A 114471-nucleotide genomic window follows, 5' to 3' on the forward strand; every position below is an offset into this window, starting at 1 on the left:
CGCTATTTCGCAGAACGGGTTCATCGACATCTTGACGTTGGCGAGGTCGACGCCGGAATTGTCCGCCTTGACGCGGACCTTGACGTTGTAATCGACCACGCGTTTCACGGCTACCAGGATCTTCATTGGTCAGTGTTCTCTCGAAAATCTTTGATGGTTTCAGTCGGGCTGCGGATGATCAGGTCGCGACTAAATCGCCCCGGCGGCGCGCATTTGTTCAATGTGCTCCGTTCCCAGCCCCAGTTCCCTGAGCACCTGTTCGGTGTGTTGGCCCAGGCCCGGTACGGCGTCCATGCGGGATTCGAACGCGCTGTTGCTGCCGGGCGGGATCAGACTTGGAATGGGGCCCGCAGAGGTTTCAACCGTTCGCCAGCGTCCTCGGGCCTCAAGTTGTGGATGGCTCCAGACACCTTGCATGTTGTTCACTCGTGCATTGGCGATTTGAGCGCGGTCCAGGCGATCGATCACGGCGTCGAAGTTGAGCGTGGAGAACGACTCAATGATCAGTTCCCGTAGTGCGTTACGGTTTTCGACACGCTTGAAGTTGGCAGAGAAGCGCTCGTCTTTGGCCAGTTCGGGTTGAAGTAATACCTTCTCGCAAAACAGCTGCCATTCACGCTCGTTTTGCAGCCCCAGCATCACGGTGGTGCCGTCACCGACTGGGAAGGGGCCATAGGGGTAGATGGTGGCGTGCGCAGCACCAGCGCGCGGTGGTGGCGGTGCGCCGTTGTAGGCGTAGTACATCGGGTAGTTCATCCACTCGACCAGGCTTTCCAGCATGGACACGTCGAGGTGGCTGCCTTCGCCGGTGCGTTCACGCAACAGCAGCGCGGACAGGATGCCGGTGTAGGCGTACATGCCGGCCGCGATGTCGGCGATCGAGCATCCGGCCTTGGCCATTGCTTCATCGCCTGGGCCACCGGTGACCGAAAGAAATCCACCTTCGCTCTGGATCAACAGGTCATAGGCTTTTTTCTTTTCATAGGGACCACCGACGCCATAGCCTGAAATATCACACACAATCAGACGTGGAAAACGCTGATGCAAGGCCTCAAAGGACAACCCCATTCTTGCAGCCGCACCGGGTGCCAGGTTTTGCACCAGGACGTCGGCGCCGACCAGTAAGCGGTCCAACACTTCGCTGGCGGAATCCTGCTTCAGGTCCAGGGTCAGGCTCTCTTTCGAGCGATTGGTCCAGACGAAGTGCGAGGCCAGGCCGTTGACGCGTTGGTCGTAGCCTCTGGCGAAATCGCCGCTGCCTGGACGTTCGACCTTGATCACGCGCGCGCCGAGATCGGCCAGTTGTCGGGTGCAGAAGGGGGCGGCAATAGCATGCTCAAGGCTGACGACGGTGATGCCATCGAGCGGACGCGGACCTTTGGGTTGGCTCATGAGTGTTATCTCTCTGGTCATGGCTCCCCAGCGGCGCCTGCCTGGGCTGACGCGCCGGGTTGTTGCGCCGATCACTTAGAAGGAGCGCGGCAGTTCGAGCAGGTGCTCGGCCACGTAGGACAGGATCAGGTTGGTGGAGATCGGCGCCACCTGGTACAGGCGAGTCTCGCGGAACTTGCGCTCGACGTCGTATTCGCAGGCGAAACCAAAACCGCCGTGGGTCTGCAGGCAGGCATTGGCCGCCTCCCAGGACGCCTTGGCCGCCAGGTACTTGGCCATGTTGGCGCTGGCCCCGGCGTTCTGGCCGCTGTCGTATTCCTCGCAGGCGCGCCAGCGCATCAGGTCGGCGGCCTCGATCTCGATATGGGCTTCGGCAATCGGGAACTGCACGCCCTGGTTCTGCCCGATGGGCCGGCCGAACACCACCCGGTCGCGGGCATAGGCGCTGGCTTTTTCGATAAACCAGCGACCGTCGCCGATGCACTCGGCGGCGATCAGCGTGCGTTCGGCATTCAGGCCGTCGAGGATGTAGCGAAAGCCCTTGCCCTCTTCGCCGATCAGGCTGTCGGCGGGGATTTCCAAGTTGTCGAAGAACAGCTCGTTGGTCTCGTGGTTGACCATATTGGCGATGGGCTGCACCGTCAGGCCGTTGCCGATGGCCTCGCGCAGGTCGACCAGGAAAATCGACATGCCTTCGGATTTCTTCTGCACCTCGGCCAGGGGCGTGGTCCGGGCCAGCAGGATCATCAAATCGGAATGCTGGACCCGCGAGATCCAGACCTTCTGCCCATTGATCACGTACTTGTCGCCGCGCTTGACCGCGGTGGTCTTGATCTTGGTGGTGTCGGTGCCGGTGGTGGGCTCGGTGACGCCCATCGATTGCAGGCGCAACTCGCCACTGGCCAGCTTGGGCAGGTAGAAGCTTTTCTGCGCCTCGCTGCCGTGGCGCAACAAGGTGAACATGTTGTACATCTGGCCGTGCACCGTGCCGGAGTTGCCGCCGCAGCGGTTCACTTCTTCAAGGATCACCGAGGCTTCGGCCAAGCCCAGGCCGGAGCCGCCGTACTCTTCGGGAATCATTGCCGACAGCCAGCCGGCGTCGGTCAGGGCTTTGACGAAAGCTTCGGGGAAACCCTTCTCTTCATCGATCTTGCGCCAGTAGGCGGCATCGAATTCAGCGCACAGGGCACGAACACCCTCGCGAATGGCATTGAGTTCTTCAGAGTTGCGGTCAGTCATTATTATTCTCCTCAACGCGTCACGCACGGCATTGGCCCTGCGTGAGCGGGTTCGGGCATAGAGCAATCAGATCGGGTTGAAACCCAGTGCAGCGCGAAAACGATTCTTGACGTAGTGACCATCACGCGGCGGCAGCACCCGTGGCGGGTTTTCCGCCTTGATCTTGATCGTCGCGAGCTTGACGCCATCACGCGTTGCGAAGCGCTCACGCAGGTTGTGTACGCCCTCCATATCGTGGATTTCATCGGTCCAACTGAAGCCGCAGGTCTTTGCGACTTGATCGATCTTGATACCGAAGCCGGCATGGCTGACCTGCATGCCGGTTTCACCGAAATGGCCGTTGTCGAGCACGGCGATGGTCAGGTTGGCGGGCTTTTGCAGCGCAACGGTGGCCAGGGCGCCAAAGCCCATCAGCAGTTCACCATCACCGGTGACCACGATCACCGACTTGTCCGGCTGGGCGTTGGCCAAGCCCAGGCCGACGGTGATTGCGCTGCCCATGGCGGCCCAGAGGTAGTAATTCAGGTCATGGTCACCGGCCGCCATGACGTCGTAGGACGCCGACCCCAGGCCGGTCACGACCAGCACGTCTTTGCGGTCGGCCAGCAGAGCCTTGACCACTTCGCGACGGCACAGGGTGTGGTTTGCGCTTACTTGACCCATTTCTTTTCTCCAATCAGACGCTGACCGAGCAGCAGGGCACAGGAAGAATCACCGTTGAATGCCATGGTCGCCGCGCCGTGCAGCAGCGGGGCGACGTCTTTCGGATCATCGGCACGCCAGGTCATGACCTTCATCAGGTTCAGGGAGGCCTCGGTGGCCTGACCCATGGGGTTTTGCCAAGCGTTGAATTCGGCCCAGTCGCCGCGCATGGTGACCACCATCAGCAGCGGGAAGCCGGCGCAGACCTGAAGCGCCAGGGTGTTGATACAGTTGCCGACACCGCTGGATTGCATCAGCAGCGCACCCCGTTCGCCGCCGAGCCAGGCACCGGCGAGGTAGCCGATCCCTTCTTCTTCGGTGGTCAGGACCACGGCTTTGATGTCCGGGTCGGCATACGACATACGGATAGCGGCCGAGTGACCGGCATCCGGTACGAAGACCACATGTTTGACGTCGTGGGCCTTGAGTACGCGGAATACGTCCTCCTGCCAATCCGGCCCTACGGTTTGTTCAGCTTCTGTTGACATGCCAGTCTCCCAAGCGGTGCTGCTTTTGTGTTTTCACACATTCTGGGAGGGATGGAAGGCAGCGACGACTACCGTTTTTGTCTTTGAGATATGCCCATTTTCTATAGCTCGGCTGTGGAGTCGCTGGGTATTGGGAAATTGCGATAGCCATGCGTTATTGGAAGGATAAAACCTGATTGCCGTGGTGAGGACCAGGTTCAAGGCTTTAGTGTACGGCGATACAATTTAGGCATATCAGCTAGAGCGTGATCCGCTCTTATTAGGAAGGCAGGACTAGGGTAGTTTTCGGCTACGTCGTAACAGCACTTGGCCGACGCCACTACAACAATAAGATCCGAGGGTTACACCTATGTATAACAGCCTCTTGCAGTTGGCTTGCCCCGTCCTGTCCTCTGTCCATGATCTGTTTCACCCGCATCCACCCTCGGTCTGCCGGTACCGGCATTTCGCACTTGCCTTGTTCATTCCTTAGTTCGTCGGTTGCACACCGTCCTTTGATGGCTGTTGCCTGATCAAGGGATGTTGTTCCCGGCTATTTCCAGAAATACAACAACAGGTGCTCTATGAAAAACAGGCTACCGGCTGCGGCAGGCATTTTGATCGCCATGCTGCTGGGGATCTTTATCGGCTATATGATTTTCCTCAACTTCCCGGACAAGGCGATGGCCACCAAGGTGGCCGGTTACATCTCGATCGTCTCGGATATCTTCCTGCGTCTTATCAAAATGCTCATCGGCCCGCTGGTCTTCTCGACTCTGGTGGTGGGCATCGCGCATATGGGCGATGCCAGTGCTGTCGGCCGGGTATTCGGCAAAGCGCTGGGCTGGTTCGTCACGGCTTCATTGCTTTCATTGTCGGTGGGGCTGGTCATGGCCAACCTGCTGCAGCCCGGCCACAACCTGGGGTTGCCGTTGCCAGATGTGAGCAGCGTGACCAACCTGCAAACCTCGGTGTTCACCCTCAAGGATTTCGCCACGCACCTGGTGCCCAGATCTTTCGCGGAGGCTATGGCCACCAACGAAATTCTGCAGATCGTGGTGTTCTCGATTTTTTTTGGTGTCGCCTTGGCCTCCCTGGGAAAAAAGGCCGAGCGACTGGTGAATGTCATTGAGGATCTGTCCCATGCGATGTTGAAGGTCACTGGTTATGTGATGAAGCTTGCACCGCTGGCGGTGATGGCGGCCATGGCCGCGACCGTTGCGGTCAACGGGCTCTACATCCTGGTCAAGTTCGCGGTCTTCATGCGCGACTTCTATTTCGGGCTGATCGTGCTCTGGGCGATGCTGGTGTTTGCTGGCTGGATGTTTCTGGGGCGGCGTGTATTCAAATTGGTGGTGCTGATCAGAGAGGCTTTCCTTCTGTCTTTCGCCACGGCCAGTTCCGAGTCGGCTTACCCGAAGCTTCTCCACGCGCTGGATCGTTTTGGGGTCAAACGCAGGATCTCGAGTTTCGTCATGCCCATGGGCTATTCCTTCAACTTGGATGGCTCGATGATGTACTGCACATTCGCGGTATTGTTCATCGCCCAGGCGTATGGCATCGAGATGTCCATCGGTACCCAGATCAGCATGCTGTTGACGCTGATGCTCACCTCCAAAGGCATGGCTGGCGTGCCGCGTGCTTCGCTGGTGGTTATCGCCGCTACCCTGACCCAGTTCGATATTCCCGAAGCGGGTCTGCTACTGATTCTGGGGGTCGACACCTTCCTCGATATGGGCCGGTCGGCGACCAATGCCGTGGGCAACTCCATTGCAACGGCGGTAGTGGCCAAGTGGGAAGGGCAGTTGGTGAGCGAGGATGAGGCCGAACGCGCCGGTGCTGTGCTGGGGGCGTCGGATCGGGTCGGGGAGAAACCGCTGACGGTCTGATCCGTTCGGGGCACGGGTGCAGGATAAGAGGGTGAGCATTCACAAACGTGGTGGCTCACCCTTTTCGTTTATCCGAGGGAAGGTAGGTGACCACGCCAGCGGGTTATTGGTAAAGACGCAGGAGATGCACCTGCAGATATAAAAAAACCCTCACATTGCGCTGTCGTGGGCAGGCACAGTGAGGGCAAAAGGGAACGCGGTGCAGGTGACGCTCAGGACTTGCGTTGCAGGGTGTGGTAGCCCAGTGCCGATCTGGCTTCCCTGAGGGATTTTCCTTCAGTGAGCAAGGCCCGGATGTTGGCTTCCACGGCTTCGATCGCGCGGGCAGACGCAGCCACTTCACGGGCGCGATCCCGGGGCACGATGACCACGCCGTTGGCATCCGCGACCACGATGTCCCTGGCGCAGACGCGGGCTTGGCCGATGGAAACCGGCTGATTGACCGACTCGACTTCGACCCGATCCTTGCCGGTGCGCATGAACCGGCCTTTGCTGAACAACGGGTAGCCATCACCCAGAGCCTTGCTGACATCCCGGCAGACACCATCGATCACGGTCGCGGCAATCCGTTTACTCCCGGCATATTGGGTCATGATGTCACCCCAGACGGTGCAGTCGGTGCGTCCGTCGTTGTCGATGACCACCACATCGCCTTCCGCCACGTCGTCGATGAAGTCGCCGACCGTGCCGGGTGGGCAGCTGGCGGTGACGTAGCGCACGGTGAAAGCCGGGCCAACGACCACTTGGCGGTAGTTATCCAGGGGCATCACGCCCAGGCACTGGCCAGGCAGACCCAGTTTGTCCAGGGCATCGGACACTCCAGGCGTATCCAGACCTTCAAACAGTGCAACCAATTCTCTGTCTTGGGGGGACATGTGTAACTCCTCGCAGTGATGACAGCATCGTTCATGAACAAGCCGCTCAAACGAGCGGCTCGGTTTTATTCAAGGGGGCTTCAGCCAGGGGAACTTGATCTCGCCCGTGGCTCGGAAATGGTCAGCAAGAGGACGAAACTGATAAATGATCCGATCGCCAGCCAGGCAAAGACATAGTTCCAGCCATAGTTGTCCAGCAGCAGTCCGGTAATGAAGGGCGTGGCCGCGGCGCCCAATTGACCGATCATGTTCACGATGGCGTTGGAGATGGGGAACGTTTTTTTGGTGGTCAGTCCCATCGGGTAGACCATGTAGGAAGAGAAGCCCAGGCTGAGGACGACACCGGTCAGCATCAACAATAACCCGTAGGGCAAAGGTTCGGCGGGTGAGTTGATCAGCAGGTACATCATCAGCGATGTACCCAGTGCCGACAACAACATGCCGGGTTTTCGCCGCCCACCGAGCAGCCGATCCGAGCAGAAGCCGCCGATCAGGTTCCCGAGTACCGCACCCACCCATGGCGCCGCCGATACCAACCCCATGTTCATGATCGAGAATTGTTTGACGGTCATCAGGTAAGTTGGAATCCAGGCCAGCAATACACTGGAGACGCCCAGTTGAAAGCAGTAGCTGGTGGCGCAGCCCCAGATGTTCCAGGAGGCGAACACCTGCTTGTTGGTTTCCAGGGGGGCTTCATGACGAGCCCGTATGAGACGATCCAGTCTATCCAACCATGCCGGGGTCTTCTGGGGGCTGGTTTGCTGGGCCGTCTGGGTACTGTCGGTTTCTTCGGTAATGTAGTTGAGCTCGGCTTCGTTGACGAACCGGCTGCGGGAAGGGTGATTGGTGACCATGAAATACCAGACCACCGCGAGGACGATGCCGGGTACGGCGAAAAAGTAGAAGATTTCTCGCCAGCCCCAGACCGAAATAATCACGGCACAGAGTGGCGGTACGATCACGGGACCGAACTTGACGGCGGACAGGAATATCCCCGAAGCCGTACCTTTTTCTCGCGGGGGAAACCAATTGTTGATAGTCGTGGTCATGCTGATCGGCAGCGGACCTTCAGCGACGCCAAGGCCCAGGCGATACAGTTTAAGGGCAAACAGCGAGCTGGCCGTACCCACCAGGCCGGTCAGCAATGAGGTCAGTACCATGGCGCCTGGCAGGATCCTGCTGACCCCGAAACGGCCGAAGGCAAAGCCAGAAGGGATCTGTGCCAAGGCATAAGCCAATAGAAACATGCTAACCAAGCCACCGGCCTCAGCATTGCTCATATCGAACTCTTTACGAATAAATGGCAGGGCGACACCGAGGTTGGCCCTGTCGGCGGCAGCGATGGTGTAAATCAGGAAGATCAGGGCCGCAACCACCCAGCGGTAATGGCTACGCACAGCAGGTTTCATGACTTCAGGCAGGGACATGATGGTGGACCTTATTTTTCTATCGGTGTTGTCCAGCCAAAGTAGTGATTGTGACTCTGCAAAAAAAGCGACAAATACTCCTGCCAACAAATCGCTTTTATTGATGGGAGTGCACTGTGGAAGGCATGCTTTATAGCGTGCGCAGGCATAAAAAAACCGGGCTGAAGGCCCGGTTGCATGACGTGGGGAAGACCATCCTGTAGCGGGCTCCGCTTGCGCAAAAGCATCGCTCCTTGCGCTGGGCTACAACACCATGTGGCTGAAGTCACAGCACTGTGCCGCCAGACGCGCCACTTCGACGCTCAGGCCCTGAAGGCGATCGGCACGGTGTGCGGCGATGTAGTGGATGGGAGGCAATGGGGGCTCGGTTTCGATGATCTGCAACCGGCCCTGTTCCACCAGCGGTGAGAGGCACTGGCGAGGTAGGTAGCTGATGCCGATACCGGAGAGCGTCAGCCCCAGTTGGGCGATCAGGTAGTTGCTTTTGATCGTGCGGTTGACCCGGACATCGTTTTGGGCGAGCCAGCGCTCATAGATCAACCCGGTGCCGGAGCCACCGCCCTGGGTCAGTACGGTGTACGAGGAGATGGCCTGCATATTCATTACTCCGTTGCCCTGATGCAGTGAAGGCGCACACATCCAGGCGTTCTCCACCGAACTCAGCGGGGTGCTGACGAAACGGGCGTCGGCAAAAATGTCGGGCACGATGATCAGGTCGAGCTGATCGTTCTCCAATTTCGCCACCAACTCGGTGCTGAGTTCGATCGAAGGTTCCAGTACCACTTTGGGATAAGCGCTGCGGATGCCCTCGATCAGCACCGGTAGCCAAGTCATCGCGGTCAGTTCGGTGACGCCGATACGAAAGCGCCGGACCAGCACCTCCTTGGAACTGATGCGCTCAAGCAGGTAATCGCGTTGGCGCAGAATCTCCGAAGCCTGCTCGAACAGCTCCGTGCCTTTTTCCGTCAGGCGCGCACTGCGTTTGGATCGATCGAAAATGGGCATGTCAAAGGCGTCTTCCAGTTCCTGGATACGCTTGGAGACGGCTGACTGGGACATGTTCAGTTTCATGGCGGCGGATTCAAAGCTACCCAGTTCCACAATCCAGTAGATGGCTTCCAGTTGCTTGAACGTGATCATTGCTCAGGCTCGATTGAGAAAAAGTGATCCATTATTAATGAAATACATCGAGTCTGCCGAACCATAAAGCGAAACCCGGCGATGACCGGGTTCGTTCACATCCATTTGGATCGTCTCGGCCCCTTCAAAAACCCTTTGTAAGGGGCAGGGCGTCAAACCCGGGCAACATGCGGTTTTGTGTGCCCTTGCAGTCCGGTACGTTGTTCAATCTCACCGCTGCCGCTGATATACCCATAGCGTGACAGATTCGGCATCAACATCGAGGCGATGAACGTAATGGTTACGATCGCCGCGACGTAGAAGAAGAAATACTCCTCTATCCCCTGTGATCGAAGCGACAAGGCGACGTATTCGGCGGTGCCACCGAACACTGCATTGCCGACGGCATAGGGAAAGCCCACACCCAATGCACGTACCGCCGGGGGGAAGAGCTCGGCTTTGACGATCCCGGCAATCGGGGTGTAGAGCGACGCAATGGCCAGGCCTCCAAATACCAGCAGGAACGCCGTAAACGGGCTTTTGACCGACTGCAGGGAATAGAGCAGGGGAACCACCAGCAGCATGGCCAATCCTGAAAACATCAGCATGTGCGCCTTGATCCCAATACGGTCTGCGAGCAAGCCAAACAGTGGCTGGCAGAACATGAAACCGACCAGGGCTGCTGTCATGATGAAGCTGACTGTTTCCGGGCTGAAGCCTGCGGAGATCACCAGGAACTTCTGCATGTAGGTGGTGAAGGTGTAGAAGTACAGCGAGCCGCCGATGGTGAATGCCACCACCAGCGCGACGGCCCGTTTGTGTTTGAACATGCCGCGCAAGGAACCGGCATCTTTGCGGGCCATGTCTTTTTTGCTGGCGGTTTCATGCATCGAGCGCCGCAGATACACCACGACGATTGAACTCAGGGCACCGATGAAGAACGGAATCCGCCAGCCCCATGTGTGCAATTGCTCGGCACTGAGGGTCTGCTGGAGAATGACCACGGTCATCAAGGCCAACAGTTGACCTGCGATGATGGTGAGGTACTGGAAGGAGCCATAGAAGCAGCGCCGGCCGGGTGTCGCGATTTCGCTGATGTAGGTGGCGCCGGTGCCGTACTCCGCGCCGACCGACAACCCCTGGATCAACCTGGCGGCCACGAGCAGAATCGGTGCTGCAACCCCTAGGGTGTCGTAGGTTGGCATGATGGCAATCAACAGCGAACCGGCGCACATCATGAACACCGAGATGATCATCGAGGCCTTGCGGCCGCGAGTGTCGGCGAGCCAGCCGAAAATCCAGCCGCCGAGTGGGCGCATAAAAAAACCAACAGCAAAAACACCGGCGGTTGCCAGTAGTTGGCTGGTGGTGTCCCCTTTGGGGAAAAACGAAGCGGCGAAGTAGATGGCGGTATAGGCGTAAATGAAAAAGTCGTACCACTCCACCAGGTTGCCTGAGCAGGCACCGATGATTGCCTTTATGCGGCTTGGGGTATCCACGGGGCCGGTCTGGGCCACGTGGTTTTTCGAGCCTGTGATAGATGTCGACATGATGTTCACCCTTTCTTCAAGGCGAGGCGATACGAGGCGCACGCTAATGCGTGTCCGACGTGACTGACTCGATGGATTGATCGGCTTAACGAAGAGGCGTGAGTCCGCTCTCTGTCCGGTTTTCTGAAGAGAAGGGGGAGGGAGGATGCACGAGGGAGGCAAACGGCCCGTGGCCCAGAAAACTCGAATAAGCCAGGTCAGAACAAACGGTGGAAATCATGGCGCGAGCCCTCGAATCTTATTCTTGTAGTGAGTCGAGCGCTCTTCGGCGCTGACGTTGATTGCACGCTACCGCAGAGTGAGAAGGGCAATAAGCCGTCAAGCAGGCCTAACTGATATACCCAAATTCTATAGCTGGGCGTGCAGCCCTGGCAGGTAGGGGGATACAGCCCGCTCGAAGGCCGCCAAGCCCCGCAGCGCGTGGTGTGCAGGGCACTCCAAGGCTTGTAAATACGGATACACTGATTAACACTTTCGGCGCATATCGCGCCGAACTCGATGCTGACTGGCCCGGTAATGGATGTTGTTCAACTCAAAACCTTGATTCATGTGGCCGAGCTGGGCAGTCTCAGCAAAGCCTCGGACCGTCTTCATATCGCGCAACCGGCACTCAGCCGGCAAATCAGAATGTTGGAGAAAGAGCTCGGCGCCTACCTGTTCGAACGACACGGACGCGGGATGGAAATTACCGATGTCGGCCGCGAAGTGCTGGCTCACGCGACTCGTATCATGGAGGAAATGGAGTCGATTCGGAGTTCGGTCGTCGGTGGCAGGTCGTCTTTCCGCGGAACGGTTGTCATCGGTACAACGCCGACAGTTGCCCAGATTGTCACTGTACCGCTGGTGCGCAAGATCCGTGAGGCGCATCCCAATCTTGCCGTCAGGTTTTCTTCGGCCTTCAGCGGTTACTTGCTCGATTGGGTTCAGCGCGGTGAGTTGGAGCTGGCCATTTCCTACGACCCTCAACCGCTGCATACGCTTCGAATCGTGCCGGTGATGATGGAGAACCTGCTGCTGGTTGGCCCCACCAGTGCCAACTTGCGCATCGATACGCCGGTGTCCTTCGAGTCTTTGGCCGAGCAGCAGTTGATATTGCCCAGTGCTCGACATGGCCTTCGCGTGATCATGGACAACTGTGCGCGGGAAGTCGGGATCAAGCTCAAGACCAGTGTTGAGGCTGACTCGTTCGGCGCGATGATCGATCTTGTTCGCCATGGCTTCGGTTTGACGGCCTTGCCACTGGCGTCTATCTATTCGCAGGTCGAAGCTGGCGAGCTGTGCGCGGCGCCGCTGGTGGATCCCGTGCCCATGCGCAAACTGGTTCAGGTTTTTCCGGCGGACAGACGCGTCAGTCCCGCAGCTAAATTTGTTGGCGATGCCTTTATCAAAATTGCCGCTGATCTGGTCGATCGAAAAATTTGGGCGGGATACATGCTTTGAGTCATTGGCTGATGTGTCTGCCCTGTGCGTCGGCCCCCTGCAATGACTGACCATCTTTGACCAACACCTTTTGAGGGAGCCCCCCGTTGGCCTTCAACAATACGCCACTCGTACTCATCCCCGGATTGCTATGCGATGAGCGCCTATGGGCGCATCAAAAGGCTGCACTGGAACACATCAGGCCCATCTGCATTCCCAATGTCTCACTCGACGCCAGCATTGCGCAGATGGCGGAGCGAGTACTGGATGAGGCCCCTGCGTGTTTTGCACTGGCGGCCTTGTCCATGGGCGGTTATGTGGCCATGGAAATCATGCGCCGGGCGCCTGGGCGGGTGATGAAACTGGCCCTGATAGATACCATGGTGCGACCGGATGATGAGGCCCGAGCCAAAGCGCGACGCGGCCTGCTGAGTCTTGCCGAACTTGGCCGGTTCAAGGGGGTGACGCCACAACTTTTGCCCAAGCTCATGCATCCCCGTTGCATCGGTACCGCTGTTGCGGACACCGTCCAGGCAATGGCGCACGCGATAGGCAAGGACGGTTTCGTTCGGCAGCAACAGGCAATTATCGACCGCGCGGACTACCGACCCGTACTGGAAACGATTGCAGTACCTACCTTGATCGTGGTGGGTGAAAACGACGAGATCACGCCGCCGGTGGAGTCAGAAGAAATCCATCGGGGCATACCGCATTCACGTCTGGTTGTGCTGGCTGAATGTGGACATCTGCCACCGCTCGAGTATCCGCAGTTGACGACGCAACTGCTGAGTCGATGGCTTGATGTGTAGTTGTCCTGATGGACGTCATGGTCGGTCCGATCAACTGAAGGCGTCCAGGGAAAACTCGATAAAGCTGCGCAGCTTCGGGGTGACACGACGGTCGGGGGCATATAGCAGGTGCATCGGACGCGTCGGCACTTTGTACTCCGGCAGCAGTTCGATCAGCGTACCTTCGATCAAGGCTTCGCGTACCAACTCCACGGGCTGCAGCAGGATACCCAGGCCTGCCAGTGCCGCGCAGAGCAATGGCTCGCCGTGGTCCACCATGAGTCGGCTTGACACGGGGACCACAACGCGTCCTTCCGGCCCATCGAAGGTCCAGTGTGTGCGCAACTCGGTATGGGTAAATCCCAGGCAAGCATGGACTTGCAGGTCCCGAGGGCTGTTCAGTGGTGGATGCTCGGCAAGATAGGACGGAGCAGCACATAGCGTCAGGCGGTATGGCGCCAGAGGGCGAGCGATCAATCCGCTATCGGAAAGCGTGCCGATGCGAAACACAACGTCATACCCCTCGTCCACCAGATCAACCGCGCGATTGCTCAGCGTGAGCTCAACGTCGACCTTGGGGTGCTTCTTCATGAACTCCGGCAGTCGCGGTGCCAACGTGTGCATGCCGAAGCTGACCGGCGCATTGACGCGCAGCTTGCCCGTCGGCAGTGCGCGGGTCTCGGCGGCCAGGTTTTCGGCCGCATCCACTTCAGCCAGAATGATTCGCGCCCGTTCGTAGAACGCTCGACCGAAGTCGGTCAGGCTCTGTCGGCGGGTCGTACGTGTGAGCAGGCGGACCCCCAGGCGGGCTTCCAATGCTTGCACATGCTTGCCAACCCGTTGAGAGGACATCTGTAACGCCTCGCCTGCCGCACTGAACGAGCCCAAGTCCACAGACTTCACAAAGACTGACAAGCTTGTGAGTCGATCCATTACAAACCCTGCGTTTCAAATGATGATTCATTCTAGGTATTTATCGCAGGCAGGCACAGGTTCAGGATGCCTTTTCTCGTTTCGCATCTGTCAACAGTCTTTCCCAAGAGGTTTTTAAATGAGCATCAATCAAAACAAGGACGCGATGTCGCGATTCCTGGGGTTTATCAATAACGGTGGCGAATCTCTCGCGCGCGAAATCGTCTCTCCAGACGCCATTTTCCACGTGCCGGGGCGAGCAGAAGCGCTCAAGGGGCCCGCAGGGTATCTGGATATCCTTGCCATGATGCGCGCCGGTTTCCCAGACATCCAATGGACGCTTGAGGAGCTTATTGCGGAGGATGACAAGGTCGCCGCACGCTTTATCATGCGGGGGACTCACCTCGGTCACTTTTTCGGCGTAGCGCCCACCGGTAGGAAAATTGAGGTGCAGGCCATGAATTTCTATCGGTTCCTGGATGGCAAGGTCATCGAGGAGCGCGGACAGCCCGACCTCCTTGGCCTGTTGCAACAAATTGGTGCCGTCCCGGGCCAAGCATCTAACTGAAGCCTGGAAGCTCCATGGTCAAGGCCAATCCCCCGGCACCGGGAGTTCCTCTGGCCTGCGGCTACAACTGACCTCGGTTGCTTAAGACTCGGATAACATCACTTTTTTTCCAGAAATCGAGCTGGAAAGCGCTGTGCTCCGCATGATTGCCGAACAATCGATAGCGTGGAGAAATCACAGCGCTCAAACCACAATACTCAATGTGCTAGCAGGTTCTCGACACCCAGATCCTCGGGCCTGGCGACACCGAGCAGACCCAGATCGCGCTTGAGTTCAGCGCCGATGAGTTTGAGTGCATGCCGCACGCCTGCTTCGCCGGCCACGGTCGCGGCGTAGTTGAACGGCCGCCCGATAAAGACCGCCTTGGCCCCCAGCGCCATGGCTTTCATGGCATCGGTGCCCCGGCGCACGCCGCTGTCGAGCATCACCGTCATATCCGGTACCGCCTCGACGATACGCGGCAGGATTTTCAGGGGGGCGACGCTCCCATCCAGTTGCCGCCCGCCGTGATTCGACACAATCACCGCATCGGCACCGATGTGTTGGGCCCTCACCGCATCCCGTGGGTTCAGGATGCCCTTGATGATCAACTTGCCCTTCCAGCGGCGACGAATGTCGATGACATGCTCCCAGGTGAGATGGCCTCGGTCCGAAAAGTCCCGCAGTACATTTCTTGAGAGGATAGGTGCGCCGCGAGTCGCGTAATTGTTCTCGAAGTGCGGCATCCCGTGAACGATCAAGGTCCGCAAAAATGTTCCGAGCAACCACCGGGGATGCAGAAGCCCTTGGACGGCCAATCCCAGGCTCGGACGCAGTGGTGTCGAAAAGCCCGCTCTGATGTTGTTTTCCCGGTTGGCGGCTACCGGCGTATCGACCGTCAGCACCAGGGTTTCAACAGGGGCTGCGGCAACGCGATCAATCAGGGCATTGATCTGTTTCCCCTCTCCCGGGAGATAGGCCTGGAACCAGGTACCCGGCGCTTGCTCCATCACCTCTTCCAGGCGGATCAATGAAGAGCCACTCATGATGCACGGTACCTTCGCCTGGGCCGCCGCGCGGGCCAGCACGATATCGCCGCGGTAGCTGGTCAGCGCGGAGATACCCATGGGCGCAATGCCGATCGGAGATGAATAGGTTTCGCCAAGCAACCTCACCGACGTATCGACGTGCGCCACGTCCACCAGCACGTTTGTCAGGAAGCTGTAGTCCAGGAATGATGCCCGGTTTGCGATGGCCGAGAGTTCGTCTTCAACAGCGCCTGATACATAGGCGAAGAGGGGAGCGGGCAACAGGCGTCGCGCCAGGGGCTCGAAATCCTGGAGTGAAAGACAGCGGTGCAAGGGGGAGGGCATAGGGCTCATCCTGGAGGCGTGGGCTGCGGTGCGGTGCAAATATGATTACTAAAAGAGATGCTAAAACATAGATAAATATCGCTAAAAGTATTTTTTGATTCTCCCTAAGATCAAGTCTTCGTGAAAGCACACCTAATAACACCGGGAGATATCATGTTACTTCCAGGCACCCGTATCGAACCATCGCCTGTGCTTGCTTCTGATGCCTTGATCAAAGCATTTGCCTCTGTCGTGACACCTCATATCAGCGACAACATGGGGCGCCATATCGGTGCCCGTGGCCTGACGCGCTACAACCGCACAGGCAAGCTTGTCGGTACTGCACTGACGGTGAAGACCCGTCCAGGCGACAACCTCTACATCTACAAAGCGATGATGATGCTCAAGCCTGGTCACGTGCTGGTGGTGGATGGGCAAGGCGATACCAACAACGCCGTGATCGGCGAGCTGATCAAGTTGTATGCCCTGCAACGGGGTTGCATCGGCTTTGTCATCGACGGCGCCATTCGTGATGTGGCGTGTTTTGAGAGTACCCCGTGCTACGCCAGGACCGTCGTGCACTGCGGCCCTTACAAGACGGGGCCGGGCGAGATCAATGTGCCGGTGTCCATTGGCGGGATGGTGATCAACCCGGGGGACATCGTTGTCGGTGATGAAGACGGCTTGGTGGCGTTCTCCCAAGAGGCCGCCGAGGGCGTGTTGGCGAAAGCCCGTGAACACGAAGCACACGAAGAGCGGGTGAAGGCAGAGATCGCGACCCAAGCGATCGAACAGTCGTGGATCACCAATGCCCTCGTCAAAGCCGGCCTGATGTGAGGCAACCATGAGCACAGCACTGCTTTCCCAGCGGGTCTTGAGCATTGCCCCTTCGCCCAGCATAGCGGCCAATGCCTTGGTCGCCACGCTACGGGCGCAAGGTCGCGACATCGTGAACTTCACCGTTGGTGAGCCCGACCTCGATACGCCAGCGCATATCATGGAGGCTGCCAAAGCGGCGATATCGGCGGGTGAAACCCACTACACCAACACACTCGGCACGCCAGCGCTACGCAAGGCGATCGTGACCAAGCTGCAGCGTGACAACGGCCTTGAATACACCCTCGATCAGGTGGTGGCGGCTGCCGGTGGCAAACAGATCATCTTCGAAGCGCTGGCGGCCACCCTCGACCCTGAAGACGAAGTGATTGTTCATACCCCTTACTGGGTGTCGTATCCGGACATCGCCAAGCTGAACGGCGGGACTCCCGTTGTCATCGTCGGCAATGAAACCAACGGGTTCAAGCTGACAGCGGCGCAGCTGGACGCTGCCATTACCCCACGCACGAAATGGCTGATCCTCAACTCGCCGAACAATCCGAGTGGGGCCGTCTACACCTTGGAAGAGTTACAAGCCCTCGCCCAAGTGCTTCGCCGTCATCCCCATGTGCTGGTCATGGCCGATGAGATCTACGAACACTTCGTCTACACCGAGGGCGGACATGTCTCCTTTCCCAAGGCAGCACCCGATCTGAAGGAGCGGACGCTGGTTGTGAACGGGGCTTCGAAGGGCTATGCCATGACCGGCTGGCGATTGGGCTTTGGCGCAGGCCCGGCCTGGCTGATCGCGGCCATCGGCAAGCTGCTCTCGCAAACCACCACGTGCCCCAGCTCGATCAGCCAGGCCGCTGCCGTGGCGGCCTTTGTCGGCGACCAGGCGCCTGTTCGCGCCATGGCAAGCCTCTACCGCAAACGCCGCGATCTGATGCTGGATTTGTTGTCCGGTATCCCCGGCCTGACGTGCGTGACGCCGGACGGTGCGTTCTACGTATTTGCCAATGTGCAAGGGCTGCTTGGTCGCCAAGTCCCGCAGGGCTATGTGCTGCAGACGGATGCCGACGTGGTTCGCTACTGGCTTGAAGATGCCGGTGTTGCGACGGTGGTCGGCGATGCATATGGCCTCAGCCCGTACGTGCGTCTCTCTTTCGCAAGCGGCGAGACATTGATCCGGGAAGGTTGCGCACGTATCAGGAAAGCCAGCGAAGCGTTGCGCTGATCGGCCGACTAGAGCCGACAGCTGTCGGGGGAGGGCGCTGCCTCCCCTTTGAAAACAAGATCCTGCCACTGACATCACCTGTGAGACGGACATGCATAAACCTCGTATTCCTCTGGTCGTTCAGATCCTGATCGGCTTGCTCGTCGGCATTGCGGTCGGCGTAGTCCTCAACCATGCACCCGAAGCGCGCCCCTGGCTCACGGAAAACCTGCTGCAACCCGCTGGAGACCTGTTCATCAAGCTGATGAAAATGATCGTCATACCGATTGTGTTCTGTTGCATGGTGGTGGGCGTCGCCGGTCATGGTGATCGCAAGGCGCTCGGCCGGATGGGGGGCAAAACCCTCCTCTACTTCTTTGCCGTGACCACCACCGCGATCATTGTCGGGCTGGTGATCGGCAATCTGCTGCAGCCGGGAGCGGGCACGGATCTGCACAGCCTCAAGGCGGCAAACATCACCCTGCCTGCCGGCAATGGACATCAGGGCGCCGTGGCCCTGTTGTTGGGCATTGTCCCGGATAACATCGTGGACGCGATGGCCAAGGGCAACCTGCTGCCAGTGCTGTTCTTCGCGGTCATGTTCGGCCTGGGGCTTTCCGGCCTGTCCGATGAGCGTAAAGAGCCGGTGCTGGCGATTTTCAAAGGTCTGAGCGATGCCATGTTCCGGGTGACGTCGATGGTGATGGCTTATTCCCCCATCGGGGTATTCGGCATGATTGCGGTCACAGTCGCCAACTTCGGCTTCGCCTCCCTTCTGCCGTTGGCGAAGCTGATAGTGGTCACCTATATCGCCCTGGTGCTGTTTGCGGTGCTGGTGCTGGGCAGTATTGCGCGGATGGCGGGTATCTCGATTTTCGGCTTGATCCGGCACATCAAGGACGAACTGGTCCTGGCGTTTTCCAGTGCCAGCTCCGCGGCGGTGATGCCACAGCTCATGGTCAAACTGGAGAAGTTTGGCGTGCCACGCGAGGTGGTTTCCTTTGTCGTCCCGGTCGGCTACTCGTTCAACCTCGATGGGGCGTCTTTATTTCTCGGCATAGGGACGCTGTTTGTTGCCCAGCTCTATGGGATAGAACTGAGCCTGTCACAGCAAGCGGTGTTGGTGGTCACCATGGTCCTGACCTCCAAAGGCGCGGCGGGAGTGCCCGGATTCATGTTCGTGATTCTCTCCGCAACCCTGGCCAGTGCGGGGCTGCCGCTGGAGGGCATTGCATTTATCGCCGGTGTCTACCGAATCATGGACATGGGCACTACCGCCCTGAATGTACTGGGGAACGCGTTGGCCCCGATGGTGATCGCGCGATGGGAGTCGGCTCTGCACTCAGCGTCGCCCGTTCCGGGTGCTCACATCCACCCATACGGCCAGCACCAGGATGCTGCCTTTGACAATCATCTGCCAGTAGCTGTCGACATCGAGCATGGACATGCCGTTGTCCAGGCTGGTGATGACCAGCGCGCCGAGGAGGGCGCCGTAAACGGTGCCCGAGCCACCGCGCATGGAGGTGCCGCCGATGAAGCAGGCGGCAATGGCGTCGAGTTCGCCCATGGTCCCGGCCGAGGGTGAGCCCGCGGCCAGGCGCGCGGTATTGACCACGCCGGCGAGGGCGCACATCAGGCCCATGATGCCGAAGATCCACAGCTTGACGGCCTGCACGTTGATGCCGGACAGGCGCGTGGCTTCCATGTTGCTGCCCACCGAATAGATGCGTCGTCCGAACACGGTCTGGCTGGTGATGTAGCTGAACACCCCCAGCAGCATCAGCAGAAGCAGCACCGGCACCGGGATCCCGTCGTAGCTGTTCAGGGTATGGACGAACCCCGCCAGCACCGCGCCGATCAACACCACGCGCAAGACGTCACGTACCAGTGAGTGTGCCGCCAGGCCATGGAGGGCCCGATTGCGGCGCTGTTTCCAGGTCAGGAAAAGTGTCAGGGCGAGCAGCAGTATGCCCAGGCCTGTCCCGACCGTGTGTGGCAAATAACCCTGGCCGACATAGACCAGCGACGGTGATACCGGGGCGATGGTGGTGCCGCCGGTAATCCCCAGCAGAATGCCGCGAAACGCCAGCATGCCGCCCAGGCCCACAATGAATGACGGGATGCGCAGGTAGGCGGTCATAAAGCCGTTTGCCAGGCCAATCATCCATCCGCACAGGGCGACAATGCCCAGGTTCGCCAACAGCGGTACGTGATAGACCACGTCGAGAATCGCCGCCAGGCCACCCAGCAGGCCAAGCAATGAGCCCACCGACAAGTCGATCTCGCCGCTGATGATCACCAGCACCATGCCGCAGGCGAGAATCCCGGTGATGGACATCTGCCGCAGCAGGTTGGAGAGGTTGCGCGGGGTCAGAAACCCACCGTCGGTCTGCCAACTGAAAAATAGCCAGATAATCGCCACGGCGATCACCAGCGCGAGCATTTTGTAGCGGGTGAAGAGTTGTTTGAGCTGATTCATCTACGCGGTTTTCCGATCATTATTGTTATGGTCATCGGGAGAGCTGAGGGCGGCGGTGAGCAACTGTTCCTGGGTGAGTTCGTGGTTGATGAAGTCGCCGCGCAGCTGGCCTTCGCCGATCACCAGGACGCGATCGGAAACGCCCAGCACTTCGGCCAGCTCCGAGGACACCATGATGATCGACACGCCTTCGGCCGCCAGCGCCCCCATCAGCTTGTAGATCTCATACTTGGCGCCGACATCCACCCCGCGGGTGGGTTCATCGAGAATCAGCACGCGGGGGTTGGTCAGGAGCATCTTCGCCAGCACGGCTTTCTGTTGATTGCCGCCGGAGAGGCTGGTGATCGGCAGGAACGGGCTCGCGGTCTTGAGGTGCAGGCGTGAGATTTCCTTGTTGATGCTGCCCAGTTCGGCTTCGGCGTCGATACGGGTCATTCTCGAGTAGTTGCCCAGCACGGCCAGGGTGATGTTCTGGCCGACCCCCAGGTCCGGAATGATGCCCTGGCGCTTGCGGTCTTCAGGGACCATGCACAGGCCGGCGCGGATGGATTTGAGCGGCGTGCGGGTGTCGATCGGCCGGCCGTCCAGCCAGACTTCACCTTCATGGCGGCCGGGGTAGGCGCCGAACAGCGCCGACACCAGTTCCGTGCGACCGGCGCCGACCAGCCCGGCGATGCCGAGGATTTCCCCGCGTTTGAGGACAAACGAAATATCGTCGACCCGTTTGCGCCTGGGGTTGTCGACGTCGTAGCAGGTGATGTGGCGCGCCTCGAAAATCACCTCGCCGATAGCATGGGGTTCGGTGGGGTAGAGCGTACTCATTTCCCGTCCGACCATCTGGGTGATGATCGTCGGGATGTCCAGGTCCGCCATGGCGGTCGTGGCGATGTGCTTGCCATCGCGAATTACCGAAATGGTGTCGCACACGGCGGCCACTTCATCCAGCTTGTGGGAGATATAGACGCAGGCAACGCCCTTGGCCTTGAGGTCGCGAATGATATCCAGCAGCACCTCGATTTCCGAGCGGGTCAGGGCCGATGAAGGCTCATCGAGGATCAGCAGGCGCGCCTGCTTGTTCAGAGCCTTGGCGATTTCCACCAGTTGCTGGTAGCCACCGCCATACTGTGAAACCGGTAGCGAGACGTTCATGTCCGGCACCTTGAGCTCACGCATCAGGGCTTCGGCACGGTGGATCATCGCCGGGTAGTTCATGCGCCCGCCGGGCAGCGTCAGCTCGTGCCCCATAAAGATGTTTTCGGCCACCGACAGGTCGGGGACCAGGGTCAGCTCCTGGTGAATGATGACGATTCCGGCGGCTTCGGTGTCGCTGATGGACTGCGCCTTGAGCGGCTGCCCGTCCCAGAGAATTTCGCCTTCCCAGGTGCCATGGGGGTAGACCGCCGACAGGACTTTCATCAGCGTGGATTTGCCGGCGCCGTTCTCGCCGCACAGACCCACGCATTCCCCCGGCTTGACCTTGAGATCGATGCCATTCAGGGCTTTGACACCGCCAAAGGATTTGACGATGCCATTCATTTGCAGCAGGTAGTCGGACATAGCAAGGTACTCACAGGGTACAGCTCGGTGGGTCACTGTCCGGCAATCTGCGCCTTGGTATAAAACCCGTCTTTTTCCAGCAGGTCGATATTGTCTTTGGTCAAGGGGATCGGAGTGAGCAGGATGGTGTCGACCTTCTTGCTGCCGTTGTCGGATTGCGAGCTGTAGCTGGGTTTCTCGTTACGTGCCAGTTGCACCGAGAGCTTGGCTGCTTGCGAGGCGATCAGTTTCAGCGGCTTGTAGACGGTCATGGTCTGGGTGCCATCGATCACCCGTTTCACCGCTGCCAGGTCTGCGTCCTGACCCGAGATCGGCACTTTCCCGGCCATCTGCTGCGCGGCCAGTGCCTGGATGGCACCCCCGGCGGTGGCGTCGTTGGAGGCGACGATGCCATCGATCTTGTTGTTGTTCCGGGTCAGGGCATTTTCAACAATGCTCAGGGCTTCGGTGGGGTTCCATTCCTTCACCCACTGTTGGCCGACAATCTTGATATCTCCCTTGTCGATGGCCGGTTGCAGCACTTTCATCTGGCCTTCGCGCAGGACCTTGGCGTTGTTGTCCGTGGGCGCGCCACCGAGCAGAAAGTAGTTGCCCTTGGGCGCCGCTTTCAGCACGCCGCTGGCCTGCATCTCGCCGACCTTTTCGTTATCGAAGGAGATATAGGCGTCTATATCGGCGTTGAGGATCAGTCGGTCATAGGACACCACCTTGATCCCGGCCTTCTTGGCTTCGGCGACGGCATTGGTCAGCACGGTGGCGTTGAACGGCACGATGACGATCACATCGACACCACGGGAAATGAGGTTTTCAATCTGCGAAATCTGCTTCTGCTCGTTGGCATCGGCCGACTGTACGAAGACCTTGGCGTCCATTTTTTCCGCCGCCGCCACGAAGTAATCACGGTCTCGCGACCAGCGTTCCAGACGCAGGTCATCGATGGAGAAACCGATCTTCGGGTGGGCGGCATCGGCCATGACCGGTAGCGAGAGCAGGGCCAGAGCGCTGGCGAGCAGAGTGCGTTTTAGTGCGTTCATGATGGTGCGTCCTTTTATTGTTGTTGGAAAGACACTGCCTGGCGATGAATAAGCTGCCGGTGGAACTGTAGAGCGTCGCAGGGCGCCGCGAGCATGGATTTGTCGTGAGAATGTCACCGCGACGCCGGGGTTCGCCCGTCCTCAGGGGTAGATGAAACGGTTCACCACGCCTTCGAGCATCTCCTGTCGACCGCTGACGGCCTGCGGATTCAACCCGTGGCTGAAGGCATGTTCGGCCAGTGATTCGAGGCTGAACTCACCCGCCAGCACCGCCTGGCCGAGTGGCTGCTGCCAGCCGGCGTAGCGTTGATCCTTGAATTGCTGGAGTCGGTCGTTCTGCACCATGGCCGCCGCGCGCTCCAGGGCCAGGGCGAGGACGTCCATTGCCGCGACGTGGCCGTGGAACAGATCGACCTCGTCCACGCTCTGGCGACGGACCTTGGAGTCGAAGTTGAACCCGCCATTAGTGAACCCGCCGGCCTTGAGGATTTCATAGGTGGCCAGGGTCATCTCCTCGACGCTGTTGGGGAACTGGTCGGTGTCCCAGCCGTTCTGCGGATCGCCGCGGTTGGCGTCGATGCTGCCGAAGATCCCCAATGAGACGGCCGTGGCGATCTCGTGATGGAAGCTGTGCCCGGCCAGGGTCGCGTGGTTGGCCTCGATATTGACCTTGATCTCGTTTTCCAGCCCGTACTGGTGCAGGAAGCCGAAGACCGTGGCGCTGTCGTAATCGTATTGGTGCTTGGTCGGCTCCTGGGGCTTGGGTTCGATCAGCAGGTCGCCTTTGAAGCCGATCTTGTGCTTGTGCTCGACCACCATGCGCATAAAGCGCCCCAATTGTTCACGTTCGCGTTTCAGGTCGGTATTGAGCAGGGTTTCGTAACCCTCGCGACCGCCCCACAGTACGTAGTTGGCCCCTTTGAGCCTTTGGGTGGCGTTCATGGCGCTGAAGACCTGGGCGGCGGCGCAGGCGAACACTTCCGGGTCGGGGTTGCTGGCCGCGCCCGCGGCAAAGCGCGGGTTGCTGAAGCAGTTGGCGGTGCCCCACAGCAGCTTGATCCCGGTTTGTTCCTGATGTCGCTCCAGATGATCGATCATCTGCGCGAAGTGATTGCGGTACTCCTTCAGCGAGTGGCCTTCCGGGGCGACATCGGTGTCGTGGAAGCTGTAGTAGTCGATGCCCAGTTTGGAGAAGAACTCGAAGGCCGCTTCGGCCTTGCCGATGGCCAGCTCCATCGGATCCCCTGCGTGCTGCCACGGGCGCTTGAAGGCGCCAGCACCGAACATGTCCGCCCCTGGCCAGACGAAGGTGTGCCAGTAGCAGGCCGCCATGCGCAGGTGCTCGCGCATGGGTTTGCCGAGGACCAGCTTGTCGGCGTCGTAGTGGCGGAAGGCTAAGGGTGAGTCGCTGCTGGGGCCTTCGTAGCGAATCTTGTCGACAACGGGGAAGAACGGCATTGGAATGTCCTTGTTGTTCTTGGCTGTACCCCGATACTAGCAACGGCCCGGTGGCTGCAAATTATGAAAATCACCAAGGCGCAGTGCGATTTTGAGTATTGAGATTCGTCGTTTGCGCGCCTAGTCTGTGTTGACCGGTCCAGGATCAAAACAATGAAAACCGTCCCGCCCGTCCACCGTATTGCGCTGTTGTTCAACGGCAGCAAGATCTACGATCGCGGCATTATCAGTGGCATCGGCAACTACCTGAGCAGCACCCGCGCATCCTGGGACCTGTTCCTTGAGGAGGATTTTCTCTGTCGGTTGAAAGGGATCGAGCGCTGGCAGGGCGATGGGATCATTGCCGACTTCGACGACCCGCTGATCGGCGAGGCGCTGGCCGGGATCAAGTTGCCAGTGGTGGCGGTGGGCGGGTCCTATCAGGATGCGCGCGCCTATCCGAAGGGCATTCCCTATGTCGCCACCGACAATGACGCACTGATGAAATTGGCCTACGAGCACCTGATCGAGGCCGGGTTGACCCGCTTTGCCTGCTTCAGCCTGCCTGAAGCGCAAGCCAATCGCTGGGCGCAGGAGCGGGAAAAAGCCTTTCGCCGGCTGCTGAAACGCGATGGTTTGCCTGTCGAGGTCTATCGCGGCATGGGCACCAGCGCGCCGCTCTGGGACAGCGCCGTCGAACAGCAGATCGCCTGGTTGCAAAGCCTGCCCAAACCCATCGGCATCATCGCCGTCAGTGACGCCCGTGCCCGGCAGTTGCTGCAAGCCTGCCTGACCGCCGGGATCGCCGTGCCGGAGCAGGTGGCCTTGATCGGCATTGATAACGACCCGCTGACCCGCAGCCTGACCAGGGTGCCGCTGAGTTCAGTGGTCCAAGGCACCGAGACCATGGGCCGGACCGCCGCGCACCTGCTCCACCAGATGCTGCACGGCATGCCGTCCACGGGCACGCAGATACTGATCCCCCCGGATGCGATCAATGTGCAGGCCTCGAGTCTGCATCAACCGTTGGGCGATCCCTACGTCATGCAGGCGCTGCTCTTTATCCGCCAATACGCCTGCCAGGGCATCAAGACCGCGCAGGTGGCCGCGTACGTGGGCGTGTCGCGCTCATCGCTGGAGTCGCACTTTCGTACGGTGCGCGGCTGCAGCGTGCACGACGAGATCCTGCGCTTCAAACTGGCGGCGGCGGCCAATGGACTGGAACACACGGATTCGGCGATTGCCGATATCGCGCAGAATTGCGGCTTCAAATCGGCGCAATACCTGCACACGGTGTTCCGTCGAGAGTTCGGCTGTACGCCGCGGGAGTATCAGCAGGGTGTCAATGCAGCGATTCATTGAGTCAATAGATCAGTAACGATAGGTCAACTGCACTGACAATTCATTGGCACTGTTATCGTATTGGGCACTATAACTCGGTTGAAGGCCTGAGTTATTCGACTCTCTTACCGAGGCAGTGGAGTCCCAGATATAAGCATAAGCAACGTCTATCGTTATATCGGCATTCGGCGAAAAACCCGCGCCCAGGGTCAAGGTGCTGCGGTTGCCAACCGGGATTCGCACGCTGCGGTCCGCGTTTTGAACCGGGGAGGGGTCATAGGAGTAACCGGCGCGCAGCAACCACTGCGGGTCAAGTTGATAGGATGTACCGACCGCGCCAGCCCAGGTGTCGTGCCAGTTCAATGTCTCGCCGACACTGCCTAGACCGAAACTCTGCCCGGCCGCGGAAACACCGCTATTGATCGCCTCGAATTTCTCGAGACGGCTCCAGCGTGTCCAGACGGTGCTCAGGTATCCGCTCCAGCGATCATTGAAATGATGGGTAATGGAGGTGTCCAGTGATTCAGGCGTATCCAGAGCGATCGTGGCGTTATATTTTCCATTCAGGGGTAGAACGGCTGGGGCGTCGGAAACCTCGGTTTGTCCTTTGAGGTTGTAGCTGACCTTCGAATGATAAGTCACTCCCCAGCGGGTTGTGTCGTTCAAGTCGAACAGGACACCGACGTTATAACCCATGGCCGTGTCATCGCCCTTGAGGGTGACCCGTGTCTCTTTGCCGTTGTTCAAGGCACCGGTGGCCAGGTTGTTCTGGAGCTTCGCCTCGAAGCGGTTCAGCGTCGGGCCGCCCCCCACAGATAGGTAATCATTGACCCGGTAGGCGAGAGTCGGTTGCAGGGTGATCGCCTGGGTCTTGCTATAGGCGCCAAAATAGCGACCTTGGAAGCTGCTCTCATAATTGTTGACCAGACCGAATGGAACATAGAGCCCCAGGCCGGCTGAAAAACCCTCGTCAAGAGGTGTTGAAAAATAGGCGAAGGGGACGGCGGACAAGGGGACGGAGTTACCCTTGCTCGTTCCTGTGGCATTGCTCTGGGAGTCGCTGATGCTGTCCTGGATCGCAAGGACCGAGACTCCACCGCTCAGTTCGCTGCGAGGCAACTGGGTCAGCCCCGCGGGATTCCCGTATATCGTGCTGGCGTCCAAGGCGGATGACGAGCGTCCCGCATAGGCGGTCCCTGCACTGCTGGTGCTTTGTTCATTGAGCGTAATGCCATTGGCCAGTGCCGTTGTTGATGCGCCGAGCAGGGCAACCGTGTAGCCCAGTTTTATCCAGTCAATAGCTGTTTGACGGGGGCTTAGACAAGGGGTTGCGCGACGTTTCTGATTCATGGTGTTCACCTCTTTATTGTTTTTGTTGATTGCAGTGGGCAAATGACGCAGGCAAGGCTTTGCCTTCCAGTGCACTTGCGGGAGGCAATGGGTTTAATGGCTGTTACTTGATAGTCCCCGGCAGGTTGATGTCAGGGGGTATTATTCAGGGGGGCTGAGATACACTCGTTATCAGTCAACCCAGTCAACTTGAAAGTTGTAACACCCCAGCAGAGGGGCAAGGGTTTTCTGGTGAACTCCGGATTGAATACGAACTAAAAGTCCTCGGTTACTTTCTTGTACGACGTCGACCGCAATGCCAGAGAGTCCAAGATGTTCAATCTCCAGTTGTACCGTGCTGGCGATTTCCCGTTGCTGCAGGGCCGGTTTGAATATCTTGCCGACCGCAGTCAGGGGTAACGCCTCGAGTATTTCAATGCGTTTGGGGATGGCTGCGCGTTCGCTGATGCTGAGATTGGCGAACGCCAGCAGCTCTTCGGCGCCGCAGAATTGGCCGGGCTTCAATTGGACATAGGCGACAGGTACTTCCCCTGAATAGGCATCAGGGCTGCCGATCGCGGCCACCAAGGCAACAGCAGGGTGGGCCTGCAACACCTCCTCGATTTGCTTGGGGTCGATATTGTGCCCGCCACGAATGATCAATTCCTTTTTGCGTCCGGTCAGCCAGAAATAGCCCTGTGCATCCTGGCGACCCAGATCGCCGGTATTGAGCCAGCGTCGGCCGTCGATATCGATCCACAGTCCCTGGTTGTGACCCTCTTCCAGATAACCGTCGAACAGATTGGGACCGCTGATCGTGATCAGCCCGGTTTCGTCGACATTGGCATCGCGCAGGTATTCCCCGGCCTCATTCAATAGCACCGCGCGCATGTCCTGATAAGCAAGGCGTATCCCGATGGAGCCGGTGCGTCGCTCGCCATGGGGCGGATTGACGGAAGAAACGCAGGCGCCCTCCGTGAGCCCATAGCCTTCAAGGATATGTACCCCGGTCTGCTCTTCGAACTCGCGCAACAAATCCACCGGCATGGGGGCGGCGCCACACAAGGCATAACGAAGGCTGGACAGATCATAGGCACGTGGATTGTTTCTTAGCAGGGCCGCGTAGACGGTGGGCACGCCGGAAAAGAAGTTGATGCCGAAGTGCTCGACCATTTCCCAGAAGTTCGGGATAACGCCAGGGTCTCGGTAGCCTTGGGCCGTGCCCAGGATGACATGGTCACCCTGGCTCCAGGGCATCAGTCCCGTGACCAGTTGTCCATTGACATGAAAAAGTGGCAGGCCGCAAAAGATCACCTGGCCACTCTGGCGAGGTTGTAAGTGCGCGGCCATGGCCCAGGCGTTGAATACTTCCGAGCCATGGGTGCGGGCGGCAATCTTGGGCAGCCCGGTGGTGCCGCCGGTACAGAAGTAAGAAGAACGCTCTTCAGGGCGGATGTGTCTGCCGCTCTTGAGGTGAGTTTCTGGCTGGGCTTCCATCAGCTCGCGCAGATCGTGGATCACGGTATTACCGTGAAAGGCCCGCTCCCTCTGCGCCAAGCTTCTGAGCATGTCGCGCTCAGGCTCGCTGACATAGGGTTCCAGGCTGACCCAGATGATATGCCTGATTCCGGGCAGATCGTTCAATTGATCAGCCAACTTGGCCCACAGATTGTTATCTGGGGTGGGTGCCAGTGTCACCACTACCGAGGCTTTGGCCGAGTTCAGCAAGCTGGCAATCTGCTTCGCCTCCTGCAATGGGTTGATTGCCATGACGATGCCCGCTGCCTCGGCGCCCCAGATAGTGAAATGGGTCTCCGGTAGATTGGGCAGGACGAAGGCGAGTACTTCTCCCTGCACGATGCCCAGGTCGTGGAAGGCATTCGCCGCGCGGGTTATTTGCGCGAAGAGTTGGGAATAATTCCATTCGAAGGTACGCGTGAAGTGAGTGGCGTCAGGGAAGAAGCTCAACGCCGGCGCTTGAGGATTGCAGACGGCGGCACGGCGCAAGGCTTCATAGGTGCTGGCGGCCAGATTGCGCTCTGAAAGCGGGGTTTGTTCCAGGTGCTTGATGTCTACCAGGCTCTGCACGCTCATCAGACTTCTCCTACTACCTGATTGCGTTGTATGCCCAGATCGATCAAGCCGTCGGCGCTACGAATATGCGCCTCGACCTTGTCGCCTGGCTTGAGATACTGGGAGCGTTTCTCCTGGGCCTTGAGGAACAGTTTCCACTTGCTGGCTTCGGGTAGCAGGGCGGCGATGCGCTGCTTGCCGGGGGAGGGGATGCTCAAGGCGCAGCCGGCCGGCGTGCCGGTGGCAATCAGGTCTCCCGGGGCAAGATCTTGTACGGACGAAAGCTCGGTCAGGGTTTGCGCGGGGCCGTAGACCAGGTTGGCGGTGCTGTCGTTTTGACGCATCTGGCCGTTGACCGTCAGGCGCAATTGCAGGGCCTTCAGATAATGCATGTCCTCGGCCCCCAGCAGGCAGAGGTGGGGGCCGACCGGGCCAAAGGTACGGAAACTCTTGCCTTTGTAGAACTGCATCTGTGGAATCTGGATGTCACGAGCCGAGTAGTCGTTGACAATAACGACGCCGGCGATGAATTCATGCAGATTGTCGTCAGTGACAGAGACAGGGCCGGTGATCTCGCGTTTCATCACCAGGCCCAGCTCGATTTCGTAGTCCAGGAACTGGACATTGCGCGGCTTGATCAGGTCGCTGTCGGCCGCCACCAGGCAACTGGTCGCCTTGGTGAACATCATGTTGAAGTGCTTTGCGTCGGGGTTCATGCCCGATTCGATCATGTGCTGACGGTAGTTGGCACCCTGGCAAAGGAACTGCTGATTACGGGTCACCGGGGACAGCAACTTGACGTCGCTCTTGGCCAGTTCGATGCCTTTCAGTTGAAGCAAATCGTCGATGGTGTTCTGGCGGATGAACTCGCCGGTCGTGGCAAAGACTCCGGGAACCGGTGTAATAAGGTTCTGGCGTATGACGCCCCATTGGACGGTGTTTTGGTATTCGAAGCGGACAATATGGACAACGGACATTGAAGGCACTCCAGAAGCATTGTTTGCCCGACTTTTGCCAGGCTTAGTTGTTGTATTGGGCCCATGCAGGGCATGTTGTCGGCGTGCGAGCGGCCTGCACCAGGGCGTCGGCGCCACACGCAGCGCACTTGTCGGGTGGTACTGAACAGGCGGACTTATCCGAACAGGCGGGCCAGCGCCATAAGCTTGCGTAGCGTCAAGTCCGGGCTGCGTCGCAGATTGCGCATCAGCATTCGCAGATTGCCCAGTGTCAGCTTGGGCTGGGTAAAGCTCTTGGGCATGCGTTGCCCCCATTGCGCCATGGCCTCGCGGCTGACCGGATGAATGCCGGTGGGCTGTGTGGCAGTGAAGAGGTCGCCGTCACAGTAGTGCTCGTGTTTGTCTGCCCATGGGTCCTGCCAGTAATCGAAGATCTGGCTCCCCAGAATGTGCCGGCCGATCCCCCACGAATGTTTCCAGCCTCGCTCCCGCAGGACCCGCTGTCCCATGCCCAGTGCATCGGCATCGACCACTTCATAGGCGCTGTGGCTGTAGGTCGCCGTGAATCCCTGGGCAATGGCGAGGGTATGGTGATCTGTTGGAATCTCACCGCGATCCAGGCGCATGAAGGTGACGATGGGGGAGCCATCCGGGAGAACCTGTATATCGCTGGGGATCAGCCCGAAATGCTGTGTATACCAGGCGCAGGTGGCTTGATAATCGGCGACTTCGATGACGACATGACCCAGGCGCAATATTTCCGGGGGCGTTATTGGTGGGCGTTGAGCTCTGTTGATGCGTGGCTGCTTATCCGCCAGATTGAGCGAAAGAGCGGCCCTGTGCGGCAGTGGAACACTTGAGGACTGTCCGCAGATGGCTTCCACGATGAAGCCGGAGGGGTCGAGCAGCCGGACCTGTTTTCCGCCCCCCGGATGTTCGATCCGCTCGATAGCTGAAGCACCCTGGAGCTGGGTCAGGTGATCCAGATCGCCGAGACGGCCGACTTCCAGCCCGTAGCCCAGAAAGCGTGCTTGGGCCGCTCGATGAATACGGTAGCAGTAGGGGCTGGGGTCGGCAGCCCGGAGATAGAGCGTATCCGTGTCCCGGTGACTGACGCTCAGACCGAAGTCGCTCAGAAAGTGCGCCGCTTCATCAAGGTCCGGTCGTTCGAAGATAAGATGGGTGAGGCGTTGAGCTTTGACGCTCGGGGTGGGATGCCGGGCGGGTTGCAACGTGCTCAGTCGAGGTGCTGCGCTATCGTTCATTATTGTTCTCCGAACTTTTTTCGGGCAAAGCAGCGCCGAGCCCCATAAACAACAGGGGCGAAAACCACAGCGGTGGTGAAGGGGTTAGTCGAGCGCCGGGAGTGTGGGCAGTTCCTCGCTCGCCAGTCTCGCAGCCTCCTGTGCCGGCACGCCGAGTGCCCGGAGTACGAATTCCGCCGCGTCGGAACCCGCATCGCGCCAGGTTCTATGACCTTCCAGCACCAGGAACATCGCACCCAGCGCAGTGCTGGAGATCAGCGTAATGACCGAGAGCAGTTGGTCTTGTCGGAAGCTGTAGCAGCCACTGGCGTGCCCCTCCAACAGGTCCTTCGTGGCCTGACTGGCGAACATCTCGCGCAGCGCGGCGTTACTCATCGCGAATCGATGAATGAAAGTGCCCCACTGGGGCTCCTCATGGGTGCGTCGGATAAAGAAGCGGATGCCATTGGCCAGACGGTGGGCAGGCTGGGCGAGGGTCTCGAAACTCTTATTGACCCGTTCGTGCATTTCAGCGCTGAGATGGGCCGCAACCGCTTCGAACAGCTGCTCCATGCTTTTCACGTTGCTATAGATCGTCCCGCGAGCAACACCGGCCTCAGTTGCAAGATCGCTGATACTCACGTCAATGGCGCCGCGCTCGGCAAAAAGGCGAAGGGCGGCTTGATGGATGCGTCGCTGTACCGGATTCAGGGATTCCACGCTTTATCTCCAGGGTCGTCTTACAATCAATTGAACACCTGTGTTCAATGTTGGTCAATTGTTTTTTTGAGCTGGAGAGCGCGTTTTATCGGTTTATGTCCGTTATCCAAGGGTTTTTGCGGTGTTGGAGGCGTTTTTTCATCGACGGGCTTTGTGTATTTTGAACATTGGTGTTCAGTTTTCTGGCTAGGTGTCCATGTTCACAACAGGCAGTGGCAAGCTGGCGATTTTCCTGGCTTTGGCTGGCGTGACGCCCAGCGCCTTGAGGACCATTTCGGCGACCCGCACATCGTGTTCCGCCACTGTACGACCCTCGACAACAGCGCGCATGGCCCCGGTGGTGCATGACAACACCAGGTCCAGGGCGATGCCTTCGTCTTCGAATGCAAAAGCACCCTCACGGCGACCTTGGCGCAGGTCGTCAAGTACATGGGCGGCCAGTCGCGAGCGCGTCGCCTCGCCGAAGTGGATGATGCGCAGCAGCGCGCTGGCCCACGGGTGGTCATCGCCGGCTCGGTTGATGAACATCCGCACGCCGACGCAAAGGCGCTCGGCACCGCTGTGCAATCCGCTGCTCAAGACGGAAATGGCATCGGAGAACTCGGTGGCCATGGCGATGCCCACGGCTTCGAGCACTTCGTCGCGAGTGCGGAAGTAGTTGTAGATGGTGCCATTGGAGACCTCCGCTTCCGCGGCGATCTCGAGCAGGGCGATCTCCCCCACCTCCTTGCGTGCGACCAGGCGTCGCGCTGCGTCGACCAGGCCGCGACGGGTGCGCTCACGTTTCTTGTGGCCTCGCGTGAGAGGCTGGGGCGCTGCGGGTGCTGGGGAGGAGGAGGGCATACTCAGGCTCGTAGTCGAGGGGGCTCGCTGATGGTAATGGAAACCCGTTCAACAATGCAGTCGTCGCCCGTTATCAGATCAATGCAGGCTTGAACCATATGGCCCGCCTGCGCGCCGTCGGCATGGTGCATGACGAGGCGGTCGGGGCGTACCACCACCAGCGTGCCTTTGGCCGCCAGCGGCAGGATGCCATGGTTCAGATCCTCGATAAAGGCGCAATCACCCACCGGACGTTGACCGCACGGCCCGATATGCAAGAAGTTGCCGCCGGTTCGTTTCCAGGCCCCGACCTGCTCGGCGCAGAGCAGCGACAGCGGGTCGATGCCGAATCCGATCAGGGTCAGGTGGTCTCCAAGCGCATCGTCACTCAGGTGGATCTGCTGTTGGGCGTTGCGAACCCAGGCCTGGGGAAAGAGCCCTCCGCGAACCAGCTTGTCACCACGGCGATGAGGGGCGAACAGGCCTTTCCTGAAGATGTTTTTCGGTTTGATGTCCAGCTCTTCGAAGTACTTGCGGGTGGTCGGCATCAAGGCGAGCAGGCGCATCAGGCCATGGGTGAAGAAGGCCCCCAGCTTGCTTCTGGGCATGATCAGGCGTCCCATGAGCTTGGCCATGTCGATCATTGCCTTGGCATGGGGGCGGCGCTCCTCGTCATAGGAGTCCAATATCGAGGGCGAGGCTTGTCCGCGCAGGACCCAGGCGAGTTTCCAGGCCAGATTGGCGGTATCGCGAAGGCCGGCGACCAGGCCCTGTCCGACGAAGGGCGGCGTGATATGAGCGGCATCTCCTGCAAGAAAAACGCGCCCCTGGCTGAAGCGGTTGCAGCAGCGCGCGTGGAACCGATACACCGCCGTGCGCTCGATCTGCAGCTTTTGCGGATCGATCCAGGGGGCGATCAGTCGAGCGATGTTTTGCGGATTTTCCATTTCTTCGCGGGTTTCACCCGGTTGCAGCATGAACTCCCAACGCTCCCTTCCGCCGGGCGCCGGCATGTGTGGCGTGGGCCGCTTTGGATCGCAAAGGAACTCGATGTGATCGATCGCTGACCGGTGCCGATTGCCGGCATCGACAATCAGCCAGTCCTCGGCATAGGTCTGCCCTTCGAAATCCTGGCCGATCAGGGTTCTGACCCTGGAGCTCGCGCCATCGGCGCCTACCACGTACTGGGCGCGAACAGAGTGGACTTGGCCCTCCTGGTCCCGGACGGACGCAATGACGCAGCCTGGTGCATCGGTCAGGTGTTCGAGCTCGAAGCCACCCAGGCTGACCACCGACTCGAACCGCGAGACCTGTTCTCGCATCGCCCGCTCGAGGTCGGGCTGATAGAACGTCACCAGTTTGGGATGGCCATCAATGCTCCCGGTGGTATTGGCGCGACTGAAATCCCCGAGGGTCGTGGAGCGCATCCGCACTTCGGGGATCACGATCTTCTCGAAAGCGTCCTGGGCCAACCCGGCGAGTTGCAGGATGCGTAGCGCCTCGTTGTCCAGGGCGATGGCGCGAGGCATCAGCAGGATCTCATGGGCCTTGTCCAGGATCAGTGTCCTTACGCCGTAGCGTCCCAGCAGTGCCGCGAGTGTCGCGCCTACCGGGCCGTTGCCCACGATCAATACATCGACTGCGCTTGGCGGCAGCGTGCCGGCTTTCTTGTTATTCATACCGAGCCCTTGTTGTGGTTGTTTTTTTGGCAGTGAAACCGAGGGTTTCATCGTCAGGCAGCATGAGGTTATGCAAAAATGAGGTTTGTTTCAATATTGATTATTGTGTCAATATATCGAGGTCGCTCTTTTTGCCAGCATGGAACGCATAACTGTCTTCATCTGAGCCTGTAGGAGTCGCCTGTGGTGCGTGCGCTGTGTCATCCGAATCCACTGCGGATCCGCTTTGTCGATTTTGAACTCGATGAGGCCAATGCTCGCCTGTCGTGCAATGGAGAGGCGGTGGCGCTGGCGCCGACGCCGTTCAACCTGTTGTGCGCGCTGGCGCGCGAGCCGGGGTCGCTTCTGAGCAAGGATGCGTTGCTTGACGCGGTCTGGGGACACCGCTTCGTCAGCGAGTCGGTGCTGAAAACCGCCATCAGCGATCTGCGCACGACACTGGGCGACTCTCCCCGAGCACCACGTTTTATCGAGACCGTGTCCCGGCGTGGCTATCGCTTTATTGCCACGCCGTCCCTGACGCCTTTGACGCCGACCAGCCTGGCGATAACACCGCAAGCCGTCACGCAAGCGCCGCTGTTTATCGGCCGTGGCGCTTCGCTTTCGCGCTTGCAACGGGCCTGGGTGCAGGCGCAAGGCGGCCAGCGCTCGATGTTCTGGCTCGCTGGCGCGCCGGGAATCGGCAAGACCCTGCTGATCGAGCATTTCATGGCGGGTCTCGACGGCGCCACCTGCGCGCGCGGCCATTGTGTGGAGCCCCTCGGTACTGGCGAGCCGTACCTGCCGGTGCTGGAAGCAATTGCCGGTTTGTGCCGCGTCGACCCGGCGCTGCCGGCACTGTTGCGGAGCGTGGCACCCACCTGGCTGTTTCAACTGCCGTGGCTGAGTAGTGCCCAGGAGCGTGAGGCGTTGCGGCACGAGCTTGCCGGTGTCGGCCCGGAGCGCATGCTGCGGGAAATGGGCGAGTTGCTGGAGCGTTACACGGAGCAACGCCCCTTGTTGCTGGTCACCGAAGACCTGCATTGGGGCGACAGGGCCACCCTCCAACTGATCGACTACGTCGCCCGGCGACGCGGGCGCATGCGGTTGATGTGGGTGGCGAGCTTTCGCGTCGCCGAAGTGGTGGCGCTCGATCATCCGCTCAGTTCGTTGCGACACGAACTTCGTTTGCAGCGTTTATGCGAAGAAGTGGTGCTCGATCCGTTTTCGGAGACCGAGATCGCCGATTATGTCGCTACGCGTTCGGTCTCACTGGCGAGCGATGAAGGGTTCGTGCGGGCGCTGCACGATCACACCGACGGCGTGCCACTGTTCGTCTCGTCGTTGCTCAATGAAGTGATGGACCGTGCGGACGATGACGCCACCGTCGAGGCCCGGCTGGCGAACCTCACGGTTCCCGAGAATCTGGCATCTATCATCGATCATGTGATCGCCAGGCTCGGTCGGGAGGAGCGTGATCTGCTCTCGGCGGCGGCGATATGTTCGGGGGCTTTCCGGGTGGAAACGCTTTCGCTGGCCCTTGAGCGTGACCTCGCTTCGCTGGCTTACGCCTGCGAGGAGCTGGTTCGCGGGCAGGTGTGGCTGACACGGTCACGAACGGTCGATGGGTCAGAGGTGTCCGCGCAAGCCTACTCGTTCCGCCACGCGCTCCTGCGTCAGGTGCTGTACGAGCGCACGCCGCTTTCGCTGCGTATTCACCTGCATCGTCAGATCGGCGACGCCCTTGAGCGTGAGCGGTCGTTCGGCGTGCCGGTCGCCGCGTCAGACCTGGCGATGCACTTCGAACGGGCCAGTCGGCCAGTGATTGCGCTGTCGGATTTCGGCCCGGTCGCGACCATCAGTGCCCATGGCGACCGGATGCCGACCCTTTGCTGACAACTTGATCGGGGCATGGCTTTAGGCTGTTGCCGAACTTCTCCGATCCCGTGGTCTGCAATGGTCCTGAATCCTGAATCCAAGTATCCAAACCGCCGCACGTATGTGCTGAAGCTGCGTAGCGACGCCGCGCCGGGGGGCCTTGCCGGGCGCCTGGAAAATCTGGTGACCGGCCGCCAGTGCGAGTTCTCATCCGTCGAAGAGCTGTCGGCGTCGATTGCCGACGACCTTGCATCGATAGCCGGTGAGCGTGCCGCGGATGCCGCCGCCGAATGACCCCACCTACTCGATGGAACGCTCCATAGGGCGACCGAATCACGACGCTTGGCTGACAACTTGGCGTGCGGCCGACCCTATGCTGGCGTCACCTCGAATTCCTACGAGTCCAATCCGATGTCGCGACTTCAGCTCCTTCTTTCGTTGATCCACCCTGGCGGGCAGACGTCCCGCCCATCTGCCGATTGCCTGGGCGGCCTTGCCGCTGCGGTGACGCTTGCCATGTCTATCGCGCTGGCCCTGGCGGGCTGTTCCACGCCCATCGTCAAGCCTGCGGTGGACCTGCCGGGCAAGTTCGCCGCGACCGCGGCCTCGGGGATGGAGCCCGAAGTCGCATGGTGGGAGGCTTTCAAGGATCCGGTGCTGAGCGATCTGGTACGCCGCGCGATGCGCGATAACCGCGATATCAAGATCGCCTCCGAGCGCCTGTGCGCCGCGCGCGCTGGCGAGAGCATCAGCCGTTCCTGGTTGTTTCCGAGCGTCAGCGGGTCCGCCTCCGGTATCGACCGCAGTAGCGGGTACGACACGGCCACGAAGGCGGGCTATCCCGATACCAAAACCGCAAGCGTGGGGCTGGACGTTTCGTGGGAGCTGGACCTGAGCGGCCGTTTGCGGGCCGGCGCGAGTGCGGCCCAGGCCCAGGCGCTGGCCGCGGAACACAGCGTACGCGGTGTGCGCCTGCTGGTGATGAGCGACGTTGCCAGCAATTACTTCACGCTGGTCGGTGCGCAGCGTCAGGTCGACACCCTGCGGGCCATGTCGGCGATGCAGGACGAGACCTTGCGTCTGGTCACCGCACGCCAGCGCGTGGGGCTGGCAACCGTCTTCGACGTGGAGCGTGCCGAGGCTGACGCGGCCTCCGCGCGTGGGCAGATTCCGCCACTGGAAACCCTGGCGGCGGTGGCACGCCATCGCCTTGCGGTACTGATCGGTGACCAGGCCTTCAATGCCGCCGCCATCGTACCCTCGCGCGGCGATGTAGTGGTGCCTCAGCCGCAGCCCGGCCAGCCGGCCACGTTGCTGGAGCGCCGGCCCGACGTGCTGGAACTGATGGCGCAACTGGATGCGGCCAACGCTCGCCGTCAGCAGGCCGCCGCCGAATGGTTTCCGCGTCTGTTCCTTGGTGCTTCCTACGGCAGCCAGGGCCTGGAACTCAATGGTGTGGGGCTGGGCGCTGCCCGCTATACCAATGTGGCGGGCCTGCTGACGATGCCGCTCTTCAACGCCGGGCGCACGCGGGCCATCAATGAGGTTGCCGAGAGCGGCCAGCGTGAAGCGCTGCTGCGTACCGAGGACGGCATCGCCCGTGCGCTCGAAGACGTTGAGAACTCGCTGGTAGGCCTTTCCCAGGAGCGTCGTCGTTCGGCGTCGTTGCAATCGGCTGTGGTGGCCGCGGATTCCGCGCTGGGCCGGGCTCAATCGCTCTACGACCGGGGGCAGATCGACTTGTTGCCGCTGCTGGATGCGCACCGTGTGCGCCTGACGATGCGTCTGAACGCCAACGACAGCAACACTCGTCTGCTGCTCGACAGCGTACAGCTCTACAAGGCGCTGGGCGGCGGCTGGCAGGTTTTCGAGTCCGTGCCTCCCGCCGGCACCGCCACTGCCGGCGCCGTGCGTCCACTTTCCTGAATCCCGTCGCTTACAACGAGGAACTGTCTTGAATAACTCTATTACCGCCGTCGGTGCCATGGCCGTCGCCGCGTTACTCTGCGCCTGCAGTCCGGACCAACCGCCGGTACAGGTGCCGCGGCCCGTACGTACCGTCGAACTGCGCTATGACAACGCCCGCGAAGCCAACCGCTATGTCGGCACCGTGCAGTCGCGCCATGAAGTGGACCAGGCTTTCCGCGTGGACGGCAAGGTCGTCCAACGCAAGGTCGAGGTCGGCCAGTTCGTGCACGAGGGTGATGTGCTCGCCACGCTGGACGACAGCGACTACCGGCTGGCCGTGGAAGCGGCGCGGCAGTCGTGGGCCGCTGCGGTGGCACAGGCCCGTCAGGCCGACTCGGACCACCAGCGCCTGGGAGCGCTGAAGGCCGATGGTTCGGTCAGCGTGGCCGATGACGAGCGTGCGCGTACCAGCGCCGAGACCTCCCGGGCGAACGCCGAGGCCGAGGCCCGCAAGCTCGAACTGGCGCGCAACCGGCTCAATTACTCCGTGCTGCGGGCCTCGTGGAGCGGCGTGGTCACGGCCGTGCATTTCGAGGTCGGGCAGGTCGTGACGCCGGGGGCCGCGGTGATCTCGATCGCCGACCCTGGCTTGCCCGAGATCGTCGTCGATGTGCCGGAGGATCACCTGGCTGCCTTCAAGCAGTCGGGCTTCAAGGCCTCACTGGCCAGCGCTCCGGGCCAGACCTTCGCGGTGGCCTTGCGCGAACTGTCGCCGCAAGCCGCGCCGCAGACAAGGACCTACCGCGCGCGCATGAAGCTCCTGGACACGCAACCATTGCCCCTGGGGGCGACCGCCACCCTGGAGGTCGAACGCAAGATGACCGGGCGCCCGGTGGCGGCGGTGCCGGCCACCGCACTGACGCAAAGCGGCGGGCAGCCGGCGCTGTGGGTGGTCACGCCGACGGGCAAGGACCCGGTCGGCACCGTCGAGCTGGTACCTGTGGGGGTGTCGGGCTATCGAAATGACGAGGTGCTGGTCTCCGGCCCACCGGCCGGGGCGCTGATCGTAACCGCCGGTGTCCAGAAGATGGCGCCTGGCCTGAAAGTAGCGCTGCCAGGTGCGGTTTCCCCTGAAACGAAGGCAGTGGTGACGCGATGAGCCATTTCAACCTTACCGATTGGGCGCTGCGTCACCGTGCCATCGTCCTCTTCCTGATCCTCATTGTCGCGGTGGCCGGCCTGTTCAGTTTCACCCGGCTTGGCCAGCTCGAAGACCCGAACTTCTCGGTGCCGTCGATGACCGCCGGCGTCGCCTGGCCAGGCGCGACCGCCCAGCAGATACAGGATGAAGTCCTGAATCGCATGGAGAAGAAGTTCGAGCAGATCGACCACTTCGAAAAGGTGGTCACCTTTGCCCGGCAGGGTTACGGCGGCATGACGCTGACCGTGCGCGGCGGTACCTCGAAGGCCGACCAGCGCGAGGCCTGGTATCAGGCCCGCAAGAAACTCAATGACCTGCGCCTGGAGCTGCCCGACGGCGTGACCGGTCCGGTGGTCAACGACGAATATGGCGACGTGTACGGCCTGATGTACGCCGTCAAGGGCGACGGTATCGACCACGCCGATCTGTCGAATGCCGCCGAGGACATCAAGCGCAGTCTGCTGAAGGTGCCGATGGTCAAGAAGGTCGACCTGATCGGCGAGCAGGCCAAGCGTGTCTATGTGGAGTTCTCGCACGAACGCCTCGCTGCGCTGGGCATCACGCCGCTGATGATCGCCGAGAGCTTGCGCGCGCAAAATGCCTTGCAAGCGGCAGGGCAGGTTGACACGCAAGGGGACCGTGTCGTCGTGCGCGTGAGTGGCCAGTTTGCCAACGAAGATGACATTCGCAATGTGCCTGTCGCGGCCGGTGGTCGGATGATCAAGCTGGGCGACTTCACGACCATCAAGCGTGGTTATGAAGACCCACCGACCTACACCGTGCGTCACAACGGCCAGCCGGTGCTGATGCTCGGCATCTCGATGACCGAGGACGGTAATATCGTCGAGCTCGGCAAGGCGATGGAAGTCGCGGTCGCCCAGCTGCAGTCCGAGCTGCCCCATGGCGTGGAACTGGAGCGCGTGGCCGACCAGCCCACCACCGTGAAAGAGGCCGTCTGGGACTTCGCGCGCTCGCTTATCGAGGCACTGGTCATCGTGATCATTGTCAGCTTTGTCAGCCTGGGCTGGCGTACCGGTCTTGTGGTGGCGGCCACGGTGCCGCTGGTACTGGGCGGTGTCGCGATGTTGATGCTGGCGATGGGCTGGAACCTGGAGCGTATCTCGCTCGGCTCGCTGATTATCGCCCTGGGCCTGTTGGTCGATGATGCGATCATCGCCATCGAGATGATGCTGGTGAAGATGGAAGCCGGTTGGGACCGTGTGAAGGCCGCCTCGTTCTCCTACCAGTCCACCGCCATGCCGCGCCTGACCGGTGCGCTGATCACCGTTGCCGGGTTCATGCCGATCGGTCTTTCAAAATCGACCACGGGCGAGTATGCCGGTGGCATTTTCTGGATTGTCGGCGCGGCGGTGTTGTTTTCATGGATCAGTTCGGGGATCTTCACGCCTTACCTGGCGGTCAAGATGCTGCCCAAGGATTTCGGCAAGCACCAGCATGCCGGCGATCCGTACGACACCCGGTTCTTCCGCAAGCTGCGCGGCATGATCGACTGGGCCATCCAGCGTCGCTGGGTGGTCATCGGCGTGACGCTGGGTGCTCTGCTGCTCGCCTTGGGCGGCTTGAAGCTGGTGCCGCAGCAGTTCTTCCCCAGCAGTTCGCGTCCCGAACTGGTCATCGACCTGCGCCTGAAAGAGGGGGCTTCTTTCGCGGCGACGGCCGAGCAGGTCAAGCAGATGGAAACCCTGCTCGGCAAGGACGAGGATGTCCGGTTCTATACCGCCTACACCGGTGCCGGGGCGCCGCGCTTCTATCTGGCGCTCAATCCGGAGTTGCCCAATCCGGGCTTTGCCCAGTTCGTCGTGATGACCCAGGACCTGAAGGCGCGGGAACGGGTTCGCAAGCGCTTGATGGCCTCGGCCGATCAACAGTTCCCGCAGGTCTGGGTCCGTGTCACGCGGCTGGAACTCGGGCCACCGGTGGGCTTCCCGCTGCAGTTCCGCATTGTCGGGCCTGATACCCAGGTCGTGCGCAAGATTGCCCGTGAAGTGGAGCACGTCGTGACCTCGAATTCGAAGGTCCGTGACGTCCAGCTCGACTGGAACGACCCGGTGCGTTCGCTGAAGGTGCAGTTGGACCAGGACAAGGCCCGCGCGCTGGGACTCACGCCGGCTGACGTATCGCTGGCCACCCAGACCGTGATGAATGGCGCGACCCTGTCGCAGTTGCGCGAGCACGAGGACCTGATCGACATCGTCGCCCGCGCCGTGCCTGGAGAACGCCTGAGCCTCGACACGTTGAAGGACATCAACCTCTACACCCGCAAGGGCACCGTGGTGCCGTTGTCGGAAGTCGCGCAGGTGCGCTACGAACTTGAGGAGCCGGTGCTGTGGCGCCGTAATCGCGATATGGCGATCACCGTGCGCGCCGATGTGAAGGATGGCGAGCAGGGCGTATCGGTGACGCAGGAGATCCAGCCGCTACTGAAGGATATTCAGGCCAGGCTGCCCTCGGGCTACCGCATTGATGTGGGCGGTGCGGTGGAGGAAAGCGACAAGGCCAACCAGGCACTGCTGGCGGTGGCGCCACTGATGCTGGTCACCATCCTGCTGTTGCTGATGCTTCAGTTGCAGGACTTCTCGCGCATGTTGATGGTGGTCTTGACCGCGCCACTGGGCCTGATCGGTGTAGTGCCGGCGTTGTTGCTGTTCAACGCGCCGCTGGGGTTCGTCGCGATCCTGGGCATCATCGCCCTCGGCGGCATGATCATGCGCAACTCGGTGATCCTCATTGATCAGGTGCGGATCGAGATCGAAGAAGGTCGCGACCCCTGGAATGCGGTACTGGACGCGGCCATCCACCGGACCCGTCCGGTGCTCCTGACGGCGCTGGCGACGGTGCTGGCGATGATTCCGCTGACGCGCAGCGTGTTCTGGGGGCCGATGGCAATTGCGATCATGGGAGGCCTTACCGTGGCGACGCTGCTGACCATCTTCTTCGTTCCGGCGCTGTATGCCGCCTGGTTCAAGGTTCGCCGCCACACGGCGCAAGCAACTGTCGTCAGTATTGGCAATTGCTGAGTCATTCGGCGGCGGGTCTCCTCTGACTCGCCGCCTTTTGCCGCCGCCGCCTGGTTTTTAACGCGGCCTGGTTGGTGTCGGCCGCCATGAGCGCTTGCCGCTGATTATTGACTTGCCGGAGTTGGGTGAACTGGCCTCGGGCGGTCGGGGAGGGCGACTTCAGGCCGTGGCGAGCAGGCGTTAGAGGTCCATGACCATCTCGTGCCAGGCCATGCCACCGTGGTCGGAAGGCGAGGGCTGCACGTAGCGATAGCCCATGCGCTGATACAGCGCCACGTGCTGCTCCTTGCACATCAGGTGGATGGTTTTCTTGTCCAGTGCCTTCATGCGCCGGACGAACTCGTCCATCATCCGTGTGGAGTGGCCTTTACCCTGCTGCGCGGGATCCAGCACCACGGACATGATCACGACGTTCGGCGCCTCGGCCGAATGCCCCACCAGTTCCTTGAAGGCTTCATCGGACATCACCACCTCGTGGGCGCAGCCACTGTTGATGAAACCGATGACCTCGCCGCCATCCTCCAGAATCAGAAAACCCTGCGGGTACTGGGCGATGCGCGTTGCAATCTTCTCCAGGGTCGCGGCTTCATCGCCTTCGTAGGCGCAGGACTCGATTTGATAGCAGCGCGCAGCGTCTGACGGCGCGGCATTGCGAAAGCTGAGGGTGGACATTGCGGTTCCTGGTCGTTGGGTGGGTCTTGAGGGAGACGGGAGGCGCTATGTTAGAGCAAGCAGGTGGCGGATGAGGAGGTACCCGGGTGCTTAATTCCACCGCGTTGACGTTCGCCAGGATTGGGCGTCCCAGGATCAGTGTTGTCTGATGCCGGGGCGCTTGTTCAGGCGATGGACTCAGGACTGCGCGGACAACCAGGCGCGCCAGCCGCCCCAAGCGCTGATATCCGTGGCGCCCTCCAGGCCATAGGCGTCGCAAATGAACCCGGTCTCCCAACGACCATCGTCCAACTGCACCTTACCCAACCCCAGCGGGCCCGGGATCCCGGTCAGGAACGAGCCCAACTCGCTGCTGGGCAATTGCCAGACTTCCACGGCGATGGCCACGCCACCTTCAGCGACCCGGACCATCCCCGGACGCTTCAGCGGGCCGCCGGCCAGTGCGTACAGCCGGTAATCCGGTGAACTCCGGGTCGTTTCGAGCAGGCGCGCGCCGCGTTGCTTGAGTTGCCCGTTAAGCGCCAGGCCGTCAAGGTGCGCGCCGCAGACCACCAGGCGGGCCTGATCATGGCGAGCCTCATGGGCAGGTTTTTTGCCGCCCTGATACGCATGGGCTAGGCTCAGCAGGTATTGATCGGTGAAGGCCCGACCCAACAAGGTCACCCCCCAGGGCAAGCCGTTGGCCATGAAGCCGCTCGGTACGGCCACGGCGGCATAGTCCAGCAGGTTCATGAAGTTGGTGTAGTAACCCAGCTCGGCGTTGCGCAGGACCGGCTCTTCGGCAAGCTCGGCCAAGGTCACCGGGCGACCGATGGTGGGCGTCAGGACACAATCCAGCCCGGCCATCAGGCGGTCGCACTGCGCCTTGAGTGCCTGCAGGCGATACTGCGCGCGGAAGGTTTGCACGCCGCTCACCTGGGGGGCTTTGGCCAGCACCGCATGGATCACGGGCAGTACCGCATCTGGCTGAGCCTGCGCCAGCTCGCCGACGACGCTATAGCGCTCGGCCACCCATGGACCTTCATAGAGTAGCCGTGCGGCCTCAAGAAACGGCGACAGGTCGAGACTGACCGCTTCGCCGCCCAATGCCTGCAAGCGCTCGATCGCGGCGGCAAACAGCCCCGGTCCTTCAGTACAGCCGAAAAACTCCAGGTCCCGGGCCCGTGGCACGCCAAATCGAAACGGCCGCACGCTGCCGAACGCCGTGCCATCGTTCCAGGCGGGATTGGCGCGGCTGTATTCATCTTCAGGATCCTGCTGCGCGATCAGCGCCAACAAACGGCTCGCCTCGGCGGCACTGGCGGTGAAGGTCGTCACGCAGTCGAGGGTGCGACAGGCCGGTACCACCCCGGCCGTGGACAGCAGTCCCCTGGTCGCCTTGAGCCCCACCAGGTTGTTGAGCGCCGCCGGCACCCGGCCCGAGCCCGCGGTATCGGTGCCCAGGGCAAAGCTGGTCAAACCCAGTGCCACCGTCAAGGGCGAGCCCGCGCTGGAGCCCCCCGACGGGTATTCAGCGAGCACGCTGTTACGGCAGGGGCCATAGGGTGAGCGGGTGCCGTTGAGGCCGGTGGCAAACTGGTCGAGGTTGGTTTTACCCAACGGCACCGCCCCCAGGTCGATCAACTGCTGGACAACGGTCGCCGAACGCTGCGGGGTATAGGCGAACGCCGGGCACGCCGCCGTGGTGGGGATACCCGCCAGATCGATGTTGTCCTTGATGGCAAAGGGCACGCCGTACAACGGCAGGCTTTCCATCGTGCTGGATTCAAGGGCGACCAGGTAAGGCTCCAGCTCCTGGGCACTGAGCAGGTGGATGAACAGATTGAAGTCGGGATTCAACGCCTCGGCCTGTTCACGTAGGGCGAGGATCAGGCGACGTGGCGAGCATTCGCCGCTGGCGTAGCGTGCCCGCAGCACGTCCAGTTGCAGATCGGTTTTCATGGCTTTTCTCCTGTAGGGGGGACGGGCTCAATCACGACCACCCGTTGCCCGGCGCGCACCGCCGAGCCGGGTTGCACGAGCACTTCTCGAACAATGCCGGCACAGGGCGCAAGCACCGGAATTTCCATCTTCATCGACTCCAGCACGACCAACGCCGCACCTGCGGCGACCCGCTTGCCGACAGCGACCTGAACCTGCCAGAGGTTGCCCGCAATGGGGCTTTCCACGCTGGTTTGATGAGCCGGCAAGGGCGCTTCTTCGGGTGCCTCGACAAGCGCTTCGCTGCTTTCGAAGTGCGCTTGGCCGCTGTCGATCCAGCGCCGTCTTTCGGCGGAAAAAGCGCTCTGTTGCCGGTCTCGGAACGCCTGGATGCTGCTCGCTTCACTGGCCAGGAAGTCCTGGTAGTCGGCCAGACGCAATTGGCTGTGCTCGATGTTCAAGTCGAAGCGACCGAGGGGGAAATCGCGACGGATGCGCAGCAACTCCTGCGCGCTGACCGGGTAGAACCGGATCTGATCGAAGAAGCGCAACAGCCAGGGTTTGCCGGAGAACGCCGCCACTTCGCGGTAACGGTTCCACATCTGCAGCGTACGCCCGACGAACTGGTAGCCGCCGGGGCCTTCCATGCCATAAACGCACAGGTAGGCGCCTCCGATACCCACCGAGTTCTCGGCGGTCCAGGTCCGCGCCGGGTTGTACTTGGTGGTCACCAGGCGATGCCGGGGATCCAGCGGCGTCGCTACCGGTGCCCCGAGGTAGACATCGCCCAGGCCCATGACCAGATAGCTGGCCTCGAACACCGTGCGCTGTACTTCATCCAGGTCGGGCAGGTCATTGATGCGGCGAATGAACTCCAGGTTGCTGGGGCACCACGGCGCATCCTTGCGCACGGTGGTCATGTATTTTTCAATGGCCAGCTGGCAAGCCGGGTCATCCCACGACAGCGGTAAGTGCACGATGCGAGAGGGGACCTGCAAGTCGCGGGCAGCACAGACCGCGTCCCATTCGCCAGCCACGATCTCCAGCAAGTGGGCCAGGGGGAGTTGTTCGGGTTGGTAGTGGACCTGCAGCGAGCGGATACCGGGCGTAAGGTCGATGACCCCCGGCAACGCCTTGGCTTCGAGCGCCTGCATCAAGGCGTGGCCCCTGAAGCGCAACACCAGGTCGAGCTCGGCGGCGCCGATCTCCAGCAGCAGGTGGGTATCACCGGCCAGGCGTGCCACCAGGCGGGTATCGTCCTGGCCCAGGTCCAGCACAATGGGGGATTGCAGCCCGATCACGGCGGCGTCCCTGGGGGGCTCGGCGGTCAGCGCCGCGGTGGCGAGTTGGCGTGCCTGGGCGAGATTGGTCGGGATGAACCGCACCTTGTCCCCGGCCTTGAGTTGCCCCAGTTGCCAGAGGTCGGCCTCGATCACGGTCACCGGACACACGAAGCCACCCAGGCTGGGGCCGTCGGGGCCGAGAATCACCGGCATATCCCCGGTGAAATCCACCGCGCCGATGGCATAGGGGTTGTCGTGGATATTGGACGGGTGGAGCCCGGCCTCGCCACCGTCGGCCCGAACCCACTCGGGTTTGGGGCCTATCAGGCGCACGCCGGTACGGCTGGAGTTGAAATGCACTTCCCAGTCGGTGTTGAAAAAAGTGTGGATGTAGTCTTCGGTAAAGTATTCCGGTGCGCCGTGGGGGCCGTAGATCACGCGGATAGAGCGCAGCGCCGCCAGCGGCGGTTGCCCGGCAAGCACCGCGCCGGCCGTTGCGTCGGTCAGCGGGGCCAGGTGCAGCACATCGCCGGCGCGCAGCGCCCGTCCACCATGGCCACCGAACTGGCCGAGGGTGAAGGTGCTTTTGCTGCCCAGGTAATCCGGCACCTGCACGCCACCGCGCAGGCATAGATAACTGCGTGCGCCGGCTCCGGCGATGCTGCCCAGGCTCAATACCGAACCGGCCTTGACCCGCAGCGCGGTATTCATTGCCACTGCTGCGCCATCGAGCGTCACCGGCAACACCGCGCCGGTCACTGCCAGCACGGCGTCAGTATTGAAGCGCAGGCTTGGCCCGCTCATGGTGATCTCGAGACCGGCGCAACCCTCGGGGTTGCCCAGCAACAGGTTACCCAGGCGCAGCGCGCGGCTGTCCATGGGCCCCGAAGGCGGCACGCCCACGGCCCAGTAGCCCTGGCGCCCCGGATAATCCTGCACGCTGGTCTGGGTGCCGCCACTGAGTACTTCGAAGGTGTTGGCGTGATAGACCAGCGCTTCCAGGCAACGGGTCCAGGGCTGGCCGCTGGCGAACGGCACATCGAGCAGGATCTGGCGAAGGTAGTCGCGGTTGGTCTCGACGCCGTAAAGCTGGCTTTCGCCCAGCGCCCGGTGCAGGTGCAGGCGCGCCTGCTCGCGGTCCTCGGCCCAGGTGATGACTTTGGCAATCATCGGGTCGAAGTAGGGCGGGATCTCACAACCGGCCTCGACCCAGGTATCGATACGCAATGCCTGGCCATCGGCCGGCGGGAATTTCACCGCCGTCAGCAGGCCCGGGCTTGGCTGGAAGTCCTTGCCCGGATCTTCGGCATACAGACGGGCTTGCACCGCGTGGCCGCGAGGTCGCAGGCGGGCGCCCAATTCGCCGAGGGGCGGCAAGTCTCCCGCGGCCAGCTGCACCATCCAGCGCACGAGGTCGACGCCCCAGACCTGTTCGGTCACCCCGTGCTCGACCTGCAGGCGGGTGTTCACCTCCAGGAAGTAAAAGCGTTGATCGTCGCTGTCGAAGACAAACTCGACAGTGCCGGCGCTGCGGTAGTTGACCGCCTTGGCCAATTGCACGGCGGCGTTGCAAAGGGCTTCGGCCATGCCGTCGGGCAGGTTCGGTGCGGGGGTTTCTTCAAGGACCTTCTGGTTGCGTCGCTGCACCGAGCAATCGCGTACGCCGAGGGCCAATACCTCGCCGGCACCGTCACCGAATACCTGGACCTCCAGGTGGCGGGCGCGCTGGATGTATTTCTCGATAAACACCCCGGCGTTGCTGAAGTTGTTCTGGCCCAGGCGCTTGACGGTCTCAAAGGCTTCCTGCAGCTCCTTGGCGTCGCGGCACACGCGCATGCCGATGCCACCTCCGCCCGCGGTGCTCTTGAGCATGATCGGGTAGCCCACCTGCGTCGCGGCCCGCAGGGCTTCATCGAGGCTGTCAAGCAGGTCGCTGCCTTCCAGCAACGGTACGCCCTGCTGGCGGGCGAGGGCGCGGGCGGTGTGCTTGAGGCCGAACAGCCGCAGTTGTTCCGGCGTCGGGCCGACGAAGGCGATCCCGGCCGCTTCGCAGGCCTCGGCAAAGGCGGCGTTTTCGGAAAGAAAACCATAACCGGGATGAATGGCCTGGGCGCCGCTGGCCTTGGCCGCGGCCAGGATCTTGTCCACCACCAGGTAGGTGTCGGCCGCGGCCCCTTCACCCAGGCTCAAGGCCTGGTCGGCTTCAAGGATGTGGCGGCTGGTGATATCCGCTTCGGAATACACCGCCACGCCCTTGACGTCGAGTTCGCGCAAGGTGCGCAGGAGACGGCAGGCGATGGCACCGCGGTTGGCAATCAACAGTGTGTCAAACATGACGGATTCCCTGGAGGCGGCGCTGGTCCGCCTCGGCTGGGGTGCGGGTCGTCCCACAGTTTTTCGAAAGGGTCTCGGGGTCGTCCCCAGACAGCGATCAAGGCCGCTTGCGAGGCAGCGTCTGGCCCGAGCGACTCTGGCAAATCGTGAACAGCCATAGCCGCAGGGGCTTGAGCCAGGGTTTCAGTCCCATATCAGCAGCTCCGCGGGGGTGGGGTTATAGCCATTGCACGGGTTGTTCAGTTGCGGGCAGTTGGAAATCAACACGATCACGTCCATCTCGGCCCGCAACTGCACGTACTTTCCGGGGGCGGAGATGCCGTCCTCGAAGGTCAGGGCGCCTTCGGGCGTTACCGGCACGTTCATGAAGAAGTTGATGTTCGGGCTGATATCCCGTTTGCCCAGCCGACCATCGTGGGTGCAGGCGCGCAGGTAGTTGTCGCGGCAGCTGTGCATGTGGCGTTTGTCCAGGGCATAACGCACGGTGTTGCTTTCCTGGGCGCAGGCACCGCCGAGGGTGTCGTGGCGACCGCAGTTGTCTTCGACGATGGTCAGCAAGGGGCGGCCAAGATTGGAGTAGAGCACGCTGCCGGTGCTCAGGTAGACGTTGTTCTGGCGCCGCAGGGTGCGTTGGACGTCGTAACGCTCGCGCGGGTTGGCCGCGCTGTAGAACAGCGTGTCAACGGCCTGGTTGCCTTCGAGGTCGAGGATGCGCAGGGTCTGGCCGGCCTTCACTTCGGTGAGCCAGGGCTCGCCCGCCGGGACGGTGGCCCGGTAGACGGCTGATTCGGGATGCAGGTGGGTGGTCATGGGGTCGTCCTCAAACGAACAGGCGGTCGGTGTTGATGAAGCCGCGCAGGTTTTCGGGGCGCGAAGTCCGGCAGTGTTCGGCGACGCTGGCGTCGGCGCTCATAAAGGTCAGTTGCACCGGTTTGGGCGCGTATTCAGGGGCGGGGTCCATGGGGTGTTGCAGCGCGGTGATGATGAACAGGGTGTCCATCGGCGCGTAGAGCTCAATGCAGTCGCCCGCTTTGGAATGCGCTTCGACAAAGTGCAAGGCACCGTGAGCGTCGACGTCGACGCGACTGAACAGATTGAGGGTCATGGACAGATCGCAGAGCCCCAGTCCCCACTTGCCCATCTCCACCAGCAGGTTGTCTGCGCCGTTGCGGTAGAACCCGTTGCGCAGCTCCTGGTAGCGGCCGCGGCCGTACTTCTGTTCGACTTCGTCGGCGCATAGCACACCACCGAGGCTGTCGCTCCAACCGCAGGTGTCACGGGTGATGGCCGCCAGCACCCGGCCCATGTCCGAGTACAGGCAATGGCCGGTCGTCAGCTTGGCGGTGTGTTGGCACTTGAGACTGTCAGGCAGGTTCAATCGCTCGGTTTTCTCATGCGCGTTGAACAGCATCAGGCTGACGTTGGCGCCGCCTTGAAGGTCGGTCAGGCGCAGTAGCTGCCCGCGCTTGAGCACGAAAGAAAGGTGGCCGCCGCCGGGCAGGCGTTCGTCGGCAAAAACAGCAGTGTCATTCATGGGGTCAGTCCCAGGATCGGTTGAAGAGCGCTCGCCAGCGAGGTCGCGAGGGCCGCCTGGGCCTCGCTGCGCTTGCTGTTGAGCGGCAGGTCGTAAGTAATGCGGGCCCCATAGGCATAGGGCGCATGGGGATCGACGCGCACCTTGTCGAAAACCATCAGTCGGGTGCCCAGGCTGAAGCCTTCGCTGAGGTCGTGGGTGACCATGAATACGGTCAGCCGGGTTTCGCGCCACAGGTCCAGCAGCAGGGCGTGCATATCCTTGCGGATGCCGGGGTCGAGGGCGCCGAAGGGTTCGTCAAGCAGCAGCACCCGTGGCTTCATGATCAAGGCCTGGGCGATGGCCAGGCGTTGCTGCATGCCGCCCGAGAGCTGCGCCGGGTATTTATCCAGGGCATGACCGAGACCGACCTTGTGCAGCAGCGCCGCCGCCTGTTCGCGGGCGGCGCGTTTGCGTTGGCCGAACAGCCGGCCCAGCAGCGGCGCCCGGGGCAGTTCCAGGCCCAGGGCGACGTTGTCCAGCGCGCTCAAGTGGGGGAACACCGAATAGCGCTGGAACACCACGCCACGGCTCGGGTCCGGCTCCGCGGCCAACGGTTGGCCGTCGAGCAGGATTTCGCCACGGCTCGCTCTTTCCTGGCCCAGCAACAGCCGCAGGAAGGTTGATTTTCCGCAGCCGGACGTACCGACCAGGGTGCAGAACTCGCCTTCGGCGATACTCAGGTTCAGGCCCTCCAGCACCACATGGTCGCCATACTGCTGCCACACATTGTTGACTTGGATAAAGCTCATGAGCGGGCTCCTTCGTACCAGGGAAAGGCACGCCGGGTGAGCTGCTTCAAGCCCCAGTCCATCAGCCAGGCCAGCAGGGTGATCCACACCACATAGGGCAAAATAACGTCCATGGCCAGGTAGCGGCGCACCAGGAAGATCCGATAGCCCAGGCCATCTTCGGAAGCGATGGCCTCGGCCGCGATCAGGAACAACCATGCCGATCCCAGCACCAGCCGCAGGGAAATCAGCAGCCGTGGCAGCAGTTGCGGCAGGACCACGCGCAGGATCAGGGTCCAGGTCGAGGCTCCCAGGGTCTGGGCCTTGATCAGCAACTCGACGGGGATTTCCCGGGCCCGTTGTTCCAGGTCGCGGGCCAGTATCGGCGTGATGCCGATGACGATCAGCATCACCTTGGACAGTTCACCCAGGCCGAAGACGATAAACAGGATCGGCAGGATCGCCAGCGGCGGCACCATGGACAGCACCACCAGCAACGGCGACAGCGGCGCGCCGAACAGCGGCAGCGTGCCCGCGGCGATGCCCAGGCACAGGCCCGCCAGGGCGCTGACGCCCAGGCCGATGGCCAGGCGTCGCAGGCTGGACGCGGTGTCCTGCCAGAGCACATAACCACCGCTGCGCTTGTCCTCGCTGAAGGCCATGCGTTTCACCGCATCGGTCATCTGCACGGCGCTGGGCAGCAGCTTGTCGTTGGGGTTGTCTGCCAACCGCTGCGCGGAGCCCAAAAAATAGGCACACAACAACAGGGCGAAGGGCAGGATCACCAGCAACAAGCGTGTGGGCCGATCAGGGTGACGATTGATCAGGTGCATGGACGTGTCCTCTGCTTACAGCTTGCCGTCGACCGCCATCTGCACGTAGCCGGGGTCAAAGCGCAGCTTGAGATTGCCCTTGTCGCCGCGAGTGACCTCATGGGCGAAGCGCATGCCGACCGCGCTGCTGTCCTTGGCCGCCTGACCAAGCAGGCCATGCTCAAAGGAGAAGCCAGAGACCTTGTCCATGGTTTTCGGCAGTTCGGGGCTGTTGACGAAGTCCAGCATCTGCTGCGGTGTACGGAACAGCTGGGTCGTCGCCAATTGCGCCTTGAAACCGGCCAGGTCGGTGCCGGAGGCCTTGGCCATATGTTCCAGGGCTGCTTCGCCGGCGGCGGACTGACTGCCCATCAAGGCCACGACTTCGAACCAGGCGCCGGTCAGGGCTTTACCCAGTGCGGGGTTGTCTTTGAGCGTCTGGGTATTGACCACCATCATGTCGATGATCTCGCCAGGGATCTTGCTGGAGTCGAACACCTCGGTGACCCCCGGCTTGGCCTTGATGTCGGCGAGCATGGGATTCCAGGTCGTGACGGCCTGGACGGCGTCGGTGTTGAAGGCGGCGGAAATATCCGCGTCGGACGTGTTGACGACTTTCAGGTCCTTTTCCTGCAGATCGACGCTGTCCAGTGCGCGCGCCAGCAGGTAATGGGAGACCGAAAGTTCGACCAGGTTGACGTTCATGCCCTTGAGGTCGGCGACGGTCTTGCCGCTGCCCTTGATGACGATGCCGTCGTTGCCGTTGGAGAAGTCGCTGACCAGCAGCGCGGTGCTGTCCACGCCACCGGCGGCGGGGATGGTCAGGGCGTCCATGTTGGTCATGGTGCAGCCATCGAACTGGCCGGCGGTGTACTGGTTGATCGACTCCACGTAATCGTTGAGCTGGGTGACCTTGATGTGGATGCCGTATTTTTTGCCCCACTTGTCGACGATGCCTTGGGCTTGCGCATACTCCCAAGGCATCCAGCCCGCATAGATCGTCCAGCAGACGTTGAAATCAGTCTTGGCCGCGGCGTTGGAAGGCAGGCTGACCAGCAGGGCAATACCGGCGGCGAGGAGGGCGGATAGAAGGGGTTTTCGCATGGTAAGACTCCAGTTGAGGATGGGCGGACAGGGAGCAGCGCGACACCTGTATGAATAGGTGGTCTGTCTCCCGGGCTTTTATCCCGCCGTGTAACCTCAACTGGAGGTCGTTGGCTCTCGGACCAGTCACTCGCTTTTCAGCGAGCCGGAACCCTAGCCAACTATTTGCAAATTGTGGTGCGTCTAGCTCGCGCTACTCCTGCACGCCCTGTTCCTTGCGAGAGGCGTGCCAGATCATGGTCATTTCTCCAACGCCAGGCTCAAGGGGGGAAAGCGGCGAGATACAGCGGATTTTCCGGGGCTGAGTTCGGTTGCTTTGCACCGCCCATCCTTGAGAGATGCTCCGGGTTGGGGCGGCTCGCACTCGATTGGGGCGATCCGGCGAGGCCGGAATATACGACGTTGTTTAAAAAACTCGGGTGTTTCACAGCGGAAATACACGAAACCGTTAAACTGACACCCCAGGAGCGGATTATATCCGTCCAGCTTGTTTTCATCGCAGTGCCTGACACGAGGTGCTTTGGGTGAGAGAGTCGTACACTCGGTTGTAAAGACAGCGTCGCGCTTCTGGTGCCTTACGTGCTCCCAAGGGCGTAGGGCGGTGATTACAGGTATACAGTGGTAAGAGAAATGGACTCTAGCGTCGGGTTGATCAGTGGCGAAGAAGCGGAGCCCTTTTTCGTGCAGACACTGGAGCAGGCAATTGATGCCGTGGTGGTCATTGATGATCACAATTGCGTGGTGTTCTTCAACGGGGCGGCCGAGCAGCTCTGGGGGTGTCCGCGCAGCGAAGTACTGGGCCAAAACGTCAATACCTTGGTGCCCCTGGCTGTCTATGCCCAGCATGACGGTTTTATCAGCGCCAACCGCGAGACCGGGGTCAACAAGATAGTCGGCAGCAGCCGGGATCTGCGTATTGTGCGCAAGGATGGCGAAGAGCGCTGGGGCTCGTTGTCCATCTCGAAAATCACCTTGCAGGGCCGCATTCTCTACGCCGCCTTTCTCAAGGACATCACCCAGGCGCGCTTGAAGGACATCGAGCACCGCTTGCTCTCGATATCCGTCAATGCCACCCGTTCGGCCACCTGTATCGCCGATGCGAATGGAGACCTCATTTATGTCAATGACGGGTTCGTTCGCTTGTTGGGCTATTCCCGTGAAGAGGTGATCGGTCAGTCACTGCTGATATTCTTTACCCCGGGTACCCAAGCCAAGGCGAATGCACAGCAGGTGCTGGAAAAGCTCCTCGGCGGTCAATCCAATGAAACCAGCGCGCTGATCGGCAAGCGCAATGGCCAACGGCTGTGGCTACATGTTTCCTCGACGCCGGTGTTCGATGCCCGGGGCAAGGTCGAAAACATCGTGATCGTGTTGACCGACATTACCCGGACAAAGCTGCATGAGGTGTTGCAGGACAAGATCATCGGCGCGCTGTTGAAAGAGGCGTCGCTGGAGAGCGTGCTGACCTTGCTGTGTGAGGAGATTGAACACATTGCCCCCGAGGTCGCTGTTTCGATCCTCAGTGTGGACAAGAACGGAATCCTCCACCCCTTGGCCAGCCCGGGCTTGCCGCCGGATTACTCCAGGGCGATCGAGGGCCTGTCAGCCGGTCCGGCCAGTGGCTCCTGTGGCACGGCGGCCTACCGGGGCGAGCCGGTTCTGGTGACGGACATTCACCACGACCCGCTCTGGGCCGACTACAGGGCCCTGGCTCAACAGTTGGCTTTCCAGGCGTGCTGGTCGGTTCCGATCCGCAACGCCGCGGGACGGGTCGCGGCGACCTTTGCGCTCTACTTCCGGGAGTCCCGCGGACCGGATCCTCTTCATACCCATCTGGTAACGGCAGGTATCCACCTGTGCCTGCTGGCCCTGGAGCGGGAAGAGGCCCGGCAGTCCATTCTGCGATTGGCCTTTTATGATGCCCTGACCGGCTTGCCCAATCGCAATTTCCTCCTGGCCCAGGCCGAGCGGACCCTGCTTGAAGCGGCTGAAGAGCAGACCGAACTGGCGGTATTGTTTGTCGACCTGGACCGTTTCAAGCAGATCAACGATGCCCTGGGGCACGCCTCGGGGGACGAACTGCTGCAAGTCATGGCGCAACGGCTGCGCAGTGTGCTGCGGGAGTCGGACATTGTCGGGCGTTTGTCCGGGGACGAGTTCGTGCTGGTGTTGCCACGGATGGGCGCCACCCAGGTCACATTCTTTCTTGAGCGGCTGCTGCTGACCCTCAGTGTCCCGGCCACCGTTGCCGGGACTTGCGTGGTGTTGTCGGCCAGTATCGGCATCAGCCTGTTCCCCAGGGACGGGCAGGATATGGAAAGCCTGCTGCATTGCGCCGATATCGCCATGTACCAGGCCAAGCGCGTCGAACGCGGCAGCTTCAGCTTTTTTCTCGAGGAGATGAACAAGACCGCCCAGGAGCGCTTGATGCTGGAGACGGACTTGCGCAGGGCCCTGGCCGGCGATGAGCTGTATCTGGCTTATCAGCCGCAGGTGGATCTGCGCAGCGGACGTCTGGTGGGGGCCGAAGCGCTGGCGCGTTGGGTGCATCCGACGCTGGGCCCTATCGGCCCCGACCGGTTCATTCCTCTGGCCGAGGAGTGCGGGCTGATCAATGCGCTGAGTCAATGGGTGCTGGAGCAAGCGTGCGAGCAATTGGCGCAGTGGCGTCGGCAAGGGTTGGGGATCCCTTCCTTGTCGATCAACCTGTCGCCGATCAACTTCCACAACCGTAATCTGGCCGAGTTGATCGACCGGCAATTGCAATATTGCGACTTGCAGCCGAGCGACCTGTGTGTGGAGTTGACCGAGGGCGTCTTGCTGTCCAATAGCGCCAGCACCGAGCAAACCCTCCGTGATTTGCACGCCTTGGGCGTGCGCCTGGCAATTGATGACTTTGGCACCGGCTACTCCAGCCTGGGGTATTTGCGGCGCCTGCCGATCAGCGAGTTGAAACTGGACAAGAGTTTCGTCGACGACCTGGAGCGCGATGCTTCCTGCCGCGCCCTGAGTGAGTCTGTCATTGGTATCGGCAAGGGGCTTGGCTTGCACGTGGTGGCTGAAGGCATTGAACAGGTCGCCCAGTGCGATATCCTCGTGGCGCAGGGCTATGAGGTAGGGCAAGGCTATTTGTTCTCGGTCCCGCTGCCGAGTGAGGCGTTTGCACAATGGGTCATGGCGCGTGACACCGAGCGCTGCGTGGACGAAGGCAGCATGGTGATGACAGCGATCACGGACAACCTCAGCCGGCCATAAGTGGATCCGCCTCGTTCTGCGCATAACGCGTGGGCGGCAGCCCGACATGGCGGGTAAAGGCGACGCTGAACGCGCTCGCCGAGCTATAGCCGACGCGTTGTGCAATCTCCGCCAGGCCAGCTTCCTTGCGGCGTAGCAGATTCTTGGCCAGGGCCATGCGCCAAGTCAGCAGATAGGCCATCGGCGCTGTCCCCAATGCGCGGTTGAAGCGCTCGAAGAAAGCCGAGCGGGAGAGGGCGGCCTCTTTCGCCAACTGCGCAATCGTCCAGGCTTGGGTCGGGCTTTCGTGCATTCGTCTGATCGCCACGGCGAGGCGTTCGTCGGCAAGCCCACGCAAGAGGCCGGGTGAGGTGGCGGGTCCCGCCGTGGAGCGGAGGGCCTCGATCAGCAGCACTTCCAGCAGGCGCTCCAGGATCACTTCCCGCGCCGGCCGCCGCTCGCGGGACTCGTCGCTCACCAGTTGAACCAGGGTGGTGAGTCTTTTTTCGCCGCGAACATGGATCAACCGCGGGAGCAGCGACACCAGCAAAGCCGCGTCCGGCGAGCCGAAGACGCAGTGCCCCACCAGCACCAGCACTTCGTGCGGCCCGCCTTGTACACCCAGCCGGAACCCGCCCTGGAGCTGCGCGACGGGTGCTGTCTCAACGTCCTCGGGCGGCGGCTCAAGACTCGACATCGCAAACCCCGGCGAGGAGGGGATCAGGACAAAGTCGCCGGCCTGGAGCTCGATCGGCTCGCGTCCCTCAACCGCGAGGCGGCACGTACCTTCGAGGATCACGCAGTAGAAAGGCTGTCCGGCTTCCGATCGGCGAACACGCCAGTGACCCGCGCCGCTGACGAGCTTCGAGAACGGCGCGCACGGCTGGAGCAGGCTGACGACTTCCGATAACGGATCAATCACGGCAGGACTCCTGCGAATGAGATATGGACTTTCGAGTGTAGCAAGTCCGGATGCGCGGCCGTATCGTTTCCGTACCGCCTATCACCTGCAGGAAGTCATTGATGAAAACCGTTCTGATAACAGGCTGCTCATCCGGTTTCGGCCTTGAAACCGCCCGGTACTTTCTCGACCACGGTTGGAAAGTCATCGCCACCCTGCGCACGCCGCGCGAGGAGTTGTTGCCAAGCTCCGAGCACCTGCGTGTGCTGGCGCTCGACGTGACCGACCCGCAGAGTATCCAGCGGGTGGTAGAGGCCGCGGGCCCCGTCGATGTGCTGGTCAACAACGCCGGGATTGGCATGTTCGGCGCCCTTGAAGGTACGCCGATGGACGCCGTTCGCGATATTTTCGAGACCAACACCTTCGGCACCATCGCACTGACCCAGGCGATGCTGCCCCAGTTCAGGCAGCGCAAGGCGGGCACGGTGGTGAACGTCACGTCGAGCGTGACCTTGAAGCCCCTTACGCTGCTTTCCGTGTACACCGCGAGCAAGGCGGCGATCAATGCGTTTACCGAGTCGCTGGCCCTGGAGCTTCAGCCATTCAATATCCGCGTGAGCCTGGTACTCCCGGGACGGGCGCCTGAAACACGCTTCGGTGAAAACGCGCAGGCGCGAATACTCATCCCCGAGGCGTATGCCGATCTGGCGAAGAACGTCTTTGCACAATGGGCTCAGTCGTCGGAGATCACCTTGGCGCGCGATGTGGCCGAAGCGGTGTGGCGTGCTGCCAATGACCCGGCAGCGCCGCTTCGCATTGTTGCCGGAGCGGACGCCTTGGCGTTATAGCTCCGCTAATGCGCAGGTCGTGGTGCCGCCATCTGGGTCACTTGAGCCACGCCCCCGGTGTCGTGCCGGTCAGGTCCCTGAAGAACGCAATAAACGCGCTGTCACTGGAAAAGCCCAACTCGAAGGCGCTGTAGCTGAGGCTGCGGCCGGTGGACAGCAGTTCGATGGCCCGCATCAACCGCCACTGTTGCCGCCATTGCTGATAACTCATGCCGGTCTCGCGCTGGAAGATGCGACCGATGGTCCGGCTGCTGGCGCCGATTTGCTGCTCGAGTACCTGAACGGTCGGTGGCAGTTGTTCGGGCATGGCCAGCAGCGGCTTCAAACGTCTGTCCTGGGGCAGCGGTAACAGCATGGGCTGGCGCACCGCGTCACGAATTTCGCTGAGGCACAACCCCAGCAAATGAACGAATTTGCCTTGTCGCCAATCGGTGTCGAAATCGGCAATGGCGATGGGTTCCAGGACTGCCCGCAGCAGCGGCGTGACTTCGATCACGCAAACCTGTTGTGGCAGTTCGGCGCACAACTCGGCAGACAGATAAATCGATCGATAGTCCACGGTCTGCTGCATCACCGCGCGATGATTCACGCCCGCGGGGATCCAGGCGGCACGGGAGGGCGGCAGCAGGCACAGGTGCCGCGCCAGCGTGATGCGCGTGCAGCCCTTATGGGTAAACAGCAACTGACCGCGTTGATGTTGATGGAGGCCAGAGTCGTGGTCCCCCAGAGTGGACGCGATACCAATGACCGGCGCGGGGTATCGGTCGGGGTTGAAAGCGTCATGGGTGTCGAGCCAGGCCATCGATTGTCCGATTTCAATGATTAGTTGTCTGAGTTTTGATAATACGACATCTGGCACGCTTCAAACTGGCCGCCTGTTTTTCTGGCGAGTGAAGTCGCGATGAAGTCTACAAAGTGGTTGGGGCTGGCGATTGCCCTGTTGATGTTCCCGCAAATCGCGCAAACCCTTTACAGCCCGGCGCTGGCGGATATCAGTCGGGCCTTTGCCGTGGGGCCGCAACAGGCGGCGCAAACCCTGTCGGTGTACTTCCTGTCCTTCGCTTTCGGCGTGGTGGTGTGGGGGCGGCTGTGTGACCGGATCGGACGGCGGCCGGCCATGCTGGCGGGGCTGTTGTTGTACGCCATGGCGTCGATACTGGCGCTGGCTGCGCGTACCTTTGAGGCCTTGTTGGTCGCCCAGGTGCTGGCGGCATTTGGCGCGGCAGTGGGTTCGGTGGTCACGCAGACCCTGCTGCGCGACCGCTTCAGCGGTTTGGAGCTGGCGCAGGTGTTTTCGCTGGTGGGCATAGCGCTGGCCACCAGTCCGGCACTTGGACTGTTCGGCGGGGCGAGTCTGGTGCAGGCCTTTGGTTATCGAGGCGTATTGGGTTGTCTGTTGCTGTTATCTCTGGGGTTGGGGCTGTGGTCCTGGCGGGCACTGCCAGAAACCCGGCCGAAGCACCTGGTCACTGTCGGGCTGTTCGAGACGCTGTGGCGCATGGTGCAGGACCTGGATCTCTGGCGTTCGGCGCTGTTGGTGGCGGTATTCAACATTGCCCTGTTCAGCTACTACAGCCTCGCACCGTTCATGTTTGAAAAGCTCGGTTTGAGTGGGCAACTGTTCGGTTACAGCGGCGTGGTTCTGGCCTTGGGGTCGGGCCTTGGTGCCTGGTTCAAAAAACGCCTGTTGCGCCGTGGTTTTACCAGTGCCCGGTTAATCCGTGTGGCGGCGCTGTCGGGATTATCGGGTGGTGTGGGTGTGTGGCTGCTGCAGGACAGCGTGCTGTTTGTGTTGGCGATGCAACTGGTGGTGCTGGCGTTCGGCATGGCGATTCCCAATGTCCTGGGTTCGGCACTCTCGAACTACGGTGATCGATTGGGCACCGCCGGTGCGCTGTTCGGTTTGTTGTATTACTTGCTGATTGGTGTGGGGATGCTGCTGGCGGCGTGGTCCCAGGCGTTGGGCCTGACCTTGCTGGTATGCGGCTCGTTGGGATTGCTGTTGGCGCTGATGCCGAAGCAATACCGTGCTTGAGCCGCGTAACCGTCTGATGATCCCGCTTTATGTCCGTACCGAGACCTTGTTCCGCGAATAAATCTGCCGGCATTGCGCAGCAAACCCCACGATGAAAAAGCCTAGCCATACCAGCAGCGTGCTCAGCACCACGGGCGCCATCGGATGATCGGCAATCGGATGCGAGACGGGGAGGCGGGTCAGGGTTTCATTGGTGGCGGGCACGAATGACAGCAGGAAACTGAACGACAGCCCGAAGGCGCTCAAATACGGGCGAGCTCGTCCCAGGAAACTCACTGCTGGCGCCCACGCACCGGCGTAGGCGGCAAGCAGCACAATGATGCCAAAGGCATGCCCGGCATTTAAACCACCGGTACTGGAGACCCCGAAGGACGTGGCGATCGTCAGCGTCAAACTGATGAGGTAGAGACTGCCGGCGCGGGTCTTCGGGTCGATCTTGTAATAGCGGATAAAGCTGTAGGCGCCGGCAATCATGGGGATCAGGCTGATAACGGTATGAATGGCGCCTAAAGTCGATATGGGATGAGTCATGGCATGTGTCTCTCTACTAGTTGGTTGGGTGTGAGGGCAAAATAAAAGACCGGTCTTCACCAGTCTTCTCAGTAGGGATCAGCGGGTGGAAGTCAGCCTGCTGATGGACAATTGAACCAGCGCCTGGAAGGTCTCTGGATCGCCGAACCCACGCGCGGCCAGCATGGCTCCATGCACGCTGGCCATGAACGCCTTTGCCTCGATCGTCGAGCTGTCTTGCAAGTGAAACTGCCCGGTGGCGGTGCCCTTTTCGAGGACCGATGTGAGCCAGTCGGTCAGGTCCTGGAAATGCCCGCGAACTTCGGCCGCGACTTCTTCTGGAATCGTCGGCAGTTCGACGGCCAGCATCGCGCAGATACAGAACGGCGAGCTGCCACTACGGATACAGGTGGACCAGTAACCGACATAGGCATTGAGCTGTGCCAATGGATCGGCAACCTGCCGAGCGAGCGCCGCCAGGCCTTCCCGTGCTTGCTCGCGATACCGCGCGACCACCACGCGAACCAACTCGGCCTTGCTGGGGAAATGGTGATGAATGGTGGCCTTGGTGATACGCACCCGCTCGGCAATATCCGCATAACTGAAGCTGTTGTAGCCCCCGACAGCCAGCAATGACTGGGCATACTCGGCAATTTCGGTCGCCTTCGGGGACAGTTCTGTGTTCATAGACAATTCCATAAAATTACCGCGCAACGCTGGATATACTCGGCCCCGTGAGAGGGGGTTGAGTCAGCCTGCTGGCTGTTGGATGGGGTAAACCTACTAGTAGGTTGGTTTTCTGTCAAGCGACGGCTCCCTACGAAAGGGAAAGCCTGCGGTCGGTCAAGGGAGGTGATTTACATGTATGTATTTCTACAGGCAGCTCGCGTGGTGGTGCAGGGCATAAAGGCGTTGGGCATCGCGGCGAGCAATCGCCCTGGAGACGCCTTGACCCATGGCAATGCCGTGCTTGAGCAACGACACGCGGTGCTCAGCCAGTCGTATATTGACGACGGCATCTTCGGCTTCGAAGGGAAGCCCTATGTAAAGGCGGTCGCCGCTGCGGCGCGGGCGTCACGAGCGGGAAACTGCGAGGAACAGGCGTGCCTCGCGTTCGATATGCTCGCCAGTACCGGGATCGCGCCGCTCGAACTGATGTCCCTGCAAAACCACGTGGGAATGGAAGGCTATCAGGGCCCAGAGGTAAGCGGCGCGATTACAGGGGTTGTGGAGGCCGATTACGCGGGCCCTGATCACGTCTTCGTCGTCTGCGGCCGGAGCGCGCAGACCAATCTGCAAGACCCCACGACCTGGAACAACGACGCCGTCATCTGTGATCCTTGGGCGAAGAGGGCCTATTTCGTGGCCGATATGGCGGATGAGATGAAGCTGATCAATCGTGTCAGCGGGGGCAGTATGTCGACCTCGCAGAAATATCGGTTTGAGGGGCAGGGGTGGTGAGTTGCGGGCCTTGAAAAAGAGGCCGGCAACGCGAACGTTGCCGCCTCCAGGATCAGCGTGGCGGTGGACTGCGCGAGGTCCGGTATTGCGCCGTAATCAGGCGTTGCTGTAGATGCCGGAGAAACCCGGCTTCGAAGGCATCGCGTCGATCACCTTCCGGATAGCCCCGGCGAGCCTGGGTCAGTTGCCACCACAAGGGTTGGGTGGCGCGTCGGTCCAGCCAGAGCCCAGCACAGCGTCCGCCACTGGCGATTTCCTGGGCGAATTGCTCGTCCCAAGGGGTGGGGCTTTGCGATGAGGCATTGGCGCAGGCGTTGAGGCTGATGGTGGTGGTTGAAGCGGGAGAGGGTGGATCACGTTGTCGCAGGATCGCCATGTCGTAGAGGGCGATGGCGTCCTTGATCAGTTTGTCGGCCAGCTTCTGCTGCTGGTCATCCTGAAAGGCCAGGGTTCGGGCACCGTCCAGGCAAAGCCGGGCGGCGTGGCGTAAATGATCGACCGCTTCGGTGGGGCTCAGGGAGGCGAGTTTGATCAACGTGGGTGTGGGTAGGCGTGAGAGCAGTGTGCGATCAATCATGGAGCGTGGCTCCGTGATTGGGGCGGATTAACACCCGATGTAACTGGCGGTGCCCGGGCGTGAAAGGGGGATAGGCCATTCTCCTTATCTCCTTCGTGAGGTTAAGGAACCGACACCCGCCGATCTGACGCGGTTGGGGTGGCGGACCGCACGGGGGTCAGAATCCGGCTCACGAAGGAACGCCGGCCAGGCCGAAGCCTGCCCCGCGCGGTCCACCATATGAGCGAAACAGCCAAACGTAAAAAACGCCGACTCCATCGCTACGGCGCTACCGCGCCTTCGTGAGGTTTACAGGTTCTGACACCCGGTCACAGGTATGCCTGTGACCCAGCAAGCCTAACGAAGGGGGGAGCATTGCTCAGTCGGTCATGGACCATGAAAGCGTGCGAAGTATCCGATAATTTTGTAGGGGTGTCTTGTTGGCTAGTCGGAATCGATTTGTCACATTTTGTTTCTTTGGTGGGGTGTGCTGAAGGCGGCTGGGTGGATTTGGTGTTTACAACCCCTTGTTTTTGATGGGTTATAGATGCATATGGAAAAGGCTGCTATCGGCCAAGAGCTGTCACTCGACGAGGGAGTGGCGAAATTCACCGAGGAAGGTCGACGTAGCATTCCACCGTTGGTTTCGGCTTCTGCATTGAGCGCGTAGCCTGTGTGGTTTTTTATCGTCGTGCTTCTGGCCACTAGGGCTCGTCTGGCCTGAAAAACTTCACGCTGCTCCATCGCAACGGTGACAATGAAATCGACTCCGGGTTGGCGGGAAAACAGTGGAACGTGGATGAGGCTTAGTCGCTGCTGGCAAATATCTGAGGTCAACCATACTAGCGACCTAATCCCCCCAGACCGTTTTTTCTAGCTCTCCTGTCCACCAAGGCATACATGCTCACTGTACGCCCTCAGGCAGCTGGTATTTCAGGTGCGGCGTCAAGCCACCCTGCACTCGATATTGATGGAGATTTTATAGTGACCGATATTCAATGGGCTTTGCAGACTGCGTTCGATAATACCGTCATCAAATACAGCTTTATCTTGAACAACTATTACCCTGCGCATAAGAGCACAGGTTTTACGGAGAGAAACCTGACCAATAATTTTGCCAGCGCGTTGGAGCAGGTGCTTGGTGACCAGGCGTTTGCATGGTACGAAGCGCCCTTAAGTGCTGAAAAAAGCTACATATTGACGCGATAGTGTTCGATAAAGTCAGAAAAAGCTGCTTTCTCATTGAGTCCAAAAGGTTTTCAAATCTCAACAAGAAAATTGTCGAAACGAAGCACGATATTCAGCGAATGTCACATCAGCCTCACCACGAAATGCTGGAGCGCGGGCTCGGAGATTTCAAGATAGAGCACAGATACGCTGTTGTTCTCGTCGACATCTGGACAGAAGGCAAAGAAAAGAGATCAACCTATGTAGACTGGCCTGCTTGTCTCGACAGCGCCCCATATGAGATCACCTGTCGTAGCGGATTTGAAAGCCTTGCTACTGATGGACAGTGGAAGCAGAACTATAAAATCATGATGGCCGTCAAGAAGTTATAAGCATGCGACGGCGCTGTATGACGTGCATTCGCGGCGAAGGTTATGAGCGCCCAACCTGATCACCCGAGGTGCGTGGAACGTCAGCGCCTAGGGTGTCCAGATATTAAGCCGTCGTCACAATCATCCGCTTTTGACAGGAAGCTGAAGTGCAGCTAACGGCCGATTCTGTTGAAAAAATCGACCCGGGCTGACTGTCCATGCATTGAGCGGTGTAAACGTTTTTTGCACGCTCCTACGTGAAATCCGAGTCCTGAACCCTCTGCTCGAAACGCGGATTTCAATTTCAGACGCGTACTTTTCTGTCGTGAAAACCGAAACCGACTTTTTCAACAGAATCGGCCAATAGCAGACGTTTCAGAAAGCACCAACAAAGGGGCGCTTAAGCAGAAATCTCTCTCCTTCTCCACCGCCGCGCTAGCGTACTGCTAGCATCAAAGACTCAATATGAGGGAGATCATCATGCTCTATCCGTTATTCGATCAGAATTGTGAGTTGATGGCTTGGATTGAACCGGGGCGGCATATTTTCGATTCAGACATGAATTGGATTGCCTACCTTGCAAATAACCAGGCTTGGTCTGCAGAAAGCGGTAATTGGCTGGGAGCGGTCCGTGGGCTGTTATGCATGGATCACGCTGGAAAGCCGGTCCTGTGGAATCCAAACGAACAGGTAGCAGGAACCGCTCGTCCTGCCCGACCAGCTCGTGCTTCTAGAGCCGCTCGCCCCGCGCGTCCGGCCAGACCTGCGCGACCATCTCGTCCGGCGAGACCTGCCCGTCCAGCGGGAGGATGGTCCGATCTCACTGTGTTCAGCTGGCTCGCCCAATAAGGGATGAAATTGAGAACATAGCTCTCGGCGGCTACCCGCCGGAAGCCTCCAACTTTTTTAGTCGCTAGAGGTTTCTTTGATGGCAGTCTGTTTTGGATCGTTCTCTGCCGACGAGGGCTGAATCAAGAGCATCGTAAACAGGCATAACGGACTATTAGAGGTACTTAAATGGGCAAAATAATTGGTTACGCAGTGGAGAGTGGTTTAGAGGGAGGTTTTCTTGTGTGTGCGTCGCCGAGCGTCTGGGTCACATGCTTGGAAAGTACGGTGCGCTATGAGACCGCAGCCCAAGCATGGGCGTCAGCGAAACGGCGTGGTAGCGCGCTTGCCTCTGCTATAGCGGTCATCGAGCACGACGATGGCTCATTGTCTTGGGAGCCTGTCCCTGATCCTTCAAAGGCTTCAGGTGGCGATTGGATCGTATGGTTTGAGTTGAAGCTTGGTACAAGACGCCTGTACGTCGTCAAGACCGGCAAGCGCATGGCAGCCTCGAATCACCCAAGTGATGCCAAGGGCTACAAAACTAAGCTGTCTGCCGAAAAAGTCGCCGAGAAATTGTCCTTGGGTGGAACTCTGTCAGGGGTCCAGCAGATCACTGCCGATATTGTCCCGATCAGGTAAAGTAATAAAGCCTGACCGGCTGCATTGGGGAGAAAACGGTCGCTCGTGAACGACTGCTTTTGGCCGGCCGAGAGCGGTCTATCGCGAAATATTACCCATCGTCTGGGCTTGCCTGGTGTGGCTATGAGATCGAGAGGGAGTCAGCGACATCGAGGGGGCGGATGGGAAAAAAATGGGGCAAACCATACGCCAAACCATGCCATTCAATGCCCACTATGCATTTCTGCAAGCAGGTAAGAACAGGCGTTACAGCCAGCAACTACGGGCGTTCGCTGCCCAAGCCACTGCATGCCCGAGCACAATCAGCGTGTGCCGAATCTGTTGCGTCGACCGGTTGAATCCACAACCCATAGCAGTCGGTGGCGGCAGGCAGAAATCGGCCAGAAGCGGACGTACAGCCATATCCCTAGAGTCCACTTAGGAAGGCGGTGAAAGTCTTGGTTATCAGACTAAATCGGCCCTTTTTCAAAGATTGATTTCGGATTCCACAGTTTGTTAATCTCGTGCTCGGCTTACGGGCAGATTTTGGATCGCGCATCGCGATCAGTGAAAAAATTGTCCGAAAGGATTGCCCTTGTGGTGACTTGTCGCTTCTTGACGGTCCTGGCACAGTGCGTAGGAGTGCCCGTAAGCCCCTTTCCTTTATCAAAAAAAGTCAATACATGAAAAAGATCAGTGCCTTGCGCCTAGCAAAGACTAAGCCAGACCTTGCATTGCTGATGGGTATTGATGCTTCGTTTCTGACAAATATTCTTTACAGACTAAAACCAACAACTCAATACACGAGTTTCACCATCCCGAAAAAAAGTGGTGGGGTACGTACGATCTATGCTCCATCCGATGAGCTGAAGTCGATTCAGAGCGCTCTCTCCACTTTACTGCAAGATTGCATTCAGGAAATAAATACTTCGAAGGGGCCAAAATTTAAGTCGACTCTTTCACATGGTTTTGTGCGCGACCGATCAATCTTAACAAATGCAATAATGCATCTTAACCAAAGAAACGTCTTAAACATTGATTTGAAGGATTTTTTTGACCAGTTTAATTTTGGCAGAGTCCGAGGTTATTTCATATCAAACAAGACTTTTCAGCTTGATCCGGCCGTAGCGACAGTAATTGCTCAAATTGCTTGCTACGACAATAAACTTCCTCAAGGAAGCCCGTGCTCTCCAATTATAACAAATTTGATAACCCATTCGCTTGACATTAGATTGGCATCGTTGGCGCGGGATAATTCATGCACTTATACTAGATATGCTGACGACATCACCTTTTCAACGCGAAAAAAAGAATTCCCGAATAATTTAACGTCGGACCGAGCATCTGGATACATTATTGGAAGTAGACTCGCAGCGGAAATCAAGCGTGCTGGGTTTAGTGTTAATCCTGCAAAAACCAGAATTCAATACAAAGATTCTCGTCAAGATGTCACAGGATTAGTTGTCAACAAAAAACCCGGAACCAAATCTGAATATTGGCGCACCGTTAAGTCTCAGTGTCATGCGCTATTCCAAACTGGCAAATTTTTAGAAAATAGTTCAAATCCACCACAAGCTGGTAATATTTTTGTATTGGAGGGGAAGCTAAGTTTTATAGACCAGATCGATTTCTTTAATCGAAAGCGAAGCAAGCCGCTCTTGAATCCAGAGTATGAGCTCTCGAAACACGGATTGAAAACTAGAAAACTTCTTAATGGAAGAGAGCGTACATTCAGCAGGTTTCTTTTCTATAAGCATTTTTATGGCAATACCAAGCCCACTATTGTATGCGAGGGAAAGACAGACAACGTCTACCTGAAAGCTGCTATTAATAAACGTGCAGCTGCGTTCCCAAGCCTAGCTAAGGCCAAGTCCGGAAATGACCCATACGAACTCCTAGTTCACTTTATCAATTATACTAACCGAACGCGATTCCTCCTTGAGCTCTACGGTGGAACACCATATTTAAAAGAGTTCATATTAGATTACGATGAGCATTTTAAATTTTACAAAGCGCCCATGCCGACGTATCCTGTTATTATTATTTTAGATAATGACGACGGATTTGGTAAGATTGAAGGTGCTTTAAAAGGCAAAAGGTACAACCCGACAGTTTTCCCTGTTACTTTACCAGTTACCGACTTTCGGAATGCAGAGTTCATACATGTTGTACACAATCTTTACATTGTGCTTACACCACTGAAAGGCAAGGGTGATAAAAGCTCAATTGAAGATTTGTTCACAAAAAAAATCAGAGCCACAAAACTTGGAGGGAAAGTATTTAATAAGCAAAATAAGACTGATAGCGATACTGAGTACGGCAAAGAGTATTTTGCGAGCAAGGTTGTGGCTCCTAACAAGCATAAAATAAATTTTTCCGGATTCAACCCTCTTTTAGGGCGTATCGATCAATGCATTCAACACTTCGCTACAGTGAAGCTGGTTAAGCCATGAGGACATTATAGTCCCAGAGCGTTGTTACAGACCACTTTGGTCAACGTGTGTGCGCTAACATCTATAAGTAGTCAGCTTTGCGAATTACGTCTCAAACGCTGCTGCGCGCGCGCCATCCCAAACAGGGTAAGGGAGCCCTTTCACCTTCTTGTCCTCGACGAGAATGGCCAGACTATAGCGCGCACGAGTGATCGCGACGTATAGCTTGTTCCGCGATTCATCCGTTTTATCCTTGTCGAATACCTTGACATCCCCGCCAACAAACTTCAGATGTTTATCTGGCAGTATCACAAGTACCCGGTCAAAGCCTAAGCCTTTGCAGGAACCGAACGTGTAACAGCGAAGGTTCCTCGGTAGATATCCAGTGCCGGTGGTTGACGACCAGCGCAGTACTTGGGGCTGAAACGCTGAGAGGTAATCGCTAACCTGAGATTGCTTCACTATGAAGGTGCCATGGTGATGCGATATTTCGTCAGGCACTTGCTCGACACCCGATATTGTCTTGTCATAAAGCCCCGGGTGGATCGTGTCGGAGAGATCGCAGATTTCTTGGATGCACCTGCGATTCTTCGGCATCGAATGCTTTACGAACCTCATTTTTCCAACGAAATAATCGATCTTCTGTTGAGGCGTCTGCGGAGCCTTATGGCCGAACGTCGTGGTGTATATTGTCTGCCGGAAGTCGCCCACACAGCAGATCGAGTCCACCATGACCTTGTTGAGTGATTTGATCACGTCGTAGTCCCAACCGACTAAATCCTGCACTTCATCAAAAAAGACCCTTTGATAAATCTCTTTCAGCCGCTTGGCAGATGCATCTTTGGATAGCTTCGCAATGAGCGTCGCAAGCTTTGCCAACAATCCGGAGTACGCCTGAGTTTTACAGGATGTCAGGTAATGCAGCGGGTTGATCGTGCCGTCTTCTAATTTTTCAGCTCTGCCATCAATGTAGTAGGTCGTGCCTGCTATCAAGTGAGGGTTGTTCTCAGTGAACGAGATAGTCGCGATCCGATCTGGAAACACCTCACTCTGATAGGGACGTACCATATCTTCCAGGTAAAAAGAGAATAGCCCCTTTACGACGAAGCGCTCACTGCTAGCACCGTATAGCTCAACAAAGCGAGCGCGTAGCTCTGCCTGATTGTTGGTCGTGTAGGTGACTACAAGCACCCGCCCACCAGCCTCAATAACCTCAATGGCTTCAGTGATGATCTTGTGCGTTTTACCTGACCCGGCGCCCGCGATCCAAAGTTCGTTAGGCAAAATCAAGCACCTCGTCCAGGAATACCGGGTACTTGAAGTCCAGTGTGCCATCGAACAGTTTTATTGCTGAATCGACCTTTCGAGCGCCTTTCCCGTTGCCCTTTACGCTTTTGAACCAATCGATCAGATTCTCTCTTCGATCCTCCAGTGTGACCTCTTTGTTGTAGATATTGAAGGTTTCCGTCGACAAGACTTCCTTCGCGAAGGCGTCAAGAGTTTTGATGTCAGTTGCGTTGGCATAAATCATGGCTGGCTCAAGTGAAAATTCGGCGTCGTTCTTCGACGAGTACAACTGGATATTAGGAAACGCAGCATATTTCAAGCGTCCTTGTACAACGTTACCGTTATAGTCGCCGTCATTATCCCTGAGCACATGGATCTTGGTGCCGATCTCTTTGCCCACTTCAATGAACGTCTTAAACCCCACACCGCGTACCACGATAATATCTATACCATCCTGTTCAGGCAGCCGGTCGTGTTTTCGTTGGTAGATTTTCTTGAGAACCAGTTCGTCCGACGGCCCCTCAACTAGGACTACCTTGCCCGACAGTGCCACCCGTAAAGTATCGTAACCAGGAAGACGTTTGAGAGTTTTTACTACTTTCGCGTCTAGCATATGCAGCCGTTTATATCCTGACTGCACAAGGCAAATCTTGTCGATGCTCAGCTTGTTCAACACATACGAGCTGTGGGTGGTCAAGAACAGTTGCTTGTCTCCTCGCTGGTTTTCGATGTAGTGCACCAGCTTGTTCAGATTGGTATGAGACAGATGGTTTTCGGGCTCTTCCATCATCACTAGATCGATGTCATGGGATTTATTCTGAATGGCAAGTTTGATCTGCACATTACTCTGTTCGCCCTTGCCGATAAAATGAAACGGCACATTATCTACCTCAAGCTGCAGGCCGGTCTGGATGGAGCCCGCTGGTAATGTACTTGCTGCAATTGTGAGCTTGCTATCGGTGATAAGGTGACCCGCATCAAGGCTAGCATTGATTGTCTTGACCTCCCCGGAGTTGTTAAACACCTGCAGGTTTTCACGATAATTGAGGGTTAGCTTGACGAGTTCTTCCTTGACCAACGCGGTGTTGAGGATGCTCGAAATGTACTGGTTCTTCCCCATGGTGGGGTGAATGCGTGTGGGATCGATGTAAAGTGCCTTGAACTTCTTGGCGATCGGCTTTATCGGGTTCCAGCCGAAATCAAGCCATTCCACCTTATAGAACTCAATCGGAATGCTGGTGAAGTTCGGTTTGGTCAGTAGATGGCTGTTGTAAACGGCCTCCAGCGACGGGTCGAAACAGGCTTGTACGACTACGCCCTGGGCGTCAGCCTTGAGGCTGTTGTTCGAGCCTCGATATTCAGGCACACCGTCAATGTAGGCTTCGATGATCAGGCTAGGCAGGTGCTCAATGCTCAAGTCTGAAGCGAGAAAGCGAGTGACGGCATCTTGATTGAAAAGATCAGGGGAGAACTCGCCGTTGAAGGGCCGTCCACGATGGCTGAAGTTGAGCACAATTTCTAACGCTTCTAGGATTGTGCTTTTACCAGCATTGTTGTCGCCGACAAAAATGTTGACGTCATCGTTGAATTCTAGGAGATCGTTGCGAAATTTTTTGAAGTTGATCAGCTTGATCGATTTAACGTGCACTCTAAATCCCTCTAGGCATCACTTAACGATGGCGGATTGCCATAGCAATTGAACCGTACCTCGGACAGTGCCTGATGTCCATATGGCGATCAGCGGAAGACAAACGCTTGGAGGAGTTTTAATCACCTTGAGCTCAGTAGTCACATCAAATGACCGCTTCTGGCCGATTGCAGTCATTGGGATGAAATCAGTGGTTCAATGGTCTACGGCTGGCAACTGAGAACCTAGCGAGCAACCGAAGATCTGAATCGTGAGAACAAAACGGGAAGCCTGGCTTCCCGTTTGTCCGCAGAACGATGTCAGCCGCTGGCGCCGGCTGCCTGCCCATCGAGCACCGAGTCCATCCTCAGTTGTGCCAGCTCAATCAGATGCACCACACCCATCGCCACCTTTCGGTTTGAACCGGTTTGGTTATCGGCGTGTTCATAGGCCGTGGCCGCAGCGGATTGCAGAATCGAGTAGACGTTGACCAGAGCGTCTTCCTGATTCCTGGGGTCAGGCAGATGACCATGCAACACAGTTTTTGGGGCGGCTTTCGAGCCTGCATCCGGACCGAGGTTGTAGTGAGACAAAGCCCGGTCGGCGATACGAGGGTCGATGATTTCAACGCTGGGTGTTACAGGCGGATTGGGGGTAGGTTTGAACATGTGGCGTGACTCCAAGTCAGTCAACAAAGAGAGCCGCAACCATCGCTACTAAACGATTGAATGGGTGGCGGCCGAACGCAGGTTAGTAGACCGGTGACTAGGCCCGGCGCGCACGAAGGCGCCCTGCGCACGGCCACCATAAAGCGAAGGCCGAAGAGACGTGCCTTGCAGAAGGGGACGCATTGCGCCTAGTCAAACGGCGGGCTACTAAACCCGATCACTGATGAGCAGTGACGAGTTGAAGCCTAGCCGCGAGAGCAGGCGCAAACAAGCGGTCAGGATTTTCTAGGAAACTTCACTCAATGGAAAGAGAGTTCTCTTGCAAGAGGCTGAAATAACTGACCGCCGTGAGAGGTCACGAGCACCCTCTGACCGTCCTGCCAGATAGATGTGCTCCGCTCATTCATAGTAATCCTGTTCGTACGAAACCTGGACCGTGCTTAGCCAGGCGCGGTGATCCACAGGGTCTGCTGGGTGAGGACGCTAAAAGCTTCGCGGGTAAGCGAGCGTCAACCGGAGGTCTGAAGTAGGACCAATCTGTAAGTGCTGAAGGGCATTTTGTAAATGCTCTTCAGGGGCTTTATCGCCGTAAAAACTTCCTCCATGTTCCTTCGTACTCCGAACCAGTACGAAGGAACATGGGTTTGAAATGGAGCAACGATTTTTTCGGACGCGACAAAAAAGATTGTCTCTTCTGTCGGCCCGGCCAGCCATGCTCCTGGTGCAAGGAGCCTGACTGGCGGACCGAAAGCTGGGGCTGCTTCGGTGGTGTCGAACAGAAAGACCCCGCCCCGGCGCCTCCGGAGATCCCCCTCAAGAAGGATCCATGGCCGCAGCCGAAACCGTCACAAGGCGCGATCTTTGCCAAGTCCTGTGACCCCGCAAACTGGTGCTGTACGGAGGCGGGCACGGTTACGGAACCGGCCTCCCATTTCGGCAAGGTCATGGTGTCGAAAACCAAGGCGATTCCGGCGGGGGCCGCCGTGCTTGGTGCCACGTTGGGAGCCGATGCGGCCCTAGGTCGAATCGCCGGAGGCGGCATCGTCCAGCAGGGCTTCCGGTGGATGTTGCGTAGCGCCATGGTGGCCGGTGGTGGTGCCACGGTCTTTATCGCCGGGATGCTCCCCGCCCGCATGGGGGACGGCACCCTGTACAGCGACGACGAACTGCGGCAGATGGCGGCTGCGGCTTCCCGTGTGCGTTTCCAGTTTCGTCACGACGCCGAGGGGGCGTTGCAGCTTTACGGTATTCACACCGGGGCTTCCGGGGACGATAGCGTCCGTATTGTCAAAGCCCAATGGCGGGCCGACGGCCGTACGCTGGAAGCCCATCTGGGCGATGGCATCACCTTGCTCTGGACACCCAACGGTGGCCCGCTGCTCACCCCCGAGCTGAAGTTCCCGGAACATACGGATGCGCCGATGGGCAGCATCCTCGTGCATCCCATTGAGGAAGGGGTGGATTCGCAGATCGACGGTTATCCCGTCGCTGACGACGTTACCCTTGGCGACCGGATCATTACGTTCCCGCTCGATTCCGGGTTGAAGTCGATTTATGTAGTATTTTCGAAGCCGTTTGGTGGCACAGGGGCGAAGTACCACATGCCGCCGTTAGAGTTGCCTGCATTTCCAGATGCCGTTTCTGTGAAAGCCAAAAGCAGTGTTCAGGGCGGAGGAGGGAAACGTGCACGATGGAAAGACCGCAAAGGAAGAATCTATGAGTGGGATAGCAAAACGGGGGCTATCGAGATGTATAACAAACAAGGTAAACATCTCGGTGAGTTCAACCACGAAACGGGCGAGCAGATAGACCCTGCAAAGCCAGGAAGAGTCACGCCTAAGTAAATTGCGAGGTTAATAATGTATTTATGGATTAGCGGTTTTTTGGCAGGCGATAACGAGGATGACTCGTTGAAGTACTCCCTGACGGTTCAGCCTGATTTTGAGCAGACAATAATGGGCGTTCTTGGCTGGGATGGATTTGATAAAAGTCCTGACGGTGAATGGTTACTGACATCCGAGCAGGTGAGAGAAATTGCTGCGGTCGTTAATGAAGTACTACCTACGGAATTGGATTTGTTCATCGGCGTACGTCGTGCCTGACCGTATTCGTCAGGTGTTACATGCGATTTGTGTTGAAACAAGAGAGGCGGGAATGCATCTGTATATAACTGGTTTCTTATCGGGAGATCATGATGATGACTCTTTGAAATATGATCTTGATGTCGCTCCTGAGTTTGAACAGGTCGTCATGGATGTGTTGGGCTGGAAAAGCTTAGCGGAGGAAAGTGATGGGGAGTTGCTGCTAACCAGCGACGTGGTCCAGCAGATTGCTTCTGTTGTCAAGGAACCGTTACCCAACGATCTGGATCTGTTCATCGGCGTAGTAGCTGGAGAGATAGATTAAGTGCTACGCACAACCCACACCGAAGCAGGGATAGGCAGTGACAGGCTGGTTGACAACCTGAGATACGTAATCGAAGCATTCGATAAAGAAACCGAGTTGATGGCCTTTGAGATTGAGCTTCCTGACGACTGCGAGGAGCAATTATCAGCAGTTATGGCGTGGTCCGCTCCTCAGCGTGGAGATGAAGGCTACGATCTTAGTCCCTCACAGTTGGATGCCATTGAAGCATTGGCGGGTAGAAAATTTTACGACCAACGCTATATTTTTCAGCTGACCTGTAATGCCTTTTGAGTCGTCGGTGATGCATTTGTGGATTAGCGGTTTTTTGACCGGTGATATAAGGACGACTCGATGAAATGCCTGGCTTTTGTGAGAGAACAGACTCAAGCCAGCAACTCTGTAATCCACCGAGCCTGCTGGGCAACATCCCGCACCTTCTCCTCAGGCACTGCCTGCCGTGCCCGGGCGAAGTTAGTCAGGGTCTTCTGCTTCTCGCGCAACACGCGCTGCCACTTGGCCAGGAACACCGGGCTGCGTGCCTGCATCTGCAACGGGCCGAAGTACAGCTCCTCGGCGCTGTACATCACCGGTCCGGCGCGCTCGGCGACGATGATTTCGTAGTCGAAGCGGTTTTCCCGCAGCAGTTCCTCGCAGAGGATGCCGTAGTCATTCTCCATCAGCCATTGGCGCAGTGGCTGCTCGCCGCCGTTGGGCTGCAGGATCAGGCGTTCCTGGCCGCTCAGGTGTGCCTTGCCGCTGTCGAGGATGTCGCGGATGGTTTCGCCGCCCATGCCGCAGATGCTGATCGCCGTGATCCCGTCTCCCGGCTCGATTGCCGCCAGGCCATTGGCCAGGCGCACGCTGATCCGCTGCTCCAGGTCGTTCTCGCGCACGGTGCGTTCGGCCGCGTGGAACGGCGTCAATGCCACTTCGCCGGCCACCGCCGCCGCGATAACGCCACGGCGCATCAACGCCACCGGCAGGTAGCCGTGATCCGAGCCGATATCGGCCAGGCGCGCACCTGCGGGCACATGCGCCGCCACGCGCTCCAGGCGCATGGACAATGTCTGTTCGTTCAACGGCAACCCCTTTTCACCACGAGCATCCGGCACCTTTGGCCGGATCGGGGCGCGACTCTATCGAGCAATGCCGTGCATTTCAAATGCCGGCGACCGGGGCCATGGTTTCCGCTCGCTTCGGCTCGAAAGCCGACCCTCACACCCCACGCTCCTTGGTAACACCCCGCAGGTACGCCGCCATCGCCGCAAACCGCTGCCGGGTTTCCCATTCGAACACCCGGTTGACCAGCGGATCCAGCACCCACCCCAACCACCGTGGTCGCAGCCGGACGCTAAACGTATAAATCAGCTCCGAGGTTGCATCGTCAATATCACGATGGCGCATTGAGGCGGCCCACCACTCAAAGCATCCCGCCGGTTCCACAATTACCGCTGCCGCCACTTGAGCAGGCAGGTAGTTAACGAACCGCGTACGCAACGCAAACAGACGTTTCCAACCACGCCCTTGGTTGATCGTGATCGCACCGATGTAAGGGTGGTTGCCCCCACCCTCGACCGCCGCATGGGACAGCAACGTATCCCACTGCCGACGCACACTATGGTTGTGAAAGGCCTCAAACGCCTCGGCGGCCGAGGAGGGCATGATCAGGCTGATTCGACGTTGCTTCATTGCGCTTCCTCGACAACGGCAGACGTGAATTTCCAGCGTTGGAATTCAACCTCGAACTCCTCCAACTCCAGTAACCCCATGCACGGGAACGCTCCCGTCAGGCGAAGTTCGTTCTTCGCCAACTTGCAGGCGAGCAGCACCGCCGCCATGCAGGGAATCTCCGGCCCGTTCCCGCCCGGTGCGGTTAACTGCCAAGTCAAACAACCTTGTTTGCCACCCTCAAGCACCCCATGTACTTGAACCTTCATGGCCCCCTTATCGCTGCCCAGCGGATCAAGCACCCGCGCGGACAGTGCGTCCAGCCGAGCCGCCCATCGATCGATCGGCAATGGCACGCCAAGTCGGCGCAAGGCGGCTGCCGACCAGAGGCAGATATGCTGAATCCCCAGTTCCAGCGCCGCATGGAACTCGACATCGCGCACGCCCGGGTATCGGGCAGGAAACAGGGCCAGGTCCGGCACATCGCACGCCGCTCCCAGGCGTGGGCCCAGGCCGACGAAGCTGAAGCGCCGGATGTCCTGCCAACCGTATTGCTTGCGCCATGCGCCGCCATTCCAACGCGCAAAGGCCAACCCGGCATAACCAAACACCGCCTTGATGGTGGCGATGCCACGTGCGGCCTGCTGGCCGGGGGCGATAACGGTCCTGATGCTATCCACGCGGGTAAAGGACTTGGCCAGGTGATCGACCACTGCGGACGACAACCCGGGCACGCTGCTGGCTCCCGAAATGGCAAGCACCCCCGCGGCTTTTGCCTGCGCGTCTACATTGGCTGAGAAGTGCTCGACAAAGTCCCGACCGTCCGCGAGGTCCAGGTAATGTGCGCCGGCAGCACACGCCGCCTTTGCGACGCGATAGTCCTGGCCCTGAAAGGGGCCGGCACAGTGGATGACCAAACCCGGCGAAGCTTCGGCGAGACGGGCTTCAAAATCGATGGAATGGATATCAAGGGGGAGGGTGGTTACGGTCTGTCCGGAGCTGAATCCATGGACGCTCCCGCCAGTGCTGCGACTGGCCGCGATCACGGTCAAACCGGGCTCCTGTGCGAGGCGTTGGCAGATACGCGCTCCGAAGTTGCCCAAACCGCCGATTACAATAACGCGCATGACTATCCTTGACATAAGCTCTAATCGGCTAGGGTATAAGGCTGCACCGCACAGTTCAATGAAGGTCGAAGTCCCTCCGCAAATCCTCGATACCTTCAGGGCTCGCGGTGGTCCGCTGAACGTTGAATGCACTCCAGAACAATAACGATACCGAGGAACGCAAGATGTCCGAACTCAAGCTTCACCCGCAAGCCGCCGCGTCGCTGCAACACTGGCATGACATGGTCGCCCACGGCGACCTGGCCGCCTTGCCCGAACTGTTGGCGGCGGACGTGGTGTTCCGTTCTCCTATGGCGCATACCCCATACCCTGGAGTACTGGTGGTCTCGACTATCCTCGGCACGGTCATCAAGGTCTTTGAAAACTTCACCTATCATCGTGAGCTGGCTACGGCTGACGGCCTCAGCGTGGTGTTGGAATTCAGTGCCGAGGTGGCGGGGCGACAGCTCAAGGGCATCGACATGATTCGTTTCGACGAAACCGGCAAGATCGTCGAGTTCGAAGTCATGGTCCGCCCCATGAGCGCGCTGCAGGCACTCGGTGAGGAAATGGGGCGGCGTTTGGCACCCTACCTGGCGGCCGCGAAGGCCCAGGGCTGAAGTTCACGTCTTCAGGCGCCGGCACGACTACCGGCAAGGCGTTGAGCGGGGTTCTTTTTCAAGCCAAGGAACCCCGTAACAATGCTCACCGCCAGCAGTACCACGCAGGCAATCAGTGCCTGCTCCATACCGAGCATAAACAGCGCCGGCTGCGAGTGCCGGACCAAGCCGCCAAAGAGCGCCACCCCCATCACTCCGCCGACTTGTCGCGCCGCATTCAGCAGGCCGGAGGCGACGCCCGCACGGTTTGCAGGAACTGCTGTCAGTACCGCCTGGGTGATTGTTGGAATCACCAGGGCGATTCCACTGCCGGCAAGGAGCATCGGCACGACCAGAAGCGTGTAGGACTGCGCCGCCAGTGCGGGCAGCATCAGGGCGTAACCGCAGGCAGAAACCGTCAGTCCCGCCATCACCAGGACCCGCTCGCTCAGGCGCTCGGCGAGTCGCCCTGCGAGGATATTCATCAGCATCAGCACCGCCATCATTGGCAGAAAGGCCAGGCCGGTGCGTTGCGGAGTCAATTGCCAGATCGACTGGAAGAGCAGGCTGAAGGTAAAGACCATTCCGTAGAACACCAGGTTGATGATCAAGCCGATGGCGGTCGTGCTACTGACTGTCCGATCCCGGAACAACTCCAGCGGCAGCATCGCATCGGGGTTGCGCGCCTCCAGCCAGAGAAAGGCGCCGCTGAAGGCGATGCACAACCCCATCACGCCCAGGACAGTCGGACTGGACCAACCCAGTTCGGTGGCTTCGGTCAGGGCCAGGGTCAGCGTTCCCAGCGCAAGTACACCGGTCACTTGTCCGGGTAGATCAAGGCTGCGTTCGTGCTGTGCTACAGAGGCGGGAGCATGACGCGCGGTCAGCCAGAGACCGATCAGACCGATGGGCAGGTTGATCAGGAAAATACTGCGCCATCCCAAGCTTTCTATCAGCACGCCGCCGAGTACCGGACCCGCGGCCAAGGCGATACCACCACCCGCGCCCCACCAGCCGATGGCCCGGCTGCGGGCAACCGGGTCCTCGAAAACCTGGCGCAGCAATGACAGCGAAGTGGGCACCAGCAGCGCGGCACCCAATCCCTGCACCACTCGCCAACCGATCAGGGCGGCCAGGGAAGTCGCCAGGCCGCAACCGACAGAGGCAAGGCTGAACAAGGCGAATCCCGCCATAAACACCCGCTTGGCGCCAAAGCGATCCCCCAGCGCCCCGGCCAGCAGCAGTGAAGAGGCGAATACCAAGCCGTAGGCGTTGACCACCCATTGCAGGTCCAGGACGTTCGCGCCGAACGCCAGACGTAGCGCATCGAGCGCGACATTGACGACGCTGACATCGATCAGCACGACGACAAATCCGAGACAGGTGGTCACCTGGGTTAAACCGGGGTGCGAGCGGATCGGGCTGGACATGGGAGGTTCCTTCACATGGAAAGCCTCTAGCGTAAGGACGGTCCTTCTGTTCGAATACTCCATAAACCTGCACAGTTAACTGGAGAAAATGCACCGATGTTTGACTGGGAAAACCTGCGTTATTTCATCGCCGTGGCCCAGACCGGGAGCCTTTCCGCAGCGGCACGGCAACTGAAAGTCGACCACGCCACGGTTGGTCGACGTCTGGGCGCGTTGGAAACCGAGTTGCAAGTGCGTCTGGTCGACCGCTTGCCGCGCGCCTGCCGGCTCACGGCCCTGGGCCGGCAGGTGTTCGAGTTGGCCACACAGATGGAGGCGAGTGCCTTCGCCGTGGAGCGCGTAACGCGCGCCGAACAGCCGTCGATGACGGGGAGGGTGACCCTGAGTGTTCCCCCTGTGCTCGCCAGCAATTTCTTCGCCCGACACTTGGGGGTATTTCGTCAGCAGTACCCGGGCATCCAGTTGTCGATTGCCAGCCAGGTACAGAGCGTCTCGCTGGGACGGCGCGAGGCGGACATTGCGGTACGGCTGTTCCGCCCGAGCGAGCCGCGCAATGTCACGCGAAGATTGGGCCGGATGCCCTTCGGGCTGTACGCCAGCTGTGACTACCCGCATGCACAGCAACCGGATGATTGGGGTTTCATTATCTATGACCCACAGTATGCGGATATGCCCCATCAGAAATGGATGCTGACGGTCGCTGCTCATCGACCGATCGTCTGTGAAGTCAGCGACCTCAGTACGCAGAAAGTGGCGGCGCTCACGGGGATCGGTGTGGCTGGCCTGCCGCTCTTCATGGGCGAGGAGGAGCCTGGCCTGCAACGATTGCCGTTCGAGGGTGAGGCTTTCCATCGCGACATATGGCTGGTCATGCACGCCGATCTGCGTAATTCGCCGATGATTCGAGCGGTTATCGACTTCATCGTCGACGCAATGAAGCAGATGTTCGAGATTGAGGTGAGCGATGAGTAGGGATGCCGGGCTCACCCATAGTGATCCTTTCGTGTCCCGGCCTTGGCCTCCGGTACGGCAGGCATATCTTCTGCAACCGCAGATACATGCTTCGCCCGGCTGGGCACAAACGCCATCCAGCGCGTCAAACCATGCCGGCCACTGACCCCCAGCTTGGTGGTGGCGCGCTTGAGGTAGGTTTCCACCGAGCTGTTCTTGACGTTCAGGCGCTGGGCCATTTCCGATACGGTGATACCGGTCAGCAGGCCCAGGCAAACCTCTTGCTCGCGCGCGGAAAGGTTGACCGCATCCTGCGCCAGCCTTCCGCTGAAGGCCTGATGCAGGGACTCCAGCTCCGAGTCGGCCTGCGTGGTGCCGGTCCATCGTGTCCCGGGTTGGGCAAGCAGCTGTGCACGGTGCGCCACCAGCGGTAGCAACGTATCGGACAGGCTCTTGAGCAGCGTCAACTCAGCCACGGAGAACGCCCGCAAACTCGCCAGGCGATGGACGCAGATGACCCAGCGCAGATCGCCACTGCCCGACACCAGATGGCACTGGTGAGTGCTGCGCCGTGGGTGTTGCGGGCTCGGCGGTGTCTTGAGCTGGATCAGCAATGGCGCCTCCATCTCCATGACGCTTTGCAGCAGCGGATGGGGCAGCGTGTCCGGCGCGCAAAGGTCGTGGGGCTGGCCGGCGCTGCCGAGGCATTTGCTCGGGCCGATACGGGTCCGGTCCGCATCCAGGGTCCATTCGCTGAGGTCCAGTCCGTGAATCGGCACCAGGCTGTTGACGAACGCCAGCATATGCTCGGCAAAGGCGTCCTCGGCGGCGCTGGAAACCAGTTCGCCCAGGCGCAGGTAAAGGTACGGATCGTGGCCGTGGGTGAGGTCGTGCGTCAGCTTCATGCTGTTATCTTCCCTGATAGTGATTGTTCGAAAAGTAGCTCCATGCTGGGGGCGCCGTTATCAGTCGATGATATCCGACATTCAATCTCAAGGTTTTATCCTACGTCTGTACTGGGAAATAGGGACGCAAGCTGTAGGCTTTTCAGGTGGAGGGAAACCCTGGCAAACCCCCCTATGGCCATTGGCCTTTATGGCTGTCGAAGCCTTCTGCGCAAGGGTTGTCCGGGGCGGCTTTTCAGTCGTTGTCGGGGTTTCAAGGGACAGACAGGGGCGGCAGGCTGCTGTCTAATAGGCGGTTCATCAGCCTGCAAGAAGGATCTTGTTCCAATCAGCTTCGAGCATTCTCCGAGGTCATGATCTGCAAGGGCACATGGATGCGCTGGCGAAGCGGATCGAAGTCCGGCCGGGTTTGCAGCTCCACCATCAGTTCGATCAGGGCCTGTGCCAACAGCGGCGGCTGTGAGTCGATTACCAGGCTGATCAGGCCTTGCTCCAGTGCTTGTCGCGAACATTCGGTGGACTCCGGCAGGATGCTGCACAAGGTCGGTGGCCGGGGTTGTTGCGCGAGGGCACTGATGATCCCGTCGCCACCGCCGCCGACCACGCACAGGCCGCGCAGATCGTCATGGCGCGCCAGCAGGTCCAGGGCGACCTCCTCGGTGAGATCGTTATTGTCCAGGTTGATCACTGCCTCGAGCATTTTCAGCCCCGGCGCGTGCTGTGCCAGATAGTTGCGCAGCCCGTCGATGCGGGCCTGGTGCCCGAGAAAGCGGTGCCCGCCCAGCAGCGCGGCGACGCTTCCCCGGCGCGCGCCGCAGGTGTGCGCCACCAGCCAGCCCATGGTGCGTCCCACCTCGTGATTGTCCTGGCCGACATAAGGCTCCTGTGCGGCTTCGTCGATATCCGAGAGCAGCGCGACCACGGGTACGCCGGCGGCACGGATCTGGGCGATGCAGGCGTTGATCAATGGGTGGGCGAAGCTGACCACCGCCAGGCCGTCGCATTGCACCGCGAGTTGTTCGATCTGGGCCACGATGGCACTGGGGCTGCGATCGAAGACGTAGTCGAACTGGCAGCTCAGGTTGGCGTCGGGCTGGCGTTGCGCCGCTGCGTTGATCGCCGCTGCAAGGTTGCCGTAGAAGGCCTGGGCGGTGCCGAGCAGGAGAATGCCGAAACGGTAGCTGGGACGTCGTTCGCGGATGCGTTGGCCGATCAGCCGGGCGGCGAAATAGCCGACGGCTTCGGCCGCCTGGAACACTCGCTCGGCGGTTTGCGGATTGACCGGGGCGCGGGCATTGAGCACTCGGTCGACGGTCGCGACACTCAGGCCGGCCTGTTCGGCGACGGTGGCGATGGTGGGGCGTACACGCGAGTTCATGGCAGGCCTCAGGAGTGCCTTGATAGAAAACTATCAAGCGCTACAGGGACCGGATGATAGCTTGATAGGGAATGAGTGCAAGGGATTGAGGAGCATTTCCCGGCTCCCTATATTTTCCTCCAGCGATGTGATCCCACATCCAGGCAAGCGCCTGAAATCACCCAGCTTGCGGAGAATAAGAAGATGCCCGAACCAAGCGCGACCTTTACCCATGCCCCCCGAGCTTCATCCCGTGACTATCGCCTGACCGGCCCCGAAGCTGCCCGCGCGGTGGAAAAGGGCCTGGCCTCGGGCCAATGGTATCAATCGCCGATACCGCGTAAACATCTCAAGGAACTGATGCAACGTCGCGACGGCCCGGCCTTGCGCGACACTGCGATCTGGCTGCTGGCACTGGTTGCGACGGGCTGGGGCGGCTACTGGTTCTGGGGTTCCTACCTGTGCATTCCGTTCTTCTTCGCCTATGGCGTGCTCTACGGCACGGCCGCCAATCCCCGTTGGCACGAAGCCGGTCATGGTACCGCCTTCAAGACCCGTTGGATGAACGATGCTGTCTATCAACTGGCGAGTTTCATGATCATGTTCGAGCCCCATGTCTGGCGCTGGAGCCATGCCCGGCATCACACCGATACCATCGTCGTCGGCCGTGATCCGGAGATCGTCGAGCCACGGCCGCCCAGCCTGCCGAAGATGTTCCTCAGCCTGTTTGCCCTGCCTCATGCCTACAAAACGTGGTGTTCGGTGGTGCGGCATGCCCTGGGACGGATGGACCCTCAGGAGAAGACCTTCATTCCCGAATCCGAGTGGCCCAAGGTGATTGCCTGTGCCCGTATCTGGCTGGTCATCTACGGCCTGACCGTGGGGGCTGCGTTGTACCTGCAGAGTGTGTTGCCCCTGATGTTCATCGGCTTGCCGACCCTGTACGGCGGCTGGCTGTCCTACCTGTTCGGCCTCTCGCAACACGTGGGGTTGGCCGAGGACACCCTGGACCACCGCAGCAATTGCCGCACGATCCATATGAATCTGCTGCTGCGTTTTATCTACCTGAACATGAACTATCACCTCGAGCACCATATGTACCCGATGGTGCCGTACCACGCCTTGCCACAGTTGCACGAGGCGATCCGCAACGATTGTCCGCCGCCTTACAGCAGCCTGTTCGCGGCGCTCAGGGAGGTACTCCCGACAGTCTGGCGCCAGCGCAAGGACCCGGGTTATTTCATTCAGCGGCCGGTCCCGCAGCCTGCACAGGCTCCAGCCCGGGCCTTGGCCACCAGCTGACGCCGGCCCCTTCCTTCATTCAGAACAACAAGAGAGATGGTCATGACAGATCAATGGATCGACGTATGCGCCGTGGACGATATCGATGAAGAAGATGTCATCCGCTTCGACCATGCCCAGCATAGCTATGCGGTCTACCGTTCGGCCGAGAGCGAGTTTTTCGCCACCGACGGCCTGTGCACCCACGAGTCCATTCACCTGGCCGATGGCCTGGTGATGGAGCATGTCATCGAATGCCCCAAGCACAATGGGCGCTTCGATTACCGCTCCGGCAAGGCCTTGGGGGCGCCGGTGTGCGTCAACCTCAAGACCTACCCGGTGCGGGTCGAGGCGGGCCGGGTGTTGTTGGCCATTGCCCACTGAGCGGACGGAGGTTCTGTCATGAATATTGGCAACGCTCCACTGGTCATCGTCGGCGCCGGACATGCGGGCGGCCGGGCCGCCTTGACCCTGCGCGACGAAGGTTACTCCGGACGCCTGATCCTGATCGGCGATGAAACTCATCCGCCCTACGAGCGTCCGCCGCTGTCCAAGGGCCTGCTGCTGGGAGCCCAGGCCCTGGGCGATTACAGCTTGAGCGACCGTTCGCAATTGGCCGGGCTGGAGATCGAGCACTTGTCGGGCACCACCGTGCAACACCTGGATACCCAGGGGCATCGATTGCAACTGGCCGACGGTGGCTGGCTGCCCTATGGCCGTCTGCTGCTGACCACCGGCGGTCGGGCGCGGCGGCTGCCCAATGTTCCCGAACACTGGCGCAATGTGCTTTACCTGCGGACCCACGATGAGGCTATGGCCTTGCGTGAGGGCTTACGTCCGGAGACACGGCTGGTGATTGTCGGCGGTGGATTTATCGGGCTTGAAGTCGCGGCCAGCGCCCGGGCCCTTGGCTGCCACGTGACTCTGCTCGAAGCCGGTCCGAGACTGGCCGCGCGGGTACTTCCCCAGCGCTTGTCCGAGGCTTTGCTGGCGTTGCATCGAAGCCAGGGCGTGGAGGTTCGTCTGGGGGTGGTGATCGAGGCGGTGGAGGGCGGCGAGCAGGCCGAGGCGGTGCGTCTGGTGGATGGCCGGCGCTTGCCTTGTGATCTGCTGCTGGTGGGCATCGGCATGCAACCCAATATTGAACTGGCCAGGGCTGCGGGTCTTGAAGTGGGGCAGGGGATTCGGGTCGATGCGCAATTGTGCAGCAGCGCGCCGGATGTCTTCGCCGCCGGGGATGTCTGCGAGTTCCGCCTGCATCCGCAAGGGGCTTTTCAGCGCCAGGAAACCTGGCGTAACGCCGAGGCCCAGGGCCGTCATGCCGCGCTCAATCTGCTGGGCGCCGAGTTGCCTTTCGAGAAGATTCCCGGTTTCTGGTCCGATCAGTACGACTGGGGACTGCAGACCGTCGGGGTGATTACCGGTAGCGAACCGAGTGTCAGCCGGACGCTTCCAGGGGGCGCTTTCCTGTTGTTCTACCTCGATGCAGAGCGGCGTTTGCAAGGGGCCTGCGCCTGGGGGCCGGGCAACAGCGTCGCCAAGGACATTAAGTTGTGCGAGCGCCTGATTGCCACTCGAGCGCCCCTGGATGCGCACCTTCTGGCCGATCCCGGCGTGCCTCTCAAACCCTTGCTGCGGAGTTGATATGCGTGAATTTCTGGTGTTTCAGTCGCTGTGGGCAATGCTCGATCACCGTGGCCAATGCGACCTGTCCCTGGAGGCGCAACTGGAGCGAATTGCCGCTGCCGGCTTTGATGGCGTCACCGATCATTTCTGGATCGGGCAACACGCGACTCGCCTGAGCGCCGCTGCCCGGGGGCTTGGTTTGCAGATCGAAGGCCAGGCCTTTCCACGCACGGTGGATGACTTGGCGGCGGCGCTGGAGGTTGCCAGCCGCCATGGCTGCCATCACCTCACCTTGCAGGCGGACGTGCGCCCGCGAACCCTGTCCCAGGCGGTCCACCTGATCGAGGGCTGGCAACGGTTGGCCGAGCAGGTGGATTTTCCGATTCTCCTGGAAACCCATCGTTACCGACTGACCAGTGACCTGTTGTTCACCCTCGACCTGCTCGCCGAGATGCCGGATCTCCAATTGCTGGCTGATCTGTCCCACTATGTCGTTGGTCGCGAACTGCCGGAGCCGGCCGCTGCCGAGGACGACCAGCAGATCCGGACGATCCTGCACCACAGTTGGGGCTTCCATGGTCGCGTGGCCAGTTGCGAGCAGGTCCAGGTGCCCTTGGGTTTTGCCCTGCATCAACCTTGGCTGGAGCGTTTCCTGGGTTGGTGGCGCTATGGGATCGAGGATTGGCTGAGCCGTCCGAATACCCCGGCCAGCCTGTCCTTCACTTGTGAGCTGGGGCCACCGCCGTACGCCATTACCGGAGCCGATGGGCTGGAGATCAGTAACCGTTGGGACGAGGCGCTGATGCTCAAGGAGCAGATACGTCGGGTGTGGAATGACAGCCTCCAGCCTCGGCACAATGCCCGTCGGCTCAACCTGTGAACCGGTGACAGCCAGGTAATCCGCCAGTCATTGTTTTGCGCTGACTCGATCAGTCGGCGCTCACCGAGTCAGCCGAACCATCACCCTTGAGCTCATCGGCAAACCGGCGCATCAGGCGCACCAGGTCTGCCACATCCTGGTCGTCCCAGGTTGCGAAAATGGCCTGCCCAAGCCTTTCACGTGCTTCATCGATCCGATCGGTCATCACCTTGCCTTTCTCGGTGATGACCGTTTCACGGACGCGGCGGTCGTTCGCGTTCGCCTGGCGGTCGACCAGGGCGAGGCTTTCCAGTTTCGCCACCTGCCGGCTGACCGTGGTGTAGTCGCGTCCCACGCGATCAGCCAACTCGACAACGCCGATAGGGCCTAGCCGTTCAACCAGGACCAGCAGCGGGAACAGTGCGCCTTCGAGGGAGATACCGGCTTCTCGAACCATCGCTTCGTCACGCTGTGGGCGGTTCATAACGCCCACAATCTCGACCAATGCCCCATGAAGCTCACGAATCCGAGTATTGATATGTGTATTTTGCACATTTTTTGTTGACACTATTTTCCCTCCGGGCTAACACTGATATGTGCAAATTACACATATTGAGGTCGAGATGAAAGCGCAGTGTGAAGTCGATGTACTGATCTGTGGTGCGGGGGCGGCGGGTCTGACGTTGGCGATTGACCTGGCGCGAAGGGGGATTTCCTTTCGCCTGATCGAGAAAATGGATGGCCCGTTCGGCGGTTCCCGTGGCAAGGGCATTCAACCCAGGACCCAGGAAGTGTTCGAGGATCTTGGCATTCTGGATCGGCTCGTCGCGGCGGGTGGGGAGTACCCGCTTCAACGGCATTACCGCGACGATGGCGGTTACAGCGATTCCGATCTTATGGAACCTAATGACACTACGCCGGGCGAGCCTTATCAACTGCCGCTGATGGTGCCGCAATTCCTCACCGAGGGCGTTATGCGCGAGCGTCTGCTTGAGCTGGGGCGGCAGCCTGAATTCGGTTGTGAGCTGGTCGCTTTCGAGCAGGACGCGGACGGCGTTACGGCGCAGCTTTCAGGCCCGAAGGGCGAACAGAGTCTGCGCGCGCGCTGGCTGGTGGGTGCCGATGGCGGTCGCAGTTTTGTGCGCAATGCCCTTGGCATCGGCTTCCCGGGCAAGACCCTGGGCGTTCGCGCCATCGTCGCCGATGTGCTGCTGACGGGGCTTGCGCGGGATGTCTGGCACTGTTTCAACGATGGCGACATGCAGCGGCAGCTTTTTCTTTGCCCGCTCGCCGGGACCGAAATGTTCCAGATACAGGGGCCAATTCCGCTCGACGTCGATGTCGACCTTGGCGTGCAAGGGCTGGCAGCCATGGTGGCGGAGCGTACAGGACGCGACGATATCCGGATCCAGTCCGTGTCCTGGGCATCGGCGTACAACATGAACGCTCGGCTGGCCGATCACTACCGCGTCGATCGGGTGTTCCTCGTCGGGGATGCCGCGCATATCCATCCGCCGACCGGTGGCCAGGGCCTCAATACCAGCGTGCAGGATGCCTACAATCTGGGTTGGAAGCTGGCGGCGGTGGCGCAGGGGGCGCCCGATACCTTGCTCGATACCTATGAGGAAGAACGTCGGCCTGTGGCGGCCGCGATGCTCGGGTTGGCAACCAGGCTGCTCGATGCCCAGACCCGAGGCCAGATGCGCCGTGGCCGGGAAGTGCACCAGCTCGATATCGGTTATCCCGAGTCCTCGCTTGCGCTGGGAAAGGCCATATCTGCCAGCGGCGTGGTCGCCGGCGACCGTGCCCCGGATGCCCCGGTCCGGGGGGCCGCCGGTCAATCGAGCCGACTGTTCGAACTGTTCCGAGGCGGGCATTGGACGCTGCTGGGCTATCAGGTCGAGCGTGGTTCGGTGCAACCACGCCCGGGCCTGCATATCCATGTTTTCGGTCCGCACGGTGACGTGTTCGACTCGGGAGGCCACTTTCACGACGCCTATCATCCGGCGGTCGGCGATTGGCTGCTGGTGCGGCCGGATGGCTACATTGGGGCGATTATCGCGTCCGGGGAGGAGGCGATGCTGGAGGCCTACCTTGAACAGGTCGGGCTCGGCAGCGCGGTCGCTGGTCAGGTCCCCGAGTTGCTGTCGATAAACTTCTCGTAATAGAGATGAAAGCCGTCGACATCCTGTTCGGTCAACCACGTTTTGACCGCCTCTATCATCGGCGGCGGACCACACAAGTAAATGTCGAATGGATTGGCGTTCATGGCCTGGCGATCAAAGTGTTCGGGAATTCGCCCTGTCTTGCCTGGCCATTCCGCCGCCGGCTGGCTGACCACCAGGTGATACTCGAAACCTTCGATGCGGGTTTGATAGTCCGCCAGGCGACTCAGTTCGCACAAATCAGTGTGCTGGTTGACGCCATAGAACAGCTTGATGGGGTGTTGGCATCCGCCCCTGTCGGCAATCTCGTCGAGCATGCCGAGAAACGCCGAAAGGCCCGTGCCGCCCGCCACCATCACCAGCGGCTTGTTGACCTCGCGCAGATAGAAACTGCCCAGCGGGGCCTCGAATTCCAGCGCTTGCCCAGGTTCACAACGTTCGCGGATAAAGTTGCTCATCACGCCATCCGGTAGCAGCCGGATAAGGAACTGCAGCTGATTGCCCGGGTTGGGCCGGTTGGCGAAGGAGTAGGAGCGCCAGGCATCGGTGCCGGGCACCTTCAGGCGCGCGTATTGGCCGGGCAGGAAGTCCAGCAAGCGCTCGCTGGAACTGGCGTCGACATGCAGGATTGCGGTGCTGCCGGAAACCTGCTCGACCTTGGCGATAACGGCCTGTATGCGCTGGGTGGCGCCGGCATTGCACAGGCTTGAATCGAAGTCGAAGTAAAAGGATGCCGCGGACTGCACGCGGGTCTGGCACGAAAGCATCCTGCCTTGCGCCAGGTCGGTTTCGCTGAACACTTCGTCGTCGACATAGTCCTGTGTGTACTGGCCGGATTCGCAGCGCCCCTGGCAGGTGCCACAGACACCTTCGCGACAATCCAGGGGAATGTTCACACCGTTGCGCAGGGCCGCATCGAGCAGCAATTCGTTGGCCTTGACCTCAAAAAACGAGGTCTTGCCATCGGCAAAATTGAAAGCCACTTTGTGGTTCATGGCGCGTACTCCGTGGCTTACAAATGGTAGAAATCGAGCACTGAATTGATCGTGTCGTTGAGCAGCAGCACATGCTTGCGGGTAATCTTCCAGCTCTCGCCGTCGGGCCGCAGGCGGTAGGTGGCGCGGCCGTAGAACTGCTCGGAAGTGGCCATGCGGTAGTACAGCGTCTGCCAGTTGACCCTGACCTCCAGCTCATCGTTTTCCAGCGCCGCGATGCGCACATTGTTGACCATGTGCAAGGTACGCGGCATCGGGATGGTCGAGGCGGCCTTGCCGGTGCGCAGGCGGAATACCCGATCTTCCAGGCCACCGCGGTTGGCGTAGTAGATCAGCGACATGCCTTTCTTCGGATCGGTGGTGTAGACGTGCTCCGAGTCCCATTGCGGCAGGTGGAACTCGCTGTCCTCGCTGAACAGCTCGAGGTAGGCGTCCCAGTCCTGGGCATCGCAGAGTTCGGCCTTGCGGTAAAGAAATTGCTCGACACGGTATTGCAGTTGCGAATTCATGCTTACACCTCGCGCAGTTGCAGGGGTTGTTCTTCGGCGGCCTTGCGCGCCAGGCCTTCGAGCAGGAAGCGCTGCCAGTTGCCGTGCTGGTTGACGTAGAGCCCTTCGTGGGTGAACTCGGTTCCGGTCAGGGCCGGTTCGATGCCGAGGGTTTCACTGTTGCGGGTCGGCCCGGTGACCCATTTGTCGTGGCCGCGGGAGATGTCACTCCAGCGCTCCAGGCGAGCCTGGAAGCCGCGTTGGGCTTCACGGAATTCCACCAGGTCGTCGGGGGTGCCGAGGCCGGAGACATTGAAAAAGTCTTCGAACTGGCGAATACGGTTTTCGCGATCGGCATCCGACTCGCCTTTGACTCCCAGGCAGAAGCTGTGGATCTCGGTCTTGTTCCAGGCCAGGGGACGAATGATCCGCAGCTGCGAGCTGATCTGGTCGAGGAAAAACATGCTCGGGTAGACGTTCAGGTTGCGCAGGCGATGCATCATCCACTCGGCCTTGTCCTGGCCATACTCTTCGATCAGGCGCGGCATGATCGTGGCGTAACCAGGGCGCACCGCCGGGTTGGGCATATCGCTGAACAGCAGGCTGTGGCCGTTGTTGAAGGAGAACCAGCCGTCGTCGGTCTCGGCATCGCCGGCGCCCAGTTTGCTGTAGTCCAGGGTGTCGCCCGAAGCGGTGCCTTTTTCGGCGTTGACCTGTTGGCGATGCTGCACCGTGGCGACGTAGTTGTAGTGCACGGTACTGACGTGATAACCGTCCAGGCCGTTTTCGTTCTGCAGCTTCCAGTTGCCGTCATAGGTGTAGGACGACTTGCCGGGCAGCACTTCCAGCTCGCCAGTGGCCGATTGCGCCACCATCATGTCGAAGAACACCTTGGCGTCGCCCAGGTAGTCTTGCAGGCTGTCGTTGCCGTCGACATCCAGGCTGACGAAGACAAAACCCTTGTAGCTTTCGATACGGGCTTTTTTCAGGCCGCGGGTGGCCTTGTCGAAACCCTCGGGGTACTCACCCGGCGCCTTGACCTTGACCAGGCGGCCATCGCTCTTGTAGCACCAGGCGTGGAAAGGGCAGGTGAAGGTCGACTGGTTGCCCTTGCCGACGCGGGTCAGGGTCGTGCCGCGATGCTGGCAGGCGTTGATCAGGGCGTTGAGGCGACCTTCGCCGTCACGGGTGATGATCAACGGCTGGCGACCGGCACGCATCGTCATGAAGTCGTGTTTGTGGGCGATCTCGCTTTCGTGACAGGCGTAGATCCAGTTCTTCTCGAAGATCAGTTCCATCTCGAGATCGAACAGTTCAGGCTCGGTGAACATTTCCCGGGCGATACGGTAGATGCCTTCCACCGGACGGAAGTCCAGGCAACCCTGGATGAAGGTCTGCCATTGGGCGACGCTTTTCGAATAATGCATGAGTCGGTACCTGTTTCATCGGGCGAATCGGTACCTGCATTTAAAGTGGCCGCCAGCCTTGCGGTCTATCCGCATAGTTGGCGAAGACAGTCCGGAAATTTTGTGGCCGGTAATCGCCCACTAAATATCGGAAACAAGGTCGTCTGCTCACGGGATGACACCCGCCGCCCGCCTATTATGTAACGATGACTTGGCGCGGGGATTGCTTCTATACCCGCGAACGTGCCGTCAGAGCGCGTACCGATAAAAGCCTTGTTGAGTAACGCCGATGAGTAGCAAACCCGAACATCATTTTCGAGACATCCATGCCGATCGCTTCGATCTGGCCGGCGCTCACTCATGGATGTCGGCTATCTGCGGCCCCCATTTGCTCTATGCGAGCAAACCCGACAGCATCCAGTTCCACCACAGTGGCAACGTGCTCAAATCGATGTCGACCACCCTGGGCATCATCGAGTACGGCACCGATGTCACGGTCGGCGTCACCGACGTCGACAGCTTCAACAGCTACAGCCTGAGCCTGCCCTTGAGCGGTGAGCAGGAACTGAGTAGGGGCGGGGTGCTGTTACGCTCTGATCGTGATCATGGCGTCATCGTTTCGCCTAACCAGAGCCAGCAATTGAGCATCACCGGCGACTGCCGCAAGCTGCAGGTGGTCATCACCCGCAGTGCCATGCGCAAGACCCTGGAAGACATGTTGCAGCATCCCTTGGACACCCCGCTGTGTTTCGAGCCCGAAATGGATGCGGTGACCGGGTCCGTTGCCTCGTGGTGGCGCACGGTCAGGCACTTTATCGAGGAAATGGAGCGCAGTGAGCTGTACGGCCAGCTGCTGTTCAATCGTGACCTGGAGAGCGCCTTGCTCAAGGGCCTGATCCTGTCCCAGCCGCACAACTACTCCACCGAGCTGCGCGAACGTCTGGGCATCAAGCTGCCGCACTACCTGGTTCGCGCCAAGGACTTCATTCATGCCCATGCCCGTGACGCGCTGAACCTCGACGATATCGAGGCCGCCGCCGGGGTGTCGCGTTTCAAGTTATTCGAAGATTTCAGGAAGTACTTCGAAATGTCGCCCATGGCTTACCTGAAGAAATACCGCCTGATGGGTGTCCGCCAGGAAATCCTTGAAGATCGCTCGGCCCACAATATCTCGGTGATCGCGATGGGCTGGGGGTTCAGCCATCTGGGGCGGTTTTCCTGCGAATACCGCAAGCTGTTCGATGAGACGCCGAGCATGACCCTGCAGCGGGTCGATGCCCGGCGTGACAGGTCCTTGTAAGGGGCTCCGGCAATAGGCTCCGTGTCGGGTGTCAGGCCCCGATGGATTTCGGATCAGTGGCACCGCCCCAAGGGGTTCGACATGCTTGAGGTCAAACAGTAAGGCTCGCCTACACACATAGACTGAAACCTTTGATTGCCAGGCGGGTGGTCGATGGCACTGGATATTTCTTCTGTACTGCTGCGAGACTTGAGAGGCCAGCCAGCGGATAACCGCTGAATCACAGTGGCCAGCTTGGGAGTCTGTAGATTGTCAGTAGAACCTAATGCCATGGGCGGCAAGCCTGACTCCGCATGGTCGGTGTTCCTGGTGTTCTTGCGCCTGGGGCTGACCTCTTTCGGCGGTCCGATTGCGCATCTGGGCTATTTTCGCGAGGCGTTCGTGGTTCGACGCCAATGGCTCAGCGAGCAGAGTTATGTCGATCTGGTCGCCTTGTGCCAGTTTCTTCCAGGGCCCGCCAGTAGCCAGGTCGGCATTGGCGTGGGGCTTTCACGTGCCGGGCTTCGGGGGGCTGTCGCTGCGTGGGCCGGGTTCACCTTGCCGTCAGCTATCGTCCTGGTTCTGTTCGCCCAGGGGATGTCCATCTGGGGAAGTGCATTGCCCAGTGGCCTGCTGCACGGCCTCAAGATCGTCGCGGTGGCCGTGGTGGCTCAAGCGGTCTGGGGCATGGCGCGCAATCTTTGCACCGATGTGCCTCGGGTGACCATTGCCGCCTTCGCTGCCTGCGCCGCCTTGCTGTGGCCCAATGCCTGGGGGCAGATCGGAGTGATCGTCTGCAGCGCTGTCATCGGTTTGCTGCTGTTCAAACCGGCTCAAGGTCGGGCGGCGGAGTCTTTGCCGATCTCGGTCAGTCGCAAAGCCGGGCTGATTTCGCTGGTGCTGTTCTTCGCCCTCTTGGTTGGCTTGCCGTTGGCGATCGAGGTCTGGCCTTCACCCTGGCTTGCCATGGTGAACGCCTTCTACCGTGCCGGTTCCTTGGTCTTTGGCGGCGGGCACGTGGTGCTGCCGTTGCTGCAGGCGGCCACGGTACCCAATGGTTGGGTCGCCAATGATACGTTTCTCGCCGGCTATGGCCTGGCGCAGGCGGTTCCGGGCCCGCTCCTGACCTTTTCGGCTTTTCTCGGGGCCTCCATGAGCGTCCAGCCTTCGGGTTGGGCTGGCGCGACGCTGTGCCTCATCGCTATTTTCGTGCCTTCGTTCCTGCTGGTGATCGGTGTGTTGCCATTCTGGGAGCGCCTGCGGCACAGCGTGCGCACCCGGTCGGCGCTTGCCGGGGTTAACGCGGGGGTGGTCGGGTTGCTCCTGGCGGCCTTGTACAACCCGGTCTGGAGCAGCGCAATATTCAAGCCTCAGGACTTCGGCCTGGCGCTGCTGGCCCTGGTCGCCCTGATGTTCTGGAAGGTCCCGCCGTGGTTGGTCGTCCTCGGCTGTGGCTTGCTCGGATGGCTGCTAAGCGTTGTATAGGATGGCGGTGACGCTGCCGTTACCCAGATGGCTGGCTCGCTCAATAGCGCAAACTCTCCTGGCGCAGTCGCGCGAAGCGCTCAAGGGACGAGGCATCGAGCGCTTGCGCCGCGTCCGCTGCCGCGCCGTCGTGGATCGCTTGCCACACCGCTTGTGAACCGACCGACGCCCGGGTCGCCGCCAGATCGAAGGTGTCGGGGTAGAGCGCGTGCAGGGTGGCGAGCAGCGTCAAGCCGAGGCTGGCGACGGGACGCGGAGCGGCGGTGGTGTCGCGCACGATGCTGACGCCATGACAGAGTTGACCGCGCCAGGTCGACTCGGTGGGGACGAAATCGATCTTTTCGAAATGCATGCCTGTATCCAGTGCATTCAGCCTGTCTGCCAGTCGGCCGGCGTCGATCCAGGGGGCGCCTATCCATTCGAATGGATGTGCTGTGCCGCGTCCGACACTCAAATTCGCACCTTCGAGCAAGCCGACTTCCGGGTACAGGTCCAGTTGCGGCAGCGTGCGCAGGTTCGGTGAGAGCGGCACCCAGCCCAGGCCTGTGTCGGCGAAGGTCATGGAGCGGCGGTAGCCTTGCATCGGTACGACGCGCAGGTCCGCGCCGATCTGCTTGTTGTGGTTGAACAGACTTGCCAGTTCGCCGACGGTCATGCCGGGGAGCAGCGGAAGCGGGAAATAACCGGTGAAAGAGGTGTGGCGGCTGTCCAGCAGCGGCCCGCCGAAGCGCTGCCCGCCGAGTGGATCGGGCCGGTCCAGGACAAACAGCGGTATGCCTCGTGCCGCCGCGGCTTCGAGTGCGTAGCCCAATGTGGTCTCGTAGGTGAAGAAACGCACGCCGGCATCCTGGATATCGAAGACCAGCGCATCCAGCCCCTGGAGCGAGCCGGCCGGGAAGCGCTGTGTCGCACCGTAGAGGCTATGGACGGTGAGACCCGTGGCGCTGTCGAGGGTGTCGCCGACCCGCTCGTCGAGATCGGTGTTCAGCCCGTGCTCCGGCGAGAACAGTGCTGTCAGCCTGACGCCTGGCGCATGGGCGAGCACGTCGACGGTGCGCCGGCCGTTGGCGTCGAAGCCGCTGCGATTGGTGATCAGGCCCACGCGCAGGCCGGCCAGTGCTGCAAACTGCTGCGCCTCCAGTACGTCGATACCGGTCCGCACCGGGCCGGTCGAGGTGGGCAACTGAGTGGCGGCCTGCAACGCCGGCCATGCCGACGGCTGCAATCGAGCGATTTGCGCGGTGCTGGTCGGTGTCGCCCGGCTGGCCAGCAGCGCGAGCAATTGGGCACGCAGCGGGCGCGCGTCACCGCGATCATTCGGATGCACGCGGTTGCTCAGGATGACGATGAACTGGTGTGTCTGGGGATCGATCCACAGACCCGTGCCGGTATATCCGGTGTGGCCGAGCATGCCAATGGGCGGTAGACGATCACGATTCGGTACCAAGGGGGCGGCCAGTTCCCAGCCGAGTCCGCGCCACGGCGGGCTCGCGAGGGGCGAGGCGGCCGTGGCGAGTGCGCTAATGCTCTGCGGTCGCAGGATCGGCGTGCTGCCCACGCGTCCGTCGTTCAGCAGCATCTGCGCGAAGCGGGCGAGGTCGTCCGCCGTGGAAAACAGCCCGGCATTGCCGGAGACACCACCCATCCATTGGGCGGTCGGATCGTGCACGCGGCCCTGGCGCATGCCGGCCTTGTCCGGGGTTGTCGGGGCACTGCGTGCCGCTCGCCCGACGTCCGGGAGAAAGAGCGTGTCGCGCATGCCGAGCGGAGCAAAGATATAAGCTTGGCAATAGGCATCGAGCGAACGGTGGCTGATCCGCTCGACCAGTTCGCCGAGGACCACGAAATTCAGGTCGCTGTAGATGACCCGTTCACCGGGTGCGCTGCGCGGAGACTCTGCGGCGATGGCCTTCAATACGCCTTCGCGGCCGGGCTGAGCGGGGCGTGCGGGCAGGTCCGCGCGTAGCCCGGAGGTGTGCGCCAGCAGGTTACGCACGCTCACTGTGTCCTTGCCGTGGGCCGCAAAGGCCGGCCAATAGTGTGCAACGGGGGCATCCAGGTCGAGGCGGCCGGTTTCGGCCAGTTGCATGATCGCCGTGGTGGTGGCGATGACTTTGGTCAGGGAGGCGAGGTCGAACTCGGTGTCCAGCGTCATCGGCTCAGGGGCCGGTAGTGTGGCGCGCTGTCCAAAGGCCTGGCGGTAGAACACATGGCTGGCGTCCCCGATCAGCACGACGGCCCCCGGGATACGCCCGGCGGCGATCTGCCCCTCGACGATCCGTGCGGCTTGCAGGCGAGCGGCCGCATCGAGGTCGGCGGCCCCGGCGATCTGTATTGTTGCCAGGCCGGCGAGGAGCACCGAGCCTTTCAGTGCCCCGATCAACGTTGCGGCAAATCGGCGGCGGCGTAGTGATTGTGCGGGTTCCATAACATCCATCCATCGCTGTCGGCGGCGTCGGCGGCCTTTATCTGGGCACTGATCGCGGCGGCGTCAAATACGCGATGATCGAAGGCATAATCGCGAAAGGCTTGCAGCCACGGGCGAAAACGCACGCCTGGCAGGTGGGTGCGCTTCACGGCCTCCGCCAGGGAGCGCCTGACGATCTGGCCGGGATCGGTGACCGGGTTGCTCAGCCCCGGCAGTCCCCAGGTGAAACCGGATGGGTAGAGCATCGGCGAAATATAGTCCAGCGGTGCGCCGAGGGTTTCGAGTTGCTGGCCGATGGCGGTGTCGTCGAGATTCCAGCAAACATAGCCGAAGATGTCGGCGGAGACGAATACGTTGTAGGGTGCCAGTCGCGCGCGGGCGGCTTGCAGGAAACCGACGATCGCCGCTGTCCGGTTGCCCCGGGTATTCGGCTGGGCAAAGTGTAATCCGCCCTTGTCGGGAAAGCGCACATAGTCGAACTGAACTTCATCGAAGCCCATTTGTGCTGCCTCCTCGGCGATATCGAGATTGTGCTGCCAGACGTCGTGGGAAAACGGGTCCATCCATTGCAGCTTTTCGTTATCACGCCATGGCGCGCCTTGCGTGGTGTGCACGCTCCATTCCGGATGCGCGCTGGCGAGCGGGTCGTCCTTGAACACCACGATGCGCGCGATCAGGTACAAGTGTTGCGCATGCAGCCTGGCCAGCAGTGCCGGAAAGTCCTGTACCTGCGGTGCGCGCTCGGCCAGATGGGCGGTGGCGCCACTCTTCTCGCGGGCCGCGCTGTGATAGGGCGTCAGGCCGCGATCGCCCTTGACGTCGATTACCAAGGCATTGATGACCGTGCTCTGGGACAGGCTGACGGCTTGGTTGCGCAGGCTCGCGCTGGTCACGCCGAATACCGACAGATAGACCGCTTTCGGACGAAATGGGGTCAATAGGAGGGTGATGGGCGTTTCGTCGGACACCTGGGCTTGCGCACGCAGGTACCCGGGCGCGCGAGCTCCGACGCTCGTGGCCGCCTGGGCGGTCTCGAAGCGCCCGTGCTCATCGGTGCGGGTGACGCCGGCCGAGGTGGTGATGATTGCGCCGACCAGTGGCTCCTGCGTGCTTGAGTCGAGCACGACGCCGCTCACGGCCAGGGCTTCCTGGCCTGTCAGCAGGGTGGCGACGGTGAGCAGTAGCGCAATCGCGTATCGCCTTGAGGAACGGAGGGTCATGGTGTGTTCCCCGTTGCGGGTGTCGTCGGGGTATCCGGTTCGCCGAGCAGGCGGGCGAACGCCTTGGCGCCATAGGCATCGATCATCAGGAAGCGCGGCAGTGCCAGCAGCCGTGCGTGGCGGTCGGTCTTGCGGGCGTCGAGGGTGAAGGCGGCCACGTAGTGCTCTTCGGCGGCCAGTGCGAGCAATTCGTCGTCGTAGATGCCGTAAGGCCAGGCGAGCATGTCGATAGACGCGCCCGTTTGAGCCTCGAGACGGCGACGTGAATTGTCCAGTTGCGTGCGGACGAACTGCTGGAAGTCGGCGGGCGTACGCTGTTTGCGCTCGACCTTGAAATTGGGATGCCAGTAGGTGTGCGACTGGATGTCGAACAGCCCGCTCTGCTTCAGGGTCCGCAATTGCTCCCAGGTCAGCGCATAGGAAGCGTTCGAGATCGCCGATGGATAGATGAACAGCGTGACCGCAAAGCGATCGCGCAACACAATGGGTAGCAGTTTTTCGAAGACCGAACGATGCCCGTCGTCCACCGTGATCACCACCGGCTTCGGCGGCAGCGTCGCATGGGGATCGCGCAGCCAGTCGACCACCTCACGCAGCGGCACGATCTGGTAGCCACGCTCGTGCAGAACCTGTAACTGGGCTTCGAAGGTGCTCATGCGCACGGTCATCGAGTCGTCCGCCGTTTCCGAGAAACGGTGGTAAACCAGAATCGCGACACGGGGTTCCGCGGGCGGTGTGACGCCGTCCGTGCCCCAGGCCAGTGCGCAGAGACCCGCCAGCACGACACACACCATGAATTTACCGCACATCTGAGCGCTCCTGCGCAAGTCACGCTCACTCGCGTCATCCGTCTCGCGAATGCGAGGCGGATTCAGTGTGTGTCGAGTCCGGCCGCGTCCATATGATGAAAGTCAAAGCCGTGTGACATGGCACTGTCCGGAGTGCTGACTTGATCTATATCAAGGTTAGCTCATCGTTGCCGCGCGACTGTGTGAAAGGACACTATCGGAGGTCTACGTTCATGAATATCGATGAGGCGATTTCGGGCCGTCGCTCGATACGCGAATACACCACGCAAGCCGTTGACGAACCGCTTATTCAGCGCTTGATCAATGCCGCCATCCAGGCGCCCAGCGCGGTCAACCAGCAACCGTGGACGTTCACGGTGATACGTGATCAGGCGTTGCTGGATCGGATCTCTCGCGAGGCCAAGGCCCATATGCTCGCGACCATGCCCGCGGGAACCCTGTCCGAGCACTTCCATTCGGTGCTTAATGATGCGGATTTCCAGATCTTCTATCAGGCACCGGTGCTCATCCTGATTTCGGGGAGCACCCAAGGCCAGTGGATGGTCGAAGATTGCGCATTGGCTGCCGAGAACCTGATGCTCGCCGCCTATGCCGAGGGGCTCGGCAGTTGCTGGATCGGGTTTGCCCAGCGTTTTCTCGATACGCCGGAGGGGAAGAGCCTGCTGGGTCTTCCCGCCGAATGGTTGCCGGTTGCGCCGATCATCCTGGGGCATCCCAAGTCCGTGCCGGCCCCGGTCCAGCGCAACGAGGCGCAGATCCGCTGGATTGGCTGAACCGGGCGATCAGACCGTTGCTCCTACTTGGGCGCGGGGGGTGTCGCCGGCACCATCCGCCAGCCTTCAGGACACTCGCGCACATAGGGGTAGTAGCCCTTGGCTGACGGACAGTAATACCAGTTTGCCGCAGAGGGCGTCGCAGGCGCGGTGACCACCGGCGGTGCTGCGATCACCACCGAGGGCGGGATATCCGGGTAGTAGTACTCAGGGACCGGGTAGTAGTAGACCGGATAAGCCGGAGCGTAATACGGGCCGCTGAGACGTCCCGCCTCCCAACCCAGGCCCAGGCCAAGCGCCAGCCCCCACCAACCCGCGCCGCCTCGATAACCGCCTCCGCGCGGTGCGGCGCTGGCCGGTACCGCGAGACTGGTAGCGATCACAAGCATGCCCACGAGAACGCAACGTTTTACCGAATCGATATTCATGATCTCTGTCCAATAATGGAACGTTCAGTGGCGCTTATTGTTCGACGGTTTCGTCGCGGTCTTCTTCCTGCGCCGGGGTGAGCGATTGCATGGGCATCTGCCAACCATCGGCGGCGGAGGCCCGGTGGTGCATCACTGTCCAGAACAGATCGAAAATGGTCTTCTGTTCGGCGGCCAAGGTGTCGTAGAAGGCCTGGGTACGCACCTGCGCCGCATCCAGGCGTACCAGGTGGGCCTGCATCCACTGGGTCTGGGCGCGCAGGCGCTCTATGCCCCTGGCCATTCTTTCCGGCGTGGTCTGGTCAACCAGTGCCTTCGGGGCGGCGGCGTCCTTTTCACCTTCGCCGTTGTCCTTTTTCAGTTGCTCCTTGGCATCGGCCAGGACCCCTGACGACCAGGTCTCCCAGGCCGGCAATTGCTCCGCTTTCAGATTCAGTTTGCCTTTGAGATCGTCAAGGGTCAGTTGGGTATGTTTGATCCAGTCGAACTCCGAATGGAGTTTGAACATCCCCCCTGACGCTGGCATTTGTGGATTCGCCATGACCTGGGTGGAGGGCAACAGAAAAGCGCTGGCTGCCACCAACAAGCATTGAGCGATCAAACCTGACTTTTTCATCTTCAGCCCCTGCCGGTACCGTGATTGTCAGGTCGAGCATAGGAGTGGCGCACGGGGGGGAATCTGATCTATGTCAGAAGACCCCGAGTGCCTTGATGAATGTTTTCTCAGCGCGCCAATCCGGGATAAAGCCTGGCCGCCAGCAGTAAAAGCAGGGCGAAAACCGACAGCATTACCGCAAAGCTCGTACTCAAGGCATACACACTGTTGCCGCCGACAATCATGCCGCCGCGCAAGGCATCCACCAGGTAGGTCAGTGGGTTGCAGACCGCGACAACTTTCAGCCAACCGGGCATCAGCTCCAGCGGGTAAATGGCGTTCGAGGCAAAGAACAGCGGCATGGTCAGGACCTGGCCGATCCCCATGAAGCGCTCCCGGGTCTTGACGATGCAGGCAATCACCAGGGAAAAGGTCGAGAAAATACACGAGCCGACGAACACCCCCGCGGCAACGGTGAGGATCGGCAGCAGCTCCCAGCGGATTTCGACTTTCAAGGCGATGGCCACCAGATAGACCACGATCGCCTGTACCAGCCCGCGCAGGCCGGCGGCAAAGGCCTTGCCCATGATCAGGGCGCTACGATGCGCCGGGGTCACCAGAAGCTTGTGGACGATACCCAGGTCACGCTCCCAGATAATGGCGATGCCGTAGAAAATGGCGCTGAACAGAATGCTTTGCGCCAGGATGCCCGGCGCCATGTAATCCAGGTAGCGCAGGTTGCCCGTGGGGATGCCGCGTACCTGGCTGAAAACCTGCCCGAATATCGCCAGCCACAGCACCGGCTGGACGGCTCGCGACAGCAACTCGGTGGGGTCGCGAATCAGCTTGCGCACCTCGGCATTGCAGACCGCGAATGTCTCATTGAGGTAATCGAACAGGCTCATCATCCCAACCTCTGAGCGACATCGCGGCTCTCGCGAGTACCGCGATAGTTGCCGCCCTGCTCAATACTGACGCCACTGAAGTAAACGAACACATCGTCCAGGCTGGCCTGCTTGCCCACCTGCGCCTTGAGTTCAGCGGGTTTGCCGACGACGGCCAGGCGCCCCTGGTGAAGAATCGCCAGCTCGTCGCAAAGCACGTCGGCTTCCTCCATGTCGTGGGTGGTGATCAGGATGGTGGTGCCTTTGCTCTGGCGCAATTGCAGCAAGCGTTCCCATACGGTCCGGCGGGCGATGGGGTCGAGGCCGATGGTCGGTTCATCGAGGAACAGGACTTGTGGGTAGTGCAGCGTGGCCTGGGCGATTTCAAGGCGGCGAATCATGCCGCCGGAGTAGGTCCGGACCAATTTCGATGCGGTCTCTTCAAGCCCGGCGAACGCCAGCGCCTCTTTCACCCGCGCCTGCCTTTTGGCGCCGCGCAGGCCTTGCAAACGGGCCGACAGGTTCAAGTTTTCAATGGCGGTCAATGCTCCGTCAGCCGAAAGCATCTGTGGCACATAGCCGATATGGCGGCGGACCTCGATCGGTCGACGGGCAATATCAAAACCGGCCACCGTTGCCGAGCCGGAGGTGGGGTCGAGCAGGGTGGTCAGCATCTTGATAACGGTGCTCTTGCCGGCGCCATTGGGACCCAGCAGGCCGAAGATACAGCCATGGGGCACTTGCAGGTCCAAACCTTCGAGCGCCACGAAGTGGTCGAAGCATTTGCGCAAGGCCTTGGTGGAAATGGCTGGGGACTCAAGGGTGTCGGTCATGGTGCGAGGACTCTGCGAAGAGGTCATGGATCAATGGCGGCATCAGCCTGGAGAGCCGGTGACAACCGACAACCTGATGCTCGACCTGCCATGTCATTGAGCTTGAACTTCGGGTTTCGGACTTGATGAAAATCAAGTCCGGAGCCTGACGGCGGCCTCGAGGGCTATTTGTTCTTCCAGTATTTCTGCATTTCGAGAAACAGAAACGAGGCGGTCCAGGAAATCAGCACCAGGCCGGTCAGGCCCTGCAGCCCGGTCAGGTACTTGAGGTGGCCGACGGGGGAGATGTCGCCGAAACCGATCGTGGTGTAGGTGGTGAAGGAAAAGTACACGCAGTCCATGAACGAGCCATCGAAGTTGCCCTCCAGGCTTCCCCATTTGCCGGAACTGACCATCAGGTAATAGACCAGGGCGAAGCACCAGACTTCCGCCGCGTGGGCCACCAGCGCGCCGAATACCCCGATGACAATCCTGAAACGATTCGAGAGCTTGAGTCGGGGCAGCCAGTCGTTCAGCCGTAACAGGCACTCGTAGTGGATCACCACGACGACGATGACGGCCAGTGTATTGATCAGGGTGACTGCCAGCATGGCCGGCCTCCAGCAATGGAAGAAAAATGATCGCCTACCATCCTCGGGCCTGGTACCGATCAGTGCTTTCTACCCTGGGGCGACGAAAAATCATTGAGCTAAATCAACAGTGCTTTTTGTAGACCGATAGATGGCCATTTGTTGATAAAGATCAGGGGGCATTGGCAAGGGCGCCAGATACTTGCCACACCCTCTAGAGTTTCCAACGGAGCCCCGGGAAAGCGCGCCGTCACAACCGATGTACCCAAGGCTGGCAAACACCGCGTAGCCATTTCCATACCTTGGCCTGCCGGGCAGGAGAGATCATGAGTACCACTCCAGTCGTTTCTACAACGCATCCGGCGATCGTTTCAAACGGCCTGAGCAAATGGTTTGGCGAAGGCAATGCGCGCATGCAGGCGGTCAACCAGGTATCACTGGTCGCCGGGTTTGGCGAGATGGTGTTTATCGTCGGTCCTTCCGGGAGTGGCAAGACCACGTTTCTCAGCATGATCTCCGGCATCCTGCGCCCCGATGCCGGCACGGTGACCATCAATGGCCAGGATATCTGGAGCCTGGGCACTGACCAATTGGCCGAGCTGCGCCTCAATAACATTGGCTTCGTGTTTCAGGACTATCACCTCTTCGCGCGCTTGACCGCCGCCGAGAATGTGGCGATTCCGCTGATTCTCCAGCATCACGACTGGGACGATGCCATTGTCCGGGCTCGGCGCAGCCTGGAAGTGGTCGGCCTCAAGGATCGCGGGGATATTCTGCCGGTCAAGCTGTCCGGCGGCGAACAACAACGGGTGGCCATTGCCCGGGCGATTGTCGGCGAACCACAGATTCTGATCTTCGACGAGCCGACCGCGTCCCTCGATGGCGATACCGGGAAAATGATCATCGCCTTCGTCAAGACCCATATCCTCAACCAGCAGCGGTGCATCCTGATCGTCACCCACGATGCGCGGATCAACGAGTACGCCGATCGCATCATTCACATGGAAGACGGGCGCATCACCGAACTGGAACGGGTCGCCTCATGAAAAACCGTCTGCTGTTCGGTGTGGCCGTACTCGGTGTCCTGGCCGGCCTGGTGGCCGCCTATCTGTTTGGGCGCACTCCACAGACGCCGCCGCCGGTCTTCGCCCCGGCGAGCAGTCCCTATGAGACCGCGATTTATGCCAACGGCATTATCGAGAGTGAACAGTCCGGCGGCTCCGACATCGTGATTTACCCGCAGGTGGCCGGGCCAGTGACGCAACTGTTGGTGCACGAGGGGCAGAAGGTGACCCTGGGGATGCCGTTGGTGACCCTTGACGATGCCGTGCCCAGGGCCAATTTCGAGTTGGCACAGGCCAATCTGAGCACTGCCCGGGACCAGTACAACAAGCGTCTGGCCTCCTACGGCATGGACCCCAAGTCGATCAGCAAGGATACCCTCGATACCGCCAGGGACACGGCGGCCCAGGCCCAGGCGGCGTTGAAGGCCGCGGCGGCGACGCTGGCGCAGTATGCGATCAAGGCGCCCGCGAATGGGGTGGTGTTGGCCATCAACAGCACCGTCGGCAGCTATGTGTCGTCCCAGGGCGCCTATAACACCTACACCGAGGGTTTCACGCCGTTGCTGGTCATGAGTTCCGAGCAGGATCATCTGGCCGTGCGCTGTTACATCGACGAGATCCTGATTGCCCGCTTGCCGGCGCCTGAACATATCCGCGCGCAGATGCAGATCCATGGCACGGAGATCAAGGTGCCGCTGGAGTTCGTGCGGGTGCAGCCCTATGTTTCGCCGAAAATCGAGTTGTCCGATCAGCGCCAGGAGAAAGTCGACCTGAGGGTCTTGCCGGTGATTTTCCGCTTTGAGAAAAAAGACCTCCCGATGGTGTACCCGGGGCAGTTGGTGGATGTTTTCATAGGGCAGAAATAATGGACCAGTCGCGCGTGTTTCGCCCGATGCGGCCCTGTGGCCGCTGGCTGGTCCTCAGCTTGTTGACGCTGACCAGCGCTTGCACCCTCGGTCCGGATTTCTCACGTCCGGCGGCCCCGGCACAGGAGGGTTATATTCGCGATCCGATCAGCGCCACCGTGGCCGCCCAAGGGCAGGCGCAGCGCTTTTTGCCGGGGGCCGAGGTCGCGCCTGACTGGTGGCGGCTGTTCCAGTCCGCTTCGCTGGATGCGGTGGTCCATCAGGCGATTGCCAACAACATGACCCTGCGGGCAGCCGAGGCCAGCTTGCGGCAAAGCCAGGATACGCTCATGGCCGGCTATGGGGTTTTCTACCCGCACCTGGACGTGCACGCGGGCGCCGATCGTGAGCGCAGCGCACCCATCCAGCAAGGACTGGGTACCAAGGGCTCGATCTTCAATGTCGTGACCTTGAGTGGCACGATCAGCTACACCCTGGATATTTTCGGCGGCGAACGTCGAACCGTGGAAGGCCTGCAGGCCCAGGTCGATCATCAGGCCTGGCTGACCCAGGCGGCTTACCTCACCTTGACCGCCAATGTCGTCAATGCCGCCATTGCTCGCGCGGCTTATGCCGCGCAGATCCAGGCCACCGAACAACTGATCGAACTGCAAAAGCAGCAGTTGCAAACCACCCAGGTGCAGGTACGCAGTGGTACGACGCCGTATTCGGCGATCCTCAGCTTGCAAAGCCTGATCGCCAGCAACGAGGCGCTGTTGCCGGCCCTGCGGCAGAAAGTCAGCCAGGCCGAGCATTTGCTGGCCACCCTGGAAGGCGTTGTACCGTCCGAAGTCAAACTCCCGGACATCCAGTTGAGCGGGCTGTCGTTACCCAAGGATCTCCCCGTCAGCCTGCCTTCGGTATTGGTCCGCCAGCGCCCGGACATCCTCTCCGCCGAAGCACAGCTGCACCAGGCCAGCGCCGCTATCGGCGTGGCTACGGCGGCGATGTTTCCCAGCTTCAGCCTGACTGGCACCTATGGCACTGCCGGATCAAGCCCCGGATCATTGTTCGCCGGTGCCGGGCGTTTCTGGAGTGTCGGGCCGTCGATCGATATCCCGCTGTTCCAGGGTGGCAGCCTGTGGTTTGGCCGCAAGGCCGCGATCGATGCCTATCAGCAGGCCGCGGCGGGTTATCGGGAAGTGGTGCTGGAATCTTTCGCCCAGGTCGCCGATACCCTCAAGGCACTGGAGTTCGATGCCCAGGCCTTGCAAAAGCAAGCCGAAGCCCAGGCCGCCTCCGCAGAGGCCTTGCGGTTGTTGCAAGCCAACTATCGCTCGGGCCTGGTGACCTATCTGGATCTGCTGGCCGCCGATGTGCAACTGCATCAGGTCAACATCGCCTATTTGCAGGCGCTTGCCCAACGTCATCAGGACACCGTCGGCCTGTTCGTTGCCCTGGGGGGCGGCTGGTGGAACCGAGTCGACGCCACCGGCAGCAGGCCCGGCCCATGAAACACTTCGGCATTCTGCGCATAGGTTTCAAACTCCTGGTCAATGACCGCTCCAAGTTTTCCGCGTTGCTGGTGGGTATTACCTTTTCGGTATTCCTGATGATGCAGATGACGGCGATGTTTGCCGGGATCCTCAACCGGGCCTACTCGACGGTGACCAATATCGGTGCGGCGATGTGGATCCTGGACCCGGCCGTGAACACCCCGACCAGCGTCATCCCGCTGCCGGATTACCTGCTTGATGCAGTGCGCAGCATGGACCAGGTCCGCTATGCCGTGCCGATTTTCATCGGCGGCGCCCAGGTCCGGCTGGCCAGCGGCACTTACCAGTCTGTCAGTGTGATCGGCCTGGATGACACCAGCCTGTTCGGCCGGCCGTTACTGGAGCAGGGGGCCATCGAGGATATCTACGCCGAAAACGCGTTCATCATGGTCCACGATGCCGAGTTTTCGAAGCTGGAGAACCCAAGGATAGGTACCGCCTTCGAGCTCAATGATCATCGCGGCACCATTGTCGGCATTGCCAAGGTCCTCACCAGCGGCCTGACCGGGGTGCCGACGCTCTACACCACCTACCGGCGCGCCATCGAATACCTGCCGACCACCCGGTTCACCATCTCCTATATCCTCCTGGATCCCCGCGATGAAGCGGCCGTGAGCCAGATCAAGCAACAGGTCTCGAAGTTGGGGTACATCGCCCTGACCAAGGACGAGTTCAACCAGCGCATCGCCAATTACTACATCTATCAGACCGGGGTAGGCACCAATATCCTGATGATGACAGTCATCAGCTTTCTGGTCGGTCTGTCGATTTCCGGCCAGACCTTCTACACCTTTATCCTGGAAAACCTGGACAAGTTTGCCGCCCTCAAGGCCATTGGCGCCAAGAGCCGTGAACTGATCTACATGATCCTGTTCATGGCCACGTTCACGGCGATGACCGGTTATGGACTGGGCATCGGCCTGGTCACGCTGATGATCTCCGTGGCGCGCTCCAACCTGCCCAACTACGCGGCCATCATCACGTTCTGGAACCTCGGGCTGGCCTTCGTCATGGTGCTCCTGATCGCCGGGGTCTCCAGCTATGTGGGTATCCGCAAGGTCCTGAGAATCGAGCCTTTCGATATTTTCAGAGGGTGATGACAACTCGCTGGAGCGCATCGTGATCCTGCTCGGTTGCTGGCCAGGGGGTCAGCACGATTGCCCCCTTGACCGCTCCCGCCCTGAGTTGCGCCAAGGCCTGGTTGGCCTCGGCCAGGGGAAAAACCGTGACGTCGCAATGTACCGGTGTACGGCGGATTTCGTCGAAAAATGCCGTGCCGTCGTCGCGCGTGAGATTGGCTACCGAGCGTATGCAGCGTTCGCCCCACAGTAGCCGATAGGGAAAACCTGGCACATCGCTCATATGAATACCGGCGCAGATCACACAGCCCCCGCGGACCGTGGAGGCCAGCGCTTGTGGGACCAACGGACCGACCGGGGCAAAGATCAGGCTCGCATCCAGCAGATGGGGGGACGGCTGGTCCGAAGGGCCCGCCCAGGTCGCGCCGAGTGCACGAGCGTAAGCCTGGCCTTCGGTGTCTCCGGGCCGGGTGAAGGCATAGACTTGCTGTCCCCGGCCCAGCGCCACCTGGATTGCCAGATGGGCCGCCGCGCCGAAGCCGTAGAGACCCAGGTGTTGCGCCGTGCCGGCCAGGCGCAGGGCGCGAAAGCCGATCAAGCCGGCGCAGAGCAGGGGCGCGGCTTCAGTCGCGCTCATGCCTTCGGGCAGGGCAAAGCAGAATCGGGCGTCGGCCACGGTGTATTGCGCATAGCCGCCGTCCAGATGACAGCCGGTGAATTGCGCTTGCTCGCAGAGATTTTCCCGGCCCGAGCGGCAGAATTCGCATTCCCCGCATGTCCAGCCCAACCAGGGCACGCCGACCCGCTGGCCGACCCAGTTGGAGGCGACATCGCTGCCGACAGCGATCACTTCACCGACGATTTCATGCCCGGGCACCCTGGGCAGCACCGCCTGGGGCAGTTCTCCGTCCAGCAGATGCAGATCCGTGCGGCACACGCCACAGGCCAGTACCTTGATCAGCAGTTGCCCTTGCAGGGGATGCGGAATCTGCCGTTCCTCCGATTGCAGGGGCTGGCCGGGGGCGTGCAGGACCATGGCATGCATGACGAATCTCCTGAAGCAGTGATGTTGCAGCGACCCCAGATCAGCCGCCCATGTTGTTCAGCGGTGCCGCTCGAAGAGGGGCGTCGTCCCGCCCACGGCCTGACCCGATGGGCCGGTGAGGGCGATAACATGACGGGCTTCGCAGGCCGACGGCATCAGGGCGGGGAACTCCTCGGGCGTGAGCGTCTCCTTTTCCATCAGCAGGTTGGCGCCGCTATCCAGATCGGCGCGCCGCTGCTTGAGCAGCGCCTGGGCACGTGCGTAGGCTTCATCGAGCAAGACGCGAATACCCAGGTCGATCTCCCGGGCGGTCTGTTCCGAGTAGTCTTTTTCGCCCATGCCAGGCAGATGTTCACCCAGATAGGTGGAAGACCGCCGTTCCAGTACCGACTGGCCGAGCTCGGCGCTCATGCCGAAGCGGGTGATCAACTGCCGGGCGATATCGGTGGCGCGTGCCAGATCGTCGGCCGCGCCAGTGGAGATCTGGCCATAGACGATGTATTCGGCCGCGCGTCCGGCCATCAGCACCACAATCCGATCCTTGAGCATCTGGCAACTGATCAGGAAGTGGTCTTCGGTCGGTCGCTGCAAGGTGTAGCCCAATGAGCCGGCGGCGCGGGGGATAATGGACACTTTGTGCACCGGGTCCATCCCGGGCAGGGTCGCGGCAGCCAGGGCATGTCCCATCTCGTGATAGGCCACGATCAGGCGTTCTTCGGGATGCAGCAGGCTGCTTTTATGTTCAAGGCCCACGACGATGCGTTCTACCGCGTTGGTGAAGTCCTGCAGGTTGACGCTCGAGCCTGCCCGGCGGGTGGCGACGATTGCGGCTTCATTGATCAGGTTGGCCAAGTCGGCCCCGGTAAAACCAGTGGTGATATCGGCAATTCGCTCGGCATCGGTGCCGGGGTCCAGGGTGATTTTCTGCAGGTGGACCTTGAGAATGGCCAGGCGTCCCTTGCGGTCGGGACGGTCGATCAGGATCTGCCGATCAAAGCGACCGGCGCGCAGCAGGGCGGGATCAAGAATTTCCGGGCGGTTGGTCGCCGCCAGCAGGACCACCCCTTCGCGGGGGTCAAAGCCATCCAGCTCCGCCAAGAGCTGATTGAGGGTCTGTTCTTTTTCATCGTTGCCCCCCAGGGTTCCCACACCGCGGGCCTTGCCCAAGGCATCCAGCTCGTCGATGAAAATAATGCAGGGGGCGGCCTGCCGTGCCTGCTCGAACAGGTCACGGACCCGGGCGGCACCGACGCCAACGAACATCTCGACGAATTCGGACCCCGAGATGGAAAAAAACGGTACGCCGGCTTCACCGGCAATGGCCTTGGCCGCCAGGGTCTTGCCGGTCCCCGGAGGACCGACCAGCAGCGTGCCTTTGGGAATATGGGCGCCCAGGCGCGAGTACTGTTCCTTGTCCTTGAGGAAGGAGACGATTTCCACCAGCTCGGCCTTGGCCTCGTCGATACCGGCGACATCGGCAAAGGTCACGCCGGTATCGCGCTGGACAAAGACCTTGGCCCGCGACTTGCCGACATTCATCATTCCGCCTAGGCCCTGCTTCTCGGCCATGCCGCGGAACAGGAAGTGCCAGACCACCATGATCATGACAAAGGGCAGCAGCCAGCCGATCAAGCCGGTGAGCAGGGTGTTTTCAGTGACCCCGGAGAAGGTGGCATTGGACTGTGCCAGTTCGGTCGCCAGGGCGGGGTCGACGCGTACCGTGCTGAATCGATCATGGCCATTGATGGGTTCTTGCAGCTTGCCGCTGATCTGATCCTTTTCCACTTGCAAGTCACTGACTTTGTGAGCGTCCAGCAGTTGGAGGAACTGGCTGTAGGGCAGGCTTTCCACGGGGTGTTGTTGACCGAGGAACATCTGCAGTGCGGCAAACGCCAACAAGGCGATGAAGAAATACGACAGGTTCCACTGATGAGTCTTTTTCATGACCTTGGCCCAGGGAGCAAAGAGGGGAGAGGGCGGTATTTTCAACGCCGGGCTATTGGGGTTCGTCGTTCATGACGCAGCGCAACAGACCGGCCACTTCCGAGTTCTACGCTTTGGGGCTGGGAAATCATTGAGTTATATCAAAAATGCCTGGATCTGCGGTCCACGGGTGTTGCCCTTTGGGCGAAGGGTTGTGTCCGACATTCGCGCCGTTAGTTGATAAAGATCAGAGTTCGGTTTTCTTCAGCCCCGATACTTTCCGGACCATCTGATTTCTCAAGTGCACTTACCGAGGGCATTACCATGAACAAGTTCCTGTCTGTTGCAGTACTGGGCGTGATGCTGGCGGCAACCGCGGGTTGCAGTCATCAACATGCTCGTGAAGTGGATGCGCGCCTGGACTCCGCGGAAAACAATGCCGCGTCGGCCCGCTTAAAAGCTGATGAGGCCTACACCAAGGCCGAGCAGGCAATGGCTGCCGCCGCCCAGGCGCAACGCACGGCTGACGAGGCCAACGAACGGGCCAATCGCATGCTGGAAAAAGCCGCTCGCAAGTAACGACGGTTGTGCCACCCGGCCAGGGAGGCTGGGTTGTTGCTTTACCCTACAGCCCTTGTCGATCAAGGCTTGTTCGATATCGGCGTTCGTCTGCCGATTGGCAAGCAGCAAAAAGCCCCTGCCGGTATTCCGGCAGGGGCGAAGTACCTACCTGTTCAGTCGCCTTTGATCGGTACGACTTTTTCCGCCTTCATGGCGTCGGCTTTCTTCGGCAAGGAGATACTCAATACACCTTTGCTGAAGTTGGCTTCGATCTTTTCCGCCTCGACTGACGTCGGCAAGTTGAAGACACGCTCGAAGCTGCCGTAATGGCGCTCGGTCATGTGATACCCCTTCCTTTTTTCTTCCTTGTCCTCTTTCTTCTCCCCTTTGATGATCAAGCTGCCATTGGACAGTTTGATCTCAATATTTTTCTGATCCATGCCGGGAAGTTCTGCGGTGATTTCGAAGCTTTTGTCTTTCTCGACGATATCCACGGCAGGCATTGCGTGAGTGATCAGTTCCCGACGCCAGAACGGCTCCACATCGAACAGGCCACGTCCAAAGGACGGCAGTCCGGAGCCGTGGGTGAAGTCTTCGAACAGGTGGTCCACCTGTTGCCGCAGTTTTTCCAGAGGGCGCCACAGATCAGTCGTTACCGGGTGGTGGCTGGTCTTGTCTTCGCTATGCAGCGGCATTTTTTTTACGCTATTAGCCATCGTCACATCTCCTCTTGGGTGAGCCGGGGGAAGCAAGCGCCAAGACACTTGCGTTGCCCGGGAAAGTGGGATCGATTCGCCAGTCCTGACAAGGTCGGGTTTCCCGACTGCGACTTCCAATCGATACGGCGCCGTACAAACACGGCTATTTACTGTCACCGTGAATGGGATTGAGAGGCTTGATTTAGATCAGACCGAGGGTAAAAAGCTTCGAGTACCTGGATTGGCGGCGCCCGTTCGGGATCGATCCAGGGCACCGCAGAATTGGCGAATGGCATCGCAGGCCTGACGCAGCGAATCGTCATCCAAGGCATAGGCGATACGGATATAAGGCCCCAACCCGAACGCGCTGCCCTGCACAACGGCGACATCCGCTTCATCCAGCAGCGCATGGGCGATATCTTCATCGTTGTGCAGTACTCGCCCTGCGGGAGAGGTGCTGCCAATCAGGCCGGCACAGGAGGCAAAAGCATAGAACGCGCCCGCCGGACTCACGCATTCCAGTCCTGGTATGTCATTCAGCAGTGCCACCATCAAGTCGCGACGACGCTGGAAAACCGCCCGGCTTTCCTGGATGAAGTCCTTGGGGCCTTCCAGTGCCGCGAGTGCCGCTTGTTGTGAAACCGAACTCGCCCCCGAGGTCTGTTGCCCTTGCAGCTTTTCCATGGCATCCAGCAACCAGCGTGGCCCGGTGGCAAAGCCGATGCGCCAGCCGGTCATGGCATAGGCCTTGGAGACGCCGTTCATGGTCAGGGTTCGCGCTGCCAGCCGTGGCTCCACCTGGGCCAGGGTATGGAAGGCTTGATCGTCGAAGATCAGGTGTTCATAGATATCATCGGCCAGGATCAGCACCTGGGGATGGGCCAGCAATACCTCGGCCAGTGCCTGGAGCTCCTCCCGGCTGTACACTGCGCCGGTGGGGTTGGACGGCGAATTGAGGATCAGCCAGCGGGTCTGCGGCGTGATCGCGTCATTCAGTGCCGAGGCAGTCAGCTTGAAACCCGTATCGGCATCACAGACGACGATCCGGGTTTCGCCACCGCACAGCTGGACCATCTCTGGGTAACTGACCCAGTAGGGCGCGGGTACTATGACCTGGTCGCCCTCGTTCAGCGTGGCCGCCAGGGCGTTGTAGATCACCTGTTTGCCGCCGTTGCAGACCAGGGTGTCCTGCCAGGTGACGTCCAGGCCGTTCTCGCGCCGGAACTTGGCGGCCACCGCTTCACGCAGCGAACGGACACCGGCGACCTGGGTGTAGCGGGTGTGGCCGTGTTCGATGGCATCAGTGGCCGCTGCGCGTACATGCGCGGGCGTATCGAAGTCCGGTTCGCCCGCGCAGAGTGAAATGATCGTTGCGCCTTGCGCCCGCCGTTCCGCCACCCGGTCCATGATCCGGTAGGTCGCCGAAGGTTGCGCGCTGGCCAGGCGCCGGTTCAGGCGTTGAATATCGATGCTCATACTTTCCTCTGCAGGTTGTGATAACCCAATGCGGCCCTGGCTTCTTTCAGGGTTTTGCCTTGGCTGATCAGGGCGCGAATCTCGGCTTCGACCGTTTCGATCTGGCGGGCACAGGCCGCTACTTCGACGGCACGGGCACGGGGCACGATCACCACGCCGTTGGCATCGGCGACCACTATGTCGCGGGCGCAAACCCGGGCGCTGCCGATGGACACCGGTTGGTTGACTGACTGAACCTGTACGCGGTCCTTGCCGGTGCGCATGAAGCGGCCCTTGCTGAAGATCGGGTAGCCATCGCCCAGCGCCTTGTTCACGTCTCGGCAGACACCGTCGATGACGGTGCCGGCAATCCGTCGTGCGCCGGCGTACTGGGTCATGATGTCGCCCCAGACCGTGCAGTCGGTGCGCCCGCCGTTGTCGATGACCACGATGTCACCGGGCGCCACGTCCTCGATAAAGTCACCCACGGTGCCGGGCGGTACGCTGGCCGTGACGTACTGCACGGTGAACGCCGGGCCGACGATCACCTGGCTGTAATTGCCCAGGGGCGCGATCCCGAGGCATTGGCCGGGCAGGCCGAGCTTGTCCATGGCATCGGACACGCCCGGGGTGTCGAGTCCCTCGAAGAGGGCGACCAGTTGGCGGTCTTCCGGGCTCATCGGCTGTGCTCCACATGGATGGCTTCGAACTGGGTGTCATGCATCACCTCGGCCACCGAGCGGCCGTTGCGCACGGCCTCGACCATGCCGTCCTGGCGACGGGCAATGCGTTCGCCAAGGTCGAGCACTTTGTCGATGTGGACAGTGGAGACGAACACCGTGCCGCAGTTGTCGGCGATCACATAGTCATCCTCGCTGACGGCCACGCCGGCCACGTTGATTGTCACGGCGGCATCGACCTGCACCACACGATTGCGCGCGCTGATCATCGTGACGCCACGGCCGTAGACCGGGTAGCCGATCGCTGCGCTGCCGTCGATATCGCGACTGAAACCGTCGATCACCGTGCCGCGTACCTGCTTGGCGGACGCGGCATTGGCGAGGATATCGCCCCAGCAGGAAATGCCTTCGAGACCGCCGGCAATCACCAGCACCCGATCGTCGCTGTCGATCTGTTCGACCACCGGAGTGATCAGGTGCACGGTGGGTGTTTTATCGGACTTGGGGGCCAGCTGTACGGTACTGGCCCGGCCGACGATTTTCGGGCACTTCCACAGCGGACGTAGCCCTACCGTGGCACCGGGCAGGCCGAGGAAATCGAGCGCATCGGACACGGTGTTGGTGTCCAGCGCCGCCAAGCGTTCCAGCAAACTCTTGTGGGTCATGGGGGAGCCCCTGTGGTGACGGAGGCGCCCAGTGTCGGCGAGGAGGTTTGATAGGTATATTACTAATCACAGAAGCGTTTGATACGCTGAACCTATGGATAAACCATGATCAATTTTCGTCTGATTCGTCACCTCTGGTTGTTCCTGGCGGTTGCCGAGGAACAGAATTTCGGCCGCGCCGCCAAGCGTCTGGGCATGTCCCAGCCACCGTTGAGCGAGCAGATCCAGGTCCTGGAACAAGCGCTCAAGGTCACGCTCTTCGAGCGTTCGCGACGGGGTGCGAAACTGACCCCGGTCGGGGCCGCGATCCTGCCGGCGGTACGCAAGTTCGCCGAGCAACTGGAACGTCTGGAACTGGCCGTGGAAGAGGCGGTGGCGGGGCAGTCGGGCCTGTTGACCATCGGCGCGATTTCAACGGCCATGTTTGACGTGTTGCCGGGGCTGATCGAACAACTGAAGCGTGAATACCCGCACCTCACGGTGTCGGTGCGGGAAATCGACAGCGTTGAAGCCGTCCCGGCGCTGGAGGCCGGGGATATCGATCTGGCGTTTGCCCGGCTGGACGGTGATCTGGGGGCGTCGATCCGGTCACTGCCATTGACGGAAGATCGTCTGGTGGTGGCATTGCCCGTCGATCACCCATTGGCCTCGCGTTCGCGTATCAGTCTGTCGAGTCTGGCCAACGAAGCCTTGGTGATGTTTTCTCGGAAGGTCAGCCCGGTGTATTTCGATAACCTGATTGCGACCTGTCGGGCCAGTGGTTTCTCCCCGCGTGTCTTGCATGAAGTGCGTTCGGTCGCGTCGCAGATCGCCTTTGTCAGCTATGGCCAAGGTATTGCGCTGGTACCGGCGTCGCTGAAAAAGCTGGCTCCCGCCAATGTGGTGTTCCGGCCGCTGAGCCAGAAGTTGCAGGTGGTCACCACCGCGATGGCCTGGAATACCAGCCGACCCAATCCATTGGTCGAAGCGCTGGTCGCCCGGTTCCAGGCCAAGGT

Annotated in this window: 101 protein-coding genes, 2 pseudogenes and 1 riboswitch (1 of these 104 only partly in view); of the genes and pseudogenes, 41 read left to right on the top strand and 62 right to left on the bottom strand. The window is 60.2% G+C overall.

Annotation, left to right across the window (positions count from 1 at the left end):
• From M5C71_RS00005 to M5C71_RS00025, 5 genes and pseudogenes are all read right to left on the bottom strand, one after another.
• A pseudogene (locus M5C71_RS00005) lies at positions 1-126 on the bottom strand (electron transfer flavoprotein subunit beta/FixA family protein); the annotation flags it as partial.
• Positions 127-189: 63 nt separating this feature from the next.
• Positions 190-1392 (bottom strand): CaiB/BaiF CoA-transferase family protein, encoded by a 1203-nt coding sequence (locus M5C71_RS00010; protein ID WP_248766938.1) that lies wholly within the window; start codon positions 1390-1392, stop codon positions 190-192.
• Positions 1393-1467: 75 nt separating this feature from the next.
• The gene (locus tag M5C71_RS00015; protein ID WP_248766939.1) at positions 1468-2631 is read right to left on the bottom strand and encodes an acyl-CoA dehydrogenase family protein; all 1164 of its coding nucleotides are present in this window, start codon (positions 2629-2631) and stop codon (positions 1468-1470) included.
• A 66-nt stretch (positions 2632-2697) separates the two neighbouring features.
• Entirely contained in the window at positions 2698-3294 is a 597-nt protein-coding gene (locus tag M5C71_RS00020; protein ID WP_248766940.1) for a thiamine pyrophosphate-dependent enzyme, read from the bottom strand.
• Positions 3282-3821 carry a thiamine pyrophosphate-binding protein gene (locus M5C71_RS00025; RefSeq protein ID WP_103495578.1) on the bottom strand — a complete coding sequence of 180 codons (540 nt, stop codon included), beginning with the start codon at positions 3819-3821 and terminating at the stop codon, positions 3282-3284. The genes M5C71_RS00020 and M5C71_RS00025 overlap by 13 nt, the downstream gene beginning before the upstream one ends.
• Positions 3822-4384: 563 nt before the next feature.
• On the opposite strand from M5C71_RS00025, the gene M5C71_RS00030 reads away from it, so the two are divergent.
• Positions 4385-5689 (top strand): dicarboxylate/amino acid:cation symporter, encoded by a 1305-nt coding sequence (locus M5C71_RS00030; protein WP_248766941.1) that lies wholly within the window; start codon positions 4385-4387, stop codon positions 5687-5689.
• A gap of 212 nt (positions 5690-5901) precedes the next feature.
• On the opposite strand, the gene M5C71_RS00035 is transcribed toward M5C71_RS00030, so the two are convergent.
• The 4 genes from M5C71_RS00035 to M5C71_RS00050 all read right to left on the bottom strand — a co-directional run bounded on the left by M5C71_RS00035 (position 5902) and on the right by M5C71_RS00050 (position 10660).
• Positions 5902-6564, bottom strand: a complete 663-nt coding sequence (locus tag M5C71_RS00035; RefSeq protein WP_103495580.1) for an RraA family protein — start codon at positions 6562-6564, stop codon at positions 5902-5904.
• An 80-nt stretch (positions 6565-6644) separates the two neighbouring features.
• Positions 6645-7991 (bottom strand): MFS transporter, encoded by a 1347-nt coding sequence (locus M5C71_RS00040; protein ID WP_103495581.1) that lies wholly within the window; start codon positions 7989-7991, stop codon positions 6645-6647.
• 243 nt (positions 7992-8234) lie between these two features.
• Positions 8235-9131 carry a LysR family transcriptional regulator gene (locus tag M5C71_RS00045; protein WP_103495582.1) on the bottom strand — a complete coding sequence of 299 codons (897 nt, stop codon included), beginning with the start codon at positions 9129-9131 and terminating at the stop codon, positions 8235-8237.
• Between the two features lie 152 nt (positions 9132-9283).
• Complete coding sequence (locus M5C71_RS00050) at positions 9284-10660, bottom strand: MFS family transporter (protein WP_248767469.1); 1377 nt, start codon at positions 10658-10660, stop codon at positions 9284-9286.
• 498 nt (positions 10661-11158) lie between these two features.
• Between M5C71_RS00050 and M5C71_RS00055 the strand changes: the two genes are divergently transcribed.
• Entirely contained in the window at positions 11159-12100 is a 942-nt protein-coding gene (locus M5C71_RS00055; RefSeq protein WP_248766942.1) for a LysR substrate-binding domain-containing protein, read from the top strand.
• A gap of 86 nt (positions 12101-12186) precedes the next feature.
• Positions 12187-12888 carry an alpha/beta fold hydrolase gene (locus tag M5C71_RS00060; protein ID WP_248766943.1) on the top strand — a complete coding sequence of 234 codons (702 nt, stop codon included), beginning with the start codon at positions 12187-12189 and terminating at the stop codon, positions 12886-12888.
• A 30-nt stretch (positions 12889-12918) separates the two neighbouring features.
• Here M5C71_RS00060 and M5C71_RS00065 read toward each other — a convergent pair whose 3' ends face one another.
• Positions 12919-13800: a LysR family transcriptional regulator gene (locus M5C71_RS00065; RefSeq protein ID WP_103495584.1), complete on the bottom strand. Its 882-nt coding sequence runs from the start codon at positions 13798-13800 to the stop codon at positions 12919-12921.
• Positions 13801-13918: 118 nt separating this feature from the next.
• Here M5C71_RS00065 and M5C71_RS00070 point away from each other — a divergent pair, with 118 nt between their 5' ends.
• Positions 13919-14347 carry an ester cyclase gene (locus M5C71_RS00070; protein ID WP_177104752.1) on the top strand — a complete coding sequence of 143 codons (429 nt, stop codon included), beginning with the start codon at positions 13919-13921 and terminating at the stop codon, positions 14345-14347.
• A gap of 197 nt (positions 14348-14544) precedes the next feature.
• Here M5C71_RS00070 and M5C71_RS00075 read toward each other — a convergent pair whose 3' ends face one another.
• Positions 14545-15699: an alpha-hydroxy acid oxidase gene (locus tag M5C71_RS00075; RefSeq protein WP_248766944.1), complete on the bottom strand. Its 1155-nt coding sequence runs from the start codon at positions 15697-15699 to the stop codon at positions 14545-14547.
• A gap of 153 nt (positions 15700-15852) precedes the next feature.
• Here M5C71_RS00075 and M5C71_RS00080 point away from each other — a divergent pair, with 153 nt between their 5' ends.
• From M5C71_RS00080 to M5C71_RS00090, 3 genes and pseudogenes are all read left to right on the top strand, one after another.
• Entirely contained in the window at positions 15853-16515 is a 663-nt protein-coding gene (locus M5C71_RS00080; RefSeq protein ID WP_248766945.1) for an RraA family protein, read from the top strand.
• A gap of 7 nt (positions 16516-16522) precedes the next feature.
• Positions 16523-17731 (top strand): pyridoxal phosphate-dependent aminotransferase, encoded by a 1209-nt coding sequence (locus M5C71_RS00085; protein ID WP_103495588.1) that lies wholly within the window; start codon positions 16523-16525, stop codon positions 17729-17731.
• A 91-nt stretch (positions 17732-17822) separates the two neighbouring features.
• Positions 17823-19040, top strand: a pseudogene (locus tag M5C71_RS00090) (cation:dicarboxylase symporter family transporter); the annotation flags it as partial.
• A 12-nt stretch (positions 19041-19052) separates the two neighbouring features.
• On the opposite strand, the gene M5C71_RS00095 reads toward M5C71_RS00090, so the two are convergent.
• The 4 genes from M5C71_RS00095 to xylA form a co-directional block, all read right to left on the bottom strand.
• On the bottom strand, positions 19053-20189 hold the full coding sequence (locus M5C71_RS00095; protein WP_248745744.1) for a sugar ABC transporter permease: 1137 nt from the start codon (positions 20187-20189) through the stop codon (positions 19053-19055).
• Entirely contained in the window at positions 20190-21746 is a 1557-nt protein-coding gene (gene xylG, locus M5C71_RS00100; RefSeq protein WP_248766946.1) for a D-xylose ABC transporter ATP-binding protein, read from the bottom strand.
• 32 nt (positions 21747-21778) lie between these two features.
• The gene (gene xylF, locus M5C71_RS00105) at positions 21779-22780 is read right to left on the bottom strand and encodes a D-xylose ABC transporter substrate-binding protein (RefSeq protein ID WP_248745745.1); all 1002 of its coding nucleotides are present in this window, start codon (positions 22778-22780) and stop codon (positions 21779-21781) included.
• Between the two features lie 141 nt (positions 22781-22921).
• Complete coding sequence (gene xylA, locus M5C71_RS00110; protein WP_248766947.1) at positions 22922-24238, bottom strand: xylose isomerase; 1317 nt, start codon at positions 24236-24238, stop codon at positions 22922-22924.
• Positions 24239-24391: 153 nt separating this feature from the next.
• Here xylA and M5C71_RS00115 point away from each other — a divergent pair, with 153 nt between their 5' ends.
• Entirely contained in the window at positions 24392-25579 is a 1188-nt protein-coding gene (locus tag M5C71_RS00115) for a XylR family transcriptional regulator (RefSeq protein WP_103495593.1), read from the top strand.
• Positions 25580-25588: 9 nt separating this feature from the next.
• Here the strand turns inward: M5C71_RS00115 and M5C71_RS00120 are convergent, their stop codons facing one another.
• From M5C71_RS00120 to M5C71_RS00150, 7 genes are all read right to left on the bottom strand, one after another.
• Entirely contained in the window at positions 25589-26908 is a 1320-nt protein-coding gene (locus tag M5C71_RS00120; RefSeq protein WP_248766948.1) for an outer membrane protein transport protein, read from the bottom strand.
• Between the two features lie 171 nt (positions 26909-27079).
• A complete protein-coding gene (locus M5C71_RS00125; RefSeq protein WP_248766949.1) occupies positions 27080-28981 on the bottom strand; it encodes an acyl-CoA synthetase in 1902 nt (633 codons plus the stop codon).
• Entirely contained in the window at positions 28981-29937 is a 957-nt protein-coding gene (locus tag M5C71_RS00130; RefSeq protein ID WP_103495596.1) for a fumarylacetoacetate hydrolase family protein, read from the bottom strand. Before M5C71_RS00130 ends, M5C71_RS00125 begins: the two co-directional genes overlap by 1 nt.
• Before the next feature lie 155 nt (positions 29938-30092).
• Positions 30093-31181: a VOC family protein gene (locus M5C71_RS00135; protein WP_248766950.1), complete on the bottom strand. Its 1089-nt coding sequence runs from the start codon at positions 31179-31181 to the stop codon at positions 30093-30095.
• A gap of 84 nt (positions 31182-31265) precedes the next feature.
• Entirely contained in the window at positions 31266-31880 is a 615-nt protein-coding gene (locus M5C71_RS00140) for a TetR/AcrR family transcriptional regulator (protein ID WP_103495598.1), read from the bottom strand.
• Positions 31881-32066: 186 nt separating this feature from the next.
• Positions 32067-32723, bottom strand: a complete 657-nt coding sequence (locus M5C71_RS00145) for a TetR/AcrR family transcriptional regulator (RefSeq protein WP_248766951.1) — start codon at positions 32721-32723, stop codon at positions 32067-32069.
• 2 nt (positions 32724-32725) lie between these two features.
• Positions 32726-34381, bottom strand: coding sequence for a bifunctional 3-(3-hydroxy-phenyl)propionate/3-hydroxycinnamic acid hydroxylase (locus M5C71_RS00150; RefSeq protein WP_248766952.1), 1656 nt, complete (start codon positions 34379-34381; stop codon positions 32726-32728).
• Positions 34382-34564: 183 nt separating this feature from the next.
• Here M5C71_RS00150 and M5C71_RS00155 point away from each other — a divergent pair, with 183 nt between their 5' ends.
• The 5 genes from M5C71_RS00155 to M5C71_RS00175 all read left to right on the top strand — a co-directional run bounded on the left by M5C71_RS00155 (position 34565) and on the right by M5C71_RS00175 (position 42385).
• A complete protein-coding gene (locus M5C71_RS00155) occupies positions 34565-36256 on the top strand; it encodes an AAA family ATPase (protein WP_248766953.1) in 1692 nt (563 codons plus the stop codon).
• Between the two features lie 60 nt (positions 36257-36316).
• Positions 36317-36532 (top strand): hypothetical protein, encoded by a 216-nt coding sequence (locus tag M5C71_RS00160; RefSeq protein WP_103495602.1) that lies wholly within the window; start codon positions 36317-36319, stop codon positions 36530-36532.
• Positions 36533-36754: 222 nt separating this feature from the next.
• Complete coding sequence (locus M5C71_RS00165) at positions 36755-38164, top strand: TolC family protein (protein ID WP_248766954.1); 1410 nt, start codon at positions 36755-36757, stop codon at positions 38162-38164.
• Between the two features lie 28 nt (positions 38165-38192).
• Positions 38193-39305 carry an efflux RND transporter periplasmic adaptor subunit gene (locus M5C71_RS00170; protein WP_248766955.1) on the top strand — a complete coding sequence of 371 codons (1113 nt, stop codon included), beginning with the start codon at positions 38193-38195 and terminating at the stop codon, positions 39303-39305.
• Positions 39302-42385 carry an efflux RND transporter permease subunit gene (locus M5C71_RS00175; protein WP_248766956.1) on the top strand — a complete coding sequence of 1028 codons (3084 nt, stop codon included), beginning with the start codon at positions 39302-39304 and terminating at the stop codon, positions 42383-42385. Before M5C71_RS00170 ends, M5C71_RS00175 begins: the two co-directional genes overlap by 4 nt.
• Before the next feature lie 180 nt (positions 42386-42565).
• On the opposite strand, the gene M5C71_RS00180 is transcribed toward M5C71_RS00175, so the two are convergent.
• The 8 genes from M5C71_RS00180 to M5C71_RS00215 form a co-directional block, all read right to left on the bottom strand.
• Complete coding sequence (locus M5C71_RS00180; RefSeq protein ID WP_152740813.1) at positions 42566-43057, bottom strand: GNAT family N-acetyltransferase; 492 nt, start codon at positions 43055-43057, stop codon at positions 42566-42568.
• 177 nt (positions 43058-43234) lie between these two features.
• Positions 43235-44998, bottom strand: coding sequence for an allophanate hydrolase (gene atzF, locus M5C71_RS00185; protein ID WP_248766957.1), 1764 nt, complete (start codon positions 44996-44998; stop codon positions 43235-43237).
• Positions 44995-48594 (bottom strand): urea carboxylase, encoded by a 3600-nt coding sequence (uca, locus tag M5C71_RS00190; protein ID WP_248766958.1) that lies wholly within the window; start codon positions 48592-48594, stop codon positions 44995-44997. Before uca ends, atzF begins: the two co-directional genes overlap by 4 nt.
• Before the next feature lie 183 nt (positions 48595-48777).
• A complete protein-coding gene (locus M5C71_RS00195; protein WP_103495612.1) occupies positions 48778-49404 on the bottom strand; it encodes an urea amidolyase associated protein UAAP2 in 627 nt (208 codons plus the stop codon).
• 10 nt (positions 49405-49414) lie between these two features.
• Positions 49415-50128, bottom strand: coding sequence for an urea amidolyase associated protein UAAP1 (locus M5C71_RS00200; protein WP_248766959.1), 714 nt, complete (start codon positions 50126-50128; stop codon positions 49415-49417).
• A complete protein-coding gene (locus tag M5C71_RS00205; RefSeq protein ID WP_152740817.1) occupies positions 50125-50919 on the bottom strand; it encodes an ABC transporter ATP-binding protein in 795 nt (264 codons plus the stop codon). The genes M5C71_RS00200 and M5C71_RS00205 overlap by 4 nt, the downstream gene beginning before the upstream one ends.
• Positions 50916-51731 carry an ABC transporter permease gene (locus M5C71_RS00210; protein ID WP_103495615.1) on the bottom strand — a complete coding sequence of 272 codons (816 nt, stop codon included), beginning with the start codon at positions 51729-51731 and terminating at the stop codon, positions 50916-50918. The genes M5C71_RS00205 and M5C71_RS00210 overlap by 4 nt, the downstream gene beginning before the upstream one ends.
• Before the next feature lie 15 nt (positions 51732-51746).
• A complete protein-coding gene (locus M5C71_RS00215; protein ID WP_177104722.1) occupies positions 51747-52814 on the bottom strand; it encodes a putative urea ABC transporter substrate-binding protein in 1068 nt (355 codons plus the stop codon).
• 65 nt (positions 52815-52879) lie between these two features.
• Positions 52880-52982, bottom strand: a riboswitch (guanidine-I (ykkC/yxkD leader).
• Between the two features lie 462 nt (positions 52983-53444).
• Here M5C71_RS00215 and M5C71_RS00220 point away from each other — a divergent pair.
• Positions 53445-56069 (top strand): EAL domain-containing protein, encoded by a 2625-nt coding sequence (locus M5C71_RS00220; protein WP_248766960.1) that lies wholly within the window; start codon positions 53445-53447, stop codon positions 56067-56069.
• Here M5C71_RS00220 and M5C71_RS33715 read toward each other — a convergent pair.
• Positions 56056-56970, bottom strand: coding sequence for an AraC family transcriptional regulator (locus M5C71_RS33715; RefSeq protein ID WP_248766961.1), 915 nt, complete (start codon positions 56968-56970; stop codon positions 56056-56058). The genes M5C71_RS00220 and M5C71_RS33715 overlap by 14 nt on opposite strands.
• Positions 56971-57071: 101 nt before the next feature.
• Here M5C71_RS33715 and M5C71_RS00230 point away from each other — a divergent pair, with 101 nt between their 5' ends.
• Positions 57072-57797, top strand: a complete 726-nt coding sequence (locus M5C71_RS00230) for an SDR family oxidoreductase (RefSeq protein WP_248766962.1) — start codon at positions 57072-57074, stop codon at positions 57795-57797.
• 37 nt (positions 57798-57834) lie between these two features.
• On the opposite strand, the gene M5C71_RS00235 is transcribed toward M5C71_RS00230, so the two are convergent.
• Positions 57835-58599: a helix-turn-helix transcriptional regulator gene (locus M5C71_RS00235; protein ID WP_248766963.1), complete on the bottom strand. Its 765-nt coding sequence runs from the start codon at positions 58597-58599 to the stop codon at positions 57835-57837.
• Positions 58600-58698: 99 nt separating this feature from the next.
• Between M5C71_RS00235 and M5C71_RS00240 the strand changes: the two genes are divergently transcribed.
• Entirely contained in the window at positions 58699-59832 is a 1134-nt protein-coding gene (locus M5C71_RS00240; RefSeq protein WP_248766964.1) for an MFS transporter, read from the top strand.
• 27 nt (positions 59833-59859) lie between these two features.
• Here M5C71_RS00240 and M5C71_RS00245 read toward each other — a convergent pair whose 3' ends face one another.
• The gene (locus M5C71_RS00245) at positions 59860-60363 is read right to left on the bottom strand and encodes a hypothetical protein (protein WP_248766965.1); all 504 of its coding nucleotides are present in this window, start codon (positions 60361-60363) and stop codon (positions 59860-59862) included.
• A gap of 78 nt (positions 60364-60441) precedes the next feature.
• Positions 60442-61029, bottom strand: a complete 588-nt coding sequence (locus M5C71_RS00250) for a TetR/AcrR family transcriptional regulator (RefSeq protein ID WP_248766966.1) — start codon at positions 61027-61029, stop codon at positions 60442-60444.
• Positions 61030-61203: 174 nt separating this feature from the next.
• On the opposite strand from M5C71_RS00250, the gene M5C71_RS00255 reads away from it, so the two are divergent.
• Positions 61204-61803 (top strand): hypothetical protein, encoded by a 600-nt coding sequence (locus M5C71_RS00255; protein WP_248766967.1) that lies wholly within the window; start codon positions 61204-61206, stop codon positions 61801-61803.
• A gap of 52 nt (positions 61804-61855) precedes the next feature.
• On the opposite strand, the gene M5C71_RS00260 is transcribed toward M5C71_RS00255, so the two are convergent.
• Entirely contained in the window at positions 61856-62380 is a 525-nt protein-coding gene (locus tag M5C71_RS00260) for a LasR-specific antiactivator QslA (RefSeq protein ID WP_103495625.1), read from the bottom strand.
• A gap of 879 nt (positions 62381-63259) precedes the next feature.
• Between M5C71_RS00260 and M5C71_RS00265 the strand changes: the two genes are divergently transcribed.
• From M5C71_RS00265 to M5C71_RS00280, 4 genes are all read left to right on the top strand, one after another.
• Positions 63260-63568, top strand: a complete 309-nt coding sequence (locus M5C71_RS00265) for a hypothetical protein (protein WP_248766968.1) — start codon at positions 63260-63262, stop codon at positions 63566-63568.
• Complete coding sequence (locus tag M5C71_RS00270) at positions 63568-63918, top strand: hypothetical protein (protein ID WP_248766969.1); 351 nt, start codon at positions 63568-63570, stop codon at positions 63916-63918. The genes M5C71_RS00265 and M5C71_RS00270 overlap by 1 nt, the downstream gene beginning before the upstream one ends.
• 996 nt (positions 63919-64914) lie before the next feature.
• A complete protein-coding gene (locus M5C71_RS00275; RefSeq protein ID WP_248766970.1) occupies positions 64915-65367 on the top strand; it encodes a hypothetical protein in 453 nt (150 codons plus the stop codon).
• A 662-nt stretch (positions 65368-66029) separates the two neighbouring features.
• A complete protein-coding gene (locus M5C71_RS00280) occupies positions 66030-67799 on the top strand; it encodes a retron Ec67 family RNA-directed DNA polymerase/endonuclease (RefSeq protein WP_248766971.1) in 1770 nt (589 codons plus the stop codon).
• Positions 67800-67883: 84 nt separating this feature from the next.
• On the opposite strand, the gene M5C71_RS00285 is transcribed toward M5C71_RS00280, so the two are convergent.
• The 3 genes from M5C71_RS00285 to M5C71_RS00295 all read right to left on the bottom strand — a co-directional run bounded on the left by M5C71_RS00285 (position 67884) and on the right by M5C71_RS00295 (position 71360).
• Positions 67884-69062, bottom strand: coding sequence for a UvrD-helicase domain-containing protein (locus M5C71_RS00285; protein ID WP_248766972.1), 1179 nt, complete (start codon positions 69060-69062; stop codon positions 67884-67886).
• The gene (locus M5C71_RS00290; RefSeq protein ID WP_248766973.1) at positions 69055-70713 is read right to left on the bottom strand and encodes an AAA family ATPase; all 1659 of its coding nucleotides are present in this window, start codon (positions 70711-70713) and stop codon (positions 69055-69057) included. The genes M5C71_RS00285 and M5C71_RS00290 overlap by 8 nt, the downstream gene beginning before the upstream one ends.
• A gap of 299 nt (positions 70714-71012) precedes the next feature.
• Positions 71013-71360: a hypothetical protein gene (locus M5C71_RS00295; RefSeq protein ID WP_248766974.1), complete on the bottom strand. Its 348-nt coding sequence runs from the start codon at positions 71358-71360 to the stop codon at positions 71013-71015.
• Between the two features lie 644 nt (positions 71361-72004).
• On the opposite strand from M5C71_RS00295, the gene M5C71_RS00300 reads away from it, so the two are divergent.
• From M5C71_RS00300 to M5C71_RS00315, 4 genes are read left to right on the top strand one after another with little or no spacing between them, the layout of a single operon-like run.
• Positions 72005-73204 carry a colicin E3/pyocin S6 family cytotoxin gene (locus tag M5C71_RS00300; protein ID WP_248766975.1) on the top strand — a complete coding sequence of 400 codons (1200 nt, stop codon included), beginning with the start codon at positions 72005-72007 and terminating at the stop codon, positions 73202-73204.
• Positions 73205-73219: 15 nt separating this feature from the next.
• Positions 73220-73462 carry a pyocin S6 family toxin immunity protein gene (locus M5C71_RS00305; RefSeq protein WP_103494318.1) on the top strand — a complete coding sequence of 81 codons (243 nt, stop codon included), beginning with the start codon at positions 73220-73222 and terminating at the stop codon, positions 73460-73462.
• 52 nt (positions 73463-73514) lie between these two features.
• Positions 73515-73766 carry a pyocin S6 family toxin immunity protein gene (locus M5C71_RS00310; RefSeq protein ID WP_248767470.1) on the top strand — a complete coding sequence of 84 codons (252 nt, stop codon included), beginning with the start codon at positions 73515-73517 and terminating at the stop codon, positions 73764-73766.
• Positions 73767-74057: a hypothetical protein gene (locus tag M5C71_RS00315; RefSeq protein ID WP_349294006.1), complete on the top strand. Its 291-nt coding sequence runs from the start codon at positions 73767-73769 to the stop codon at positions 74055-74057.
• A gap of 92 nt (positions 74058-74149) precedes the next feature.
• On the opposite strand, the gene M5C71_RS00320 is transcribed toward M5C71_RS00315, so the two are convergent.
• The 3 genes from M5C71_RS00320 to M5C71_RS00330 form a co-directional block, all read right to left on the bottom strand.
• On the bottom strand, positions 74150-74845 hold the full coding sequence (locus M5C71_RS00320) for a tRNA (adenine(22)-N(1))-methyltransferase TrmK (RefSeq protein WP_283093887.1): 696 nt from the start codon (positions 74843-74845) through the stop codon (positions 74150-74152).
• A gap of 136 nt (positions 74846-74981) precedes the next feature.
• Positions 74982-75455 (bottom strand): hypothetical protein, encoded by a 474-nt coding sequence (locus M5C71_RS00325; RefSeq protein WP_177099233.1) that lies wholly within the window; start codon positions 75453-75455, stop codon positions 74982-74984.
• Positions 75452-76576 (bottom strand): saccharopine dehydrogenase NADP-binding domain-containing protein, encoded by a 1125-nt coding sequence (locus M5C71_RS00330; protein ID WP_349294007.1) that lies wholly within the window; start codon positions 76574-76576, stop codon positions 75452-75454. Before M5C71_RS00330 ends, M5C71_RS00325 begins: the two co-directional genes overlap by 4 nt.
• 149 nt (positions 76577-76725) lie before the next feature.
• Between M5C71_RS00330 and M5C71_RS00335 the strand changes: the two genes are divergently transcribed.
• Positions 76726-77160, top strand: a complete 435-nt coding sequence (locus M5C71_RS00335) for a nuclear transport factor 2 family protein (protein WP_248766977.1) — start codon at positions 76726-76728, stop codon at positions 77158-77160.
• A gap of 11 nt (positions 77161-77171) precedes the next feature.
• Here M5C71_RS00335 and M5C71_RS00340 read toward each other — a convergent pair whose 3' ends face one another.
• Positions 77172-78569, bottom strand: a complete 1398-nt coding sequence (locus M5C71_RS00340; protein ID WP_248766978.1) for an MFS transporter — start codon at positions 78567-78569, stop codon at positions 77172-77174.
• Between the two features lie 96 nt (positions 78570-78665).
• Here M5C71_RS00340 and M5C71_RS00345 point away from each other — a divergent pair, with 96 nt between their 5' ends.
• Positions 78666-79541, top strand: coding sequence for a LysR family transcriptional regulator (locus tag M5C71_RS00345; protein WP_248766979.1), 876 nt, complete (start codon positions 78666-78668; stop codon positions 79539-79541).
• 11 nt (positions 79542-79552) lie between these two features.
• Here the strand turns inward: M5C71_RS00345 and M5C71_RS00350 are convergent, their stop codons facing one another.
• On the bottom strand, positions 79553-80425 hold the full coding sequence (locus M5C71_RS00350) for a helix-turn-helix transcriptional regulator (protein ID WP_103494325.1): 873 nt from the start codon (positions 80423-80425) through the stop codon (positions 79553-79555).
• A gap of 328 nt (positions 80426-80753) precedes the next feature.
• Positions 80754-81803 carry a LacI family DNA-binding transcriptional regulator gene (locus tag M5C71_RS00355; RefSeq protein WP_248766980.1) on the bottom strand — a complete coding sequence of 350 codons (1050 nt, stop codon included), beginning with the start codon at positions 81801-81803 and terminating at the stop codon, positions 80754-80756.
• A gap of 183 nt (positions 81804-81986) precedes the next feature.
• Here M5C71_RS00355 and M5C71_RS00360 point away from each other — a divergent pair, with 183 nt between their 5' ends.
• The 4 genes from M5C71_RS00360 to M5C71_RS00375 are packed head-to-tail and all read left to right on the top strand — an operon-like array spanning position 81987 to position 85569.
• The gene (locus tag M5C71_RS00360) at positions 81987-83084 is read left to right on the top strand and encodes a fatty acid desaturase family protein (protein WP_248766981.1); all 1098 of its coding nucleotides are present in this window, start codon (positions 81987-81989) and stop codon (positions 83082-83084) included.
• Positions 83085-83126: 42 nt separating this feature from the next.
• A complete protein-coding gene (locus M5C71_RS00365) occupies positions 83127-83447 on the top strand; it encodes a MocE family 2Fe-2S type ferredoxin (protein WP_103494329.1) in 321 nt (106 codons plus the stop codon).
• 18 nt (positions 83448-83465) lie between these two features.
• A complete protein-coding gene (locus M5C71_RS00370) occupies positions 83466-84707 on the top strand; it encodes an FAD-dependent oxidoreductase (RefSeq protein WP_248766982.1) in 1242 nt (413 codons plus the stop codon).
• 1 nt (position 84708) lies between these two features.
• A complete protein-coding gene (locus M5C71_RS00375) occupies positions 84709-85569 on the top strand; it encodes a sugar phosphate isomerase/epimerase (RefSeq protein ID WP_248766983.1) in 861 nt (286 codons plus the stop codon).
• Positions 85570-85618: 49 nt separating this feature from the next.
• Here M5C71_RS00375 and M5C71_RS00380 read toward each other — a convergent pair whose 3' ends face one another.
• Complete coding sequence (locus M5C71_RS00380; protein WP_248766984.1) at positions 85619-86032, bottom strand: MarR family winged helix-turn-helix transcriptional regulator; 414 nt, start codon at positions 86030-86032, stop codon at positions 85619-85621.
• A 139-nt stretch (positions 86033-86171) separates the two neighbouring features.
• Here M5C71_RS00380 and M5C71_RS00385 point away from each other — a divergent pair, with 139 nt between their 5' ends.
• Positions 86172-87713, top strand: a complete 1542-nt coding sequence (locus tag M5C71_RS00385) for an FAD-dependent oxidoreductase (RefSeq protein WP_248766985.1) — start codon at positions 86172-86174, stop codon at positions 87711-87713.
• On the opposite strand, the gene antC is transcribed toward M5C71_RS00385, so the two are convergent.
• The 3 genes from antC to antA are packed head-to-tail and all read right to left on the bottom strand — an operon-like array spanning position 87677 to position 90623.
• A complete protein-coding gene (gene antC / locus M5C71_RS00390; RefSeq protein WP_248766986.1) occupies positions 87677-88708 on the bottom strand; it encodes an anthranilate 1,2-dioxygenase electron transfer component AntC in 1032 nt (343 codons plus the stop codon). The genes M5C71_RS00385 and antC overlap by 37 nt on opposite strands.
• A 17-nt stretch (positions 88709-88725) precedes the next feature.
• Complete coding sequence (gene antB, locus M5C71_RS00395) at positions 88726-89217, bottom strand: anthranilate 1,2-dioxygenase small subunit (RefSeq protein ID WP_248766987.1); 492 nt, start codon at positions 89215-89217, stop codon at positions 88726-88728.
• 2 nt (positions 89218-89219) lie between these two features.
• Positions 89220-90623 carry an anthranilate 1,2-dioxygenase large subunit gene (gene antA / locus M5C71_RS00400; RefSeq protein ID WP_103494336.1) on the bottom strand — a complete coding sequence of 468 codons (1404 nt, stop codon included), beginning with the start codon at positions 90621-90623 and terminating at the stop codon, positions 89220-89222.
• 268 nt (positions 90624-90891) lie between these two features.
• Here antA and M5C71_RS00405 point away from each other — a divergent pair, with 268 nt between their 5' ends.
• Together M5C71_RS00405 and chrA are read left to right on the top strand one after the other, a co-directional pair.
• A complete protein-coding gene (locus tag M5C71_RS00405) occupies positions 90892-91902 on the top strand; it encodes an AraC family transcriptional regulator (RefSeq protein WP_103494337.1) in 1011 nt (336 codons plus the stop codon).
• A gap of 270 nt (positions 91903-92172) precedes the next feature.
• A complete protein-coding gene (chrA, locus tag M5C71_RS00410) occupies positions 92173-93366 on the top strand; it encodes a chromate efflux transporter (RefSeq protein ID WP_152740899.1) in 1194 nt (397 codons plus the stop codon).
• A gap of 40 nt (positions 93367-93406) precedes the next feature.
• On the opposite strand, the gene M5C71_RS00415 is transcribed toward chrA, so the two are convergent.
• Genes M5C71_RS00415 through M5C71_RS00425 form a run of 3 tightly spaced genes read right to left on the bottom strand, consistent with a single transcriptional unit; the run spans position 93407 to position 97823 of the window.
• The gene (locus M5C71_RS00415) at positions 93407-95794 is read right to left on the bottom strand and encodes a serine hydrolase (RefSeq protein WP_248766988.1); all 2388 of its coding nucleotides are present in this window, start codon (positions 95792-95794) and stop codon (positions 93407-93409) included.
• Positions 95746-97014, bottom strand: coding sequence for a putative glycoside hydrolase (locus M5C71_RS00420; RefSeq protein ID WP_248766989.1), 1269 nt, complete (start codon positions 97012-97014; stop codon positions 95746-95748). Before M5C71_RS00420 ends, M5C71_RS00415 begins: the two co-directional genes overlap by 49 nt.
• Positions 97011-97823 (bottom strand): polysaccharide deacetylase family protein, encoded by an 813-nt coding sequence (locus M5C71_RS00425; protein WP_248766990.1) that lies wholly within the window; start codon positions 97821-97823, stop codon positions 97011-97013. The genes M5C71_RS00420 and M5C71_RS00425 overlap by 4 nt, the downstream gene beginning before the upstream one ends.
• Before the next feature lie 212 nt (positions 97824-98035).
• Here M5C71_RS00425 and M5C71_RS00430 point away from each other — a divergent pair, with 212 nt between their 5' ends.
• Positions 98036-98596, top strand: a complete 561-nt coding sequence (locus M5C71_RS00430; RefSeq protein WP_103494342.1) for a nitroreductase family protein — start codon at positions 98036-98038, stop codon at positions 98594-98596.
• Positions 98597-98619: 23 nt separating this feature from the next.
• Here M5C71_RS00430 and M5C71_RS00435 read toward each other — a convergent pair whose 3' ends face one another.
• The 5 genes from M5C71_RS00435 to M5C71_RS00455 form a co-directional block, all read right to left on the bottom strand.
• Positions 98620-99024, bottom strand: coding sequence for a hypothetical protein (locus M5C71_RS00435; RefSeq protein WP_103494343.1), 405 nt, complete (start codon positions 99022-99024; stop codon positions 98620-98622).
• Between the two features lie 34 nt (positions 99025-99058).
• Positions 99059-99640: a Spy/CpxP family protein refolding chaperone gene (locus M5C71_RS00440; RefSeq protein WP_103494344.1), complete on the bottom strand. Its 582-nt coding sequence runs from the start codon at positions 99638-99640 to the stop codon at positions 99059-99061.
• Positions 99641-99747: 107 nt separating this feature from the next.
• The gene (locus M5C71_RS00445) at positions 99748-100524 is read right to left on the bottom strand and encodes an ABC transporter permease (protein ID WP_248764382.1); all 777 of its coding nucleotides are present in this window, start codon (positions 100522-100524) and stop codon (positions 99748-99750) included.
• A complete protein-coding gene (locus M5C71_RS00450; protein WP_152740858.1) occupies positions 100524-101336 on the bottom strand; it encodes an ATP-binding cassette domain-containing protein in 813 nt (270 codons plus the stop codon). Before M5C71_RS00450 ends, M5C71_RS00445 begins: the two co-directional genes overlap by 1 nt.
• A gap of 164 nt (positions 101337-101500) precedes the next feature.
• Positions 101501-101926, bottom strand: a complete 426-nt coding sequence (locus tag M5C71_RS00455) for a potassium channel family protein (protein ID WP_103494345.1) — start codon at positions 101924-101926, stop codon at positions 101501-101503.
• 305 nt (positions 101927-102231) lie between these two features.
• Between M5C71_RS00455 and M5C71_RS00460 the strand changes: the two genes are divergently transcribed.
• From M5C71_RS00460 to M5C71_RS00475, 4 genes are read left to right on the top strand one after another with little or no spacing between them, the layout of a single operon-like run.
• Positions 102232-102951 (top strand): ABC transporter ATP-binding protein, encoded by a 720-nt coding sequence (locus M5C71_RS00460; RefSeq protein WP_248766991.1) that lies wholly within the window; start codon positions 102232-102234, stop codon positions 102949-102951.
• Positions 102948-103835, top strand: coding sequence for an efflux RND transporter periplasmic adaptor subunit (locus M5C71_RS00465; protein WP_152740859.1), 888 nt, complete (start codon positions 102948-102950; stop codon positions 103833-103835). The genes M5C71_RS00460 and M5C71_RS00465 overlap by 4 nt, the downstream gene beginning before the upstream one ends.
• On the top strand, positions 103835-105328 hold the full coding sequence (locus tag M5C71_RS00470) for an efflux transporter outer membrane subunit (RefSeq protein WP_248766992.1): 1494 nt from the start codon (positions 103835-103837) through the stop codon (positions 105326-105328). Before M5C71_RS00465 ends, M5C71_RS00470 begins: the two co-directional genes overlap by 1 nt.
• A complete protein-coding gene (locus M5C71_RS00475) occupies positions 105325-106467 on the top strand; it encodes an ABC transporter permease (protein WP_152740861.1) in 1143 nt (380 codons plus the stop codon). The genes M5C71_RS00470 and M5C71_RS00475 overlap by 4 nt, the downstream gene beginning before the upstream one ends.
• Here the strand turns inward: M5C71_RS00475 and M5C71_RS00480 are convergent.
• Positions 106457-107494, bottom strand: a complete 1038-nt coding sequence (locus tag M5C71_RS00480) for a zinc-dependent alcohol dehydrogenase family protein (protein WP_248766993.1) — start codon at positions 107492-107494, stop codon at positions 106457-106459. The two genes, M5C71_RS00475 and M5C71_RS00480, sit on opposite strands and share 11 nt — an antisense overlap.
• Before the next feature lie 57 nt (positions 107495-107551).
• Complete coding sequence (ftsH, locus tag M5C71_RS00485; protein WP_248766994.1) at positions 107552-109438, bottom strand: ATP-dependent zinc metalloprotease FtsH; 1887 nt, start codon at positions 109436-109438, stop codon at positions 107552-107554.
• A 303-nt stretch (positions 109439-109741) separates the two neighbouring features.
• On the opposite strand from ftsH, the gene M5C71_RS00490 reads away from it, so the two are divergent.
• Positions 109742-109996 (top strand): Lpp/OprI family alanine-zipper lipoprotein, encoded by a 255-nt coding sequence (locus M5C71_RS00490; protein ID WP_248766995.1) that lies wholly within the window; start codon positions 109742-109744, stop codon positions 109994-109996.
• A 155-nt stretch (positions 109997-110151) separates the two neighbouring features.
• On the opposite strand, the gene M5C71_RS00495 is transcribed toward M5C71_RS00490, so the two are convergent.
• From M5C71_RS00495 to M5C71_RS00510, 4 genes are all read right to left on the bottom strand, one after another.
• Positions 110152-110694: an Hsp20/alpha crystallin family protein gene (locus M5C71_RS00495; protein ID WP_177099253.1), complete on the bottom strand. Its 543-nt coding sequence runs from the start codon at positions 110692-110694 to the stop codon at positions 110152-110154.
• Between the two features lie 189 nt (positions 110695-110883).
• The gene (locus tag M5C71_RS00500; protein ID WP_248766996.1) at positions 110884-112152 is read right to left on the bottom strand and encodes a pyridoxal phosphate-dependent aminotransferase; all 1269 of its coding nucleotides are present in this window, start codon (positions 112150-112152) and stop codon (positions 110884-110886) included.
• Positions 112149-112811 (bottom strand): RraA family protein, encoded by a 663-nt coding sequence (locus tag M5C71_RS00505; protein ID WP_248766997.1) that lies wholly within the window; start codon positions 112809-112811, stop codon positions 112149-112151. Before M5C71_RS00505 ends, M5C71_RS00500 begins: the two co-directional genes overlap by 4 nt.
• Entirely contained in the window at positions 112808-113476 is a 669-nt protein-coding gene (locus M5C71_RS00510) for an RraA family protein (protein WP_248766998.1), read from the bottom strand. Before M5C71_RS00510 ends, M5C71_RS00505 begins: the two co-directional genes overlap by 4 nt.
• A gap of 105 nt (positions 113477-113581) precedes the next feature.
• On the opposite strand from M5C71_RS00510, the gene M5C71_RS00515 reads away from it, so the two are divergent.
• Positions 113582-114471: the 5' portion of a LysR family transcriptional regulator gene (locus M5C71_RS00515; protein ID WP_248745804.1), read on the top strand. The gene runs 4 nt beyond the window's last position; the window shows 890 of its 894 coding nt (coding positions 1-890); the start codon lies at positions 113582-113584; its stop codon lies beyond the right edge, outside the window.

It is taken from the genome of Pseudomonas sp. MWU12-2345, assembly GCF_023242385.1.
In the GTDB taxonomy this organism is placed as follows: Bacteria; Pseudomonadota; Gammaproteobacteria; order Pseudomonadales; family Pseudomonadaceae; genus Aquipseudomonas; species Aquipseudomonas gingeri_D.

Coding starts and splice junctions, on each gene's coding strand:
- M5C71_RS00200 (WP_248766959.1), bottom strand. CDS start 50,128: ATGAATGACACTGCTGTTTTTGCCGACGAACGCCTGCCCGGCGGCGGC.
- M5C71_RS00215 (WP_177104722.1), bottom strand. CDS start 52,814: ATGCGAAAACCCCTTCTATCCGCCCTCCTCGCCGCCGGTATTGCCCTG.
- M5C71_RS00490 (WP_248766995.1), top strand. CDS start 109,742: ATGAACAAGTTCCTGTCTGTTGCAGTACTGGGCGTGATGCTGGCGGCA.
- M5C71_RS00020 (WP_248766940.1), bottom strand. CDS start 3,294: ATGGGTCAAGTAAGCGCAAACCACACCCTGTGCCGTCGCGAAGTGGTC.
- M5C71_RS00480 (WP_248766993.1), bottom strand. CDS start 107,494: ATGCATGCCATGGTCCTGCACGCCCCCGGCCAGCCCCTGCAATCGGAG.
- M5C71_RS00085 (WP_103495588.1), top strand. CDS start 16,523: ATGAGCACAGCACTGCTTTCCCAGCGGGTCTTGAGCATTGCCCCTTCG.
- M5C71_RS00455 (WP_103494345.1), bottom strand. CDS start 101,926: ATGCTGGCAGTCACCCTGATCAATACACTGGCCGTCATCGTCGTCGTG.
- M5C71_RS00145 (WP_248766951.1), bottom strand. CDS start 32,723: ATGCCCTCCTCCTCCCCAGCACCCGCAGCGCCCCAGCCTCTCACGCGA.
- M5C71_RS00440 (WP_103494344.1), bottom strand. CDS start 99,640: ATGAAAAAGTCAGGTTTGATCGCTCAATGCTTGTTGGTGGCAGCCAGC.
- M5C71_RS00065 (WP_103495584.1), bottom strand. CDS start 13,800: ATGGATCGACTCACAAGCTTGTCAGTCTTTGTGAAGTCTGTGGACTTG.
- ftsH (WP_248766994.1), bottom strand. CDS start 109,438: ATGAAAAAGACTCATCAGTGGAACCTGTCGTATTTCTTCATCGCCTTG.
- xylA (WP_248766947.1), bottom strand. CDS start 24,238: ATGCCGTTCTTCCCCGTTGTCGACAAGATTCGCTACGAAGGCCCCAGC.
- M5C71_RS00130 (WP_103495596.1), bottom strand. CDS start 29,937: ATGTCCGTTGTCCATATTGTCCGCTTCGAATACCAAAACACCGTCCAA.
- M5C71_RS00380 (WP_248766984.1), bottom strand. CDS start 86,032: ATGAACCGCCCACAGCGTGACGAAGCGATGGTTCGAGAAGCCGGTATC.
- M5C71_RS00335 (WP_248766977.1), top strand. CDS start 76,726: ATGTCCGAACTCAAGCTTCACCCGCAAGCCGCCGCGTCGCTGCAACAC.
- M5C71_RS00265 (WP_248766968.1), top strand. CDS start 63,260: ATGCTCACTGTACGCCCTCAGGCAGCTGGTATTTCAGGTGCGGCGTCA.
- M5C71_RS00370 (WP_248766982.1), top strand. CDS start 83,466: ATGAATATTGGCAACGCTCCACTGGTCATCGTCGGCGCCGGACATGCG.
- M5C71_RS00360 (WP_248766981.1), top strand. CDS start 81,987: ATGCCCGAACCAAGCGCGACCTTTACCCATGCCCCCCGAGCTTCATCC.
- M5C71_RS00080 (WP_248766945.1), top strand. CDS start 15,853: ATGTTACTTCCAGGCACCCGTATCGAACCATCGCCTGTGCTTGCTTCT.
- M5C71_RS00055 (WP_248766942.1), top strand. CDS start 11,159: ATGCTGACTGGCCCGGTAATGGATGTTGTTCAACTCAAAACCTTGATT.
- M5C71_RS00180 (WP_152740813.1), bottom strand. CDS start 43,057: ATGTCCACCCTCAGCTTTCGCAATGCCGCGCCGTCAGACGCTGCGCGC.
- M5C71_RS00430 (WP_103494342.1), top strand. CDS start 98,036: ATGAATATCGATGAGGCGATTTCGGGCCGTCGCTCGATACGCGAATAC.
- M5C71_RS00460 (WP_248766991.1), top strand. CDS start 102,232: ATGAGTACCACTCCAGTCGTTTCTACAACGCATCCGGCGATCGTTTCA.
- M5C71_RS00295 (WP_248766974.1), bottom strand. CDS start 71,360: ATGTTCAAACCTACCCCCAATCCGCCTGTAACACCCAGCGTTGAAATC.
- chrA (WP_152740899.1), top strand. CDS start 92,173: ATGGGCGGCAAGCCTGACTCCGCATGGTCGGTGTTCCTGGTGTTCTTG.
- M5C71_RS00175 (WP_248766956.1), top strand. CDS start 39,302: ATGAGCCATTTCAACCTTACCGATTGGGCGCTGCGTCACCGTGCCATC.
- M5C71_RS00120 (WP_248766948.1), bottom strand. CDS start 26,908: ATGAATCAGAAACGTCGCGCAACCCCTTGTCTAAGCCCCCGTCAAACA.
- antB (WP_248766987.1), bottom strand. CDS start 89,217: ATGAATTCGCAACTGCAATACCGTGTCGAGCAATTTCTTTACCGCAAG.
- M5C71_RS00245 (WP_248766965.1), bottom strand. CDS start 60,363: ATGACTCATCCCATATCGACTTTAGGCGCCATTCATACCGTTATCAGC.
- M5C71_RS00340 (WP_248766978.1), bottom strand. CDS start 78,569: ATGTCCAGCCCGATCCGCTCGCACCCCGGTTTAACCCAGGTGACCACC.
- M5C71_RS00435 (WP_103494343.1), bottom strand. CDS start 99,024: ATGAATATCGATTCGGTAAAACGTTGCGTTCTCGTGGGCATGCTTGTG.
- M5C71_RS00125 (WP_248766949.1), bottom strand. CDS start 28,981: ATGAGCGTGCAGAGCCTGGTAGACATCAAGCACCTGGAACAAACCCCG.
- xylG (WP_248766946.1), bottom strand. CDS start 21,746: ATGTCCGACTACCTGCTGCAAATGAATGGCATCGTCAAATCCTTTGGC.
- M5C71_RS00365 (WP_103494329.1), top strand. CDS start 83,127: ATGACAGATCAATGGATCGACGTATGCGCCGTGGACGATATCGATGAA.
- M5C71_RS00235 (WP_248766963.1), bottom strand. CDS start 58,599: ATGGCCTGGCTCGACACCCATGACGCTTTCAACCCCGACCGATACCCC.
- M5C71_RS00405 (WP_103494337.1), top strand. CDS start 90,892: ATGAGTAGCAAACCCGAACATCATTTTCGAGACATCCATGCCGATCGC.
- M5C71_RS00165 (WP_248766954.1), top strand. CDS start 36,755: ATGTCTATCGCGCTGGCCCTGGCGGGCTGTTCCACGCCCATCGTCAAG.
- xylF (WP_248745745.1), bottom strand. CDS start 22,780: ATGAACGCACTAAAACGCACTCTGCTCGCCAGCGCTCTGGCCCTGCTC.
- M5C71_RS00195 (WP_103495612.1), bottom strand. CDS start 49,404: ATGACCACCCACCTGCATCCCGAATCAGCCGTCTACCGGGCCACCGTC.
- M5C71_RS00250 (WP_248766966.1), bottom strand. CDS start 61,029: ATGAACACAGAACTGTCCCCGAAGGCGACCGAAATTGCCGAGTATGCC.
- M5C71_RS00475 (WP_152740861.1), top strand. CDS start 105,325: ATGAAACACTTCGGCATTCTGCGCATAGGTTTCAAACTCCTGGTCAAT.
- M5C71_RS00510 (WP_248766998.1), bottom strand. CDS start 113,476: ATGACCCACAAGAGTTTGCTGGAACGCTTGGCGGCGCTGGACACCAAC.
- M5C71_RS00305 (WP_103494318.1), top strand. CDS start 73,220: ATGTATTTATGGATTAGCGGTTTTTTGGCAGGCGATAACGAGGATGAC.
- M5C71_RS00230 (WP_248766962.1), top strand. CDS start 57,072: ATGAAAACCGTTCTGATAACAGGCTGCTCATCCGGTTTCGGCCTTGAA.
- M5C71_RS00205 (WP_152740817.1), bottom strand. CDS start 50,919: ATGAGCTTTATCCAAGTCAACAATGTGTGGCAGCAGTATGGCGACCAT.
- M5C71_RS00220 (WP_248766960.1), top strand. CDS start 53,445: ATGGACTCTAGCGTCGGGTTGATCAGTGGCGAAGAAGCGGAGCCCTTT.
- M5C71_RS00260 (WP_103495625.1), bottom strand. CDS start 62,380: ATGATTGATCGCACACTGCTCTCACGCCTACCCACACCCACGTTGATC.
- M5C71_RS00255 (WP_248766967.1), top strand. CDS start 61,204: ATGTATGTATTTCTACAGGCAGCTCGCGTGGTGGTGCAGGGCATAAAG.
- atzF (WP_248766957.1), bottom strand. CDS start 44,998: ATGAAAACCGATCTGCAACTGGACGTGCTGCGGGCACGCTACGCCAGC.
- M5C71_RS00345 (WP_248766979.1), top strand. CDS start 78,666: ATGTTTGACTGGGAAAACCTGCGTTATTTCATCGCCGTGGCCCAGACC.
- M5C71_RS00210 (WP_103495615.1), bottom strand. CDS start 51,731: ATGCACCTGATCAATCGTCACCCTGATCGGCCCACACGCTTGTTGCTG.
- M5C71_RS00040 (WP_103495581.1), bottom strand. CDS start 7,991: ATGTCCCTGCCTGAAGTCATGAAACCTGCTGTGCGTAGCCATTACCGC.
- M5C71_RS00310 (WP_248767470.1), top strand. CDS start 73,515: ATGCATCTGTATATAACTGGTTTCTTATCGGGAGATCATGATGATGAC.
- M5C71_RS00010 (WP_248766938.1), bottom strand. CDS start 1,392: ATGAGCCAACCCAAAGGTCCGCGTCCGCTCGATGGCATCACCGTCGTC.
- M5C71_RS00385 (WP_248766985.1), top strand. CDS start 86,172: ATGAAAGCGCAGTGTGAAGTCGATGTACTGATCTGTGGTGCGGGGGCG.
- M5C71_RS00500 (WP_248766996.1), bottom strand. CDS start 112,152: ATGAGCATCGATATTCAACGCCTGAACCGGCGCCTGGCCAGCGCGCAA.
- antC (WP_248766986.1), bottom strand. CDS start 88,708: ATGAACCACAAAGTGGCTTTCAATTTTGCCGATGGCAAGACCTCGTTT.
- M5C71_RS00495 (WP_177099253.1), bottom strand. CDS start 110,694: ATGGCTAATAGCGTAAAAAAAATGCCGCTGCATAGCGAAGACAAGACC.
- M5C71_RS00325 (WP_177099233.1), bottom strand. CDS start 75,455: ATGAAGCAACGTCGAATCAGCCTGATCATGCCCTCCTCGGCCGCCGAG.
- M5C71_RS00135 (WP_248766950.1), bottom strand. CDS start 31,181: ATGAACGATAGCGCAGCACCTCGACTGAGCACGTTGCAACCCGCCCGG.
- M5C71_RS00280 (WP_248766971.1), top strand. CDS start 66,030: ATGAAAAAGATCAGTGCCTTGCGCCTAGCAAAGACTAAGCCAGACCTT.
- M5C71_RS00505 (WP_248766997.1), bottom strand. CDS start 112,811: ATGAGCCCGGAAGACCGCCAACTGGTCGCCCTCTTCGAGGGACTCGAC.
- M5C71_RS00015 (WP_248766939.1), bottom strand. CDS start 2,631: ATGACTGACCGCAACTCTGAAGAACTCAATGCCATTCGCGAGGGTGTT.
- M5C71_RS00355 (WP_248766980.1), bottom strand. CDS start 81,803: ATGAACTCGCGTGTACGCCCCACCATCGCCACCGTCGCCGAACAGGCC.
- M5C71_RS00415 (WP_248766988.1), bottom strand. CDS start 95,794: ATGGAACCCGCACAATCACTACGCCGCCGCCGATTTGCCGCAACGTTG.
- M5C71_RS00275 (WP_248766970.1), top strand. CDS start 64,915: ATGGGCAAAATAATTGGTTACGCAGTGGAGAGTGGTTTAGAGGGAGGT.
- M5C71_RS00425 (WP_248766990.1), bottom strand. CDS start 97,823: ATGTGCGGTAAATTCATGGTGTGTGTCGTGCTGGCGGGTCTCTGCGCA.
- M5C71_RS00160 (WP_103495602.1), top strand. CDS start 36,317: ATGGTCCTGAATCCTGAATCCAAGTATCCAAACCGCCGCACGTATGTG.
- M5C71_RS00330 (WP_349294007.1), bottom strand. CDS start 76,576: ATGTCAAGGATAGTCATGCGCGTTATTGTAATCGGCGGTTTGGGCAAC.
- M5C71_RS00070 (WP_177104752.1), top strand. CDS start 13,919: ATGAGCATCAATCAAAACAAGGACGCGATGTCGCGATTCCTGGGGTTT.
- M5C71_RS00465 (WP_152740859.1), top strand. CDS start 102,948: ATGAAAAACCGTCTGCTGTTCGGTGTGGCCGTACTCGGTGTCCTGGCC.
- M5C71_RS00470 (WP_248766992.1), top strand. CDS start 103,835: ATGGACCAGTCGCGCGTGTTTCGCCCGATGCGGCCCTGTGGCCGCTGG.
- M5C71_RS00030 (WP_248766941.1), top strand. CDS start 4,385: ATGAAAAACAGGCTACCGGCTGCGGCAGGCATTTTGATCGCCATGCTG.
- M5C71_RS00035 (WP_103495580.1), bottom strand. CDS start 6,564: ATGTCCCCCCAAGACAGAGAATTGGTTGCACTGTTTGAAGGTCTGGAT.
- uca (WP_248766958.1), bottom strand. CDS start 48,594: ATGTTTGACACACTGTTGATTGCCAACCGCGGTGCCATCGCCTGCCGT.
- M5C71_RS00375 (WP_248766983.1), top strand. CDS start 84,709: ATGCGTGAATTTCTGGTGTTTCAGTCGCTGTGGGCAATGCTCGATCAC.
- M5C71_RS00050 (WP_248767469.1), bottom strand. CDS start 10,660: ATGTCGACATCTATCACAGGCTCGAAAAACCACGTGGCCCAGACCGGC.
- antA (WP_103494336.1), bottom strand. CDS start 90,623: ATGCATTATTCGAAAAGCGTCGCCCAATGGCAGACCTTCATCCAGGGT.
- M5C71_RS00450 (WP_152740858.1), bottom strand. CDS start 101,336: ATGACCGACACCCTTGAGTCCCCAGCCATTTCCACCAAGGCCTTGCGC.
- M5C71_RS00075 (WP_248766944.1), bottom strand. CDS start 15,699: ATGCCCTCCCCCTTGCACCGCTGTCTTTCACTCCAGGATTTCGAGCCC.
- M5C71_RS00025 (WP_103495578.1), bottom strand. CDS start 3,821: ATGTCAACAGAAGCTGAACAAACCGTAGGGCCGGATTGGCAGGAGGAC.
- M5C71_RS00350 (WP_103494325.1), bottom strand. CDS start 80,425: ATGAAGCTGACGCACGACCTCACCCACGGCCACGATCCGTACCTTTAC.
- M5C71_RS00045 (WP_103495582.1), bottom strand. CDS start 9,131: ATGATCACGTTCAAGCAACTGGAAGCCATCTACTGGATTGTGGAACTG.
- M5C71_RS00115 (WP_103495593.1), top strand. CDS start 24,392: ATGAAAACCGTCCCGCCCGTCCACCGTATTGCGCTGTTGTTCAACGGC.
- M5C71_RS00095 (WP_248745744.1), bottom strand. CDS start 20,189: ATGAATCAGCTCAAACAACTCTTCACCCGCTACAAAATGCTCGCGCTG.
- M5C71_RS00420 (WP_248766989.1), bottom strand. CDS start 97,014: ATGACCCTCCGTTCCTCAAGGCGATACGCGATTGCGCTACTGCTCACC.
- M5C71_RS00150 (WP_248766952.1), bottom strand. CDS start 34,381: ATGAATAACAAGAAAGCCGGCACGCTGCCGCCAAGCGCAGTCGATGTA.
- M5C71_RS00240 (WP_248766964.1), top strand. CDS start 58,699: ATGAAGTCTACAAAGTGGTTGGGGCTGGCGATTGCCCTGTTGATGTTC.
- M5C71_RS00445 (WP_248764382.1), bottom strand. CDS start 100,524: ATGAGCCTGTTCGATTACCTCAATGAGACATTCGCGGTCTGCAATGCC.